Origin of the sequence: Fusobacterium necrogenes (assembly GCF_900450765.1) — a bacterium.
GTDB lineage: Bacteria > Fusobacteriota > Fusobacteriia > Fusobacteriales > Fusobacteriaceae > Fusobacterium_A > Fusobacterium_A necrogenes.
This window is the reverse complement of sequence record NZ_UGGU01000003.1, coordinates 346030-461372: the sequence shown is the minus strand read 5'-3', so window position 1 is coordinate 461372 and position 115343 is coordinate 346030. Positions and strand designations below refer to the sequence as shown.

At 28.5% G+C, this 115343-nt stretch carries 105 protein-coding genes, 7 tRNA genes and 1 riboswitch (2 of these 113 only partly in view); of the genes, 31 read left to right on the top strand and 81 right to left on the bottom strand.

Translation table 11 applies throughout. From position 1 onward, the window contains the following. The 3 genes from DYA59_RS02565 to DYA59_RS02555 all read right to left on the bottom strand — a co-directional run. On the bottom strand, window positions 1-1224 hold the beginning of the coding sequence (locus tag DYA59_RS02565; protein WP_115269066.1) for an autotransporter outer membrane beta-barrel domain-containing protein. It extends 6126 nt beyond the left edge of the window; 1224 of the gene's 7350 nt are visible here — the first part of the coding sequence; it begins with the start codon at window positions 1222-1224; the stop codon falls past the left edge of the window. 342 nt (window positions 1225-1566) lie between these two features. Continuing rightward, entirely contained in the window at window positions 1567-5646 is a 4080-nt protein-coding gene (locus tag DYA59_RS02560) for an autotransporter domain-containing protein (RefSeq protein WP_115269064.1), read from the bottom strand. Between the two features lie 50 nt (window positions 5647-5696). Beyond that, window positions 5697-7046, bottom strand: coding sequence for a hypothetical protein (locus DYA59_RS02555; RefSeq protein ID WP_172606933.1), 1350 nt, complete (start codon window positions 7044-7046; stop codon window positions 5697-5699). A gap of 271 nt (window positions 7047-7317) precedes the next feature. On the opposite strand from DYA59_RS02555, the gene DYA59_RS02550 reads away from it, so the two are divergent. Further along, window positions 7318-8298, top strand: coding sequence for a P1 family peptidase (locus tag DYA59_RS02550; protein WP_115269060.1), 981 nt, complete (start codon window positions 7318-7320; stop codon window positions 8296-8298). Between the two features lie 150 nt (window positions 8299-8448). On the opposite strand, the gene DYA59_RS02545 is transcribed toward DYA59_RS02550, so the two are convergent. After that, on the bottom strand, window positions 8449-9450 hold the full coding sequence (locus tag DYA59_RS02545; RefSeq protein ID WP_115269058.1) for a YhdH/YhfP family quinone oxidoreductase: 1002 nt from the start codon (window positions 9448-9450) through the stop codon (window positions 8449-8451). A 123-nt stretch (window positions 9451-9573) separates the two neighbouring features. On the opposite strand from DYA59_RS02545, the gene DYA59_RS02540 reads away from it, so the two are divergent. From DYA59_RS02540 to DYA59_RS02505, 8 genes are all read left to right on the top strand, one after another. Next, window positions 9574-9993 carry a MarR family winged helix-turn-helix transcriptional regulator gene (locus DYA59_RS02540; protein WP_115269056.1) on the top strand — a complete coding sequence of 140 codons (420 nt, stop codon included), beginning with the start codon at window positions 9574-9576 and terminating at the stop codon, window positions 9991-9993. Window positions 9994-10014: 21 nt separating this feature from the next. Continuing rightward, on the top strand, window positions 10015-10338 hold the full coding sequence (locus DYA59_RS02535; protein ID WP_115269054.1) for a hypothetical protein: 324 nt from the start codon (window positions 10015-10017) through the stop codon (window positions 10336-10338). A 31-nt stretch (window positions 10339-10369) separates the two neighbouring features. Next, window positions 10370-13888 (top strand): chromosome segregation protein SMC, encoded by a 3519-nt coding sequence (gene smc, locus DYA59_RS02530; protein WP_115269052.1) that lies wholly within the window; start codon window positions 10370-10372, stop codon window positions 13886-13888. Window positions 13889-14039: 151 nt separating this feature from the next. Further along, window positions 14040-15062, top strand: coding sequence for a tetraacyldisaccharide 4'-kinase (lpxK, locus tag DYA59_RS02525; protein WP_115269050.1), 1023 nt, complete (start codon window positions 14040-14042; stop codon window positions 15060-15062). Beyond that, the gene (locus DYA59_RS02520) at window positions 15052-15846 is read left to right on the top strand and encodes a hypothetical protein (RefSeq protein WP_147280954.1); all 795 of its coding nucleotides are present in this window, start codon (window positions 15052-15054) and stop codon (window positions 15844-15846) included. Before lpxK ends, DYA59_RS02520 begins: the two co-directional genes overlap by 11 nt. A 9-nt stretch (window positions 15847-15855) precedes the next feature. Then, entirely contained in the window at window positions 15856-16305 is a 450-nt protein-coding gene (locus DYA59_RS02515) for a PTS sugar transporter subunit IIA (protein WP_115269046.1), read from the top strand. After that, a complete protein-coding gene (gene nadD / locus DYA59_RS02510) occupies window positions 16302-16868 on the top strand; it encodes a nicotinate (nicotinamide) nucleotide adenylyltransferase (protein ID WP_115269044.1) in 567 nt (188 codons plus the stop codon). Before DYA59_RS02515 ends, nadD begins: the two co-directional genes overlap by 4 nt. A gap of 312 nt (window positions 16869-17180) precedes the next feature. Further along, a complete protein-coding gene (locus DYA59_RS02505; RefSeq protein WP_115269042.1) occupies window positions 17181-18812 on the top strand; it encodes a DEAD/DEAH box helicase in 1632 nt (543 codons plus the stop codon). Between the two features lie 49 nt (window positions 18813-18861). Here the strand turns inward: DYA59_RS02505 and DYA59_RS02500 are convergent, their stop codons facing one another. Next, entirely contained in the window at window positions 18862-19305 is a 444-nt protein-coding gene (locus tag DYA59_RS02500; RefSeq protein ID WP_115269040.1) for a globin domain-containing protein, read from the bottom strand. Window positions 19306-19440: 135 nt separating this feature from the next. Between DYA59_RS02500 and DYA59_RS02495 the strand changes: the two genes are divergently transcribed. Then, window positions 19441-21633, top strand: a complete 2193-nt coding sequence (locus DYA59_RS02495; RefSeq protein ID WP_115269038.1) for a TonB-dependent receptor — start codon at window positions 19441-19443, stop codon at window positions 21631-21633. Between the two features lie 185 nt (window positions 21634-21818). Here the strand turns inward: DYA59_RS02495 and DYA59_RS02490 are convergent, their stop codons facing one another. From DYA59_RS02490 to modA, 10 genes are all read right to left on the bottom strand, one after another. Continuing rightward, window positions 21819-23282: a uridine kinase family protein gene (locus DYA59_RS02490; protein ID WP_115269036.1), complete on the bottom strand. Its 1464-nt coding sequence runs from the start codon at window positions 23280-23282 to the stop codon at window positions 21819-21821. A 120-nt stretch (window positions 23283-23402) separates the two neighbouring features. Next, window positions 23403-24377: an ABC transporter ATP-binding protein gene (locus DYA59_RS02485; RefSeq protein WP_115269034.1), complete on the bottom strand. Its 975-nt coding sequence runs from the start codon at window positions 24375-24377 to the stop codon at window positions 23403-23405. A 2-nt stretch (window positions 24378-24379) separates the two neighbouring features. Beyond that, complete coding sequence (locus DYA59_RS02480) at window positions 24380-25375, bottom strand: ABC transporter ATP-binding protein (RefSeq protein WP_115269032.1); 996 nt, start codon at window positions 25373-25375, stop codon at window positions 24380-24382. Window positions 25376-25390: 15 nt separating this feature from the next. Next, window positions 25391-26266, bottom strand: coding sequence for a nickel transporter permease (gene nikC / locus DYA59_RS02475; RefSeq protein ID WP_115269030.1), 876 nt, complete (start codon window positions 26264-26266; stop codon window positions 25391-25393). 15 nt (window positions 26267-26281) lie between these two features. Further along, window positions 26282-27208, bottom strand: coding sequence for a nickel ABC transporter permease (gene nikB / locus DYA59_RS02470; protein ID WP_115271446.1), 927 nt, complete (start codon window positions 27206-27208; stop codon window positions 26282-26284). Between the two features lie 105 nt (window positions 27209-27313). Then, window positions 27314-28846, bottom strand: a complete 1533-nt coding sequence (locus DYA59_RS02465) for a glutathione ABC transporter substrate-binding protein (RefSeq protein WP_115269028.1) — start codon at window positions 28844-28846, stop codon at window positions 27314-27316. 240 nt (window positions 28847-29086) lie between these two features. Then, a complete protein-coding gene (gene moaC / locus DYA59_RS02460; RefSeq protein WP_115269026.1) occupies window positions 29087-29554 on the bottom strand; it encodes a cyclic pyranopterin monophosphate synthase MoaC in 468 nt (155 codons plus the stop codon). A gap of 2 nt (window positions 29555-29556) precedes the next feature. After that, window positions 29557-30579 carry a molybdopterin-binding protein gene (locus DYA59_RS02455; RefSeq protein WP_115269024.1) on the bottom strand — a complete coding sequence of 341 codons (1023 nt, stop codon included), beginning with the start codon at window positions 30577-30579 and terminating at the stop codon, window positions 29557-29559. Further along, window positions 30576-31250: a molybdate ABC transporter permease subunit gene (modB, locus tag DYA59_RS02450; RefSeq protein WP_172606932.1), complete on the bottom strand. Its 675-nt coding sequence runs from the start codon at window positions 31248-31250 to the stop codon at window positions 30576-30578. The genes DYA59_RS02455 and modB overlap by 4 nt, the downstream gene beginning before the upstream one ends. A gap of 2 nt (window positions 31251-31252) precedes the next feature. Then, window positions 31253-31996 (bottom strand): molybdate ABC transporter substrate-binding protein, encoded by a 744-nt coding sequence (gene modA / locus DYA59_RS02445; protein ID WP_115269022.1) that lies wholly within the window; start codon window positions 31994-31996, stop codon window positions 31253-31255. Between the two features lie 123 nt (window positions 31997-32119). Here modA and DYA59_RS02440 point away from each other — a divergent pair, with 123 nt between their 5' ends. Further along, the gene (locus tag DYA59_RS02440; protein ID WP_115269020.1) at window positions 32120-32611 is read left to right on the top strand and encodes a MogA/MoaB family molybdenum cofactor biosynthesis protein; all 492 of its coding nucleotides are present in this window, start codon (window positions 32120-32122) and stop codon (window positions 32609-32611) included. A 102-nt stretch (window positions 32612-32713) separates the two neighbouring features. Here the strand turns inward: DYA59_RS02440 and dnaN are convergent, their stop codons facing one another. The 3 genes from dnaN to DYA59_RS02425 form a co-directional block, all read right to left on the bottom strand. After that, complete coding sequence (dnaN, locus tag DYA59_RS02435; RefSeq protein WP_115269018.1) at window positions 32714-33805, bottom strand: DNA polymerase III subunit beta; 1092 nt, start codon at window positions 33803-33805, stop codon at window positions 32714-32716. A 13-nt stretch (window positions 33806-33818) separates the two neighbouring features. Further along, on the bottom strand, window positions 33819-34847 hold the full coding sequence (locus tag DYA59_RS02430) for an extracellular solute-binding protein (RefSeq protein ID WP_115269016.1): 1029 nt from the start codon (window positions 34845-34847) through the stop codon (window positions 33819-33821). Window positions 34848-34911: 64 nt separating this feature from the next. Next, complete coding sequence (locus tag DYA59_RS02425; protein WP_115269014.1) at window positions 34912-36120, bottom strand: AarF/UbiB family protein; 1209 nt, start codon at window positions 36118-36120, stop codon at window positions 34912-34914. Between the two features lie 117 nt (window positions 36121-36237). Here DYA59_RS02425 and DYA59_RS02420 point away from each other — a divergent pair, with 117 nt between their 5' ends. The 4 genes from DYA59_RS02420 to hydE are packed head-to-tail and all read left to right on the top strand — an operon-like array spanning window position 36238 to window position 39128. Continuing rightward, window positions 36238-37029 carry a TrmH family RNA methyltransferase gene (locus DYA59_RS02420; protein WP_115269012.1) on the top strand — a complete coding sequence of 264 codons (792 nt, stop codon included), beginning with the start codon at window positions 36238-36240 and terminating at the stop codon, window positions 37027-37029. Then, window positions 37016-37543 (top strand): NUDIX hydrolase, encoded by a 528-nt coding sequence (locus tag DYA59_RS02415; protein WP_115269010.1) that lies wholly within the window; start codon window positions 37016-37018, stop codon window positions 37541-37543. The genes DYA59_RS02420 and DYA59_RS02415 overlap by 14 nt, the downstream gene beginning before the upstream one ends. Further along, on the top strand, window positions 37540-38031 hold the full coding sequence (locus tag DYA59_RS02410) for a D-Ala-D-Ala carboxypeptidase family metallohydrolase (RefSeq protein WP_115269008.1): 492 nt from the start codon (window positions 37540-37542) through the stop codon (window positions 38029-38031). Before DYA59_RS02415 ends, DYA59_RS02410 begins: the two co-directional genes overlap by 4 nt. A gap of 8 nt (window positions 38032-38039) precedes the next feature. After that, on the top strand, window positions 38040-39128 hold the full coding sequence (gene hydE, locus DYA59_RS02405) for a [FeFe] hydrogenase H-cluster radical SAM maturase HydE (protein ID WP_115269006.1): 1089 nt from the start codon (window positions 38040-38042) through the stop codon (window positions 39126-39128). Window positions 39129-39315: 187 nt separating this feature from the next. On the opposite strand, the gene DYA59_RS02400 is transcribed toward hydE, so the two are convergent. The 7 genes from DYA59_RS02400 to DYA59_RS02370 all read right to left on the bottom strand — a co-directional run bounded on the left by DYA59_RS02400 (window position 39316) and on the right by DYA59_RS02370 (window position 45975). Next, entirely contained in the window at window positions 39316-40443 is a 1128-nt protein-coding gene (locus DYA59_RS02400; RefSeq protein ID WP_115269004.1) for a pyridoxal phosphate-dependent aminotransferase, read from the bottom strand. A gap of 14 nt (window positions 40444-40457) precedes the next feature. Then, window positions 40458-41162 (bottom strand): 2,3,4,5-tetrahydropyridine-2,6-dicarboxylate N-acetyltransferase, encoded by a 705-nt coding sequence (gene dapD, locus DYA59_RS02395; RefSeq protein ID WP_115269002.1) that lies wholly within the window; start codon window positions 41160-41162, stop codon window positions 40458-40460. A 10-nt stretch (window positions 41163-41172) separates the two neighbouring features. Then, the gene (gene dapB / locus DYA59_RS02390; RefSeq protein ID WP_115269000.1) at window positions 41173-41871 is read right to left on the bottom strand and encodes a 4-hydroxy-tetrahydrodipicolinate reductase; all 699 of its coding nucleotides are present in this window, start codon (window positions 41869-41871) and stop codon (window positions 41173-41175) included. Further along, entirely contained in the window at window positions 41862-42749 is an 888-nt protein-coding gene (gene dapA, locus DYA59_RS02385; RefSeq protein ID WP_115268998.1) for a 4-hydroxy-tetrahydrodipicolinate synthase, read from the bottom strand. The genes dapB and dapA overlap by 10 nt, the downstream gene beginning before the upstream one ends. 12 nt (window positions 42750-42761) lie before the next feature. Beyond that, window positions 42762-43748: an aspartate-semialdehyde dehydrogenase gene (locus DYA59_RS02380; protein ID WP_115268996.1), complete on the bottom strand. Its 987-nt coding sequence runs from the start codon at window positions 43746-43748 to the stop codon at window positions 42762-42764. 9 nt (window positions 43749-43757) lie between these two features. Beyond that, window positions 43758-44960: an aspartate kinase gene (locus DYA59_RS02375; RefSeq protein ID WP_115268994.1), complete on the bottom strand. Its 1203-nt coding sequence runs from the start codon at window positions 44958-44960 to the stop codon at window positions 43758-43760. Window positions 44961-45069: 109 nt separating this feature from the next. Then, a riboswitch (Lysine riboswitch) is annotated at window positions 45070-45244 on the bottom strand. 116 nt (window positions 45245-45360) lie between these two features. Then, complete coding sequence (locus tag DYA59_RS02370; protein ID WP_115268992.1) at window positions 45361-45975, bottom strand: MarC family protein; 615 nt, start codon at window positions 45973-45975, stop codon at window positions 45361-45363. A 263-nt stretch (window positions 45976-46238) separates the two neighbouring features. Here DYA59_RS02370 and uvrA point away from each other — a divergent pair, with 263 nt between their 5' ends. The 3 genes from uvrA (at window position 46239) to DYA59_RS02355 (ending at window position 50495) form a co-directional block, all read left to right on the top strand. Then, window positions 46239-49163 carry an excinuclease ABC subunit UvrA gene (gene uvrA, locus DYA59_RS02365; protein WP_115268990.1) on the top strand — a complete coding sequence of 975 codons (2925 nt, stop codon included), beginning with the start codon at window positions 46239-46241 and terminating at the stop codon, window positions 49161-49163. Window positions 49164-49386: 223 nt separating this feature from the next. Then, window positions 49387-49977, top strand: a complete 591-nt coding sequence (gene ruvA / locus DYA59_RS02360) for a Holliday junction branch migration protein RuvA (protein WP_115268988.1) — start codon at window positions 49387-49389, stop codon at window positions 49975-49977. A 26-nt stretch (window positions 49978-50003) separates the two neighbouring features. Next, window positions 50004-50495, top strand: coding sequence for a thioredoxin family protein (locus DYA59_RS02355; protein WP_115268986.1), 492 nt, complete (start codon window positions 50004-50006; stop codon window positions 50493-50495). Window positions 50496-50681: 186 nt separating this feature from the next. On the opposite strand, the gene DYA59_RS02350 is transcribed toward DYA59_RS02355, so the two are convergent. Continuing rightward, window positions 50682-52043 (bottom strand): sensor histidine kinase, encoded by a 1362-nt coding sequence (locus DYA59_RS02350; protein ID WP_115268984.1) that lies wholly within the window; start codon window positions 52041-52043, stop codon window positions 50682-50684. Further along, window positions 52027-52725 (bottom strand): response regulator transcription factor, encoded by a 699-nt coding sequence (locus tag DYA59_RS02345; protein WP_115268982.1) that lies wholly within the window; start codon window positions 52723-52725, stop codon window positions 52027-52029. Before DYA59_RS02345 ends, DYA59_RS02350 begins: the two co-directional genes overlap by 17 nt. Window positions 52726-53066: 341 nt before the next feature. Between DYA59_RS02345 and DYA59_RS02340 the strand changes: the two genes are divergently transcribed. Then, window positions 53067-54002, top strand: a complete 936-nt coding sequence (locus DYA59_RS02340; protein WP_115268980.1) for a hypothetical protein — start codon at window positions 53067-53069, stop codon at window positions 54000-54002. Window positions 54003-54008: 6 nt separating this feature from the next. Next, window positions 54009-54503: a DUF2147 domain-containing protein gene (locus DYA59_RS02335; RefSeq protein WP_115268978.1), complete on the top strand. Its 495-nt coding sequence runs from the start codon at window positions 54009-54011 to the stop codon at window positions 54501-54503. A 68-nt stretch (window positions 54504-54571) separates the two neighbouring features. Here the strand turns inward: DYA59_RS02335 and DYA59_RS02330 are convergent, their stop codons facing one another. Both DYA59_RS02330 and lepA read right to left on the bottom strand, forming a co-directional pair. Continuing rightward, a complete protein-coding gene (locus DYA59_RS02330) occupies window positions 54572-55576 on the bottom strand; it encodes a glycosyltransferase family 9 protein (protein ID WP_115268976.1) in 1005 nt (334 codons plus the stop codon). 18 nt (window positions 55577-55594) lie between these two features. Next, entirely contained in the window at window positions 55595-57397 is a 1803-nt protein-coding gene (gene lepA, locus DYA59_RS02325) for a translation elongation factor 4 (RefSeq protein WP_115268974.1), read from the bottom strand. 171 nt (window positions 57398-57568) lie between these two features. On the opposite strand from lepA, the gene DYA59_RS02320 reads away from it, so the two are divergent. The 3 genes from DYA59_RS02320 to DYA59_RS02310 all read left to right on the top strand — a co-directional run bounded on the left by DYA59_RS02320 (window position 57569) and on the right by DYA59_RS02310 (window position 59575). Continuing rightward, window positions 57569-58195 carry a M48 family metallopeptidase gene (locus DYA59_RS02320; protein WP_245943707.1) on the top strand — a complete coding sequence of 209 codons (627 nt, stop codon included), beginning with the start codon at window positions 57569-57571 and terminating at the stop codon, window positions 58193-58195. A 12-nt stretch (window positions 58196-58207) separates the two neighbouring features. Continuing rightward, a complete protein-coding gene (locus DYA59_RS02315) occupies window positions 58208-59095 on the top strand; it encodes an NAD(P)H-dependent oxidoreductase (protein ID WP_115268970.1) in 888 nt (295 codons plus the stop codon). A 120-nt stretch (window positions 59096-59215) separates the two neighbouring features. Continuing rightward, a complete protein-coding gene (locus DYA59_RS02310; RefSeq protein WP_172606931.1) occupies window positions 59216-59575 on the top strand; it encodes a YbaN family protein in 360 nt (119 codons plus the stop codon). Between the two features lie 337 nt (window positions 59576-59912). Here the strand turns inward: DYA59_RS02310 and DYA59_RS02305 are convergent, their stop codons facing one another. After that, window positions 59913-60419, bottom strand: a complete 507-nt coding sequence (locus tag DYA59_RS02305) for a flavodoxin family protein (protein ID WP_115268967.1) — start codon at window positions 60417-60419, stop codon at window positions 59913-59915. Between the two features lie 196 nt (window positions 60420-60615). Between DYA59_RS02305 and DYA59_RS02300 the strand changes: the two genes are divergently transcribed. The 8 genes from DYA59_RS02300 to DYA59_RS02265 all read left to right on the top strand — a co-directional run bounded on the left by DYA59_RS02300 (window position 60616) and on the right by DYA59_RS02265 (window position 69243). Further along, window positions 60616-61884, top strand: a complete 1269-nt coding sequence (locus tag DYA59_RS02300) for a radical SAM protein (protein ID WP_115268965.1) — start codon at window positions 60616-60618, stop codon at window positions 61882-61884. Window positions 61885-61945: 61 nt separating this feature from the next. Next, window positions 61946-64015, top strand: coding sequence for a TonB-dependent receptor family protein (locus DYA59_RS02295; RefSeq protein ID WP_115268963.1), 2070 nt, complete (start codon window positions 61946-61948; stop codon window positions 64013-64015). Between the two features lie 31 nt (window positions 64016-64046). After that, the gene (locus DYA59_RS02290; protein ID WP_115268961.1) at window positions 64047-65018 is read left to right on the top strand and encodes a FecCD family ABC transporter permease; all 972 of its coding nucleotides are present in this window, start codon (window positions 64047-64049) and stop codon (window positions 65016-65018) included. Then, on the top strand, window positions 65018-65806 hold the full coding sequence (locus DYA59_RS02285) for an ABC transporter ATP-binding protein (protein ID WP_005884069.1): 789 nt from the start codon (window positions 65018-65020) through the stop codon (window positions 65804-65806). The genes DYA59_RS02290 and DYA59_RS02285 overlap by 1 nt, the downstream gene beginning before the upstream one ends. 1 nt (window position 65807) lies before the next feature. Then, entirely contained in the window at window positions 65808-66698 is an 891-nt protein-coding gene (locus tag DYA59_RS02280; RefSeq protein WP_245943705.1) for an ABC transporter substrate-binding protein, read from the top strand. A gap of 82 nt (window positions 66699-66780) precedes the next feature. After that, window positions 66781-67713 carry a metal ABC transporter solute-binding protein, Zn/Mn family gene (locus tag DYA59_RS02275; RefSeq protein WP_115268959.1) on the top strand — a complete coding sequence of 311 codons (933 nt, stop codon included), beginning with the start codon at window positions 66781-66783 and terminating at the stop codon, window positions 67711-67713. An 11-nt stretch (window positions 67714-67724) separates the two neighbouring features. After that, on the top strand, window positions 67725-68417 hold the full coding sequence (locus DYA59_RS02270) for an ATP-binding cassette domain-containing protein (RefSeq protein WP_115268957.1): 693 nt from the start codon (window positions 67725-67727) through the stop codon (window positions 68415-68417). Between the two features lie 4 nt (window positions 68418-68421). After that, entirely contained in the window at window positions 68422-69243 is an 822-nt protein-coding gene (locus DYA59_RS02265; RefSeq protein WP_115268955.1) for a metal ABC transporter permease, read from the top strand. 104 nt (window positions 69244-69347) lie between these two features. On the opposite strand, the gene hutX is transcribed toward DYA59_RS02265, so the two are convergent. The 51 genes from hutX to DYA59_RS02010 form a co-directional block, all read right to left on the bottom strand. Next, on the bottom strand, window positions 69348-69821 hold the full coding sequence (gene hutX, locus DYA59_RS02260; RefSeq protein ID WP_115268953.1) for a heme utilization cystosolic carrier protein HutX: 474 nt from the start codon (window positions 69819-69821) through the stop codon (window positions 69348-69350). A 172-nt stretch (window positions 69822-69993) separates the two neighbouring features. Beyond that, the gene (gene argS, locus DYA59_RS02255) at window positions 69994-71706 is read right to left on the bottom strand and encodes an arginine--tRNA ligase (protein ID WP_115268951.1); all 1713 of its coding nucleotides are present in this window, start codon (window positions 71704-71706) and stop codon (window positions 69994-69996) included. Between the two features lie 333 nt (window positions 71707-72039). Further along, window positions 72040-73836: an aspartate--tRNA ligase gene (aspS, locus tag DYA59_RS02250; protein ID WP_115268949.1), complete on the bottom strand. Its 1797-nt coding sequence runs from the start codon at window positions 73834-73836 to the stop codon at window positions 72040-72042. Window positions 73837-73929: 93 nt separating this feature from the next. Further along, a complete protein-coding gene (hisS, locus tag DYA59_RS02245) occupies window positions 73930-75171 on the bottom strand; it encodes a histidine--tRNA ligase (RefSeq protein ID WP_005886436.1) in 1242 nt (413 codons plus the stop codon). A gap of 13 nt (window positions 75172-75184) precedes the next feature. Then, window positions 75185-76417 (bottom strand): replication-associated recombination protein A, encoded by a 1233-nt coding sequence (locus DYA59_RS02240; protein ID WP_115268947.1) that lies wholly within the window; start codon window positions 76415-76417, stop codon window positions 75185-75187. 51 nt (window positions 76418-76468) lie between these two features. After that, complete coding sequence (gene secG / locus DYA59_RS02235) at window positions 76469-76693, bottom strand: preprotein translocase subunit SecG (protein WP_115268945.1); 225 nt, start codon at window positions 76691-76693, stop codon at window positions 76469-76471. Between the two features lie 110 nt (window positions 76694-76803). Next, the gene (tgt, locus tag DYA59_RS02230; protein WP_115268943.1) at window positions 76804-77970 is read right to left on the bottom strand and encodes a tRNA guanosine(34) transglycosylase Tgt; all 1167 of its coding nucleotides are present in this window, start codon (window positions 77968-77970) and stop codon (window positions 76804-76806) included. Window positions 77971-77982: 12 nt separating this feature from the next. Further along, window positions 77983-80166, bottom strand: a complete 2184-nt coding sequence (locus tag DYA59_RS02225; protein WP_115268941.1) for a RelA/SpoT family protein — start codon at window positions 80164-80166, stop codon at window positions 77983-77985. Between the two features lie 120 nt (window positions 80167-80286). After that, window positions 80287-80799 (bottom strand): adenine phosphoribosyltransferase, encoded by a 513-nt coding sequence (locus DYA59_RS02220; protein ID WP_115268939.1) that lies wholly within the window; start codon window positions 80797-80799, stop codon window positions 80287-80289. A gap of 42 nt (window positions 80800-80841) precedes the next feature. Continuing rightward, complete coding sequence (locus tag DYA59_RS02215; protein WP_115268937.1) at window positions 80842-81609, bottom strand: tetratricopeptide repeat protein; 768 nt, start codon at window positions 81607-81609, stop codon at window positions 80842-80844. Beyond that, window positions 81599-82270 (bottom strand): DUF502 domain-containing protein, encoded by a 672-nt coding sequence (locus tag DYA59_RS02210; protein WP_115268935.1) that lies wholly within the window; start codon window positions 82268-82270, stop codon window positions 81599-81601. The genes DYA59_RS02215 and DYA59_RS02210 overlap by 11 nt, the downstream gene beginning before the upstream one ends. Beyond that, window positions 82254-83546 (bottom strand): hemolysin family protein, encoded by a 1293-nt coding sequence (locus DYA59_RS02205; protein ID WP_115268933.1) that lies wholly within the window; start codon window positions 83544-83546, stop codon window positions 82254-82256. Before DYA59_RS02205 ends, DYA59_RS02210 begins: the two co-directional genes overlap by 17 nt. A gap of 76 nt (window positions 83547-83622) precedes the next feature. Then, entirely contained in the window at window positions 83623-84069 is a 447-nt protein-coding gene (accB, locus tag DYA59_RS02200) for an acetyl-CoA carboxylase biotin carboxyl carrier protein (RefSeq protein WP_115268931.1), read from the bottom strand. Between the two features lie 23 nt (window positions 84070-84092). Further along, the gene (locus tag DYA59_RS02195; RefSeq protein WP_115268929.1) at window positions 84093-84542 is read right to left on the bottom strand and encodes an ACT domain-containing protein; all 450 of its coding nucleotides are present in this window, start codon (window positions 84540-84542) and stop codon (window positions 84093-84095) included. 17 nt (window positions 84543-84559) lie between these two features. Continuing rightward, entirely contained in the window at window positions 84560-85411 is an 852-nt protein-coding gene (gene folD, locus DYA59_RS02190; protein WP_115271440.1) for a bifunctional methylenetetrahydrofolate dehydrogenase/methenyltetrahydrofolate cyclohydrolase FolD, read from the bottom strand. Window positions 85412-85446: 35 nt separating this feature from the next. After that, window positions 85447-86379 carry a methionyl-tRNA formyltransferase gene (gene fmt / locus DYA59_RS02185; protein ID WP_115268927.1) on the bottom strand — a complete coding sequence of 311 codons (933 nt, stop codon included), beginning with the start codon at window positions 86377-86379 and terminating at the stop codon, window positions 85447-85449. Further along, on the bottom strand, window positions 86380-86841 hold the full coding sequence (gene nrdR, locus DYA59_RS02180; protein WP_115268925.1) for a transcriptional regulator NrdR: 462 nt from the start codon (window positions 86839-86841) through the stop codon (window positions 86380-86382). It abuts the gene before it with no gap. A gap of 9 nt (window positions 86842-86850) precedes the next feature. Continuing rightward, window positions 86851-87324 (bottom strand): PTS sugar transporter subunit IIA, encoded by a 474-nt coding sequence (locus DYA59_RS02175; protein ID WP_115268923.1) that lies wholly within the window; start codon window positions 87322-87324, stop codon window positions 86851-86853. Then, the gene (recO, locus tag DYA59_RS02170) at window positions 87317-88033 is read right to left on the bottom strand and encodes a DNA repair protein RecO (RefSeq protein ID WP_172606930.1); all 717 of its coding nucleotides are present in this window, start codon (window positions 88031-88033) and stop codon (window positions 87317-87319) included. The genes DYA59_RS02175 and recO overlap by 8 nt, the downstream gene beginning before the upstream one ends. Then, complete coding sequence (locus DYA59_RS02165; protein ID WP_115268921.1) at window positions 88026-88559, bottom strand: LolA family protein; 534 nt, start codon at window positions 88557-88559, stop codon at window positions 88026-88028. Before DYA59_RS02165 ends, recO begins: the two co-directional genes overlap by 8 nt. Further along, a complete protein-coding gene (gene mreC, locus DYA59_RS02160; RefSeq protein ID WP_115268919.1) occupies window positions 88546-89391 on the bottom strand; it encodes a rod shape-determining protein MreC in 846 nt (281 codons plus the stop codon). The genes DYA59_RS02165 and mreC overlap by 14 nt, the downstream gene beginning before the upstream one ends. A 1-nt stretch (window position 89392) precedes the next feature. After that, entirely contained in the window at window positions 89393-90502 is a 1110-nt protein-coding gene (locus DYA59_RS02155) for a M20/M25/M40 family metallo-hydrolase (protein WP_115268917.1), read from the bottom strand. Window positions 90503-90681: 179 nt separating this feature from the next. After that, window positions 90682-90765: transfer RNA gene (locus DYA59_RS02150), tRNA-Leu, on the bottom strand. A 17-nt stretch (window positions 90766-90782) separates the two neighbouring features. After that, window positions 90783-90858, bottom strand: a tRNA-Thr gene (locus tag DYA59_RS02145). A 9-nt stretch (window positions 90859-90867) separates the two neighbouring features. Further along, a tRNA-Asp gene (locus DYA59_RS02140) sits at window positions 90868-90944 on the bottom strand. Window positions 90945-90951: 7 nt separating this feature from the next. Beyond that, a tRNA-Val gene (locus tag DYA59_RS02135) sits at window positions 90952-91027 on the bottom strand. A 3-nt stretch (window positions 91028-91030) separates the two neighbouring features. Continuing rightward, window positions 91031-91105 (bottom strand) — tRNA-Glu (locus DYA59_RS02130). A gap of 9 nt (window positions 91106-91114) precedes the next feature. After that, window positions 91115-91190, bottom strand: a tRNA-Lys gene (locus DYA59_RS02125). 3 nt (window positions 91191-91193) lie between these two features. Next, window positions 91194-91269: transfer RNA gene (locus tag DYA59_RS02120), tRNA-Gly, on the bottom strand. A gap of 52 nt (window positions 91270-91321) precedes the next feature. Then, window positions 91322-91804, bottom strand: a complete 483-nt coding sequence (locus DYA59_RS02115; protein WP_115268915.1) for a hypothetical protein — start codon at window positions 91802-91804, stop codon at window positions 91322-91324. Between the two features lie 74 nt (window positions 91805-91878). Further along, window positions 91879-92931, bottom strand: coding sequence for a class II fructose-bisphosphatase (gene glpX / locus DYA59_RS02110; RefSeq protein WP_115268913.1), 1053 nt, complete (start codon window positions 92929-92931; stop codon window positions 91879-91881). A gap of 13 nt (window positions 92932-92944) precedes the next feature. Then, a complete protein-coding gene (locus tag DYA59_RS02105) occupies window positions 92945-93226 on the bottom strand; it encodes a septum formation initiator family protein (protein ID WP_115268911.1) in 282 nt (93 codons plus the stop codon). 10 nt (window positions 93227-93236) lie between these two features. Continuing rightward, window positions 93237-93746 carry a peptide deformylase gene (gene def, locus DYA59_RS02100; RefSeq protein ID WP_115268909.1) on the bottom strand — a complete coding sequence of 170 codons (510 nt, stop codon included), beginning with the start codon at window positions 93744-93746 and terminating at the stop codon, window positions 93237-93239. A 26-nt stretch (window positions 93747-93772) separates the two neighbouring features. After that, window positions 93773-96082 carry a replication restart helicase PriA gene (gene priA / locus DYA59_RS02095; protein WP_115268908.1) on the bottom strand — a complete coding sequence of 770 codons (2310 nt, stop codon included), beginning with the start codon at window positions 96080-96082 and terminating at the stop codon, window positions 93773-93775. A gap of 8 nt (window positions 96083-96090) precedes the next feature. After that, entirely contained in the window at window positions 96091-98199 is a 2109-nt protein-coding gene (locus DYA59_RS02090) for a penicillin-binding protein (protein WP_115268906.1), read from the bottom strand. Window positions 98200-98291: 92 nt separating this feature from the next. Continuing rightward, entirely contained in the window at window positions 98292-99521 is a 1230-nt protein-coding gene (locus DYA59_RS02085) for an ABC transporter permease (protein ID WP_115268904.1), read from the bottom strand. After that, window positions 99518-100195, bottom strand: coding sequence for an ABC transporter ATP-binding protein (locus DYA59_RS02080; protein WP_115268902.1), 678 nt, complete (start codon window positions 100193-100195; stop codon window positions 99518-99520). The genes DYA59_RS02085 and DYA59_RS02080 overlap by 4 nt, the downstream gene beginning before the upstream one ends. Then, the gene (locus tag DYA59_RS02075; protein WP_115268900.1) at window positions 100170-101285 is read right to left on the bottom strand and encodes an efflux RND transporter periplasmic adaptor subunit; all 1116 of its coding nucleotides are present in this window, start codon (window positions 101283-101285) and stop codon (window positions 100170-100172) included. Before DYA59_RS02075 ends, DYA59_RS02080 begins: the two co-directional genes overlap by 26 nt. Next, on the bottom strand, window positions 101282-102526 hold the full coding sequence (locus tag DYA59_RS02070) for a TolC family protein (RefSeq protein WP_115268898.1): 1245 nt from the start codon (window positions 102524-102526) through the stop codon (window positions 101282-101284). Before DYA59_RS02070 ends, DYA59_RS02075 begins: the two co-directional genes overlap by 4 nt. Before the next feature lie 148 nt (window positions 102527-102674). Continuing rightward, window positions 102675-102866 (bottom strand): FeoB-associated Cys-rich membrane protein, encoded by a 192-nt coding sequence (locus DYA59_RS02065; protein ID WP_115268896.1) that lies wholly within the window; start codon window positions 102864-102866, stop codon window positions 102675-102677. 38 nt (window positions 102867-102904) lie between these two features. After that, the gene (gene feoB, locus DYA59_RS02060; protein WP_115268894.1) at window positions 102905-105103 is read right to left on the bottom strand and encodes a ferrous iron transport protein B; all 2199 of its coding nucleotides are present in this window, start codon (window positions 105101-105103) and stop codon (window positions 102905-102907) included. A gap of 20 nt (window positions 105104-105123) precedes the next feature. Continuing rightward, window positions 105124-105354 carry a FeoA family protein gene (locus DYA59_RS02055; RefSeq protein ID WP_115268892.1) on the bottom strand — a complete coding sequence of 77 codons (231 nt, stop codon included), beginning with the start codon at window positions 105352-105354 and terminating at the stop codon, window positions 105124-105126. 81 nt (window positions 105355-105435) lie between these two features. Then, the gene (locus tag DYA59_RS02050; RefSeq protein ID WP_115268890.1) at window positions 105436-105663 is read right to left on the bottom strand and encodes a ferrous iron transport protein A; all 228 of its coding nucleotides are present in this window, start codon (window positions 105661-105663) and stop codon (window positions 105436-105438) included. A 260-nt stretch (window positions 105664-105923) separates the two neighbouring features. Then, window positions 105924-106430 carry an anaerobic ribonucleoside-triphosphate reductase activating protein gene (gene nrdG, locus DYA59_RS02045; protein WP_115268888.1) on the bottom strand — a complete coding sequence of 169 codons (507 nt, stop codon included), beginning with the start codon at window positions 106428-106430 and terminating at the stop codon, window positions 105924-105926. 10 nt (window positions 106431-106440) lie between these two features. Continuing rightward, window positions 106441-108630: an anaerobic ribonucleoside-triphosphate reductase gene (gene nrdD, locus DYA59_RS02040; RefSeq protein WP_115268886.1), complete on the bottom strand. Its 2190-nt coding sequence runs from the start codon at window positions 108628-108630 to the stop codon at window positions 106441-106443. Between the two features lie 266 nt (window positions 108631-108896). After that, a complete protein-coding gene (locus DYA59_RS02035; protein WP_005886374.1) occupies window positions 108897-109742 on the bottom strand; it encodes a WYL domain-containing protein in 846 nt (281 codons plus the stop codon). A gap of 180 nt (window positions 109743-109922) precedes the next feature. Then, window positions 109923-110714, bottom strand: coding sequence for an ABC transporter ATP-binding protein (locus DYA59_RS02030; RefSeq protein WP_115268884.1), 792 nt, complete (start codon window positions 110712-110714; stop codon window positions 109923-109925). Next, window positions 110707-111558: an ABC transporter permease gene (locus DYA59_RS02025; protein ID WP_115268882.1), complete on the bottom strand. Its 852-nt coding sequence runs from the start codon at window positions 111556-111558 to the stop codon at window positions 110707-110709. The genes DYA59_RS02030 and DYA59_RS02025 overlap by 8 nt, the downstream gene beginning before the upstream one ends. Before the next feature lie 14 nt (window positions 111559-111572). Continuing rightward, complete coding sequence (locus DYA59_RS02020) at window positions 111573-112496, bottom strand: ABC transporter substrate-binding protein (protein WP_115268880.1); 924 nt, start codon at window positions 112494-112496, stop codon at window positions 111573-111575. 235 nt (window positions 112497-112731) lie between these two features. Next, a complete protein-coding gene (locus tag DYA59_RS02015) occupies window positions 112732-114132 on the bottom strand; it encodes an alanine/glycine:cation symporter family protein (protein ID WP_115268878.1) in 1401 nt (466 codons plus the stop codon). A gap of 328 nt (window positions 114133-114460) precedes the next feature. Then, window positions 114461-115343, bottom strand: partial view of a [FeFe] hydrogenase, group A gene (locus tag DYA59_RS02010; RefSeq protein WP_115268876.1) — the final stretch only. The gene runs 1046 nt beyond the window's last position; the window shows 883 of its 1929 coding nt (coding positions 1047-1929); its start codon lies off the right edge, out of view — the gene reads right to left on this strand; the stop codon is at window positions 114461-114463.

Sequence of the window (115343 nt, the reverse complement as noted above, 5' to 3'; positions counted from 1 at the left end):
TATCTCATTATATATTCCATTTCCACTATAATTTCCTGAACTACTACTTCCTGAATAACTATTTCCTGTTATTGTTCCATTATTTGTTAGACTTCCTATTGTTCCAGATTCATTATATATTCCAATTCCACTTCCAAATTCTGAATTATTACTATTTCCTTTTATTAACCCACTATTTGTTAATGTTATTATTGTTCCAGATTCATTATATATTCCATTGCCATTTCTATTATTAATCCCTAATTTGGTAGTTCCTGTTATTATTCCATTGTTTATTAGAATTTCTATTGTTTCATATCTCTCATTAAATATTCCATTGCCACTAAAATATTCTGAATTATTACTATTTCCTTTTATTAACCCACTATTTGTTAATGTTGTTATTGTTCCAGATTCATTATATATTCCATTGCCACTATTAGCTTCTGAATAACTATTTCCTGAATTACTATTCCCTGATATTATTCCATTGTTTATTAAACTTTCTATTGTTCCTTTCCAATTAAATATTCCATTGCCATTTCCATTATTCATCCCTAATTTAGTAGTTCCTGTTATTATTCCATTGTTTGTTAAACTTTCTATTGTTCCAGATTCATTATATATTCCATTGCCACTTCCAAATCCTGAATTATTACTATTTCCTTTTATTAACCCACTATTTGTTAGAGTTTCTATTGTTCCGTTATTATATATTCCATTTCCAATATTCACTGTCGAATAGTCATTACTCTTCTTCCCTGATATTATTCCATTGTTTGTTAGAGTTTTTATTGTTCCGTTATTATATATTCCATTTCCACTATAATATCCTGAACCACTACTATTCCCTGAGATTACACCACTATTTGTTAGAGTTTCTATTGTTCCGTTATTATATATTCCATTTCCACTATAATCATCTGGACTATTACTCCCTGTGATTACACCATTATTTATTAAACTAAAATTCTGTGTAACACTACTATCTATTCTAACCCCATTTCCCCAAGCTACATCTATCTTACCATTATTAGTCCAAGTATTACCATCTAGTACCCCAGCTCCCTCTGGAGTAACTAAAATAGTTCCATTCTCCGCCTTAATAGTTACTTCTTGATTTATCAAACCATCATTAGAATAAACCACTCCTCCTGTTATCATAAAGGCCACCATCATTCCCAATGTTATTGTAACCTTTCTTTTTAGCCATCTTTTTATTGATTTTTTAATATCCTCTCTCATAGTGAGCACCTCTATTTTAATAAATATTTCCCATTATCTTTCAATAAATTTATCTTTAATACATTATCTTACAAAATATTTTTACTGTCAATAATCAAAAATTACTCTATAATTAAGGTAATTATTAAATCTTTTTTCTTACTAAAATTTTAGTAGAATCAATTTTTATTATTAAAGAAATCATAACTACTTAGATAGTGAAAATAATTTAAAGAAAACTCGAAGAATTGTATAATCTATAAAGAAAAATTAAACTAGTTAGAAAAAGAAAAAGCTACTATAAATTGATAACTAATCCCAACTATAATAGCTTTTTTCTCTCATAACTTTTATCAACTTAAGCTAGAACTTATATCCTATTCCAACTTCAAAATTATAGTTATTATTATCCTCTGTTCTTATATAACTTCCCTTAGCATTGTAGAATACTCCATTTGTTTTTTCATACTCTACTCCTAAGCTAACCTTCCCTCTAAAGTTTTCCTCTTTCTCTGATACTATATCAAAAGTTTTGCTTGAACCATTGACTTTGGCTGTTAGATTTTCTCTCTCATATCCATCTAGCATAATCTCTGCTCCAACTCCAGCTATTAGATTTACCTTTCCATCCTTTACTACTGTAGATTTTACTAAGTCTACTCCTATCTCACTATCTAATGTAGTGAAACCTTTTCCATCTACTGAGATAGATAAATCTCCGTTATCTGCCTCATTTATAGAATGTTGCATAACCTGTGTTAAACTTACTCTTGCATATGGTTCAAACGTTAAACCATCAGTTAAATTATGGATATATTTTACTCCAGAATAAGCTGTTAATGTGTCATCAGTGTATTTTTTCCAAATTGTCATTAATTGATACTTATTTGACACTCTTCTATCTGCTTTATAATAGTTGTGTTGGTAACCTAATCCAGCTATCAATCTAAGGTTTCCTGCGCTGTACTTAGTATAAGCACCTAAGTAATATCCACTTCCTTTTAAGTCGCTCTCTCCTATATCTGTATTGCTATTATTTCCAGCTATTACATATCCAAGAGCTAATTTATCTGTTTTTCCATACTCTCCCATATAGTAAGCTGAATAGATATCTGACTCTATATCTACCTCTGCTACTCCTAAATCAACAGAGTTGTAATATCCTCTACCATAGTAAGAGTTGTCATCATCATACCCCTGTCCAGCTATTGCTCCATAGTGTAGCCAGCTTCCTTCATTTGCTTTAAATCTACTATCCATTATACTATCATTTACCATATTAGCTGTTTCCCTTGAGATATCATTTGAGTAAGCATATGGTGTTGAATTATAGATTTTTCCATAAAATTCCAATTGAGCTTTGATAGCCTCATCTTCTGTTTTATCTATAAGGGTAGAGCTTGGTGACATCAAGCCAATCTTACCAGCATCAACTATACTTTGGTAAATTTTATTTAAGTGAGAGTATTTAACATTTTCATTTTTTCCTAACTCTAAATCTTTTTTAACCTTTACCTCTAATTCATTATTAGTTTTATCATACTCAACACTATGATTAATTGACTCAGACATAACAATATTTTCTCCATTTGTTATAGTAGAAGCTGTATCTCCATTTCCCATTGAAATTACTCTATCTTCATTAGCTGTAGAAGTTCCTACTACAATTTTTCCACTGTTATTATTAACCTCTATTCCATTGTCATATAGAGCGTGTCCAGTTACTTTTCCATCTTCAGTTTTAGTATAATCTACATTTAATCCTAACTCTTTTCCAGCTCCAATAGTTATTTTATTTGCTCCGGTAATCTCTAAATCGCTAGCAAGGTTAATACTCTCATTGATATTTATCTCTTCAAAAGAGTTGATAGTTCCTGTTAAAGTTTTTCCAGCTAATTTTTGATTGATACTATTTTCTAAAGTGAATATATGAGAACCTATGTTGAATATATCATCTCCATCTTTACCATCTACATTTACAAATATTTCATCTTCAAATTTAGAAGTGTCTAAATTGATAATATCAGCTCCACTTCCCATAACAAGATTAGCAATATTGCTACCCAAAATAATATTATTATCTGCTCCATTAAATGTCAAAGTTCCATTATATTCTGTATCAAGTTCTAAACCATTAGCTTGGTTAGTTACTGTGATAGAGTTGTTATCTTTGCTTTCACTTAGTCCAGCATTAGCTCCAGTAAGGACTTTATCAAATCCATCAGAATTTTCTCCAATAGTATCTATTGTAATATCTACCTTACCAGATATTGTTCCAATACTATTTACATTAGATGAGTTATCAATATTTAATTTATTATCTTGACCATTAAATATAATATTTCCAGATGAAAACTTATTATCTATATCAATAGTAGTGCTAGCTGTGGACTTACTACTGTCTATATTACCTACTGTTGTTGTTCCACCAAAAACTAATTTGGTATTCTCTGATGAACTATTGACAATATTACCATCAACTACTGTATCCCCTGTAAAAGTTACTGTTCCATCTCCATTTTGAGTATTATTTTTTATTACAAACCCTTTAGATGACAAATCTTCAATAGAGAAACCTTGTAACTCTCCACCTACACCTGTATCTACAGTTAAAGTTCCACTAGATACTATTCCATTATATTGCTCTTTATTATCTTGGAAAGTATAATCTCCCAATGTAAATCCACCATTTTCTATCCAATTAACAATACTATCTGACTCCCACTTAGTTAAAGCTCCATACACTCCATCTTTATTAAAATCTTTAACTATACTGTTATAGATTATACTGTCAGTGTCAGTTGCATTTATATCCCCTGAAAGCTCTTTCCAATCCTTAACAGTGATAGTATCTCCATCAGTTCTTAAGAAAGCATAGGTTTCAACTGTGGTATCGCCTCCTAACACCCCATTTTTATCTAGTGTTAAAGTAGTTTCTATCCCTTTTGAAAAATCTGTATCTTGACTTAAATTAAGTTTAATAGTATTCCCATATAAAATTACATTACTATCTCCAACCATAAAATCTTTACTAATAGTAACAGTGTTTCCACTTGATATAGAATTAAGAATTGCAATATTGCCATGTAAGTCAACTTTTACATTACCATTAATAAGATTTTCTTGAGTAAAATCAAACTCTATTCCACTACTTCCTCTTCCTAAATTAAGTATATTACTTCCATTTGTACCAAAATTTATCTTACTAAGATGAGTCAATTCATCTAAAAATATCTCGTTATTTATACTATTATCTAGGTTTAATTGTTCTATACTATTGGTATCAAATATAGTGTTTACTTCATCATTACTTAAGTATAGCACTTTATTCATAGTAATAGTGTCAGTACCCTCTCCACCCTTTATTCCAAATAAAATAGTAGAACCTACGTTAGTGAAATTGTCATCTCCACTTCCACCTATGATAGTTGTAAAAGGGGAAACATGAACATCAAGAGTGTTTCCACCATCAGCTAGTTGTAAATTTTCTACATTTTTTACCTTTGAAAAATCAACTTGATTTCCTTCTGTGATATTGTCAGTTAGAGCTAGAGTATCACTACCTTCCCCACCATCTATTGTTTTTCCTACAAATTCAGTAATAGTAGATTTGAAAACATCTACTCCACTTCCACCTGTAATAGAACTTATATTTAAATCTATTAAGGTAATAGTATTTCCACCATCTTTTAATTTTATACTATTAAAATTACTGCTTTGAGTTACTAGAGCTGTCATCTCATCATCAGTTACATTATAATTAACCCCTAAAACTTTCTCTGTAACACTATCAGCAATATTAATCTTATCATTGATAGCTTGATTTTTATCTAACCAAACAGTTGTCTTATTACCATTTAATGTGATATCTCCGTTGATAATTGAACCATCTTTTACATATATCTCCCCATTAGTAAGGCTAATATCTCCATTGATTGTAGTAGTTCCTACATTAAATAATCCGTTATCTGTTCTAGAGATATTTATTTTCCCCCCATTAGCTGTAATATCTCCATTTAAAGTTGTACTAGTTAAATCCATATTACTGTTAGTTAAATTTGAGTTACCATTGATACTTGATGTGTTCATAGTTATAGTATCTCCATCAGCTGTAATATCTCCATTAAGTGTAGAAGATGTTAAACTGATTGTATCAGTCCCATCTCCCATATCAATATTACCATTAATAATTGAATTACCTGTTAAAGTTAGATTATCTGCGTTGGCACTCCCTTTAATAGTAGCGCTTGTTTCATCTATTCCGCCATTGATAATTATACTATCTCCTGTAAAATTTCCACCATCAATATTAATAGCTGTTGTATAACTATTTACAATGGAATTGGAAAGAGTTAAATCTTTTTTAACTTTTAAACCTTTGTTATAGCCACTGATTATTAATTTTTCACTATTGCCAGATAAAGTAATATCACTTTCAATCATTGTAGTTAAATCCTTATATTGCTCATTTGTATTTTCAATAGTATTTTTTACTATATATCCCTTATACTCCCCCCTTCTGTTATCTCTCCACTAGCTCCAGCATTTACTTTTTCATTATCTGTTCCAGCACCATCTATCAATAGTCCATAGTTGTTTCGAGTAGTTATAGTTCCATTATTATTATAAATAGCCTTATTACTTCCTGCTATTATTCCATAGTTTGTTAGAGTACTTATTATTCCTAAATTATATATTCCATTTCCTAAACTATTTCCATTTTTGCCTTTTCCTGTAATCATTCCACTGTTACTTATTACTTCTGTATTTCCACTATTATGAATAAGAATACCTTGTCCAAAAGCTATAGACGCTCCTCCACTAATTCCTAAAATTACTCCTTTATTAAATATTTTTCCTATTTTATTCTCAAAAAGAATTCCAGCTCCAAAATTAGATTCTAAATTTTTAGGAGAAACTATTCCACTGTTAAGTATTTCTTCTATCCCTCTTCCTCTATTAAGTATTCCAGTTCCAAAAGACTCTCCAGAAGAATTACCTGAAATTACTCCATTGTTAAGTATTTTTTGAAGATAACTTTCTTGACCATGGCAATATACTCCTGCTCCTGATTCCCCTGTTGAACTACTTCCTATTATTATTCCTTTATTAAGTATTTCTCCTACTCTACTATTATAAATAAGTATACCACTTCCTGCTCTACCACCTGAACCATTTCCTGAGATTGTTCCACTATTTGTTAATGTTATTATCTCTCCACTATTTTGAATGATTCCATTTCCACTATAATTTCCTGAATTATCTGAAAAGCCAGATATTATTCCTTTATTTATTAATGTATTTATTTCTCTCAAACTATATATTCCATTTCCTAAAACGCTCCCTGTACCAGTAGCATTTCCTGAAATTATTCCTTCATTTATTAATGTGTTTATTTCTCTTAAACTATATATTCCATTTCCTAAAGAATTTATATTTAAACTATCACCATTTCCTGATATTATTCCTTTATTTATTAATATATTCATTGCTTTTTTATTAAATATTCCATTTCCAGAATATTCTCCCCTACCATTACCTATAATTATTCCTTTATTTATTAAATTAAAATCCTCATAATCTCCCTCTATTATAACTCCATTTCCATTAGTTCCCTCTATCTTACCATTATTAATCCAAGTATTTCCTTCTACTATTCCAGCTCCCTCTGGAGTAACTGTAATTATTCCATTCTCTACCTTAATACTTACTTCTTGATTTATCACACCATCATTGGAATAAACCATTCCCCCTGTTATCATAAAGGCTACCATCATTCCCAATGTTATTGTAACCTTTCTTTTTAGGCATCTTTTTATTGATTTTTTAATATCTTCTTTCATAAGTAACTCCCCTATTTTAATAGATACTTTTTCTATATTTTTAAACATATTTTATTCATTATATTATCCTATAAACCGTCTTTAATGTCAACAATTGAAAGTATATTATATAATATATACAATATTGATAAATATTTTTTTAATGAATTATTTATATTTTTAAAAATATTAATTTTACATAAAATTATATAGAAGGTTTATTTTAAAACTGTTTCGTGATAAAATTAATATAAAAAAAGATTTAAGAGAAATCTATGGGGGATAAATAAAAGTGAAGGAAATAAAAATAACAGATATAGAAGGAATAAGAATAGGAAATGCTCAAAATATAGAAGCTGGTACAGGTTGTACAGTCGTTATTTGTGAAAAAGGTGGTTGTGCTGGAGTAGATGTAAGAGGAGGAGGACCTGCTTCTCATGAAACAGAACTTTTAAATCCAATTAATACAGTGGATAGGGTACATGGTATAGTTCTTTCTGGTGGAAGTGCTTTTGGATTAGAAGCTACTAGTGGAGTTATGCAGTATTTAGAAGAGAGAGGGATTGGATTTGATGTAGGAATAGGGGTAGTTCCAATAGTCTGTGGAGCTTCTCTCTTTGATTTAAGAATAGGAGATTCAACAATTAGACCAGACAAAGCTATGGGATATCAAGCTTGTTGTAATTCAGAAAAAAATTGTATTCAAGAAGGAAATTATGGAGTTGGTACAGGGGCTAGTGTAGGAAAATATAGAGGAATGGATAGAGCTATGAAATCTGGACTAGGAATCTATTGTATAGAATTGAAAAATCTAAAAGTGGGAGCAATAGTTGGAGTCAATGCCATAGGAAATGTTATAGATAATGAAACAAATAGATTTTTAGCTGGACTTTTAAATGAAGAAAAAAATAAAATCATAAGTACTAAAGAAGAAATGTGGAAAAACTTAGATATAAATTACAACACATTAAAAAATACTAACACTACAATAGGATGTATAGTGACTAATGCTAAACTTACTAAAGCTCAAGCTACAAAAATTGCTTCTATGGCACACAATGGATATGCTAGAGCTATATCTCCAGTACATACATCATTAGATGGAGATACTATTTTTGCATTAGGAACTGGAAAAATAGAAACAAATACAGATATTCTAGGAACTTTAGCTGCTTATGTTATGGAAAAAGCTATACATAAAGCCGTTACTCAAGCTCAATCTGCTTATGGATTAAAATCTTATCGAGATCTAAATGATACTAAAGTTATTTAACAGAGAAAAAATGAGCTCTCTATAATATAGAAAGCTCATTTTTATTCAACTCCTAAAAGTAAACTCTTTGATATTACAATCATTTTTCAATTATATCTAAACTTCTCACATGATAAACAATAAATTTTAGATTATTTCTCATAAATTAATTTATCCTATTTTTACCACTGTTCTTCCACTATGTTTTCCATCTTGAATAGCCTTAAATACCTCGGCTATATTATCTAACTTTACCTCTTGAAATGGAAGTTCTTTCATTATATTCCATTCATTTATAAATTTTTCCCATATCTCATCTCTTTTTTCTCTTGGAAAATTTACAGAATCAATTCCTAAAATATTTATCCCACGTAATATAAAAGGAAGTACAGTTGTTTCGAACTTTATCCCAGCAGCATTTCCACACATACTCATACTACCACCATAATAAATATTTCCAAGCAATCTAGAAGCTACTAATCCTCCTACTGTATCCAATATATAGTTAAATTTTTGTTTTCCTAATGGTTTTCCTTTCTCTGATTCTGGAGAGATATCTTCTAAATTATATATATTTTTTACTCCTAAAGATTTCAAAAATTCTCCCTCTACATCTTTATCTTTACTTAATACTGAAATATTTTTATATCCACTTTTCAGAAGTAATTGAGTAGCTATGCTCCCAACGCCCCCTGATGCCCCTGTAACTAATATTTCAGGTTGATTTTTTTCACACATACCTCCTTTTTCCAAAGCAATTATAGATAAAGCCGCTGTGAATCCAGCTGTTCCTATTATCATTACTTCTTTTGATGTAAGTCCATTTGGTATCAACACTACCCAATCAGCAGGAATACGGGCATACTCTGAATATCCTCCTGTATGAGTCATTCCAGTTTGAAATCCAGTAACTAGTATGTGATCTCCTATTTTAAATCTCTCATCTTTAGAATTAACAACTTCTCCAGCTAAATCTATTCCAGGAATCATAGGGTAATTTCTAATCACTCCTCCATTTTTCTTCACCGCTAACATATCTTTATAATTTACTGAAGAATACTCTACTCTTATTATAAGTTCACCCTCACTCAACATATTAATATCTACATCCTCTATAGCATAGTTAATCTCTGAATCCATATCCCTTACAACTAGAGCCCTAAATTTTTTCATTATATACCTCCCAAGAATATTACTTTTTAAAAATATTACTTAATAAGAAATATTTTTATACTATGAATAATAACATATCAATGTTATAATGTCAATAGAGATGTAATATTAAGGAGAATATAAATGGAAATTAATGAATGTATAAACTATCTATTAACAATTTCTCAGAATAAGGTTTTTCAATATTTCAGTGATGAACTAAAACAATTTAAACTCACTCCATCACAATACGGAGTTTTAAAATGTATTTGGGAAAATTCACCGCAGACACCAAAACAGATTGGAAAAGTTTTATTTTTAGAGGCTTCTTCAATATCTGGTGTCTTAGATAGGATGCAAAAAAATGGCCTTATTATTCGAGAAATAGATAATAATAATAGAAGAAATATTTTAATCTATCCTACTGAAAAAGCTCTTGAGCTTAGAGAAGAGGTGGAAAAAATTGTAAATAAATTAAATAAACATTTCTTGGATAAACTTTCAGAAGAAGAAAGAAAAAAATTTAGAACTTTTCTATTAAATATTGCTAATCAGGAAAACTAATAAAATTTAAAAGGAGAACTTATGAAATCAAATTTAGATGAAATAGATAAAAAAATCATAAAATTTTTACTAACAGCTGGAGTATATAGCGACTTAGCTATAATAAAAAATCTAGGAATCACTTATGAGAAATTAAAAAAATCCTATTCTAAACTTTTAAAAAGTGGTTATCTCGAGACATATGAAGATTATAAAAAAAGAGAAATAGAAAATTGTTCTTCACACTCTGATTGTAGAAGTTGTACAAAAGTTAATGATTCCTGTGGAAGTTGTTGCTCAAGACATAGTGAACATTCAGATGTCAAAGTAATAACTTGGAAAGCTATTAATGAGTTCCAAGAATAAATAACTCTACAATAATAAGAGGGGGAAATAAATGTTTTTAAAAGCAGTAGAAATTTTTGGTTTTAAATCTTTTGGAGAAAAAGTATATATAGAGTTTAATAGAGGTCTTACATCAATAGTTGGACCAAATGGAAGTGGTAAGTCTAATATATTAGATGCTGTACTTTGGGTATTAGGAGAACAATCTTATAAAAGTATTAGAGCTAAAGAGAGTGGAGATGTCATTTTTTCAGGTGGAAAAAATAAAAAAGCTATGAATTTTGCTGAAGTTTCTCTCTATATTGATAATTCTGATAATTTTTTAGATACAGAAAATACTGAAATAAAAATTACAAGAAAATTATATTTATCTGGAGAAAATGAATACTATATAAATGATTCTAAAGCTAGATTAAAAGATATAGCTAATCTATTTTTAGATACAGGTATCGGAAAAAGTGCTTATTCAGTTATAGGACAAGGAAAAGTAGAACGTATAATAAGTTCTTCTTCCAAAGAAATAAAAAGTATTATAGAAGAAGCTGCTGGTATAAAAAAATTCCAGAACCAAAAAAATGAAGCTATAAAAAATCTAGAAAATGTAGATACAGAGCTTGATAAAATAATAGTTGTTTTAAATGAAGTAGAAGGAAATAGGACAAAAGTTGAAAAGCAAGCTCATATAGCTAAAGAATATTTAGAATTAAAAAACCAAAGAGATGCTTTAGCTAAAGGAATATATGAGTGTGAATTTACAAATAAGAAACAAGAGTTAGAAAAAAGTAATCAAAATAAAGAGATCCTTAATATTGAAAATAATAAGCTTCAGAAAGAATTTGAAACAGTCGATAAAAGGTTAGATATAATAGATCATGAAAAATTTAATTTAAAAAAATATATTGAAGAAAATGCTATTAAAAATGAAGAGCTAAAAAAAGAAATAGAGACTAAGGAAAAAGAAAAAGTGAGAGTAACTGAAAGATACTGCAGTTATAAAAGAGAATTAACAGAAAAAGAAAGTAGAGTAAAACAGAGTGAAAAAAAAATAAGTGAAAAAGAAAATTCATTATCTAAACTAAAAAAAGATATTATTTCAATAGAAGAAAAAGCACAAAGTATATCACAAGAAAATCTAGAGTTTGAAAAACAAATAAAAGAGCTTGAAAAATCTAAAGAAAACTTTGAAACTACTAAAGAAATAAAAAAGAAAAAAATAATGGAATTAGAATTAGAAAGAATGAAACTTATAAATGAAATAGAAAATTCTAATAGAAGAATAAAAGGAAGTACTAATAAAATAAATTCACTCAAAGATGAATTAGAGATAGCTATTAAAAAGAAAAACAATGTAGAAAAAGAATTACTAAATTTCCAAGAGATTAAAAATGAAAAATTTAAAAATCTTGAAGCTACTAAAAAAAGAGGTGAATTTCTAGAGCTCGAAATTAGTAAATATAGTCAAAAAATAAATAAACTATCTGAAATAATACGAATTTCCGAATATGATGAAAAAAGATATTCAGCTAAATTAGAAGCACTTCTCAAAATGGAAGAAAATAATGATGGTTTTTTTAAAGGAGTTAAAGAAATACTAAATAGTAAAATCCCTGGAGTAGAAGGAGTCTTTATATCCTTAGTTAATATTCCTGAAAAATATATGAAAGCTATTGAAGCTGGAGTACCAGGAAATATACAGGATATCATTGTTTCTACTAGTGATGTAGCAAAAAAAGCCATCTCTTTGCTCAAAGAAAAAAAAGCAGGAAGAGCTTCTTTTTTAGCTTTAGATACTATAAAAGTAGTTCCTAAAAAAGAGCCTACTATAAAATTGGATGGAGTAATAGGTTTAGCCTCTAACTTGGTTGAAACTGATATTAAATATAAAATAATAGCTGATTTTATACTAGGAAATTTATTAATTGTAGAAAATATGGATGTAGCTCTTAAAATTATAAAAAATTCCCTTTTTACAGGAAATGTAGTTACACTTGCTGGAGAACTTCTTAGTTCAAGAGGAAGAATTACTGGTGGAGATTTTGGAAACTCTACAGCTAGTCAATTATTTGAAAGAAAAAGAGAAATAAAACAACTTCAAAATCAATGTGAAATTTTAAAAAGAAAGATTACTGAAGGAATATTCGAACAAAATCTTTTAAGCAAAGAATTAGAAAATTTTGAAAACGAATTAGATAAGATAGATACTACAGAAGAAGAGTTAAGAAAACAACTAAGAATGGTTACTGAACAACTTGAAGATTGTAACTCTAAAATAGAAAAAATTAACAAAGAAATAAGAACTATCAAAGTTGAACTTGATGAAGAAATAAAATATAATGAAGAATTTGAGAAAAAAATTACAACTTCTAATAATGAAATGGATAAAATCTTCATTATTATAAACGAATTAAAAAAAGAAGATGAAGAAAATATAAAAAAATCTCAGAAAATAAATGAAGTTATTTCAGAAAAAAGAAATGAATTTTCAGATAAAAAAATAATTTATTTAAATATTCAAAATAAAATGAGTCAGTTAGAAAATGAAAGAGAAAAAGAAAAAAAAGAACATAAACTTCTGTCATTAGAAAAAGAAGAAACCCTTCAAAAAATAACAATTCTTACTAATGAAATAAAAGAATTAGAAAAAATTGAATCAATATTAACTCAAGAAATAAATGAAAAATTAAAAAAATATGAGAATGAAAACAGCGAGATAAGTGAAAAAAAGCAAATAAATGATAAATTAGATACAGAAGAAAGAACACTTATGAAAAAGAGAAAAGAATTAGATAGTTATCTTCTACATAAAAAAGATAGTATTAACAAATTAAATGAATCAATTGAAAAGCTTAAAATTGATTTAGAAAAACTTACTGAAAATCTAGATAATCTTAAAGAAATAGTAGCTAATGAGATCCTATTCACAGCTATAAAAGAAGAAAAAGAAAGATTAAAATCTCTTGATAATAGATTAAAAAATTTCCAAGCAGTTAATCTTTTAGCTATTGAAGAATTTAATGAACTAGATCAAAAATATACTTTTTTAAATACTCAAAGAGAAGATTTAGTAAGAGGAAAAAATATTCTACTTGATTTGATAAAAGAAATAGATGAAATTATCCATAATAGATTTTTTACTGCTTATACAGCTATTGATGAAAATTTTAATAAAATGTGTATAGAAACTATTAATAATGCTGAAGGTAAGCTTATTTTAAGCAATTCAGATAATTTTGATGAATGTGGTGTTGAGATTTTTATAAAGTTTAAAAATAAAAAAAGACAATCTTTATCTCTCCTATCTGGAGGTGAAAAATCTATGGTAGCTATTGCTTTTATCATGGGAATATTCATGTTTAAGCCTAGCCCTTTTACATTCTTAGATGAAATAGAAGCAGCATTAGATGAAAAAAACACCAGAAAACTCATTGGAAAATTAAAAGAATTTACAAATAAATCCCAATTTATCTTGATTACCCATAATAAAGATACTATGAAAGAATCAGAAAGTATTTTCGGTGTTACAATGAATAAAGAGATAGGAATATCAAAAATAGTTCCAGTAAAGTTTTAATACATAAATCTTATTCTCTCTAAATATTTTAAAATTTATAAAAAAGTAAGCTTCCTCTTAAATATAGAATAAGTAATTTTAAAATTCCTTGACTTTTTACTTTTACTAGGAGTAAAATATAGAGTAAAACATTTTTATTTGAGGAGTAATAATGAGGATATTAGCATATATATATTACCTCATCACATCTTTGAGGAATTTTCTCTATGATAAGAGAATGCTTCCTATAAGGAGGGTAGAGGGTGTAGAGATTATCTGTATAGGTAATATTACTGTAGGCGGTACTGGTAAGACTCCTGCTGTACAATATTTTGTAAAAAGATTACAGAAAATGGGGAAAAATGTCGCTGTTGTTTCTAGAGGATATAGAGGTAAAAGAAAAAGAGAGCCTCTTCTGGTAAGTGATGGTTATCAACTTTTTGCTACAGCTAAAGAAAGTGGGGATGAACCTTATATTCATGCACTTAATTTAAAAGCTCCTATTGTTGTCAGCTCTAATAGATACAAAGGTTGTTTATTTGCTAAAAAACATTTTGATGTAGATACAATAGTTTTAGATGATGGATTTCAGCATAGAAAACTTTATAGAGATAGAGATATAGTCTTAATAGATGCTACAAATCCTTTTGGTTGGGGAGAAGTTCTTCCTAAAGGAATGTTACGTGAAGATTTCAAAAAAGGAGCCAAAAGAGCTTCAGAATTTATAATAACAAAAGCAGATTTAGTAAGTGAAAGAGAAGTTGAAAGAATAAAAAAATATCTAAAAAAGAAATTAGGAAAAGAAGTTTCTATTGCAAAACATGGAGTTACTTCTCTATGCGATCTAAAAGGAAATCAAAAACCACTGTTTTGGATAAAAGGTAAAAGAGTTTTACTTTTTTCAGGTCTAGCTAATCCTTTGAACTTTGAAAAAACTGTAATATCTTTAGAACCTTCCTATATTGAAAGAGTTGATTTCATGGATCACCATAATTTTAAAAGAAAAGATATAGAGCTTATTCAAAGACGTGCTAATAGTATGAAAGCTTCATTTATCATAATGACAGAAAAAGATCTAGTTAAATTACCATCTAATATATCTATGGAAAATTTCTTTGTTTTAAAGATAGAATTCACTGTTTTAGAAGATAATTGTTTGAAGAAAATTGGAGGAAATGTTAATAATGCAGTATGATATACTTGATATAATAAAAGAAAAAAAAAGTTCTAAATTTTTAAATTTTTTAAATGAATATGGAAAAATAGAAACTCTAGCTAGATGTGCTCAATTTTTAAATAAAAGAGCCTATGTAACTATCGATAAAAATGGAAATATCAAAAGAAAAAAAGAAAGTATTATACTACCTTTAGTAGCTTTTCTTAATGATACAGATATACTAATAGAAGAATTTTTTCATTCTTGTGATATCAAAGAAAGACAAGTATTAGATAAAATAGAAAGATACTCCAATTTAAATATTGAGAAAATAAAACTTAATTATATCAAAACTCTTTTTAATGGAAATTTAGAATTTTCTAAAAGATATGGTAAAGAACTTTTTTTAAGATCTAAAGATGAATTTTTTAAAATATCCTCTAATTTTGCTCTAATAGGCGACGACAATATAAAACCACTCATGGTTTTAGGATTAAGAAAACTTATGAAAGATTATAATGAAAATATTTTCTATCTTTTCATACAATATATGACAAAATATAGGGATAATACCTCTATCTATGAAAATACTCCTGAATATGAAGGAAATATAGACGAACTAAACCATCTTTTATTTTCTAATAAAAAACTTTTAGACAGCTTTGAGGGATTACAAATACTCTCTTCGCTTAGACTGATAGAAGATGTAGACATAACAAATAGAAAGAAATTTTTAGGAAAGATAAAATATACAATAGAGAATAAGAAAATATATACAAAGCTTAGAAATACTGAGAAAAAGTTACTGGAGATTTTTTTATAGGAGGTAATAATGTTAGAGTATTTTAATAGTAAACTAATTACCTATATAGATGGCAGGCATACAAAAGCTGAAGTTCTAAAAATCTTGGTAGATTTAATTGGAAAAAATTCTGACATCTTAAAGGATGAAAAACATTTCTATGAAAGTATCATGGCAAGAGAGGAATTAGGAAGTACTGGGATAGGACAAGGTATAGCTATTCCTCATACTAGAAGTGAGCAACTAGATAAAATAGTTGTAGCAGTTGGCTTACTCGAAAACAGGATAAACTTTAACGCTCCTGATGGTGAAGATGCCAAACTAATAGTTTTAGTCGGAGCTCCTAAAGGAAAAAATAGAGAATATCTATCTTTAGTATCAGATCTTACTAGAACTTTTAGGGATAAAAAATTTAGAGAATCTATAATTTGTGCTTCTAACTATCAAGAGTTATTAGGATCACTTGCTGAACTAAAATGAAAATAGGAATTTATGGTGGTAGCTTTAATCCTATACATAAAGCTCATGTAGAAATTGTAAATTATATAACAAGAGAATTAAACCTAGATAAAGTAATCATTATTCCTGTTGGAAAACCTTCCCATCGAAATGACAATATGCTTAGTGGAGAACTTAGAAAAAAGATGTGTGAATTGGCTTTTGAAGGAAAAGAAAAAGTAATTGTTTCAGATATTGAAATAAAAAATAAAAAAACCTCTTATACTATTGATACCTTAAAAAAAATAATATCCTTTTATGGTGGACACCATGAATTTTATGAAATAGTTGGAGAAGATTCTGCCTATACTTTTCCTAAGTGGAAAGATTATAAGCAAATATTAACTCTTAGTAAATTAGTGATTTTTCGTAGAAAAGGTTATGAAAGTGAAATAAAAAATAAGAACATAATATATCTCAATACTCCTTACTATGATATATCATCTACTTTAATTAGAAAAAAATTATCCAATAAGGAAAATATTGATGATTTACTCCCCAAAAAGGTAGCAGAATTTATCAAATATAACAATCTATATCAATAAACCAGTTATAATGATGACTGGTTTTTCATTTTAAATTAAACAATCAATAATTTTAAAATATTTTTTAAAATCTTTAAAAGAAAAATAAAAAGGTTTACAATTATCTGGAAAATATGATACAATATATCATACTGTATTAGAAAAGTATAGGCTTATTCTCTGAATTATAAATTATTAAATTTATCAGTCTTTTTATCCGCTAAATGCTTGTATAAAATTTGAATAGAGGATTCCTATAATATAACAGTTGCCTATTTATTATAGGATATCAATGTGGACAATAAAAAAATTTTTATTATAAGGACGTGAATAATGGAAAAATTAGAACAATTTAAAAAATTAGGCCTAAGTGATAAAACGCTAAAAGCTCTAGCTAAAAAAGGTTATGAACAGCCTACACCTATACAAGCTTTAACTATCCCAGCTCTATTAAATGGAAATAAAAATATAATTGGTCAAGCTCAAACTGGAACTGGTAAAACTGCTGCTTTTTCTCTTCCTATCCTTGAAAGTTTTGAAACTACAAAAAATGTTCAAGCTATTGTACTTGCTCCTACAAGAGAACTAGCTTTACAAGTAGCAGAAGAGATGAATAGCTTAGCTCATGGAAAGAAAATAAGAATCACACCAGTATATGGTGGTCAATCCATTGAATTTCAAATTAAACAATTAAAAAAAGGAACTGATATCATAGTTGGAACCCCTGGAAGAGTAATTGATTTAATAGAGAGAAAACTCATTCATTTACAAAATCTAAAATATTTTATTTTAGATGAAGCAGATGAAATGTTAAATATGGGATTTTTAGAAGATATAGAAAAAATTTTAAGCTTTACAAATGAAAATAAAAGAATGCTATTTTTTTCAGCGACTATGCCTAATGAAATTATGAAAATAGCTAAAAAGTATATGAAAGATTATGAAATATTAGCTGTAAAAGCTAGAGAGCTAACTACAGATTTAACTGATCAGATATATTTTGAAGTACATGAAAAAGATAAATTTGAAGCCCTTTGTAGAATTATAGATTTAACAAAAGATTTTTATGGAATAGTTTTTTGTCGTACTAAAAATGATGCTAATGATTTAGTTGGAAAATTAAACGATAGAGGTTACGATGCTGAAGGTTTACATGGAGATATCAGTCAAAATTATAGAGAAATTACTCTTAAGAGATTCAAGAGTAAAAAAATAAATGTGCTTGTTGCTACAGACGTAGCTGCTAGAGGAATAGATGTAAACGATTTATCCCATGTCATTAACTACTCTATTCCTCAAGAAGCTGAAAGTTATGTACATAGAATAGGTAGAACAGGAAGAGCTGGAAAAGAAGGCACCGCAATTACTTTTATTACTCCACAAGAATATAGAAGATTACTTCAAATCCAAAGAATTGTCAAAACTGAAATAAGAAAAGAAAGAGTTCCTGATATTAAAGATGTTATTCAAGCTAAAAAATTTAGACTTATGGAAGAATTAAATAGTATTCTTGTTGATAATAATTATGATAATTTTAAAGAGTTTGCTAAGGAACTCCTAAATGGAGAACAAGCATTAGATCTAGTCGCTGCCCTATTAAAACATGCTTATGATGATATTTTAGATGAAAATAGCTATAATGAGATTAGTGAAGTGAAATTAGAAAAATCAGGAAAAGTAAGGTTATTTATCGCTTTAGGTAGAAAAAATGGTATGACACCTAAAAAGCTTGTAAATTACGTTATAAAAAAATCTAAAATTGATGATAAAAAAATCAAAAATATTGAAGTGTTTGATAGTTTTTCATTTATGTCTGTCCCATTCACTGAAGCTGAAATTATATTAGATACATTTCATAAAGATAAAAATGGTAAAAAACCTCTAGTTGAAAAAGCTAAAGATAAATCTACTGAAGAAAATAAAAGAAAAGAAAAAAATTTCTTGGAAAAAAAGAAAAATAAATAATTATAACTACTAAAAAATCTTTAAGGGCTGCTATAACAGCCCCTTTTAATTAATTATTTGCTCTTTTAGCATACATATCAGCTTCTACTCCTATAAAAATATCAGCTATTACTCCATAGGCTTCTGCCCAAGCATTTATAATATCATCAGTTGCCATATCCCCTAGTACCTCTTTAATTGCCCCTAAAAGATACTTCCCTACTATAGGATAATGTTCTGGTTTAACATTTAAATCAACATGAACTTTTCCAATTTTTTGTACAGCTGGAGCTAGAACAGCTAAATTTTCTATATTTTGAGCTGCTGCTAATACTGTCATAGCCAAAGCTTTTGGCTGAGATCCATCTTTTTGTTTCTCTGGATCAAACATAGCTCTTATATCTGGATTTTCTCCTAACATATTTTTATAAAATACTTTAGTTATATCTTCTCCCCTTTCTTTTAAAACAGGTACTGTTGCCTTTACTATATCTATTGTTTTTTGTGATAACATTTATTTTCCTCCTTAATAAATTTAGATATTTCTAGTATATTATATTTTTTAAAAAAAATCGGTAACATATGTTACTGACTAATTTTATTTTTTTTAGTAGACTTTAGATAAAAATATGAAAGGAGTTCAATTTAAATGAAGAAAATAATTTTTATGATTTTAGCTGTAAATATTGTAGCTTTAGGAAATGAAATTCGATTATCTCCAACAAGTATTACTACAACTTCTGGTTTAAATACACCATTAGTTGAAACTAATAAAAATATTACCTTAATTACAAAAGAAGAAATTTCTAAAAAGCAGTATAATGATGTTGAGAGTATTTTACGAGATATTCCCAATATAGTTATTACAAATTCACAATTTGGTCCAACTATCAACCTTCGTGGAAGCGGAGAACGTTCAATGAGTAGAGTAAAAGTCATGATAGATGGGATTAGTTTAACTCCACTAGAAGAAACAATGGGAAGCTTACCTATAAATTCTATTCCAATTAGCTCTATTGAAAAAATTGAAATAATTCCTGGTGGTGGAGCTACTTTATATGGTAGTGGAACAACTGGAGGAGTAGTTAATATAATCACATTAGCAGATAGTAGAAATAATTTTTTCTCTGCAGACTTCAAGTTTGCTTCATATTATAATAAAGATTTAGATTTTGCAATTGGACAAAATATATCTGAAAAACTCTACTTAAGTCTTGCTTCACAGCATTCTAATAAAAAAGGATATAGAGATGGAGATGATTTTAAAGGAAAAAGTTTTAATGGAACATTAGACTATATAATTAATCCAAAACATAGATTTAAATTCCAGGGACTTTACTTTGAAGATGAAGGGAACACATCTACTGAAATAAAAAAATCTCTAATGGTTTTAAATAGAAAAGCAAAAGGAGAAAATATTGATTTTGATAATAAAAGAAGTTCTTTATCTTTGGATTATGAATATAAGCCTAGTGAATCTTTGACCTTATATGCTAATATTTTCCAAACAGAATATGAAAGAAATTTTTTACAAAATGATACTAGAGATTTTACTATTCCTAGATTCTCACCTAACATGCCCTTTTCACCTGTAATAAAAAATTTAAAATCTACTTTAAATGGAAAATTTATTGAAAAATCGCAAGGAATTAAATTGAAATCAAAATTTGAATATGATAACGGAACTTTAGTAGCTGGATATGATTACATTAATACTAATGTTAAAAGAGATAGTTTAGTCACAACAGATAGATTTAAGTTTTCAAATGCAAGTATTGGGAATTTTCCTATTCCCCCTAATCTCCTTGGTACTCTTGAAGGTGTAGTTACTATAAAAAATAATTTAGATATTGACAAAGAGACCCATGCACTATATCTGCTTAATAATTATAATTTAACTAAAAATCTTGATTTTACTACTGGACTTAGATATGAATACTCAAAATATAGTGGTTACAGAAATTCTTTAGGTAATATAGAGGGCTATAATTTAGAAAATGGTGGAAGCTTAGGTGGATTACTATTTCCAAATAATACCCCAAGTAGAAATCTTATGAATAATCATTCAAATATAAATGAAAACACAGATAATCTTGCTGGTGAGATTGGATTCAATTATAAATTTAGTGATGTTAGAAGCCTCTATACAAGGTATGAAAGAGGATTTATTTCTCCTCTTCCAAGTCAATTAACAAATAAAGAAAATCAAATCTATACAAATAGTAATTTAAAATCTGAAACTATTGATAGTATTGAATTTGGAGCAAAAGATGTTATTGGAGATACACTTATCACAGCTTCATTTTTCTTTTCTCAAACTAATAATGAGATAACAACATTAGATAGAAATGCTAATAATCCAGCATTAAAAGAATGGAGATTTGAAAATATTGAACAAACAAGAAGATATGGAAGTGAAATTTTTGCTCAACATTATTTTAATAAACTTACTTTGACTGAATCTGTATCTTATACAAACGCTAAAATAAATAAAGTTAATAACAATGAATGGTTGAAAAAAGGAGATAAAGTTCCAATGGTTCCTGAATGGAAAATAACCTTAGGTATTGATTATAATCTCACTAATAAATTTTTACTAGGAGCAACTTATATATATAATAGTGGTTATGAAAAAAGAGAATTAGAGTCTTATGTAAAGCATAAAATTTCCGACTTTGGAGTAACCGACATATATGGAAAATATAATATAAAAGACTACTTATCATTGAAAGTTGGAATTAATAACATTTTCAATGAACAATACAACTATTTTGAAACAGAAACAACAGCTATTCCAGCCCCTGAAAGAAACTATTATGTAGGGATATCGCTAAAATTTTAAACTATATAATATATAATAATTTCTATTTTCTTTGATCTTAATATTTAATTATTAGTTAACAAGGATTGATTCCTGTATTTTCCAGGTGTTAATCCTTGTTTTTTATTTTAATTATTTTTTAGATACTAACCTTTATCTAAAGTATATTAAAAAATTCTTTTATAGCAACTGATTAATTATATACTCTAATATTTATAAAAAATACTTCCCCCAATAAATTCTTTTAAAATAGAATCATCTGGGACCAAATCTGGCTTTATATCTACAAAACAATATAAAAATCTCATTATTCTCTTTGCTTCTTCATAATATAAACTATTTGGACTTATTTTTATAAGCTCTCTTAGAGCATAACTTTTTAATACTCCTAACTCATATACAAGATTGCTATTAAATAAGGCATCAGCTTCTTCCTGGTAAGGAAAGATATGCTTTTCTTCACCTCTTCTTACAGATTGCCACATAGCAAGAGTCCCTTCTCCTTTTTCCTCTCTTGAGAGACTATCTCTAACTAATCTTCTTATCTCTCTTACATCACTTGTAGATATTCTATTATGTTTATCTATATTTAATTGAGTTAGACAACTGATATATATTTTAAATTTATTTTCTCTAGGAATTTCAGAAGTAAGTCTTTCATTTAATCCATGTATTCCCTCTATTATGATTATTCCATTTTTCTCAGGAACTTTCATCATATTTCCTATTTCTTCTCTTTCTCCTGTAATAAAATTATATTCAGGTATCTCTACTTCTCTTCCTGCTATTAACTCTTTCAAATTTTGGTTTAAAAGTTTTAAATCAAGAGCTTCTATTGTTTCAAAATCTTTTTGCCCATTTTCATCTAAGGGAACATTAGCTCTTCCAATATAATAGTTATCTAGTGATATTACTATTGGATTTATTCCATTAGCTCTCAAATGGATGTATAATCTTTTACTAAATGTTGTTTTACCAGATGATGATGGTCCTGCTATTGTAACTAATTTTATCTTATCATTTTTTGAGATTTTCTCTGCTATTTTAGCTATTTCTTTATGATGTAAAGCTTCATTTACTCTTATTAATTCTCCTATCTCCTTGTGTAAAACTTTTTCATTTAGACTTCCTAAAGTATCTACTCCTAATATTTGATTCCATCTTCCTGCTTCATCAAATATTTTTGCTATCTTAGGGGTATCTATTCTAGGCGGTAATACTTTTTCCTCTGTAAGGGGATATTTTAAAATAAATCCATCATTATATTTTGTTAATTCAAATAAATCTACATCTCCAGTAAATTTATATGGTCTTTCATAAACATAGTCATGATAGCCATCTATTTCATATTCCATTATACTTGTCCAACCACTATTATCTAAAAGCTTTCTTACATCTTTCCTAGTAATCTCAGAACTTTTAGCTTTTAATTTTTCATTGTTATTACTAATTAACTCTATTGGATAATTTTTTTCTATTATCTCTTTCATTCTATTAGAAATTTTCTTTACATCTTCTTCTGATAAAGAAAATTCTTCTATATAACCATACACACCATTATTTAAGGAGTTATCAATAATTACCTCTTTATTTGGAAAAATATCATTTATAGACTTTAACAATACCAATTTTAAAGTTGTAGAATATTTTTTAGCTTTAAATTTTACCATATATGTTTCACTCCTTCTTATTCTTTTCACTTTTGAATAATTTTTAATATCTAAGTAAATTATAAATCTCATTGAAAAAGGTTATTATAGTTTTCAAATTATAATAATCCCTCATTTAATTTATTTCTCTACAAATCCTAACTCTTTAGCTAGATGACAAGCAAAAAAATGTCCTTCGCCTATCTCTTTTAATACTGGCTCTTGCTGTCTACAAATATCTTTTGCATATACACATCTTTTAGCAAATCTACATCCTTTATCCGGATTAATTGGAGAAGTAATCTCTCCTTGAAGTTTTATTCTTTCCATTTTTTTCTTTACACTTGGTACTGGTATAGCCGATAAAAGTGCTTTTGTATATGGGTGTATTGGGTTTTTGAAAAGCATCTTAGATGGCGCTTTTTCAACTAATTGTCCAAGATACATTACAGCTATATCATCAGAGAAGTGTTTTACAACTGATAAGTCATGGGTTATGAACATATATGTAAGTCCAAACTCTTCTTGTAGATCTTTCATTAGGTTTAGAACTTGAGCTTGAATTGATACGTCAAGAGCTGATACTGGCTCATCACAAACTATAAATTTAGGTTTTAATGCTAATGCTCTAGCTATACCTATTCTTTGTCTTCTTCCTCCATCTAGTTCATGTGGATAAGTATTCATAAGTCTTTCACTAAGTCCAACTGTATCCATAAGCTCTTTTACTCTAGCTTCTAATTCTTCTTTTGATTTACACATTTTATGTATAATTAATGGCTCAGCAATTATCTCACTTACTGTCATTCTTGGATTAAGAGAAGCAAATGGGTCTTGGAAAATAATTTGCATCTTTTTTCTCATCTCTCTCATTTGCTCTTTTGAGTAGTTTCTGATGTTTTCTCCTTCAAATAGTATCTCTCCATCTGTTGCCTCAAGAAGTCTTAAGATAACTCTTCCTGTTGTAGATTTTCCACAACCAGACTCTCCAACTACTCCTAGAGTTTTTCCTTCACAAATAGTAAAGTTGATATCATCTACTGCATGTAAAAGTCCTTTAGGAGTATTAAAATATTTCTTTAGATTTTTTACTTCTAATAATACTTTGTTTTCCATTATTATTTTTCCTCCCCTATCTCTTTTACTTTTCCTTCACAAATAAGGCATCTTACTTTATGTCCTTTCTCTATTTCAGTAACTTTTGGTTGCTCTTTTGAACAAAGTTCTGTAGCATGTGGACATCTAGGGTGGAATTTACATCCTGATGGTAAGTTAGTAGGGTCTGGCATAAGTCCTTGTATTGGTTTTAATCTATCACACTCTTCATCAAGGCTAGGAATAGAACCAAATAATCCAAGAGTATATGGGTGTTTAGGATTTTCAAATACATCTACTAAGCTACCTGCTTCTACAATCTCTCCAGCATACATAATAGCTACCTTATCACATACTTGAGCAACTACTCCAAGGTCATGTGTTATAAGTATCATAGCAGTTTTAAATTTCTCTTTTAAATCATTCATAAGATCTAGTACTTGAGCTTGAATAGTAACATCTAGAGCAGTTGTCGGCTCGTCAGCTATTAAAAGTTTTGGGTTACAAGCCAAGGCAATAGCTATAACAACCCTTTGTTTCATTCCACCAGAAAATTGGTGTGGGAAATCATTAGCTCTTGCACCAGGTATTCCAACTAACTCTAACATCTCTTTTGCTTTTTCAAAAGATTTTTCTTTTCCCAATTGCTCATGTATCTCTATAACCTCAGCAATTTGCTCTCCTACTGTCATAACTGGGTTTAATGATGTCATAGGGTCTTGGAAAATCATAGAGATTTTATTTCCTCTGATTTTTCTCATCTCTTCTTCATGTAATGAAAGTAAATCTTTACCTTCAAAAGTTATTTTTCCACTTAATATTTTTCCAGGTGGGTTAGGAACTAATCCCATTATTCCTAGAGCAGTTGTAGTTTTTCCTGCTCCAGTCTCTCCAACTAGTCCTATTGTTTCTCCTTCTGCTAACTCTATTTCTAATCCATTTACAGCAGATACTACTTCATCTTCAGTAACATACTGTATAGTTAAATCTTTTATCTCTAATAAATTACTCATCGACACTTCCTCCTAAATTAACTACTGTTTCAACCTTGGGTCTAAGGCATCTCTCAATCCATCTCCTAATAGGTTAAGAGAAAGAATTGTTATCATTATAGCTACTCCTGGGAATGTTGTTACCCACCAAGCATATCTTAGGTATTGTCTACCTCCAGATAGCATAGAACCCCACTCAGGTGCTGGTGGTTGAATTCCTAGTCCGATAAAACTTAGTCCCGCTGTTGATAAGATTGCACTTGCTACTCCTAATGTAGCTTGTACAATAACAGGAGCTAAAGAATTAGGAATTATATGTCTAAATATTATTCTTGTATTGCTTGCTCCAATAGCCTTGGCTGCTTCTATAAACTCTTGGTCTCTAATAGAAAGTACAGAAGCTCTAACTATTCTGGCATAACTAGGTACACTTGAAATACTAATAGCTAACATAAGGTTGATAATACTTGGTCCTAATGCTGAAACTATTGCTATTGCAAGTAAGATACTTGGTACTGCTAGGAAAATATCCATAACCCTCATTATAGTATTATCTAATTTTCCACCATAATATCCAGCTACTGCTCCTAAAATTCCTCCAATAACTATTGATATTCCAACAGCTACTATACCTACTTGTAATGATACTCTTGTTCCATGTACAAGTCTTGCAAATATATCTCTACCAAACTCATCTGTTCCAAGCCAGTGTGCTGCACTTGGTCCTTGTAATCTATGAGCTAGATTTTGTTTTATAACTACATTATCATAGTTGGCTATAACATCAGCAAATACAGCAAGTAAGACAAGAATAATTAAAATAATTAGTCCTAAAACAGCCATCTTATTTCTTTTTAGTCTTCTCCATACCTCTACCCACTGACTTCTCTTTTTATTTGAAGTATTTATATTCGACATTATTTTTCCCCCTTATTACTTATATTGAGATTTAATTCTAGGGTCAACATAAGCATATAATATATCTACCAATAAGTTTACAACACTGAATGCTGCAGCTAAGAAAACAACAGCTGCTAATACAGTAGGTGTATCTTTTTGTCTAATTGCATCTACCATCAATCTTCCTACACCTGGCCAAGAGTATACTGACTCAGTAAGTACAGCTCCTCCTAATAGATGTCCAAATTGTAATCCTACAACTGTAATGATAGGAATAAGAGCATTTTTAAGAGCATGTTTATTGATAACAACTTTTTCTGCCACTCCTTTAGCTCTAGCTGTTCTAATATAGTCTTGTCTTATTACCTCTAGCATAGATGAACGAGTCATTCTTGTAATAATAGCTGCTGAACCAACTCCTAGAGTTATAGCTGGTAGAATAATACTCTTCAAACCATCAAATCCTCCAGATGGTAGCCATCCTAATTTTACAGAGAAAGTTAAGATTAACATAAGCCCTAACCAGAATACTGGCATAGAAACTCCTAAAAGAGCTATTACCATACTAAAGCTATCTAAGAAAGAGTATTGTCTAGTAGCTGAAATTATACCTATTGGTATACCAATACATACAGATATTATGATACCAATTACTGCTAATATAAGAGTATTTGGGAATCTAGCAAATATCTCTCCAAATACTTCCCTTCCAGTAGTATATGATCTTCCAAAATCTCCCATAATTGCATTTTTAACAAATCTAAAATACTGTATAAAGAATGGATCATTTAATCCCATCTCTTCTCTTAATTTTAATACAGCTTCTTTTGGTGCATTTTCCCCTAATATTAACTGTGCTGGATCTCCAGGTGTTAATGACATTATAGCGAAAACTAATAATGATACTCCTAATAATACAGGAATAAGTAGTAAAATTCTTTTTAATACATACTTGTGCATATTCATTTTGACACTCTACATCTTAGGTGCCTTCTCCTTTCTCTATTGATTTTATAAAAAGGCTGTGTCAATTAAGACACAGCCTTTTTATTAACACTTCATAACCTAATTTGATTTAAATTTTACTCCATAAAGTCTGTGATGTCCTGCTGGTTTAAGTTTGAAGTTTTCTATATTTTTTTGTAACGCTGCATTCTGTGATTTGTATGCCGTTACATAATATGGAACTTCTTCTTGAGCTATAATTTGAACATCTTTATATAGCTCTTTTCTTTCTTCTTGATTTACAGATACTCTAGCCTTTGATAATAATTCATCAACTGTTGGATTATCATAAAATGCTCTATTTCCAGCTCCCCCAAAACTTGAAGAATGAAGTAATGGAAATAATCCATAATCAGCATCTCCAGTTACAGTTACCCATCCTAACATAAATAATTCATGATCTCCTCTAGCTGTTCCATCTAAATATGCCCCCCATTCAAGAGTCTCAACAGCTAAGTCTATTCCAATCTCCTTTAATTGGGCTTGAAGAATTATAGCTATATCTCTTCTTTCAATATTTTCATTTATCCATATTTTTGCTTTAAATCCATTTGGATATCCTGCTTCAGCTAATAATTGTTTAGCTTTTTCTACATTATACTCCCATGCTTTAGCCTCAGTAGTGTATCCAAATACTTTTGGACCTATTAATGAATTTGCTTTCTCTCCAGAGCCTTTATATACAGCTGTTATAAAATCATCTGCATTAATAGTTGTGGCTATAGCTTGTCGCACTTTTACATTATTAAAAGGAGCTTTTTTCGTATTAAATCCAATATAGTCTATTCCAAAAGATGGTTCCTCTAAGAATACGATTGAATCATCTGTTCTTAATTTTTCTCTATCTAATCCTTCTATATCATAAGCTAAATCTAATTCCCCAGTTTCTATTCCAATAGTTCTATTAGATGCTTCAGTAACTGGTCTGAATACTACATTTTTTATAGGAGTTACTCCTAGAAAGTAATCAGGATTAGCTTCTAGAGTAATTTTATCTCCTGATTGCCAAGACACAAACTTATAAGGTCCAGTTCCTACTGGATTTTGTCCGTAAGAATCTCCTGCTGCTTTTACAGCTTTCTCACTCATTATAGCTGCTGTTGGGTGAGTTAAATGGTTTAATAGAGCTCCAAAAGGCTCACTTGTTATCACTTTTACTGTATAATCATCTACTACTTCTATTTTATCCACAGTTCCTATGATATGAGATACTTGAGGTGATGCCTTCATTCTATCTAAAGAGAATTTTACGTCTGAAGCTTTTAACTCATCTCCATTATGAAATTTAATTCCCTTTTTTAAATGAAATATAGTAGTCATTCCATCTGGCTGCTCCCAAGACTCAGCAAGACTTGGCACTATATTCATATTGTCATCCTGCTCTACAAGTCTATCATAGATTTGTACTGTTACTCTTGAACTTGGTGCGTCATTAGTTGCATGTGGGTCTAATGATTTTGCATCAGCTCCATTTGCTACTACTAATGTGTCTTTTATTCCACCTTTTTTAGCTGTTTCTTTATTTCCATTACAAGAAACAAACATAAACATTGACAATAGAACCGCCAATATTGAGTAAAGCTTTTTTCTCATACCAATTTCCTCCTACTTCTCTAGTACTTTTTATATTTTAGTTTTTAAAAACTTTTTCGAACAAGTATATTTCTAATTAATTTTTGTACATTAATGATACTTTTTTGGTATTTTCTTTACATTTTTACTATTTTTCAAGTTTAATACAAGCTTATTTTAAAATTTACTATAATATTATAATTTTGTCAAATTAACAATATATATTTATATGATATATAAAATAAATTATGTTCTGTTATTTTATTCTAAAACTCTAAAATCAGATTTCCCACCTATTTTCTCTATCACTTCTATATCTCCTATTATCATATTTTTATCTACTGCCTTACACATATCATATATAGTAAGAGCTGATATAGATACAGCTGTTAATGCTTCCATCTCAACTCCTGTCTTTCCTACCGTTTTAACCACTGCTTCTATCAAAATTTTATCATATTCAAACTCAAATGAAATATCTACTCCTGTAAGGAAAATATTATGACACATAGGTATTAAATCCCAAGTTTTCTTAGCTCCACATATTCCTCCTATTTGAGCTACTGAAAGTACATCTCCCTTTTTCATTTTTCTATCAACTATCAACTTTATAGTTTCAGGATTCATTTTAATATATCCTCTTGCTATTGCTCTTCTTTTAGTTTCATTTTTTTCACTTACATCAACCATCTTAGCTCTACCTTTTTCATTAAAATGTGTAAACTTCATATCTATCCCTGCTTCCCAAAAGAACAATTTGGATAATGACATATTTCACAATCTTGACATAAACCACCATTTCCATATAACATAATATCTCTTTTTTTAAGTATTTCTCCAGTCATTACTCTAGAAAGAATTATATCAAATATAGTCCTTTTAGAAAACATTACGCATCCTGGAAGTCCCATCATAGGAATATCTCCTAAATATGACAACAAAAACATTGAACCAGGTAAAACAGGTGCCCCATAAGTTACTAACTCTCCTCCCATCTCTATAATAGAGCTAGGTGTTAAATCATCTGGATCTACTGACATTCCTCCTGTAAATATTAACATATCTGCTCCTTCATTTAATAATTTTTTAGCACTAGACTTTATAATTTCTTTATCATCAGGACACAAACTCTGTCCTATTACTTCACATTTATATTCTGAAAGCTTATTTTTTATTATTTCTCCAAATTTATCCTTTATTCGTCCATAAAAAATCTCATTTCCAGTAGTTATAATACCAACTTTATAACTTCTATAAGGAACTACCTTTAGAATTGGAGTTTTAATTAAAGAACGTGCCATATCCATCTTTTCTTTCGATATAACCAACGGAATTACTCTTGCTCCAGCTATTAATTCTCCTTTTTTTACAGAATAATTATTAGGCAATGTAGCAAAGGAAATTTCACCTAACATATTTAATTCCAATAATTGTTCTGTATTCACTTTTAAAATCCCATCACAATCAGCTCTAAAATTTATCTTTCCTTCTTTTATTTCAACATCTGTAAAAACATTTTTTCCTTTTCCTAATTTTCCAAGTATAAGAGCTGCATCATTTTCATGTACTCCTTTTTCCCCTAATTCAAAAACATATATATGATCTTTTCCTAAGTTCAAAAGTTTCGGAATATCCTCTTCTAGTATTACATGGCCCTTCTTAAAAATTCTTCCTTTAAATTCTCCTGGAAGAATCTGAGTAATATCATGTTGAAGTACATACCCTACAGCCTCTACTGTTTTTATCTTTTTCATATATTCTCCCTTTCTTTTCTAAATAAATAATTATAAACTAACATTACAAAAAAACTTATTCCTAAAATAATTACTAAAAAAAAGTTAGCAGTACCTGTATCTCCACTTTCAGAAGCTGAATATATAACCATAGATATTGTTTGAGTTCTCCCTGGAATATTTCCAGCTAACATAAGTGTTGCACCAAACTCTCCTATAGCTCTTCCAAATGATAATACCATTCCTGCTAAAATGTTTCTTTTTATGAGTGGAAGAGTGATCAATCTCAAAATTTGAACTTCACTAGCTCCTACTTCTTTTCCAGCTTCAAAATACACTGGATTAAGTGAAGCTATTCCTGTCTTTATACTATTATACATAAGTGGCAAAGAAACTATAAAAGCTGTAATTATTCCTGCCCACCAAGAGAATAAAATCGAAATATTAAAATATTCATAAAGATATCTCCCTATTATTCCTCGCCTTCCTAAAATTAAAATAAGTATATATCCTAATACACTTGGTGAAAGAAAAATAGGTAGATTTATAAACATTTCAAGTCCAATTTTCAATTTTAAATTAACTTTATTTAATAAATAAACTAAAATAATAGAACTTATTGATACTAAAATAGTTGAAATTATTGCTATCCTTAAAGTTAAAAATATTATCCCTATATTCAAATTCATCATATTTAATTTACCATTTCAAAACCATATTTTTCATATACTTTTCTAGCTATGCTAGATTTTAAAAATTCATAAAATTTTATTGTATCTTCAGTCTTTTTATCTTTTATAATTCCATAACTATATGTGATAGGAGTATATAAATTTTCAGGAATAACATATACTATCTCACTATTTTTTAAAACTTTAGCATCAGTTTTATATATAACTGCATAATCTACTTCATATAAGTCAACATATTGAGCTGCACTTCTTACATCTTTGGCATATATTAAATTATTTTGAATTTTATCCCAAAGTCCACTATTTGTAAAAGCTTCCTTTGAATATTTACCAGCTGGAACAGTTTCAGGTATTCCTATAGCAACAGTATTATTCAATAATTTTTTCATGGAGTCTATTTCTAGCCTTCCAGCTACTACTAATTTATTTTTCAGAATATCACTTTTGTAATTTTCATCTATAAATCCTCTTTCATCTAAATCTTTTAAATCTTTTTGAGAAGCAAAAAAAACTAAATCTACTGGTGCTCCAGCTAAAATTTGATTTTTCAAAGCACCAGAACCGCCAAAATTTAATTCTATTTTTATATTTTTATTATTACTCTCAAACTTTTCTTTTAATTCTTCCATTACTTCTTTTAAACTCGCAGCTGCACTAATTATTACCTCTTTTTTTTCTACCCTAGCAAATCCCATAGTAGATAAAAAAAACATAAAGATTACTACTAATACCAAACCTTTCTTCATCTAATCACTCCATATTTTAATATTTCTCAATTAATAATAACAAATTTGATAAAAAATATCAAGAATAATTAAAATCTTATGATATAATAAATCTAGAAAAAATAACTTTTATGAGGTGAGAATATGTTTAAAGTTGCAATTGTATGTATGAGTGATAAAGGTGCAGAAGGAAAGAGAGAAGATATTTCTACACAGATTATTGAAAAAATAATGTTAGAAAATAATTATTTGATAGAAAAAAAGATATTAATTCCAGATGACTTTCAAATAATTAAAGATACTTTACTAGAGATATGTGAAAATAATGAAGCAGATTTAATCTTGACTACAGGTGGAACTGGATTTTCAAAAAGAGATATAACACCAGAAGCTACTGAAGAAGTTATAGAAAAAAGGGTTCCAGGTATCCCTGAAGCTATTAGAAGTTATTCTTTAAACATTACAAAAAGAGCTATGCTATCTAGAGCTACAGCTGGAATTAGAAAAAATACTCTCATAATTAATATGCCTGGAAGTCCTAAAGCAGTAGAGGAAGCCTTATCTTATATTATCCCTGAATTAAAACATGGACTTGAAATAATGATTGGTTCTGCTACTGATTGTGCTAGAACATAAAAAATATTAAAAAACTCAAGAATAACAAATTAATGATTAAACTTTGATCTTCATTTTTTAATAAAAGTTATTCTTGAGTTTTTTTAAATTCACTATTCTATTTTAGTCTCTAAGTGCTAACGGCATAAGTATATATATATAATCATCATTTTCAGCTTCTTTTATTTCAAACATAGAAGACGCATTATTTCCGCTGATAATGACATTGCCCGAAATATTATCTATGTATTCAGACAAAAATTTACAATTTAAAGAAGCTTTAAAATCCTCTCCATCTTTTAGCATATTAACCTTTTGATTTATTTTAGCTTTTCCAGAAACAGCATTTATAAGCATCATCTTTCCTGCAAAAGTAAAAATTGCTCCAAATTTAGCATCCAAACTAGTTTTAGCTACTGTAATAACTCTTTTTATAGCACTTCTTAGCTCATCTCTATTAAATTCCATTCTCTTTTCAAAAGCTGAAATTCTAAGAATAGTTTTAAAATCTGGATACTGAAGCCCTATAGTCTTACTTGAAAAATAAGAGTTTTTCCAAGTAATAATTAATTTTTCTCCATTATATCCTATATTAATTTCTTCATAACAATCTTTCAATAGCTTACATAACGTATTTACACTCTCCATAGGAATTGATATCTCTCTACTCTCTTCACATTCGACTCTTTCTTTTAAAAATAGAAGCCTATATGAATCAGTAGAAACAAGATTTAATTCATCTTTTTTAAATACAGCTCTTACACAATTTATCTGTATATTATCCGTACTTTGAGAAGCTGCAAATTTGGCTTTATCTAAAAGTTGCACAAAATGATTCCCTACTATTTTTAAAAGAACATTTGATTTTAATTCCGGAATAGTTGGATAATTTTCTCCTTCCAATATAGAAAATTCAGCTCGATGAACTATAATAAACCCATTTTCACTAGAAAATTCAAGTTTTTCTTCTTCTAATAGTTTAATATACTCAAGAAGTAAGAAAGGTTTTATTACAACTTCCCCCTCCTCTTCAATATCTGCTTTAATTTTTTTTACATGCTCTATTTCTAAATTTGTCCCTATAAAGATTACTTTCTTCCCTTTAGCACAAATTTTTAAGCCAGAAACAATTGGTTTTATAGGATTTTCCTTTAATATATTTATATATTCAGAAAGTACAGAGATAAACTCTTCTCTCATTATAGAAAATTTCATATTCTCCTCCAAATTATTCAGCGATTAATATCTCCTGCCAATACTTATTTTGTAAATCTAAAGTTGTATTTATATCTCTTAATACTTGAATATTTTTCAAATCAGAAATTTCAAATAAAGGTTTTATTTTCATTAATTCTCTTGCTTGAAGATTTACAGATGGAGTTTCTAAAGCATCAGCTATCTTAGCTGCTACTTCTGCTCTTAGAGTATATTCTAAAAATTTATATGCATTCTCTTTATTAGCTGCTGTTTGTAAGAGAACAAATGAATCAACATAAGCTGTTCCACCTTTTTCTGGAATTATCATCTCTACATTTGCTCTATCCTTTTCATCTAGCTCTTTAAAAATATTATCAGGATAACCTTGCACCACCCAAAAATCTCCACTAGCAAAACCTTTTCCAAAAGATTCGGAATCAAATTTTGCAATATTTCTTTTCCAAGTCTTCACCAATTCAGCTGCTTGTGCTATTATCTTTTCATCACTAACTGTCTGTGGATATCCTAACATTCCTAAAGCTGATGTCATTACTTCTCTCATATCATCAAGTAAAGTCATCCTTCCTCTCAAATTATTCATTTCATATATTGAATAATCTTTTGGATACTCGGAAACATATTTTTTATTTACAGCTATAATTGTAGCACCAATTAAATATGGAACTTCATAATCATTTTTAGGATCAAAATGATGTAATTTTTCTAACACCAATGGATCAAGGTTATTATAATTTGGTAACTTAGTCTTATCTAATTTTTCAATCATCCCCTCTTTCATCATTATTTCAACATAATCTGCGGATGGCATAACTATATCATAACCATCTCCTCCAGCCTTTAATTTTGTAAACATTTCTTCATTAGATGAATAAATATCTTCCACCACTTTTATTCCAGTTTCTCTTTCAAAATCATCATATATGGTTTGTGGAATAGTATTAGCCCAACCATATACATATAATATATTTTTATTCTCTTCCTTTCCTCTACAACTTATAACAGCCATAGCTAAAGTAATTGCTACCAATATTTTTTTCATCTACTAACCTCCTAAAAATAATTCCAATATATTATATTTTAATATGAAAAACTCTCTAAGTCAATTAATTACTCTGATTAATTATAACTTCTAACTCTTCTAATATTTGACTTAAGTCATCACTAAATATAGTATTTTTATTCTTTGTTTTTTGAGCTAATTTCTCCAAATATATGAAGGATTTAAAAATTGGATAAATCTCTTCATCAAAGTTCATTCCAATATTTATAGCCTCTTTAAAAGCAAGCATAACTTTTGCTATTACAGGGACTTTTTTTGAAATCTCTGATAACCGTATAAACTCTATATTCTTGACTAATTTTCCTAGTTCTTCCTCTGATAACTTTTGATTTGAAATAGAATTTAAGAAAAATACTGCACTCTTATACTTTTTTTCAACTAAACATCTCAAAATATTATATAAAACACTCCTTAATTCCAGTTTTAAAATTGATATTGTATTACAATCTAAAAAATATATCTTTCCCTCGTCACTTAATATCAAATTTCCAGAATGTAAGTTATTATGAAATATTCCTATTTTAAAGATAAAAAATAATTGTATCTTTATTAAATCTAAAACATCTTTATATAGTAATCTCTTATACTCTAATAGTTCGTAAAAATATGTACCATAAATATACTCTGTAACTATTAAATTATCTGATGATAAGTAGGAATATATTTTGGGAACTCTCATCCTTTTTAAGAATTCTACATCCGTGTAAATATTTAAACTTTCTTGCATTATTTTTGTAAACCTTATCTCATTTCTCAAGCTAAATTTTTCTTGACTATATTCATCTAGTTTATCTAAAATATCATTCACTTTATACTTTTGATTTAACCAAGGCATAAAAATTTTTCTATGTTTTAGTGATGTTTTTAATTTATGCAAATTTTTGAAATAATTATTTTTAGAAGTCGGATTTATACCTTTTATAGATATTTCTACACCAGTTTTCAAACATCCTTTAAATATGCAACTAATATCAGAATATGAATATGGATAGTTATCATAATATTCCATCAAAGAAAAAAGCGGATCTTTAGTCTTTACTAAGTTTAAAAGGTGTTTTTCGGATTTTTCTAATTGTGGAGTTTGAAAATCTGAAAGATATAAGCATTGGTCTATCTCTAACAAATCAATTCTAGTTGAATATTCCTCAGATATACGAACTCCAATTCTTCCTAACTCCAATATAGTAGAAAGCTTTTCATTATTTTCCATTTTTAAAGCTCTCATAAACTTTATAAATTTAGATGATAACATCTCACATCTCCTTACTAAAGTAATTTATCAATTAAAATTATAATACATATTTTTAAATCTGTAAATAATAAGGTTTTTATGTTATAATTGAAAATAGAGGAACTATTGGAGGAAAACGTGGAAATTATAAATAGCTTAGATAACAATACTTTAAAAAAAATTAAAAAACTAAAGCAAAAAAAATATAGAGAAGAAGAAAAGAAATTTTTAGCTGAAGGTAAAAAATTTTTAGATTTTAACTATCCAACTGAATTAATAATACTTAAAGAAGGTTGTGAAAATATAGAAGATATCTCAACTAAACTTATTAATTTTGATTGTAGAAAATTAGTAGTAAATGAGAAACTATTTAAAGAATTAAGCTCTCAAGAAAATTCTCAAGGTGTTATTATTGTATATCCATACTGTAATAGCGACATAACAAATTTACAAAATAATATCATAATATTAGATAGAATACAAGATCCAGGAAATTTGGGAACAATTATACGTGTAGCTGATGCCTCTGGATTTAAAGATATTATTCTTACAAAAGGAAGTGTAGATTGCTACAATGAAAAATGTGTTAGAAGCAGTATGGGATCAATTTTTAATATGAATATTATATATATGGAAGAAGAAACACTCTTAAGGTACTTAAAAGAGAATAACTATAAGTTACATGTTACAGCTTTAGAAAGTAACTCTATTGAATATACTAAAATGAAATTAGATAATAAAAATGCTATAATTTTTGGCAGTGAAGGCAATGGAGTAAGTAAAACTTTTTTAAAGTCTGCTAATGAAATTATAATAATACCAATATATGGCTCTGCCGAATCTCTCAATGTAGCTATTGCTTCTGGTATTATTCTCTATAAAATAAAAGAACTTAGCTTAAATAAGGAGTTGAAGTATGGACAAATATGAGGAGCTAGAAAAAAAAGAGATATTTAAAAATGAACATATTCAAGTATATAGTAAAAAACTAAAACTTCCTAATGAAAAAATTGTAAATTGGACTTTTACTGGTAAAAAAGATGCTGTTGGTATAGTAGCTGTATTTGAAGATAACTCTATACTTTTAGTTAAACAATATAGACCCGCTGTAAAGATGACTACACTTGAAATTCCAGCTGGACTTTTAGAAGAAGGAGAAGCTCCTATTGAAGCTGCACTTAGAGAGCTCGAAGAAGAAACAGGATACAAAGCTCAGAAAATAGAAAAAATTTGTGAATATTATATGAGCCCAGCTATCTCTGAAGGAAAATTTTTTCTATTTTATGCAGAAGAGCTAATTAAAACAGAGCAACATCTTGATGAAGAAGAATTTATAGATATAGTAAAATTAAACTTAGAAGATTTAGATATAAATTCACTTTCAGATGGTAAAAGTATAATTGCTGTAGAATATGCAAAAAAAAAGAGGGAAATCAAACTATGAAAATAAAAAAAAATTTCCTATTTTTTCTTGTTCTTTTTCTAATATCGGCTTGTTCTTCAGTTAATATTAATAGAAATGAAAAAATATCTCGTTATTTTACTATGGGAGAAGCTATCCATAGCAATACAGCCATTAAAAAGAAAATAAAAAATTTTCCTAATTGGGAAGAACGAACAAATATAAGATATACAGCAAAGAGATTAGATGAAGTAAGAAAAATCTTAGGACGTCCTGTTATTGTGAGTAGTTGGTTTAGGAATAAAAAACTTAATAAAGCAGTAGGAGGTTCATCCTCATCTAGCCATAGAAAAGGTATGGCTGTAGATATTATTCTAAAAAAAGGTCAAGCTGGAAAGAGAGAATTTAATAAAATAAAAGCTAATCTTAAAAGTTTTGATCAACTAATTTATTATACAAAACGTGGACATTTGCATATAGGATTTAAGCAATATAAATTATTAGAAAGAAAACAAGTTATGATTAGATAGGAGATAATATGTCGGAAAAAATAAAAAAAATTTTAAATCAAGAAGAATTTTCAAAATCTGATTTGATTGAGCTTATGAAAATTGATAACAAAGAAGACTTAATTTTGTTATTTAAAAAAGCCTATGATGTCAAAAGTAAATATGTTGGAAGAAAAGTATACTACCGTGGACTTATCGAAATTAGTAATCAATGTATAAAAAATTGTAAGTACTGTGGGATTAGAAGAGATAACCATAAAGTTGAAAGATTTGCTATGTCAAAAGATGAAATAATGCAATCCGTGAAGTGGATTTATGATAACAACTATGCCTCTTTAGCTCTACAGGCTGGTGAAAGACAAGATGAAGAATTTATAGCATTTATAGAGGATTTATTAAAAGAAATTAAAATACTTTCTAATGGAAAATTAGGTGTCACTCTATCACTTGGAGAGCAAACAAAAGAAACATATAAAAGATGGTTTGATGCTGGTGCACATAGATATCTGCTTAGAATAGAATCGACAAATTTAAACATTTATAATCATCTACATCCAATGGACAATAAACATACATTTGAAGTAAGGAAAAAGTGTTTAGAATACTTAAGAGAAGTTGGATATCAAGTTGGAACTGGTGTAATGATAGGTCTTCCCAATCAAACAGAAGAAGATTTAGTAAATGATATCTTATTTTATAAACAAATGGATATTGATATGATAGGGATGGGACCATATATTTTACATAAAGATACCCCACTTGGACAAGAATGGGAAAATATTGTAATCAATGAAAAGAAAAGAGTAGAACTAGGATTAAAAATGATAGCTATTACTAGAATTTTCTTAAAAGATGTAAATATAGCTGCTACAACTGCTCTACAAGGATTAGATCCACAAGGTAGAGAAAAAGGTCTTTTAGCTGGAGCTAATATACTTATGCCTACAGCTACTGCATTAGAACATAAAGGAAAATACTTACTTTATGATAACAAGCCTGGAATAAAAGATAGTGTTGAAAAAGCTAAAGAAATCATGGATAATAATGTAAAAGCTATTGGTGATGAAATTGTATATGGAAAATGGGGAGATTCCCTTCACTTTAAAAATAAACACTAATTAATAAATTATTAAATATTTTTTACAAATAATAAGAATTATTTTTTCTTTTGAGAAGTTAATTAACTAAAGCTCCTATCTTTAAAACTTAAACACTCAATTCATAATTTTTAAAAATTCCAAATATTTGATTTTAGCAAGTTATTTTAACTTCTCATCATTTTACCATACAATTCTTACAATCTCTCTATCTATATTTTTCTAATCTTTTCATAGCTTTCTCTAAAGTAGATATATCTACTGTTAAAGCAAATCTTACATACTTTTCAACTCCAAAAGCAGCGCCAGGAACTACTGCTACTTTTGTTTTTTTCAGTACATCTATTGAAAACTCTAATGAATCCAAATCAGACAGTTCGGAATAATCAGCAAATATATAAAAAGCTCCTTTAGGCTTCAACACCCTAAATCCAATTTTTTCAAGTTTCTCTGTCAAATATTCTGCTCTAGCTCTATATTCTGCTACTAATTCATTTCTATCCTCATATTTTATAAGAGCTAATTCAGCTCCTTTTAATGAAAGAGTCATAGATGAACTAACTGTATAAAAACTAGTATTTAAAAAATACTTTCTATATTCTTTAGGACATATAGTATAGCCTATTCTCCATCCTGTCATTGAATGTGATTTAGAAAATCCATTTATAATAATTAGTTTATCTCTTATACTCTCAAACTCAGCAAAAGAATGATATTCATAAAAAGCTAGTGAGCTATATATTTCATCAGAAATCAAAAATATATCCCTTTCACTTACAAATGTAACTATTTCTTGCATTTCTTGATAGCTCATAACATTCCCAGTTGGATTACATGGATTACTTAAAAGTATAGCCTTTGTCTTAGATGTCACATAGTTTTCTAATAATTCTTTAGTTAGTCTAAATTCGCTCTTACTAATATCTACGAATATTGGCTTAGAATAACAAAGTTTTATCATTGCTGGGTATCCTGGATAATAAGGTATCGTCATTAAAACCTCATCATCTGGGTTTAATATCGTCCTCATAGCCGAAGAGAGAGCTTCAGTAGCACCAATATTTGTAATTATATTTTCTTCACTATAAGCTCCACCATAAATCCTATTATAGTAGTCTGCTATTAATTTTCCAATTAAAGTTCCTCCACCAGAAGTAGCATACTTTAATTGATGATTTTTTCCATATTCCATAGCTTCATATACTAATCCTCTTGGTGTAGGAATATCTGGTTCACCTATTGTTAAATCTATAACATCAGAGTACTTACTAGCTTCATTTTTTAAGACTCTAATCAAGGAAAACTGTAAACTCTCTACTTGACTATTCAGTTTCATTTACTTCAACTCCCTTATTTTCTTAAATCATCTACTAATTGAGTTTTACTTAAAGTTTTTTCATCTACATTTTTTATTATTTTAGCTGGATTTCCTGTTACTACTGCTCCAGCTGGTACATCTTCTATTACTACTGCTCCAGCTCCAACTACTGCTCCAGCCCCTATTCTAACTCCTTCAATAATAACAGCATTAGCTCCAATCAAAACCCCATCTTCTACTACAACTGGTTTAGCTGATGGTGGCTCTATTACTCCAGCAAGAACTGCTCCAGCTCCTATATGACAATTTTTTCCAACAGTGGCTCTTCCCCCTAATACAGCCCCCATATCTATCATTGTATTTTCTCCTATAACAGCCCCTATATTAATTACAGCTCCCATCATAATGACAGCATTAAGGCCTATAGTTACTTTATCTCTTATAATTGCCCCTGGCTCTATTCTAGCATTTATATTTCTTAGATCTAAAGTAGGTACACCTGAATTTCTCCTATCATTTTCTAAATAATAATCAATTATATTCTCTTTATACTCCTCTAAAATTCTTTCTATTTCTTGATTATCTCCAATTATTATATATGAATTTTCACCTTTAAAAACTTTTGCTGAAGTTTTTAATCCTAGTAAATTACCATTTATATATGCTTTAACTGGCGTTTTTTTAGTTGAATTTTTTATGTATGTTATTAATTCTTCTGCTGTATTTAATTTATTCATAGTCATCTCCTTATTTATTAAAAATATTTTTCATCGTATACAAATTTGGCTCTTTTCCTAATAAAAATCTAGCTGCTTGTATAGCTCCTTCAGCAAATATCTTTTTAGAGAGCGCTGTATGCTTTATCTCTATTAATTCATCATTTCCGCAAAATAAGATAGAATGTTCTCCTATAATAGTCCCACCTCTTAAAGAGTGAACTCCTATCTCATTTTTCTCTCTTTTCTCCACTCCAACTCTACCATACTTTCTTTTCATATCATTCATCAAAGTTTTTTCGATTGTTTCTAATAATGTTTTTGCTGTTCCACTTGGAGAATCTATTTTTTTATTATGATGTTTTTCTATTAATTCTATATCATAGCTAGCATATAATAAAGGTGTTATTTTCTCTAAAATATCTTGAATTAAGTTTATCCCTAAGGACATATTTGATGATAAAAGTATAGGAATTTTTTTACTTGCCTCTTCTATTTTAACTAAAATTTCTTGTGAATAGCCAGTCGTAGCTAAAACAAGTGGAATATTTTTTGAAATCGCAAATTTTAATAGATTCTCTATTCTCGAGTAATGAGAAAAATCTATTATAATATCTCCAATTTCAACTGATAGCTCATCAGCAAAACCACTGACAGAAATATTTTGTTCTTTACAACACTGAGCTACTATGCTTGCCATTGTTCCTGTTCCATGTATTATTACTTCCATGCTTCCACCCCGTGAAGGTCAATAACTTCATGTAAAATTTTTTTATTTGTCTCATACATTTCACCTAATGGTAGTCTACACTTCCCTACATCATAACCTAAATAATTCATGGCCTCTTTTATAGGCACAGGATTTACCTCTATAAACAATGCATCTACTAAATTATTATATCTAAGTTGTAACTCTCTAGAGATTTCAATTTCTCTATTAAAAAAATTTATGCACATATCATGTACTTTTTTAGGAATTATATTCGCAGACACAGATATTACTCCTACACCACCTAAAGATAATATAGGTACTGTCATATCATCATTTCCAGAGTAAATATCTAATTTAGGAATACTCCTCGCTATCTCTGCTGCATAAGATATATTCCCACTTGCTTCTTTAATAGCCACTATATTCTCTATTTCAGAAAGTCTTTTTAGAAGATTAATAGATAAATTAACTCCTGTTCTAGACGGAACTGTATAGAGTATAATAGGACAAGTTACAGCTTCTGATATTGCTCTATAATGTTCATAAATTCCATTTTCATTTCCTTTATTATAATAAGGAGTTACTATTAGCAAACCATCTACTCCTAATTCACACGCAAGTCTACTCATTTCAACAGCATGTTTCGTATTATTTGAACCTGTTCCAGCTATTACCGGCACCCTTCTATTAACCTTTCTTAATGTATATTCTATTAATTTTTCTTTTTCCTCATCTGTAAGTGTCGCACTCTCTCCTGTTGTTCCATTTATTATTATAGCATCAGTTGAATTTTGAATATGATATTCTAATAATTCTCCTAATTTTTCAAAATTTACTGTATTCTCTTTTGTAAATGGAGTAATAATAGCTACTCCAGAACCTCTAAATATGCTCATTTTATCCCCCCTTTAAAATCTATCTTTGAATAATTCAGCTATCTGTATAGCATTAGTAGCAGCTCCTTTTCTTATATTATCAGCTACAGTCCATAAATTAACTCCATATTTTACGCTTTCATCTCTTCTTATTCTTCCTACAAACACTTCATCTTTTCCTGTTGCATTTACTGGTAATGGGTATACATTTTTTTCAACCTCATCTAAAAGAATTATACCATCAAGTGAAGCCAACTCCTTTTTTAATTCATCTATATCAAAATCTTTTTCAAGTTCTACATTTATTGAAACAGAATGAGAATTTATAACTGGAACTCTTACACAAGTAGCTGTAACTGGAAGTTCAGGAAGATCTAATATCTTTCTTGTTTCATCTATCATTTTTTTCTCTTCTTTTGTATACCCATTATCTAAAAACACATCTATGTGAGGAAGACAATTATTAACTATTTGATGGGGATAAGTTTTTGGTGGATTTCCTTTCAATCCTTCCTCTAAATCTACTATTCCTTTATGTCCTGTTCCAGATACAGCTTGATATGTACTATATACAACTCTTTTTATTCCATATTTATTAGCTAATATCTTAAGAGGTGCCATACATTGAATTGTGGAACAATTTGGATTAGCTATTATTCCCTTATGTTTAAATGCCTCTTGTGGATTAACTTCTGGTACAATTAGGGGAACTTCTTTATTCATCCTCCATGCTGATGAATTATCTATTACCAATATTCCTTCCTGAGCTGCTAATGGAGCATATTTTAAACTTATTTCTCCTCCTGCAGAAAATAATGCTATATCGATATCCCTACCTTTAAAACTATCCTCTCTTAATTCCTCTACTAAACACTCCTTTCCTTTAAAATCAATTTTTTTTCCAGCACTCCTACTACTTGCAAATAAAAATAACTCAGTTATTCCTAAATCTCTCTCATTTAATACTTTTAAAAATGTACTTCCTACTAACCCTGTTGCTCCAACTACTGCTACTCTCATTTTTCCCTCCTACAATGAAAATTCTTGTGCTACTGCCTCTACAGCTTTTTGAATATTTTCTCTATCTATACTACAAGATATACTTATCTCCGATGTTGTTATTTGATAAAAATTAATTCCATTTTTACTCAAAACTGAGAAAAATTTCCCAGCTATGCCAGAGTTATTTATCATTCCAACTCCAACAATAGATAACATTCCTAAATGTTCGCATAAATTGATATCACATTCTGGGAAATCAGCTCTTATTTTATCAATAATTTGGTTTAGAAGATATTTTTCACTTAATTGACTACTAAATGATAATTCTGCTCTCATATATTTATTCAAATTTTGTGTAATCATATTTATATTTAAGCCACATCCATCTATTATCGAAAATATTTTAGCTATATTCTCAGATGAAAATGGTATATTTGAGATAGTTGTAACTACTATCTCCTTTGTTATACTTATTCCTGTTACTAGTTTTTCTTCCAAAGCTACATTTTTTTCCATTATATATGTTCCTCCTATTTCACTCAAACTTCTGCCAACAAAAATTGGTATCCCAAATTTTTTTCCTAGTTCAACTGCTCTTGTCTCCATTACTCCAGCTCCTAGATTAGCCATTTCCATCATCTCTTCATAAGATATTCTATCTAAAAATTTTGCTTTTGGATAAAGTCTTGGATCAACACTATATATTCCATCTACATCTGTATATATTCTACATTCACAATTAAGAGCTGCAGCTAATGCTACTGCACTTGTATCTGAACCTCCTCTTCCTAATGTAGTAATATCTCCATTTTCATTTATTCCCTGAAATCCTGCTACTATAACTACATTTCCATTTTTTAAATATCCTTCAATACTGTCAGATGAAATACTTTCTATTTTATTTTTAGTATGTACACCAGAAGTCCTTATTCCTGCTTGAAAACCTGTAAGAGATATAGCTTTTTGCCCCTTAGAATTAAGTGCTATCGAAAGTAATGCTATACTCTGTTGTTCTCCTGTTGCCATTAAAGAATCTAGTTCTCTTTGACTTGGATTTTCTGTAATCTCTTTAGCTAAACTAATTAATCTATCAGTTGTTTTGCCCATAGCTGAAACAACAACAACAACATCTTCATATTTTTCCTTCAATCCAATAATATACTCAGCTATTTTTTGAATTTTTTCAATTGTAGCCACACTTGAACCACCATATTTGAGAACTACTCTCATTTTTCCCTCCCTTATAATTACTAGAATTTTTTGGTAAAAAAAAACAGCAGAGGTTCTCTGCTGGTACAATTCTAAAATAAATACATCAAAATGTAAAAATTTTTCTTACCTCACAGAAAGCACAACATTGAAAACTCAATGACAGTTATATGGATATTCTCCATATCCCCAGTAAAAATCTCTTTCCAAAAGATTTAAACTTCGGCAATTTTACCTTTCAAATCCATTCATAGCTTGGATAGCTCCTGAATTTTACTCTTATCAATTGCACCTCAATCTGTTTTATTAACTTGAAATTATTCTACTTCAAATTTTAAAAAAAGAAAAATATAAAATTTAAATAATTTTTGCAATAAAAATATATTAATTATCTGAAAGAAAATATAATTCTTTTAGAATTTTATTGTATCTTCTCCAATACATGAGAAAGTCCATCGAAAAATATTCTAAAACCAATGGACATTATAAATATCTGCATTACTTTTGAAAGTATATACAGTACTAATTTTCCAAAGATCCTTTCTAAATAGTTTCCTATCATAAGTACTAAATATATCAAAATAAAAGCTATAAATATAGAAAAACTATTTTTCAACAATCCATGTTCTGAACGTCCTATTAAAGCTGTTGTCAAACTTCCAGGTCCCACCATCATTGGAAAAGCCATTGGAATAACAGCTTGTTTTATTTGCTCTTCTGGTGAAAGCTTATTTTCAGATTTCCTCTTTTTTGAAGAAAAAATTAAGTTTTTTATTGCCATTAATACTAAAATTAAACCACCAGCCATTTTCAATTCATTCATATTTATTTTATAAAAATTTATCATTAGAAATTCACCAAACAAACTAAAAATCCAGGTTATAAAAAAACCCGTAATAGCTATCGTCTTAAAAAGTTTATTTCTTATTTCTTTTTCCATTCCTTCTGTCATTCCAATAAAAAGTGGAACATTTCCAAATGGGTTCAAAACAGCAATCAGTGTTAAAGCATTTATAAATACTGTACTTAAATTCATTTTCTCTCCCCTAATATAAATATTATAATCTTCAAGATACTCTTTTATTATAGTCCTTTTAATTTATCTTGTCAATTTTTCTAAAGATATTTTTGAGCCCAATAATTTTATTTCTATATACTTATTATTTTTCATCGCAATAACCATTTATATTAATTGCTGTTTCCCCTCTAAATAAAGTTTTTACTATTTCATTTTTGATAAAAATGATGTATAATATGAATCGAAAAATGAGTATTTATAAGTTTGAGGTGGAAATATAAGTGTTAGATAAAATAATTATAAAAGGTGCTAGAGAACATAACTTAAAAAATATAGACATAGAGATTTCCAAAAATAAATTTATAGTAATAACTGGAGTAAGTGGAAGTGGAAAATCTTCTCTTGCTTTTGATACAATATATTCAGAGGGACAAAGAAGATATGTAGAAAGTCTATCTGCCTATGCCAGACAATTTATTGGACAAATGACAAAACCAGATGTAGATAGTATAGAGGGATTAGCTCCAGCTATATCTATTGAGCAAAAAACAACTAACAGAAATCCTCGTTCTACTGTTGGAACTATTACAGAGGTATATGACTATATGAGACTTCTGTTTGCTCATATTGGTATTGCTCACTGCCCTATATGTAATAGACCTGTAGAAAAACAGAGTATAGAAGAGATAGTAGAGGGAGCTTTAGAAAGATTTCAAGAGGGAGATAAGATGATAATTCTTTCTCCTGTAGTTAAAGATAAAAAAGGTACTCATAAAAATCTTTTTCTTAATCTTTTAAAAAAAGGTTTTGTAAGAACTAGGGTAAATGGAGAGATTTTATATTTAGAAGATGAAATTATCTTAGATAAAAATAAAAAGCATAATATTGAAGTAGTTATTGATAGATTGATTCTAAAAAAAGAGGATAAAGAGTTTCAAAGTAGACTTACTCAAGGAGTAGAAAGTGCATCAGAGCTATCTAACGGAAAAATAATACTAAATATAAATGGAGAGGATTTTAGCTATAGTGAAAACTACGCTTGTCCTGAGCATGATGAAGTAAGTATTCCAGATTTAAGCCCTAGACTTTTCTCTTTCAACGCTCCATTTGGTGCCTGCCCTGAATGTAAAGGAATAGGAAAAAAACTTGAAGTAGATGAGAATAAACTTATTGAAGATGAGGAACTCTCTATTCTTGATGGTGGTATGTATATTCCAGGAGCTTCTAGCAGAAAAGGATATAGTTGGGAGATTTTTAAATCTATGGCTAAAGCTTTCAACATAGATATATCTAAGCCTATCAAAGAGATGAGTAAAAGAGATTTAGATATAATTTTTCATGGAGCTACTGAAAAATTTAGATTTGATTATGAGGGAGATGACTTCCAATTCCATGGCTATAAAGAGTATGAAGGAGCTGTAAAAAATTTAGAGAGAAGATACTATGAAACTTTCTCTGATGCTATGAAGGAAGAGATAGAAAATAAATATATGATAGAGAGAGTTTGTAAAGTTTGTAATGGTAAAAGATTAAAACCTGAAGTCCTAGCTGTAACAGTTGGCGATAAAAATATTATGGAACTTTGTGATATGAGTATAAAAGATGCTCTAAATTTTTTCAACGGAATAACTTTAACATCTAAACAGGAAAAAATTGCTAAAGAGATATTAAAAGAGATAAAAGAAAGATTATCCTTTATGATAAATGTAGGACTTGATTACTTAAGTCTTGGAAGAGAGACTAAAACTCTTTCTGGAGGAGAATCTCAAAGAATAAGACTAGCTACTCAAATTGGGTCTGGTCTAACTGGAGTACTCTATGTATTAGACGAGCCAAGTATAGGGCTACACCAAAAAGATAATGACAAATTACTTGCTACTCTTGGAAGATTAAAAGATTTAGGAAATACTCTAATTGTTGTAGAGCATGATGAAGACACTATGATTCAAGCTGATGAGATAATAGATATTGGACCTAGAGCTGGAGCTTATGGTGGAGAGATTGTAGCTCATGGAACTCCACAAGAGGTTATAGAAAATCCTAACTCTCTTACTGGAAAATATTTAAAAGGTGAATTAAAAATAGATATCCCTAGTACTAGACGTAGTTGGGATAAATCTCTAAAAATTATTGGAGCAAGGGGAAATAATCTGAAAAACATAGATGTTGAGATTCCTTTAGGAGTGATGACAGTTGTTACTGGTGTAAGTGGAAGTGGGAAATCTACTCTTATCAATCATACTCTTTTCCCAGCACTATTTAATAAATTAAATAAAGGAAAGCTCTATCCTCTTGAATATAAATCTATTGAGGGAACTGAATATTTAGAAAAAGTAATCAATATAGACCAAAGCCCTATTGGTAGAACACCTCGTTCTAACCCTGCTACATATACAAAACTATTTGATGATATTAGAACTCTTTTTGCTGAAACAAAAGATGCAAAAGCACATGGATTTACAAAGGGGAGATTCTCTTTCAATGTGAAAGGAGGAAGATGTGAAGCTTGTCAAGGAGCTGGTATTATCAAAATAGAGATGAACTTTTTACCTGATGTATATGTAGAGTGTGAAGTATGTAAGGGAAAAAGGTACAACAAAGAGACTCTTGATGTATTTTATAAGGGTAAAACTATATCTGATGTTTTAAATATGAGTGTGTCAGAAGCTTATGAGTTTTTCCAAAATATACCTGCTCTTGAAAGAAAGCTAAAAGTATTAATAGATGTAGGACTTGATTATATAAAACTTGGACAACCAGCTACTACCCTATCTGGAGGAGAAGCACAAAGAATAAAACTGGCTACAGAGCTCTCTAAGATGACTAAAGGAAAAACTATATATATTTTAGATGAGCCAACTACTGGACTGCACTTTGAAGATATTAGAAAACTTTTAGAGGTTTTAAATAGACTTGTAGAAAAAGGAAATAGTGTAGTTATTATAGAACATAATCTAGATGTAATAAAAACTGCTGACTATATAATTGATATTGGACCAGATGGTGGAGATAGAGGAGGAACTGTTGTAGCTTGTGGTACTCCTGAGGATATAGCTATGGTAGAGAAAAGTTATACAGGAAAATATATAAAAAGAATGCTAGAGAGTGCAGTAGAAGATAGAAAAATTATCCCTGTACCTAAAAAAAGAGGGAGAAAGAAAAAAGAAATTTTAGAAGTAGCAGAAGATAAACTTACTTTAAAATAAAAGAAAACAAAGAATTACTTCATATTCAAAGAAGTTGATTAACTATAGCTTATTTCATTAAAAACACAAAACTCGCTTTCGCTCAAACAGTTGTGCTTTTCAGCATTCAATTTCGCTGAGTTAATCTAACTTCTCTTCATAACTTCCGTAATTCTTTAAGTTTTCTTAAATAAATTTGAGTATAAGCTACTTTAAAGTAACTTTAAAAAAGGAGAAAGAATAAATGTTCGAATATTTAAAAGGTAAGGTAGAATATAAGAAACCTGATTACTTGGCTCTTGATATAAATGGGGTTGGATATAAGGTAAATATATCCCTTAGAGTTTATGATAAGATTAAAACTGGAGAGAGTGTTAGACTTTATATTTTTAACTATATAAAAGAAGATGCTTTTAAGTTAATTGGATTTTTAGAGGAAAGAGAGAGAAATCTTTTTGAGATGCTTTTAGGAGTGAAAGGAGTAGGTGTATCTCTTGCTCTTTCTATTATGTCTACTTTTGACGTAGAGCAACTTAGAAAAATAGTAGCTGAAAATGATTATGCTACACTTAAGAGAGTTCCAAAACTTGGAGAGAAAAAAGCTCAACAAGTAATTTTAGATTTAAAAGGAAAACTTAAAGCTATTGGGAATCTATTTACTCAAGATGAAAATCTATTTGAAAGTTTTGCTATTGAAGATGAATTATATGAAGCATTAGAAGCTCTAGGGTACAGTCAAAAAGAGATAAATTCTCTTGTATCTAAAGAAGAGATAAGAGGATTTGCTTCTATTGAAGAAGCAATTAAATGTGTATTAAAAAAGGTTAAATATTAAAACTAAAAATATTAGGAGGTATTATAATGGAGTACAAAGAATTATTTGAAACAGGAATGAGTTATGAAACTTTTTTAAGTATTGCAAGTGCTAGTGAAAGAGAAGAAATTGCAGAGATAACTAAGGTTATTTCTATTTGTGAAGAGTATACTAATAAAATAAAGAGCCTTGATAAACCTTATAATTTTTTATTAAGTGCTGAATCTTGGTGTCCATATGTAAGAGCTACTATACCTGTACTTGTTAAAATGACAGAGATTAATCCAAATATAAAACTTGGAATAATCACAGAAGGAAGAGGCTTCAAATTTTTAAGAGAAAAATTAGAAATTCCAGAAGAAAAATATGTAGTTCCTACTCTAGCTATATTAGATGAAAACTTTGACTTTGTCGCAAGATACATTGGAAGACCTAAAAAATATAGAAATATTGGATTTGAAAATGTGAGTAAAGAGTATTTTGCTGGATATCGCTCTGATGATATTATAGAAGAAATACTTGAAAAGATGGGAAAATAACATTCCTTAGAAATATCTTTATAAACAAAACTCTTTATCAAATAATTTTCAAAATAGTAACTATTTGGACCTAAATTAGTTTAAAAAATATATACTCATAATTGAAGTATAAGATAATTTCAATTTTTTAAATACCTAAATAGTTACTACTTAATTCTTTCTTATTAATTAAATAATTTTTATATCTTATAAACTTATACTATTTTTAAAAATAGCCCTTGCAGTCGTTCCTCTTTTTAATTCACTTTCAACTTCTACATAAATATCTAACATATCCGCTATTTTTTTTACAATTGCAAGCCCTAGACCATAACTACCTTCACTTCTACTCCTTGCCTTATCCTCTCTATAAAACTTTTCAAAAATTTTATTTAAATTTTCTTTATTAATTCCCTTTCCTCTGTCAATTATCTCAATTGTGATATTTTTATCTTTTTTTAAAATAATTGTTACTTTTTTCTTATTTCCGTATTTTACAGCATTTTCTATTAAATTTATTAATAGTTGTTTTAGTAAAAAATTATCTGAAATTATAGTGTGCTCTTCAGAAATAATTATTTCTATCTCTTGAAGTGGATACAAAATTTTTAAATCTTTAACTATATTTATTATTAAATCTTTTAAATTAATCTCTTCTTCATTTATATAATTTTCTTCATCTTTAGCTAAAAATAATAATTTATTTACTAAATTAGCCATATTTTTACTTTCTTCTCCTATTGCATCTAAACTTTCCTCTACCAACTCTTTATTTAAATATCCCCATCTTTTTATCAGATCTACATATCCACTTATTACAAAAATTGGAGTTTTTAACTCATGGGAAGCATTATTTACAAAATCTATCTGCTTTTTTGCCTGTTCTTTTAATCTTTTTAACATATTATTATACGAAATAATAACTTGTTGAAATTCATAATATTCATTTTTTTTTAAATTTGTATCTAAACTTTCTAAATTTATCTCATTAGTTAATCTCTGAAGTTCATTCAAAGAGAATGTAAATCTATTATAAAATCTTTTTGAAATAAAATAAGCTAATAAAGTTGTAAAAATTAAAATTAATGTAGATAAACCAATAATATTTAACATCAATCTTTTTTCTGCTTTTAAATTTTTTATAATATATACTTCTAAATTAGGGTATTCCTTTATATTTATTTTTCTTTTTAAATATTGAAGATTATAATATCCACAATCTTTCACAATATCATAATAATCTTCATTCTCTACTTGTTTTAACTCATTTTCCGAATAACTTCTTGATAGTATTTGTCCATTTAATTTAAAAATAATAGAACTTCCTAATATTTTAGGAGCTTCATCTAAAGCAGAATCAATTATATCATTTATTTTTCTACCACTTTCTAACTTTTCCTTAAACTCTTTTGTTTCATACTGTAAAAAACTATCGATAGCATATAAATCATCAGCAGAACTTCTCTTTATATATGCTTCAACAGTTATAAAAATCACTACACTTGAACAAGTAAAAATTAAAATTAAAATCATGTAGCTTTTTAAAAGCATTTTAGATATCTTTTTCATAAGAATCTCCTCTTTTAAGCTTTAACATATACCCAAATCCTCTAATATTTTGTATATATTTTTTCTCCTGAGTTTCTATTTTTTTTCTTAAAAAATTTAAATATACATCTACTATTTTCTCTTCTCCATCAAAATCATAACCCCATATTTCAGTTATAATTCTTTCTCTTGATACAATTAATTCTTTATTTAAAATAAATAATTCTAACAACCTATATTCTGTCTTAGTCAAAGATATTTTTTCCTCATTTATAACCAATTCTTTTCGAGTAATATCTAAAACTAAGTCTTCATACTTTAACTTCCCAATCTCTTGATAATTTTTTTTATTTCTTAAAGCAACCCTCATTCTAGCAAAAAGTTCCTCTATATTAAATGGTTTTGTTATATAATCATCAGCTCCCATATCTAAAAGTTCAACTTTACTTTTAATATCTTCTTTTGCAGTCAGTACTATTATAGGTATATCAGAATTTTTTCTTAATTTTTTACAAACTTCCTCTCCTGAAACTTCAGGTAACATTAAATCTAATAAAATCAGATCATACCTCATTAATTTAAATTTTTCTAAGCCTTCTTTTCCATCTTTAGCTAAATTAACTAAGTATCCTTCATGTTCTAATTCTAGTTGTAAAATTCTTCTTATTCTCAAATCATCTTCTATAATTAAAATTTTTTTCATTTTTCACCTCTTATATATTTTAGCATTTATAAGATAAAAATTTAAATAATTTAAAAGATTTTCGTTAATATAATTTCAAAATAATTTTCTCCTGATTTAATAATATTTAAAAAAATTTCTATTTTTCTTTTATCTAAATAATTATAAAATAACTATCTAAGTTATTTCCTATCAAGTTTATTATTATTCTATCTTCTCTTAAAATAAACTTATATATAAAATCACCTAAATCTTATTTCATCAGCAAATAGTTGAAATTTTGTCAATTTTATTTTTTTATATTAATTTTAACTTTTTAATACTATAATTAATTATATATTAATTATAACTTAGGAGGAAAAATGTCCAGTAAATTATTATTTAAAAAATTTCTTCAAGCTTCTGATATTATGAAAGAGTGCCAAAAAACTGTCATCGAAGATTTCAAAAATTATAGTTTTTATACAGAACTTACCTTGAATTACTACGATACAAATTTTATTAGTTTATTTAAAAAAAATTTTTTTACTATTCTTATGTTATCTCTTATAAATGAAAGTAATATTCCTAAGTCTAGAGTTATTTCTTATGGAAAAATAATTATGTTCTTAAGACAAATAGTAACTTCTATTGATAATATTCTAGATGATGAAAAAAAAGGGAATATTTTTATAAACTCTCTTAATAATCCATTAGTAGAAAATAGTTTTATTTCTCTTATTACACAAGAACTTCTGACTAAAGAAATTTTAAAATTAAATTGTAATAATAAAAAAATTAATACTATTCTTTTAGAAGAGATTTATTCAATTGCGAAAGGAGAAAGTATTAGAAAAAGAGAAATATATAATAAATATCCTTCATCTAATTTTATCCTTGAAAATGTTCATAAACAAATTGGAGGAAAATTACTAGAAATAAGTTTAACTATCCCCAAAATAATAGAAAACAATTTAAAAATATCCGAATTTAGTGATGGACTATTTATTATAGGAATGAGTTTACAAGCACTTGATGATTTTTTTGATATGGAAGAAGATTTCCAAAATAACAATATAAATCTTGCCATTGCCAAGTATTCTGAAATTTTTAAAGTAACTGAATCTCAAATCGATTTTAAAAGCATCGATCCATATTTCACTGCAAACTATCTTACACATACTATAAATACAGCCTATTCTGGTTTTTCTAAACTACAAAATGCAGGATTTCCAATCAATTTAAAAGAAGTTAAATTCATTTTAAAAAAATTATTTATTTTAAGAGGTTTAGAAAATTATATACATTATATTGTGTGATATTCTATGAACAAAATTATAATTTTATTTATCTTAATTACTTTTACTTTATTTAGTAAAGAATTACCTGATCCTTATATAGGATATTGGCTTCTTCCAAATCAAAAAGTTATTGTAGAAATTCAGAAAAAAGAAAATGAATATGTTGGTTATATACGTTGGCTAAAAGATTCTAAGTATCCTATTGGAGATAAAATGGCAGGCAAGGAGCAAATTGATAGAAATAATCCAAGTCCACTTCTTCGAAATAGAAAAGTTCTAAATTTACAAGTTGTTGGTGGATTAGTTAAAAATGAAAAAAATCAGCTAGTCAAAGGTTGGATATACGATTCTTGGAATGGAAAATTCTATTATGGTTCCATAACTACTTTAAATACTAATACCTTAAAACTAAAAGGCAGTATTGATAAATTTGGAATATTATCTCATTCGTTAAAAATAAAAAAAGTTAATTTAGAGAGATATATAGATTACTCTAATAATAAAAATAACAAGGATTGATTCCTGTAAAAAAACAGAAGTCACTCCTTGTAATTACTAAACAATAATCATCATTTCTTTAAATTATATCAAATTTTATCAAAATTATTAAATAATTTTAATTGTTTGTCTATTCTTTTAAGGACATATTCTGGCTTGATATCCTTATAATCACAACCATTTACATCTTTTACAGTAATACATTGATTTTTATCATTCTCATTACTTAACCATTCCTCTTTACAAGTTTGAGGAGCTACTATACATAAATTAGCAAGTCCTACTGCCTCAGCTACATGTCTAGTTCCTCCCTCATTTCCTACAAATAGATCACAATTACTGAATATACAAGCCAACTCTCTTACATTTTTAGTCTTTAGATTGATAAATATATTTTTATTACAATCTAACTTGTTATAAAACTCTTTAGCATAAGTTTCCTCTGATGGAGAGTAGAATAGTATAATTTGAGCATCATATTTATCTATAAGAGTTTTTGTTATTTGTAACATATACTCCTCTGGATATTTTTTATTACTTTGTCTAGCATTTACAGCCATAGGAATGATAAGCTTAGACATATCTATTCCTTGAGCTTCCATTATTTTTTTCCACTCATTCTTCTCCTCATCTTTTAAGCAGATAGCATACCCTGTACTTACCTCTTCTATCCCTAATGGTTTTAGAAGTTGATGATATTTTTTTATCTGGTTCATCTTCTTTGTAAACCCTTTTATAGCATGATGATATAAGAAAAATCTATACTTATGATATTTTCCTATTCTAAGCTTTGCTCCAGAGAAAAAAGAAAGTAAAGCTGTAATAACTATTGTTCTACAGTCAATTATTACATCATACTTATTTTTTCTTATCTCACCCAAAGTTTTAAGCCAACCTTTTAATCCAGCTTTTCTATCCAATGTTAAAACATTATCTATAGCTCTGTGATTGTAGAATATCTCTGTTAAATTTTCATATACCAAATAATCAACTCTAGCATCTGGATATTTTTTCTTTATACTTTCACAAAGAGTAGTTCCTATTATTGTATCCCCTACACTTTTTTTGTATCTAATCACCAATATTTTTTTCATTTTAATTTCTCCCTAAAATTAATCATTTAATTTTAATACTGATACGAAAGCTTCTTGAGGGATCTCAACATTTCCTATACTCTTCATTCTCTTTTTACCCTCTTTTTGTTTTTCAAGAAGTTTTTTCTTTCTTGTGATATCTCCACCATAACATTTAGCTATAACGTTCTTTCTATATGCCTTGATAGTCTCTCTTGCTATAACCTTTGCTCCTAGTGCTGCTTGTATAGGTATTTCAAATTGTTGTCTTGGGATAACCTCTTTTAATTTTTCACAGATAGCTCTTCCTCTACTGTAAGCGCCATCTTTATGAGCTATAAATGAGAAAGCATCCACAGGTTTTCCAGATACAAGTATATCTACCTTAACTAAGTCTGATTCCTTATATCCTACTAATTCATATTCAAATGAAGCATATCCTTTAGTTCTTGATTTTAATTTATCATAGAAATCTATCACTATCTCTGCAAGTGGTAATTCATAGGTAAGCATTGATCTATTTTCATCAATAAAGTCCATACCTATAAATATCCCTCTCTTCTCTTGACAAAGTTCCATCACATTTCCTACATAGTCCTTAGGAACTATTACCTTACCTCTTATAAATGGTTCCTCTACTGATAATCTCCCTCTTCCACCATCTGGGAATTCACAAGGGTTATCTATTACAAGTACCTCGCCCTTATCCATATTTACTCTATACTCAACTGATGGTGTAGTAGAAATCAAGTCTATATTGTACTCTCTTCTAAGTCTTTCAACTATAATCTCCATATGTAGTAATCCTAAGAATCCACATCTAAATCCAAATCCTAGAGCTATTGATGTCTCAGGTACAAATGTTAATGAAGCATCATTTAATTGTAATTTTTCTAATGCCTCTCTTAAATCTTCATAGTCATCTGTAAATAATGGATATACTCCAGCAAATACCATTGACTGAGCTGGTTTAAATCCCTCTAATGGGAATATACAAGGGTTATTTGTATGAGTGATAGTATCTCCTACTCTTGTATCATGTATTGTTTTAACTCCTGTTATTATATATCCAACTGAACCAGAAGAAAGCTCATCTTGAGGTTTCATAGTAGGAGAAAATACTCCAACCTCTAAAACATCAAAATCTTTCTCTGTTGACCAGATTCTAATTTTATCTCCCTTTTTAATACTTCCATCTAAAACTTTTACATATGTGATTACCCCTCTATAATCATCAAATTTAGAGTCGAATATTAAAGCTTTTAAAGGAGCATCCTCTTCATAATTTGGAGCTGGTATTCTCTTTACTATTGCTTCTAATAAATCTTCAATACCTATTCCTGTCTTACCTGAACACATTACAGCATCATCAGCTGGAAGTCCAATAACATCCTCTATCTCAACTTTTACTTTTTCTGGATCAGCTGCTGGTAAATCTATTTTATTGATTACAGGTACTATCTCAAGATTATTCTCTATTGCTAAATATACGTTAGCTAAAGTTTGAGCCTCTACTCCTTGAGCAGCATCTACTACTAGTAAAGCTCCCTCGCAAGCTGATAATGATCTTGATACCTCATAGATAAAGTCTACGTGTCCTGGAGTATCAATTAAGTTTAATTCATACTCTATTCCATCTTTTGCCTTATAATATAAAGTTACAGCTTGAGCTTTTATAGTTATTCCCTTCTCTCTTTCCAAATCCATTGAATCAAGAAGTTGCTCTTTCATCTCTCTTTTAGAAACAGCACCAGTATACTCTAATAATCTATCTGCTATTGTAGATTTTCCATGATCTATATGAGCTATTATAGAGAAGTTCCTTTTATGTTTTTGTAACATTCTTACCTCCTACTAAATCCTATTTATTCACATAGTATTATAAAAGATAATACAAAAAAACTCAATATATTTTTTATATGAAGAACTCTCTTTATTTCTCCAATTTTATAAAAAATAATTTTGAAATATGATATAATAAAAACTATGAAGATAAAAATAACTAGAAAAAAAATGAAAAATATTACAATCAGAATAAATAGTGATGGAGAAGTTCTTGTATCTGCTCCAATAAAAGTTCCAAATTCATATATAGAATCTCTCTTAAAAGAAAAAGAAAAATGGATAAGAGAAAAAATAGCTCTAATAGAAGAGAGGAAAAAGTTAGAAACTAAGTTTGAAGAAGGAGATAAATTCTATTATCTTGGATTTCCATATATTATCAAGATAGAAATATCTCCTCAAGAAAGATGTGAGATTAAAGATAATAACTTTATAATCTCTCTTAAAGAGAATAGCTTTGAAAAGAGAAAAAAATTAATCAATCAATGGATATATGATAACTTTTATCCCTATGTTATCAATAGAACTATGGAGATAGGAAAAAGTATAGGATATTCTCCTAAAGTGATAAAATTTAGAGATATGAAGACTAGATGGGGTTCTTGTAACACTCTCTCTAGAAGTATAACCTTTAATCATCAACTCTATAAAAAGTCAAAGGATATAATTGATTATGTCATTCTTCATGAACTATCTCATATTCCATATCCACATCATCAAAAAGAATTTTGGGATTTTGTAGAAAAATATATGCCAAGTTGGAAAGAAAAAAGAAAGCAATTAAGAAATAATATTTAAGGAAGTGAAAATATGAATAGTCAACTAAAAAGTTTAATTTTAATGGGATTTTTAGGTTTAGGGGTAATTGGACTTTACAACTATATAAATAAAGAAGAGAAAGTAGAAATTAAAATAATTAATTCTAATAATTATAGTTCTACTCTTTCAGAAAAAGAGAGAGAAAAATTAGACGGAATAACATCTGCTTCAGTAGTTCCAGCTTCTTATGTTTCAAAATACATACCTCATGGATTTACAAACTCTAATAAGAAAAAAGCTCTCTTTGTAGTAGGAGATAATAGAGATAACTCTATACTTTTTGATATGGTATATACCTCTATGAAATATTTTGAAGAAAATGGTATAGAGGTAGAGATTAGAGATTTATATAAAATGAATTTTAACCCTATTTTACATCCCGATGAGTTTTATTCTCAAAAAGATGGGGTAGGAGCTACTCCTGAAGATGTAATCATTGAACAAAATTTTATTACAAAAGCCGATTATATAATATTTGCTTACCCTAACTGGCACGATAGTGCTACTTCTATAGTAAAGGGATATCAGGAAAGAATTTTTGGAAAAAAATTTGCATACGACTTTAATTCTGATGGACATATAGGACTACTTAATGGAAAATCTATTTTTACTATAATGAATTGTGGATATTTAGGTGGAGGAAGAGGGTTCATTGGAGATGGAGTAGGAATAGAAGATAAAAAATGGGATAATTATATGAAAGCTTATAAAGTTTTTGATGATGACATGGCAAATTGGTGGGGAATGAAAAATTTAGGTAGATTTGTAAATGATAGATATCCTAAACCTTCAACTCAAGAGTATTTAAAAGAATTAAATTTACTTAGAAATGATTTAAAAAATTATCTTAATCAAAAATTCTTTAATTATGAAATCTAATCTTATAGATATAAATATTTTGTCTTACTAAAATAAAAAAGTCAAAAATCTTTATTTGACTTTTTTACCTTTCTTTAGTATATTTTTAAATAAATATCTAAAAATATAAGGAGAAATATCATGAAGAAAAAAATTTTTTTTGTTGTTGGAATACTCTCTATTATTTTAGGAAGTATAGGTATTTTTCTTCCAATACTTCCCACTACTCCTTTTTTACTTCTAAGTGCATATTGTTTTAATAAATCTTCAGAAAAATTTCATAAAGCTCTCTTAGAAAATAAAATTTTTGGAAAATATATCAAAGATTATCAAGAAAAGAAAGGTGTTAGTAGGAAAAATAAATTTATAGCTATCCTTACTTTAATCATTAGTGTTACTTTTTCTATAACAAAAATATCTAATTTATATCTTAAAATCTTTTTAATAGTAATATTGATAGTAGTTTCTTTTCATATTTTAAAATTAAAAACTTTGAATTAGTTATTATTTTTTAGTTTGATATTAAAAATATTTAAATAAACAAATTTTTTCTTGACTTTTATTTAACATTCATGTATAATTCAATTAATCCTTTCTTTTAAAGTATTTTAATTTACTTAATTAACAACTAATATAAAAGCTGTCAGTGAATTAACGATCTGACAGCTTTTATATTTCTATAATGATAAAATATTTAAGATAACAACTTTTAATTTCTTAGATAATTTTTGCTTTTTAAAATAAATTAGCTAATAACATCTATTAAATTTAAACCACTTCATAAATTTAATTTTGTTTTATTATTATAAAAAAGCTTCTATACCTGAGAAGCTATATATCATAATTTATTTATTAATTCTTTAAAATAATTGTAAGCCATATCTAAATCATTTTCATCTGGATGCTTACTTGCATCTTCCCATCTTTTTATTCTTTCAGGGTTTGGTCCATGAGGATGATCTGGTCCAAATTTTGTTTTCATCATCTCTATAAGTTTTGGATCAATAGCTCCTTGACAGTGATAGTGTCCTACTACTTCATTTTCATTGCCTTCAAATAATTTTTTTATTCTCTTTATACAATCCATAGCGTGTTGTGAGTCTGGATAAGCTCCTAATGTAAATATGAAAGCTGTTTTCTTTTTCTTTATTGTTTCGATAAAATTAAGAGCCTTTGTATCTGCAGTCCCTTTATCTATCCAAGTTCCGACAACTATTAAATCATAATCTAAAGTTGTTACTTCACTTATATCTTTTATTTCTACCTCAGTAAAAGCTTCTGCTGCTGCTTCACAAACTTTTTTAGTGTTCCCTGTTAGTGTTGAATAAGTAACCAATATTTTCATCATATTCCTCCTACTTTTTTTATTAAAACTTATATCATATTTTAATTATAAAGTCAAATTATTAGATTTTATTTATTTTTTATTGACTTTATATAAAAAAAATATTATTATATCTATAATAAAATTATTTTGAATTTCAAAATATAATTGAATGTTAATAATTGGCTAAATATGTATGCTTTAGAGGAGGATTTGGATGATTAACAATTTATTATTATTTAATAAGAGGCATAAATCTCATCATGATAGTACTGGACTTATTAGCAAATATGTTCCTAGTGAAAAAGCTGATAAATCAAGTTTTAAAGCTATGCTTGAGATAAAGCCGGATGATAGAAAAAAAGCTATTTATGTACATACACCATATTGTGATAAAATATGTTCATTTTGTAATTTAAATAGAAAACAACTAGATGGTAGTCTAGATTCCTATGCTGAATATATAGCTAGTGAATTTGATAAATATGGTCAAACAACATATTTTAAAGAGAGTACTTTTGATGTTATTTTCTTTGGTGGAGGAACTCCTACTATTTATAAACCTAAACAACTTGAAATTATACTTCAGAGTATTCAAAGAAATGTAAAACCTGGAGAGAACTATGAGTTTACTTTTGAAACAACTCTTCATAATCTTACTAAAGAAAAATTAGAAGTAATGATGAAATATGGAGTAAATAGACTTAGTGTAGGAATTCAAACTTTCTCAGAAAGAGGAAGAATTTTCTATAATAGAACTTATAGTAAAAATGAAGTTATTGAAAAACTTAAAAAACTAAAAAACTTCTTCAAAGGAGAGGTATGCGTAGACATTATCTATAATTTCCCTGACCAAACTATTGAAGAGGTTGTTGAAGATGCTAGAATTGTGAAAAAATTAGAACTTGGAAGTGCTAGTTTCTATTCCCTTATGGTTCATGAAGGATCTAAGCTTTCTAAAGATATTGAAGCTGAAAAAGTAATAATGGAAGAGGATATGAAAAAAGATTATCTTCTTTACTCTCATTTTGTTGATGAAATGTTAAGAGAGAATAAGTACCACATTTTAGAACTTACTAAGATAGCTAAAAATGGTGGAGATACTTACCAGTACATTCAAGTTAGAAATAGTGGTGGTGATACTTTCCCTATTGGAGTAGGTGCTGGAGGTAGTGTTCAAGGAATTGAAGTATTTAGAATGAATAAAGAGATGAGCTTTTATTCTAAGCAGACTGAATACCATGCCAAATTTGCTAAACTTTCTGGAATAATGCAGTTCCCTATCATCTCTAAGGAGAGTATTAAAGCTATTTTAAACGAGGAAGAGTATACGTACTTCTGTGAAAAAATGAAGAATTATGGGGAAGAAAAACTTGTTATTGAAAAAGAAAATTCCTTTAATTTTACTAAAGATGGGGTTTTCTGGGGAAATAATCTTTCAATAGATATTATTGGATATATTTTAGATAAAGTTTTTAATAAATAAATTTATATAATTTTATTTTATTAATCTAATAATTAATTTAATGTAAAGGAGAGATATACATATGAATAAGAAAAAAGCTACATTGCTTTGGGCTCTACTTGCTGTATGTGCCTATGGAAAAACAAACAGTATTAACTTAGGAAAGAGTCTTATTTACTCTACTACAGGATTTGCTACTGAGATGAGAGAGGTTGCTGCCAACCCTACAATCGTAACATCTGAAAAAATCGAAGAAAAAGATTATAAAAGTGTACTTGAAATTTTAGAAGATATTCCTAGTGTTTCTATTACCAAAGATACTTTTGGTTCAACTGTTGACTTAAGAGGTCAAGGTGGAACTATAGCTAAAAGAAATGTTCAAATTCTTATTGACGGAGTAGCAGTAAACTCTTTAGATACTTCTATGACAAGTACACCTATCAATACAATCCCTGTAAGTTCTATCGAAAGAATTGAGGTTATTCCTGGTGGAGGAAGTGTTCTATATGGAAGTGGAACTGCTGGTGGAGTAATCAATATCATCACTAAGAGAGGAAAAGGGCTTAGAGCTAATGTAGCTTATGATTATTCTAGTTTTGGTGGAAATAAATATGACATTTCTGCAGGGCAAACTTTTGGAAAATTTAATGCTAATGTAATTTATAGTAAAACTGATACTGATGGTTATAGAGATGAATCTCATGATAATACGGAATTTTTCCAAGGGAATTTAAAATATAATATCAGTGATAACCAATCATTAGAATTAAAATATTCTAATTATGAGTCTGGTATTCTATCTCCTGATATGCTAACTAAAAAACAAGTGGAAGAAGATAGAAAACAATCTGGTTCTTCTATTACTAATATCCACACTGAAAAAGAAGACTATGTTTTAACTTATAATACTAAAATAAGTGATAACTTAGATTTTAACTTAGTTGCTTTCCAACAAGAAACAAATATGAATATAGCTAATAAAGGTAAAAAGCCATATGGATTCTTTGATGATAAAAAAGTTGGAGTAAAACCTAAATTAAAATATTTTTATGGAAAAACTGGAAGCTCGATAGTATTTGGATTAGATTATATTGATAATGAAGCTAAAAGATATGCAAATATGGACCAAATGGGAATAAGTGTTACTCAGAATAAATTTAATAAAGAAACCTTTGGAACTTTTATTATGAATAACTACAAAACTGGTAGCTTTGAATTTAACCAAGGAATCAGATATGAAAAATCTAATTATGATATTTGGAGAAAATCAACAACTACTCCTCCAGGGATGCCTTTTCCTATTATAAAAAATTTAGATAAAAATAAAGACATAGATAATTTTGCAATAGAATTATCTGGAAATTATTTATACTCTGATACAGGGAAAATTTATACTAGATTAGAACAAGGATTTACTTCACCACCACCAGCACTTTTAACTGATACAGTGCCATATATAAAGCAGACTCCTATGGGAGAAATGAAAGGAACAAATTATGAATTAAATAACTTAGAGTCAGAAACATATAGAAGTGTAGAATTTGGAACGAGTGACTATATTGGTAATACAGCTATTAATACCTCTATTTTCTATACTCAAACTGATAATGAAATTTATACTAATATGATAGGAATGGGAACACAAACTTTAAATTACAATATAGATGAAACAGAAAGATATGGAGCTGAAATCTCTCTAGAACATTACTTTGGAAAATTAACTCTTTCTGAATCTTATCAATATATGCATGCTGAAATAAAAAAAGGTATTGAAAAACAGTATACTGATAGTGGTGATAGAATTGATGGAGCTAATTTAGCTGGTAGAAAAATTGAAGGGGTTCCTACTCATAAGTTTACTTTAGGAGCTAGATATGATTTTACTTCTAGATTCAATATCAATGGTGAGATGGTATATACTGGAAGTTCATACATTGAAAATAGTAATGAATCTGGTAAAAAAGGTAGTTATACAGTTACAAATATTAGAGCAGGATATACTTTTAATAATGGTTTAACTCTTTACGCTGGGATTAATAACCTGTTTGATAAAGAATATTATAGCTCTATTAAATATAGTCAATCAGAAGGTTACACTTATGACCCAGCAGCTGAAAGAAACTACTATGTAGGATTTAGATATAGTTTATAAGATAAAAAGAGATTAAAATGTGAGGAATTATATGAAGAAAATTTTACCTATCGTGCTTACAATAGGAATTATCATAACAGGGATACTTGCTATACCTATGGGGAGTGTCCCTATTCCTCTGGAGTATATATTTTCTCCAGGAAAAGCACCTGATTATATAAAAACAATAATTTTTAACCTAAGATTACCTAGAATAATTATGTCTCTATTAATTGGAATGATGTTAGCATCTAGTGGAGTAGTGGTACAAACAGTATTTCAAAATCCTCTTGCCGATCCTTATATTATTGGAATTGCAGCAAGTGCTACTTTTGGAGCTGTAATTGCCTTTGTGCTAAATCTTCCAGATTTTATGTATGGTGTCTTAGCTTTTATAACTTGTTTAGCTAGTACTCTTCTTATTTTTAAAATGGCTAAAAAGGGAAACAAAGTAAATGTTGCCACTCTGTTAATAGTTGGAATTGCCGTTTCATCTTTCTTAGGAGCATTTACATCTTTTACTATGTATCTAATTGGAGAAGATTCCTTTAAAATAACAATGTGGATGATGGGGTATCTTGGAAATGCTACTTGGAAAAGAGTTATCTTTATCTTAATTCCACTTATCTTATCACTGGTATATTTCTATTCTAAAAGACATGAATTAGATGCTCTATTATCTGGTGATGAAGAAGCCCACTCATTAGGAGTTGATGTAAATAGATTGAAAGTGAGAACACTTACTGTGTCTGCTCTTATTGTAGCTTTTTCAGTGGCTTTTTCTGGAATGATTGGCTTTGTAGGGCTCATTGTACCACATACTATTAGAATGATTGTAGGTCCATCTAATACTAAGGTGCTACCTAGCACAATTTTAGCTGGTGGATTTTTTCTACTCATATGTGATACCTTTGGAAGAATAGTTCTTGCTCCAGTAGAGATTCCTATTGGTGTAATTACTGCATTTTTTGGAGCTCCATTCTTCCTATACTTAGCATTAAAAAATAAAAGGAGAGATTTCTAATGGAAGCTATAAAAATTGAAAACTTAAATTTCTCCTACGGGAACAGAAAAATACTTCAAGGTATTAATTTAGAATTAAAAAGAAATAAATTAACAGGAATTTTAGGTCCAAATGGTTGTGGAAAATCAACTCTTTTAAAAAATATTTTAGGATATTTAAAAAGTGAAAGTGGGAATATTTATATAGATAAGATTCTAAGTAAAAATATATCTCAAAAAGAGAAAGCTAAACTTCTTTCTCTGGTTCCCCAAAAATCTCAACTTGTATCTGCTATGGATGTAGAAGAGTTTGTACTTATGGGAAGACTTCCCCATTTAAAAAATAGTTGGGATGGGTATTCAAAGAAAGATGTTGAAATTGCTCAACATCATATTAAAGAGCTAGACTTAGAAAAATTTTTACATAGAAAAGCTGTTAGTCTTTCTGGTGGAGAGTTTCAAAGAGTTCTTTTAGCAAGAGCTCTCACTCAAGAAACAAAAATTATTTTATTAGATGAGCCTACATCTGCTTTAGACTTAAACCATGCTTTGGATTTAATGAAAAAAGTAAAGGATAGTATCATTGATAAAGAGCTTACTGCAGTAGCGGTACTCCACGATCTGAATCTTGCTGCCATGTTTTGTGATGAAATTGTCATGTTAAAAGATGGAAAGGTATTTTGCCAAGGAACTCCTAAGGAAACTTTAACTAAAGAAAATTTAAAAGCTGTCTACGATTTAGAATCTCAAGTTTGTTATACAGAAGAGGGAATTCCTTATATCATTCCTAAATTAAAAGGAGGAAAATAAATTGAAAAAAATAATTTTTTCTTTTATGTTTATACTATACTCTCTATCTTTTTCTGCTCTAAAAGTAGAAAATAATCAAGTTATAGATAGTTATAATAATAAGATTGAACTTAAAGAGTATAAAAAAATAGTTGTTTTAGATCCTGCAGTAATAGAAACTCTATATTTAATTGGGGCTGAAAACCATATTGCTGCTATTGGAACTATAGCAAGAAGCAAAATTTATCCTGAAGAAAAGGTAAAATTACTACCAAATGTAGGACATATTAATAATAGTAGTGTTGAAAAAATACTTTCTTTCTCTCCTGACTTAGTTTTAATAAATGCTATGTCTCCAAAACTAGGTGATACATTAAAACCTTTCAACATTCCCTATATAGTTGTTGAGGCTAATAGTTTTAATGATATTTTAAATAATATAAAACTTTATGGTAAGCTTACTGGAAATGAAGAAAATGCTGATTTGCTTTACGATAAATCTATTGAAAAATTAAATAATATAAAATCTAAAATTACTGCTCAGCCACTTAATATGAAAGGAACAGTACTATATTCAACTTCTCCTATGATGGCTTTTAACTCTAAATCTCTTCCTGGACAGATATTATCTCTTCTAGGAATTGAAAATCTAGCAGATAATTTAGTTGGGGACAAACCTATTATATCTCCTGAGTTTTTATTACAACAAAACCCAGACTTTTTAGCTGGAGCAATGAGTATTTCTAAACCTGAAGATATTTTAAATAGTAATATAATAGTTAAGGAAACAACTGCTGGAAAAAACAATAATCTTTTTATTGTAGATTCTACAAAAATTCTTAGAGGTTCTCCAAGAATTTTTGAAGCAGTTGAAGAATTATATAAAGAGTTAGAAAATTTAAAAAATAATTAAAGAGATGGAACTTTACAGTTCCTATTTCTTTATATAATTATTTCGAAATTCAAAATTTTAGTTTTCGGAAAGGAATGATACTATGAAAAAAATTACAATTTTACTTTTTACTATACTTTCTTTTTTCTCTTTTGCTGAAGAAAAAATAAAAATTGGAGTTACTCTACAACCTTACTATAGTTTTGTAGCTAATATTGTTAAAGACAGAGCAGAGATTATCACGCCTGTTAGATTAGATATTTATAATTCACATAACTATAGTCCTACAGTTGAAGATATGAAAAAAATATCTTCCCTTGATACTATAGTTATAAATGGACTGGGTCATGATAGTTTTATCTATAAGCTGCTTAAAATGAGTGGAAAAAATATCCCAATTATTGAAGCTAACAAAAATATAAAATTAATGCATACAGAAGGAATATGTACCCACGAACATAATCATGATGTGCATGAAGAAGAACATCATCTTGAACATTCACATAATGAGGAAGTAAATTCCCATACCTATATCTCTATAACTGAGTCTATTGAGCAAATAGAGTATATTGCAGATCAATTAGGAAAATTAGATCCTAAAAACAGAGAATTCTACTTAAAGAATGCAAAGGAATATACTGATCGTTTAGCTAAACTAAAAAAAGATGCTCTTAATGAAATCAAAGATATAGATATCTCTAACTTTAAAGTTGTTACTTTTTATGCAGGTTATGACTATCTTTTTAAAGAATTTGGAAAAAAAGTCGATATAGTTATTGAGCCAGCACATGGAGTAGAGCCTAGCATAGTACATTTACAACATATTATAAAAAAATTAAAAGCTGAAAATATTAAAGTTATTTTTGGTGAAAAACAATTAAAAAATAAATATATGGAAATTTTAAAAAGAGAAACTAGAGCAGACATCAAAGAACTTTATCATATGACTGGTGGTTCCTATTCTGCTGAAAGTTTTGAAGAGATGATTTCTCAAGACTTGAATGAAATTGTCTCTGCTCTAAAAAAAGAAAAATAAAAGGATAAAAAATGGAAAAATATGAACTAGAAATTAAAAATTTAAACCTTTCTATTGATAATAATTCTATCTTAGAAAATATTAATCTCAAGATTAAGAAAGGGGAAATTCATTGCTTAATTGGACCTAATGGTGGAGGTAAAAGTTCTCTTATAAAATGTATTTTAAAAGAACTTAACTTTCAAGGGGATATTACCTTCCAAAATAATCATAAAAATATCATTGGATATCTCCCTCAACATATCAATCTTAATAATTCTATCCCCTTGACTGTTAATGAATTTATATCTATTAATTCTCAAACGTCCCCCTGCTTTTTAGGTTTTGATTTTAAAAAGCAAAGGCAGGTTGATAATCTTTTAAAAAAATTTAAACTATATGATAAAAGAAATTCAATTTTTACAACTTTATCTGGTGGAGAAAGGCAAAGAGTATTATTATTACAATCTCTTCTCCCTACACCAAATTTTTTAATTTTAGATGAACCTTTAACTGGTATGGATAAGCATGGAGAAGATTTCTTCATTTCGCTTATAAAAGAACTTAAAGAACAAGGAATTACAATACTATGGATAGAACATAATTTATATAAAGTAAAAAAATTTGCTGACACTGTTACTTGTATAAATAAAACAAATATAGCTTGTAATCTTTTAGATAGTAATTTTTTTGAAAAAGAAATCTCAAATATTTTTTGTAGGTGATTTTATGTTGGAAATACTTAATTATTCTTTTATCACAAATGCTCTTATTTCAGCTTTTTTTATAGGACCACTGTTAGGAATTATTGGAACACTTGTTGTAAGCAAAAAAATGGCTTTCTATTCTGAAGCCATAGGGCACGCTGCAATGACAGGAATAGCTATAGGAATAATATTAGGAGAAAATTATTTGACTCCTTACCTCTCCACCTTTGGTTATTCTATCTTATTTGGAATTTTGATTATATATACAAAAACTAAAACTGATATAGCCTCAGATACTCTAATTGGAATTTTTTTAGCAGTCTCTATTTCCATTGGAGCTTCTCTTTTAACTTATACAGCTGGAACAATTAATCCACATATAATTGAAAATATTCTTTTTGGTTCAATACTAACTATTGAGAAAATAGATATATATATTCTAATAACTATAACTGTTTTAGTTTTTATTATTTTATACCCTTGTTACAATAAATTTTTATTAATCAGTATAAACCCTAGTATTGCCTTAGCTAGAAAAATAAATATAAAATTTTATGAGTATCTTTTTATTATTCTGCTAAGTATCACTACAATAGGAGCAATAAAAATAGTTGGTTCTATTTTAGTTGAAGCATTACTTTTAATCCCAACTGCTTCAGCTAAAAATATCTCTAATTCAATGAGAGGCTTTATAGGATACAGTATTTTATTTTCAACTCTCAGCTGCATATTGGGAATAACTCTTCCTGTTTATCTTACTCTTTCTATTCCTTCTGGTGCTGCTGTAATTTTTTCTTCAACAATTATTTTTATAATAAGTATAATTATTAAAAAATTTAATTAATACTCTAAAAATATATAACTTTTTAAATATTAAAAAAAGCTGTTATCACTAAAAAATTTTACAATTCTAGTTTTTAACAGCTTTTTCTCTTTTTATTAGCACTTTTATATCAAAGAGTAAAAACAATCTAAATACTCTTTAATTAATTCTTTCTTATCATCTCTTGGGACATATATAGCAAATATTTCCTTCTCATCTTCCCCATAGAATCTTATTGAACAACTTTTTCTTCCAAACATATTATCCTCTACTAAGAAAATCTCTTTTATTTTATCAACACTTAAATGTCCTCCTATTGAAGATTCTGGATCATGGAAATTTAAATACCCATGGGCATAAAATCCCTTTGGAAACTTATCTTTTATTTCCAAAACAAAGTTAGGAGTTACTACTAATAGAAAAACTTTTTCCCATCCTCTTAATATTTCAAAAAGTTCTTCTCTTTTCTCAAGAGGATATTTTCTTGCTGTTGGAGCTTCTCTTAATACCTCTATTAGAGATATTCCTAACTCTTTAGCTATTTTTTCTAAAGATATTTTTTCATTTTCAGCTATTAATTTTTCAATTTCTTTTCTCATTTTTCTACTCCTTAAAATTTATTTTAATAATTATCTATATTCTTCATTCTTATTACCAACTAACTGAAAAACTTCTCCATAATTTTATATTCTCTAATATTACCAATAAAAAAATACACCTAAATCTTAAATAATAAGATTTTAGGTGTCCCTTCCTGTTATAAAATATAAATTACATTCTTTCTAATGTTCTAATTCCAAGTAAATCCAATCCATCTTTTATAGTATCTCCAGCTACTTTAGCAAGTAATCCTCTTGAGAATAAAATCTCATCTTCCTGATTAAGTATTGGACAACTATTGTAGAAGCTATTAAACTTCTTAGCTAATTCAAATAGGTAATCAGCTATCACATTTGGCTTAAATGTTTCAGAAGCTTTTATTACTGCCATAGGGAAAGCAGCTATATGATTAGCTAAAGCTCTCTCTTGAGGAGTTTTTATTAATATAGTTTTAGTAAAATCTATTCCTTTACCTTCTGATTCTGCCTTTCTTAAAATAGATTGAATTCTAGCATAAGAGTATTGAAGATATGGAGCAGTATTTCCTTCAAAACTTAAAATTTTATCCCATTCAAATATTATTGGACTTTGTCTATTTTGAGATAGATCAGCATATTTTATAGCTCCTACTCCAACTATTTCAGCTATATTATCTTTTTCTTCAAATGATAAATCTGGGTTTTTCTCATTTACTATATCATAAGCTCTCTTTTTACCCTCATCCATTAGTTGCTCAAGTCTAATTACATTTCCTTTTCTTGTAGAGAATACTCCATCAGCAAATCTCATTATTCCAAACCAGATATGATGTTTAGGAACATTCCATCCTAACATATCTGTTATTTTAAAGAATTGTTTAAAGTGGTCTTGTTGTCTCTCATCTGTTAAATATATTATTTTATTAATATTATAGTTATCTTTTCTAAATTTTACAGTAGCTATATCAGATGTAGAATATAGAAAAGCACCATCTTTCTTTTGTACTATACATGGGAATAGGTTATCTTCCTCTGGGAAGAATACTACTTTAGCTCCATCATCTTCTACTGCTATTTTCTTTTCTACTAATTCTTCAACTACACCTTGCATCATATCATGATAGAATGACTCTCCATAATAAGTATCAAAATGTACATCTAATCTTCCATAAAGCTTTGCATACTCATCTAATGATACTTTTATAAACTCTTTCCAAAGAGCAAAATTTTCTTTATCTCCATCTTGTAACTTTTTAAGCTCAACTCTAGCTTCTTCTTCAAGTTCTGGATGCTCTTCAGATTGCTTTGTAAACTCCACATATACTCTTTCAAGTTCCTCTATAGCATTGACTTTATAAGCTTCTCTATCTAACCATCTTCTATATCCTATAATAAGCTTTCCAAATTGAGTTCCCCAGTCCCCTATATGATTATCTGCTACAACATGATAACCTAAATATCTATAAATTCTTGCTATAGAATCTCCTATTATTGTTGAACGTAGATGACCTATATGCATTCTTTTAGCTATATTTGGAGAAGAAAAATCTATAACTACATCTCCTTTTCTATTTAAAAATGAAAAATCATATTTTTCCTTTCTTGATTTTTTTAATAGCTCTCCTAAATATTCACTCTTTAAAAATATATTAATAAATCCTGGCCCAGCTATCTCAAGTTTCTCTATAACATTATTTTTTACTAAGTTATCCATTATCTTTTGAGCTATCATTCTTGGATTATTCCCTATTATTTTAGAATTCATCATAGCAAAATTGGTTTGAAAATCTCCAAATTTTTCATTTGTAGCTACCGATATTTCTATCTTTTTTAACTCCTTATCATTGTATAATTTAATAACCGTCTCCTCAAAAATTCTAGCTATCTCTCTATCCACAATATGCATCTCTTCACCTTCTTCTCAACACATTTCATAATATTTTCAAATAAAAAAAAGGGACAAAGTCCCATAAGAAAAGCTCCAACCTACCGTCTTCAATACGGTTTTAGTCGCCAAAACCATAAGTGGTAGTCAGTTACTAACAGCATACAGAGTCCGTAATCAACTTAAGCTCTAAGTCATTCGTGACTTTGCTGAGCTACTGAGAGCAGCGCCAACCCCATGACGACATTAGGCCCAAAACCTCAAGAAATAACGTGTAGGTCAGAAATCTATTCTCGTTAAGGAAATTATATCACTTATTTATGAATTTTTCAAGTACTAATATTTTATTTTCTATTACTTTTCTATTTTTTCTTCTTCTTTATAAGTTACAGCAATATTTAGCTCATCTAATTGCTCTTTGTCAACAAAATTTGGTGCTTCTGACATTAAACATTGCCCTTTATTTGTTTTAGGAAAAGGAATAACCTCTCTTATAGAAACCTCTTTTAACATTACCATTAGCCATCTGTCTATTCCAAAAGCAAGTCCTCCATGAGGTGGTGCTCCATATTTGAAAGCATCTACGAAGAATCCAAACTTCTCTCTAGCTTCTTCATAAGATAATCCTAATCTTTCAAACACTTTGTTTTGGATTTCAGGATTAAATATTCTTATAGAACCTCCTCCTATTTCAAATCCATTTAATACCATATCATAAGTGTTAGTTCTAATACTTTCAGTTTGTCCACCTAAGAAAGCTTCCATATCTTCTCCTTTGATAGAAGTGAATGGATGGTGCTCAGCTTTGTATCTTCCCTCTTCTTCATCATAAGTAAACATTGGGAAATCTACTACCCATAGGAATTTAAACTCATCATTATTAATTAAATCTAACTCTTTTCCTATTCTAAGTCTCATAGCTCCTAAAGCTCCATATACTACTTTTGCTTTATCAGCTATTATTAAAATTACATCTCCTGGATTTGCTTCAGCCTTAGCTATGATAGCTTTCATTTCCTCTTCTGAGAAAAATTTAGCTATTGGAGAAGTTATAGCTCCATCTTCAGCTATTTTTATGTATGCCATTCCCTTTGCACCAAAATATCTCTTAGCATACTCTTCATACTCTCCAAGAACTTTTCTTGAGAATTTTTCAAAAGCTTTTGGAGCTGTTATACATTTTACAATTCCACCATTGTCAGCTACATCTTTAAATGCTTTAAATCCGCAATTTTTAACTATCTCTGTTAAATCTTTTAGCTCCACTCCAAATCTTACATCTGGTTTGTCAGAACCAAATCTTGCCATAGCTTCAGCATAAGGCATTCTTGGGAATTTATAATCAGCTACTTCTCCTGTTATTGCTGTAAATACATTCTTAGCTAATCCCTCTATTGTATTCATTACATCATCCATCTCAACAAATGACATCTCTACGTCTAATTGAGTGAATTCAAATTGTCTATCTGCTCTTAAATCCTCATCTCTAAAACATTTAGCTATTTGGAAATATCTCTCTACTCCAGCTATCATTAAAAGTTGTTTAAATAATTGTGGAGATTGAGGTAATGCATAAAAAGTTCCTGGATTGATTCTACAAGGTACTAAAAAGTCTCTTGCTCCTTCTGGAGTAGATTTATTTAATAATGGAGTATCCACATCGATAAATCCCTCTTTATCCATATAATTTCTAATAGCCATTATCATCTTATGTCTCATTCTAAGATTATTTAACATCTTAGGTCTTCTGATATCTAAATATCTATATTTTAATCTGATATTTTCGTTTAAATTATCCTCTGTTCCAGTTATTTGGAATGGTAATACATCACAGTTATTTAAGATAGTTAGTTCAGTAGCAAATACTTCTATCTCTCCAGTTGGGATATTCATATTTTTGCTATGTCTTTCTCTTACAGTTCCTACTACTCTTATAACTGCTTCATTTCTTAATTTTTGAGCTTGTTCTACAACATCCTTTGGAGCTACATCTATATCAAAAACTACTTGAGTTTTTCCCTCTCTATCTCTTAAGTCGACGAAAGTTAATCCTCCTAAGTCTCTAGTTGTATCTACCCAACCAGATAGTGTAACTGTCTGTCCGATATTCTCTTTTCTTAATTCACCAAGATTATGAGTCCTGTAAATCATTCTTACCCTCTCCTTAATATACTTGAAAACTAAAAATTATTCTATATTACATAACTCTTAAGTTTCCATAGCTAATTACAATATAATTATTATTTACTTTTTAATTATCTCAATAGCTTTTTCTAAGCTCATCTCTTCTTGAGTTCTAGCACTAAAATCTTTTAGCACCACAACATCTTTATTCATCTCATCTTCTCCAACAATTATACAGTATTTTACTGCTAATTTGTCAGCTTTTTTCATATGAGATTTCATTCCTTTAGAATTAAAATCAACAAAAGTTTTTATTCCATTATCTCTTAAAATTTTAGCTATTTTTAATCCAAACTCTTGAGTATTTTCTCCTAACCAAGCTACATATACATCTGGATTATTTTTAGGATAATCTTCAAGAAGCATCATCATTCTCTCTACTCCAGCAGCAAATCCTACAGCTGGTATATCCTTATCTCCTAACTGCTTTAATAGATTATCATATCTTCCACCACCTAATACAGTTCCTTGAGCTCCTAATTTATTAGTTACTATCTCATAAACAGTACTTGAATAGTAGTCAAGTCCTCTTACAAGTCTTGAATCTTCTACATATTTCACTCCAAAAATATCTAAGTATTTTTTTACAGTTTCATAATGAGCTCTTTCCTCTTCATTTAATGAATCTATTATACTAGGAGCATCTTTAGTAAGCTCTTTACACTTGTCAACTTTACAATCTAGAACTCTTAAAGGATTTTTCTCCATTCTCATTCTACAATCTTCACAAAGTTCTTCTTTCATTGGCTCTAAGAAGTTTAATAGCATCTCTCTATACTTAGTACGAGAAGCATTAGTTCCTACAGAGTTAATGTGTACCTCTAAATCTGTAATTCCTAATTTTTCTAATAGAGAGTAACTCATAGCAATAACTTCAGCATCTAATATAGGTGAGCTTTCTCCTAAAACCTCTACTCCTATTTGGTTAAACTCTCTTTGTCTTCCTGCTTGAGGTCTCTCATATCTAAACATTGAACCATTATAGTAATATTTAGTAACATCTTCTTTTCCATAGATAGCATTCTCTAGATACGATCTTACAACAGAAGCTGTATTTTCAGGTCTTAAAGTTAAGCTTCTATCTCCTCTATCTTTAAAAGTATACATCTCTTTCTCTACTACATCTGTTCCCTCTCCAATTCCTCTTTTGAATAAATCAGTCTCTTCAAATATTGGAGTTTTTATAAATGTATATCCATAACTTTCAAATATTTCTTGAGCTGTCTTAGATATATATGTATATTTTACTGCATCTTCTCCAAAAATATCCTTTGTTCCTCTAGCAGCTTTTATAAGTTTCATTACTTCACCTCTTCTATTTTCCCCATAATTTTTCTAACTTTTCTTTTATGAGTTTTTCATTTTTATTATCTCCAGGAATATAATATTTCCTTTTTTTATTACTATATTTTTGTTTTACAAAATTTCCTTGATAATCATGTGGATATAAATATCCTTTTGGATTATGACAAATATTTTGTGGAACAGCTTCCATATCTCCATTTTCAATATCCTCTAAAGCTTTAGCTATTCCCATATAACAAGAATTACTCTTAGTAGAAATAGCTATATAGATTACAGCTTGAGCTAAAATTATTCTAATTTCTGGCATACCTATTCTTTCACTTGCCATCATAGCACTATTTGCTACAAGCATAGCTTCTGGATTAGCCATTCCTATATCTTCGCTAGCATGTACCACAAGACGTCTAGCTATATATCTTGGGTCCTCTCCACCAGCAAGTAATCTCCCTAGCCAATAAAGAGCTGAGTCTGGGTCACTTCCCCTCATACTTTTTATCATAGCTGAAATTAAATTGTATTTATCTTCAGCTTTATGATATGAAACTTGTCTTGTTCTAAAAATTTCTAATACCTCTTCTAGTTTCAAATTTGTACAACTATTTTTATAGAGCTCAAGATAATTTAAAGCTATTCTACTATCACCTTGAGATATATCTAAAATACACTCTATTATTTCATCTGATACATCTTTTAACTCTAATTTTTCTATTCCTCTTCTAACTATTTTCTCAATATCCTTTCTCTCTAAAGCTTTAAATTCAAAAATCATAACTCTTGAAAGTAAGGCATTATTAAGAGAATAATAAGGGTTTTCAGTAGTAGCTCCTATAAGAGTAATAGTTCCGTTTTCACAATAAGAAAGAAGGGCATCTTGTTGCATCTTATTAAACCTATGTATCTCATCTAAAAAAAGTATTGTCTTCTTACCATAAAACTCTATACTCTTTTTAGCCCTCTCTACTACTTCTCTCAAATCATTTAAAGAAGCTGTAGTGGCATTTAAAGTTTCAAAATTACTATTGATACTTTTAGAAATTATCTCTCCTAGAGAACTTTTCCCACAACCAGGTGGTCCATAAAAAATTGAATTAGAGATATTTTGTCTTTCTATAAGTTTTCTAAGTATTCCTCCCTTCCCTAAAAGTTTTTCCTGTCCTATAAAATCATCTAAATTTTGTGGACGCAACTTCATAGCTAGAGGCTTTACCACTTCATAATTATTTCCAAATATATTATTTGTCATTCTATCATCTACCTATAAAAAAGACGTATTGGACCCAATACGTCTCTTACTTTATTTTACTAAGTATAATAAAAGTGCACTAATAATAAATAATGTCGCTACAATCTCTGTTGCTCTAGCTAAAGGACCACCATCTTTTGATATTCCAAATACTGTATTTGATGCTCCTAAACCCATACTTGCAGATGTTCCGTGACTTCTATCTGGTTGTATCAACACTAATATTATTAATGAAATAGCAAAAATGAATAATAAAACTGTAAACAAAGTTTCCATTCCATGCCTCCTAGAATTTTCTATAAATATCCACTAAATTATAGCATAATTTCTTAAGTTCGGTCAATAATAATTTCCCTGTAATATTAAAGGATAATTGTAATTATATTTTACCCTACTATTTTTTTAGGTTTTATCCAATCAAATTCTTTCCCCATATTATAATTTCTTATAAACTCTTCTTTAAACTCTGTAAATCTATCTTCTAAAATAGCTTCTCTAGCATTTTTCATAAGTTTAATTAAGAAATATAAGTTATGATATGTAGCAAGTCTTTGTCCTAGTATCTCTTCTGCCTTAAATAGATGTCTGATATATCCTCTTTTAAAATTTCTACAAACATAGCAATCACAATCTTCATCAAGAGGTCTATCATCTTCTGAATACATAGCATTTTTTATTACTAATCTACCATACTTTGTAAATACTGTTCCATGTCTTCCTATTCTTGTTGGTTGTACACAATCCATCATATCTATTCCAGACTCTACTGCTTCTAACATATCTAGTGGCTCTCCTACTCCCATTAGATATCTTGGCTTATTCTCTGGACATTTTTCTACTATGTAATCTAAAATTCTATACATATCTTCTCTTGGCTCTCCTACAGCAAGTCCCCCTATTGCATAACCAGAGAAATGTTCGTCCATTTCACTTAATTCTCTCAAGCTTTTATCTCTTAAATCTTCATATATTCCACCTTGAACAATGGCAAATAATCCTTGTTCATCTGGTCTTTTATGAGCCTCAATACATCTTTTTGCCCATCTTGTAGTTCTTTCTATTGATGGTATCATATACTCTCTACTTGATAATCCTGGCGGGCACTCATCAAATAACATAACAATATCTGAACCTAAATTATTTTGAATATTGATAGATTTTTCTGGAGTTAAGAAATGTTTTGAACCATCTAAATGAGAACTAAATCTTACTCCCTCCTCTGTTATCTTTCTTAGAGCACCTAAACTGAATACTTGGAATCCTCCACTATCTGTAAGTATAGGTTTTTTCCAATTCATAAACTTATGAAGTCCACCAAATTTTGCCACTAATTCATCACTTGGTCTTAAATACAAATGATAAGTATTTCCTAAAATTATTTGTGAACCAATAGCTTCTAGCTCCTCTGGTGTCATTGCTTTTACTGTAGCTTGTGTTCCCACTGGCATAAATACTGGTGTTTCTATCTCGCCATGAGGAGTAGTTATTTTTCCTGCTCTAGCTTTACCAGACTTCTTTTGTAACTCGTAAGTTACAGGTAATTTTTTTGTCATTTTCTCTCCTATCTAAGTCCTATCTACTGATATTATCTCTTTCATTTTTAGCATATTATTCAATAGATATTTATATTCATTTTTATTTGAAATCTCTATTGTAATTTGGAAATTCATATATCTTTCACCATTTCTATTTACCTCATTACTATTTATTGTAATTAAATGGATTTTATGATTTGCTATCAAATTTATGATATTCATAAGTATATTTGGTTTATCATACACAAGTACATTAAATGTAAATTTATATTTATTTTCCTTTTGTTCCACTACTTTGCTATCCCATTGTACATCTATCTCTCTAGTAGGATCTTGAGCTACCATACTTTGAAAATTTTTACAATCTCTTCTATGGACAGTTATTCCTGTAAGTTTAGTTACATATCCTCCAATTTCATCTCCTGGTAAAGGTGTACAACATCTAGCAAATCTAATTAAGGTGTTATTTATTCCATCAATTATTATTCCATAGTCATTTTTACTTGAAGAATTTTTCTCTTTCTCTTTTTTCTTCTCCATTAACTCTTCAATATTTATATTTTCAATTTTTCTTTCCTTTTCTATTTTTTTTCTAAGTTTATCAATTATTATATCTATCTTACTTCGTCTTTCACCAACATGATAATAAAATTCATCTAAAGATGTAATATTATTCTTTTCCATATGCTTTTTAATAATTGGGTCATCTTCCATTTCTTTTAAAGTTATTCCAAGTTTTCCCAACTCTCTTTCAAGATTTTCTCTACCATTTTTTATAGTTTGGTCTCTTACTAAATCTTTTAAAACTTTCTTAATTTTACTTTTTGCACCATGAGTAACAACAATGTCTAACCAATCTTTATTTGGTCCCTTAGAATTTTTAGAAGTTATAATTTCTACTCTATCTCCATTTTGTAACTTATAATCAAGTGTCACTATTTTTCCATTAACCTTAGCACCTACACACTTACATCCTATTTGAGTATGTATTGAGAAAGCAAAATCAAGAGGTGTAGCTCCTTGAGGTAACTCTGTAATATCCCCTTTAGGTGAAAATACAAACACTGTTTCATTTATTATATCTTTTGTTACACTATCGATAAACTCTTGAGCTGTTTCTGTTTCTTTTTGTAGTTCCAAAATATTTCTAAGCCATCCATACACCTGATCACTCTTCGTCACTTTACTGTGCTCTTTATAACTCCAGTGTGCAGCAATCCCTTCTTCAGCTACCTTATCCATCTCTTCTGTTCTTATCTGTATCTCTATAAATTTCCCTTGTGGGCCTACTATAGTAGTATGAATAGATTGATAGTTATTAGATTTTGGTACAGCAATATAATCTTTAAATCTTCCAGGTACAGGTCTAAAATGACTATGAATTACTCCTAATGTATTATAACATTCTCCCTCTGTATCAACTATTATTCTTACACCCATTAAGTCATAAATATCATCAAATTCTTTATTTTTTTCATACATCTTTTTATAAATACTGTAAAAATGCTTAAATCTTCCTTTTACACTTCCTTTTATGCCAGTTTCATGTAATAAATTTACTATCTTTTCAATAAACTCTTGAATATACTCTTCTCTTTCTTTCTTTTTAGAATCAATCAAAGATTTTATATTTATATATTCTTTTGGTTTTAAGTAACGTAAAGCTAAATCTTCTAATTCCCACTTAATCTTAGCTATTCCTAATCTATGAGCAAGAGGTGCATAAATATCTAAAGTTTCTTGGGAGATGGATATTTGCTTTTCTGGTTTCATATACTTCATAGTTCTCATATTATGAAGTCTATCTGCAAGTTTTATAATTATTACTCTTAAATTTTGAGCCATAGCTAAAATCATTTTTCTTATATTTTCATCTTGCTTTTTAGTACCATTAGGAAGAGTTTTTAACTTAGTTACCCCGTCAACTAATGTTGCTACTGCTTCTCCAAAATTATATTTTATATCAGCTAAAGTAATTAAAGTATCTTCTACTATATCATGAAGTATTCCAGCGACTATAGTATCTGTATCCATTTTCATATCTATTAAGATCTTTGTAACCTCTACTGGATGCATAATATAATCTTCCCCAGATTTTCTATATTGTCCTTCATGGCACTCTTCAGCAAAGAAAAAAGCTAATTTTATTTTTTCAATATCAACTTTTAGATTATTTTCCTCTATTTCTTTTAGTATCTCTTCCCAATAATTCATAATCTCCTCTTTTCTATCTACAATTAAAAAAGTAATAAATAAAAAATCTAAAACAACCTCATATTTTAAATTTAAATTTCATAAGAAGTTGCTTTAGACTATATTACTTACTTTTTTACTCTAATATTTCATCAATGTTAAAACTGGATAATCTTTTAATTTCTCTCTTCCATTTAACTCTTCTAACTCAATTAAGAAAGCCAATCCTACTACAACTCCACCTAATTCTTCTACTAACTTTACAGCAGCTTCCATAGTCCCTCCAGTGGCTAAAAGATCATCTACTATAAGTACTCTTTGACCAGGTTTTATAGCATCTCTATGCATACATAAGGTATTTGAACCATATTCTAAATCATAAGAAAATTCAACTACCTCTCTAGGTAATTTTTTAGGCTTTCTAACTGGAACAAATCCTATCCCCATAGCATATGATACTGGACATCCAAATATAAATCCCCTTGCCTCTGGGCCAACTATTAATTCTGCAGCTTTTTCTTTAGCAAATTTTACTATCTCATCAGTAGCCATTCTAAAAGCCTCTCCATTATTCATTAAAGGAGTTATATCTCTAAATAATATTCCCTTTTTTGGAAAATCTTTTACATTTGCCACATATTTTTTTAAATCCATTCTCTTCACTCCGTTACTCTTTATATTTTTATCTAAAACGCTTCAATAAGATATTAACTCTAAAATATCCTCTGATTTCTTTTTATCACCATTTTTTAAATATAGATTACTTAATTTCAAAATTATACTTTCATCTTTTCCCTTTTCAGCAAGATATCTCAATAATATTTCCTCTGTTTCTCTATTCAATAAATAAACCTCTGATAAATTCTCAGCATAATTTAAAATATAATCTCTATCCTCTTTAAAAAAAGAATAACCATTTTTCATAAAATAGTATAGTTCATTTTTCTTAGATAAAAACTTTAAAATTTCCATATATTTTATTGAGCTATATACATCAAAATCCTCTATATTCATTTTTTTAAAAATATTATAAGCTTCAACTTTATCTGTTTCAGCTACAATTAAAGCCTTTAATTTTAAATAATAACCATCGTTTATATTATAGGCTTCCTCCATAACTTTTAAACTTTTATCAAATTTTCTTTGCTCATAGTAAAGAGTAGCTAAATTTTTAATAATATTCTCATCTTTTTTAGATAATTTTAAGCCTTCTAGCCAAAATTTTTCAGCTTTTTCAAAATCACCAAATTGATAATAACAATACCCTAACTCTTTTAATAAAACAAGATTATTTGGATCTATTGCATAAGATTTTTCATATTCAAACATCGCTTTAGAATATTCTTTCTGTTGTGAAAAATTTACCCCCCTTATCAAAGCATACTCGGCTTCTTTAGATATTTTCCTATTACTACATCCTATCATAAAAATTAATATCCCTAGAAAAATCAGTTTACTCTTCAATTTTTTCTATCTCCTTTTTCTCTGGAGTAATTACACCTCCTGAGATAATTAATTTTACAGCATCATCTATCTTCATATCAAGTATTGTAATATCTTTTTCTGGAACCACTACAAATACTCCAGAAGTCGGATTTGGAGAAGTTGGAATAAAAACATTACACACTTTCTCTTTGGATGAAATTACTTCACTTACAATCTGATTTTCTGGAGAGGTTAAAAAACCTATAGCATATATTCCTCTTCTCGGATATTCTAACATTACCACTTTTTCATAAGCTTTTTCCCTATCAGTCATAGTTACATCAACAATTTGAGAAATAGTTGTATAGACTTGCTTTATCAAAGGTATTTTTACAAATAATTTCTTAGCCTTCCTTATCATCTTGGCAAAAAAAACTATTCTTAAAATCAATCCTACTAAACAAGTTCCTAATATCATAGTAATCAAGGATATAAAATAAACTAACATTTGAACATAATAATCCATATTCCCTTCTTCTACAAATATAAGAAGAAGCTTTTTTATTATTATCGTTATAAATGAATTTCCTAAAATTCCCATCACAATTCCAACTATCCAATTAAATATATAGACAGTTAAAACAATTGGTAAAAGAGCTATTAATCCTGTATAAAAATAAGCTTTAAACTTTTTGATCATCTGGATTTTCTCCTATATTTAATTCAATTAAAACTTTTGATACTCTCATTTTATCAACTTCTAAAACTTCTAATCGTACGTCTTCTATATTTACTATATCACCAATTATAGCTACTCTTCCTAATTCTGTTACAATAAGCCCACCTAAACTCTCATAATCTTCAGACTCTGGCAATTTTATAGATAACTCTTTATCTAAAGTCTCTATATCTATCATTCCATCTACTTCATAAGTATTATCATTTATTTTATGTATAAGCTCTTCTTCTTCTGTATCAAATTCATCACGAATTTCCCCAGTAATTTCTTCTATTAAGTCTTCTATTGTAACAAGACCTACTATTCCTCCATATTCGTCTAATACCATAGCTATATGGACTTTCATACTTCTGAACTCTTGTAATATTTCTATTATAGATTTAGTCTCAGGTACAAAGTAACCTAATCTTACAAAATTTTTAATCGGAGTATCCGTTTTCCCATCCTTTATTATGCTTAATACATCTTTTACATACAAAACTCCTATTATATTATCTATTGTATCTTTATATACAGGAATTCTTGAAAAACCATTTTCTATTATTTCATCCCACACATCATCTAATGTTTTTTCTCCTTCTAAAGCGAACATGGAAGTTCTTGGAGTCATTACCTCTTTAGCTGTTGTTTCACCAAATCCAACTATTGAATGTATCATTTCCTTTTCTTCTTCTTCAATTATCCCCTCAGCTTCTCCCACATTTACAAATGAAATAATATCTTCTTCAGTAATCATGAAGCCTTCATTTTTAATCTCAATACCTAACATTCTTCCAATAAATTTAGATATCATCATCAATATTTTTATTATAGGTTTTAAGATCCAAGTAAAATAATAAATAATATTTATAACTATCCCTGCTATTTTTACAGCTTGATTTTTAGCTATGATCTTAGGTGTAATTTCTCCAAAAATCAAAATAATTATAGTCATACCAATTGTAGCTACAGCCACTGATGAACTCGATGCTTCTCCTATTACATTTATTGTTACAACAGTTGCTATCGATGAAGCTAATATATTTACAATATTATTTCCTACTAATAATCCTGTTAACATTTCATTAGGATTTTTTAACCAATTTTTTAAAAGTTCTATCTTCTTAATATTTTTATCATTTTCAAACTTCTCTAAATGTATACTTCTAAAAGATGTAAGTGCCGTCTCTGAAGCTGAAAAAAAACCTGATAACATTATTAATATGACTAACAACAAAATATTTTTGTACGTGTCCAATTTTATTTTACACTCTCCTTCTCAAGTTTCCATATACTATTATTATTTTACCACATAATATATAAAAATACAAATTTTACTCTATTTCAAATAATTTATCTCCTTTTTTCACTACTTGTCCATCCTCTACTAAAATTTTTACAATTTTACAATTTTTTGTAGCTTTTACTTCATTCATAAGCTTCATTGCCTCAATTATACATAAAGTATCTCCTATGGATACATTCATTCCAGAATCTACAAAAGCTGGATTACCTGGAGCTGATGATTTATAAAAAGTTCCTACCATAGGAGCTATTATATACTCTCTTTCTCTATTTTCTTCTGAAATTTTTTCAGGTTCATTAGTTGGCATACATTGTTGAACTAATTGCTGTTGAACTTGTACAGGCTCTACTTTTGTAACAAAAGTTTCCTTCTTTAACATTAACTTTATTCCTTCACTCTCTAAAGTTACTTCATTCAAATTATACTTTTCAATATTTTCTGCTAACTCTCTTATTGTTTTTACATCTATTTTCATTTTTCCTCCACAATATTTTAAATTTAGTTGCTTCCTATTATTCTCAAATCTTTTACCCCGTCTACTTCAGAAATTTTTTCTAGCATTCCTTCTATTTTTCTAAGCATATTCTCAGTCGTCTGTATAGAAATAGTAGATTTTGCTATTCCATCTACAGCTATATTCTGGACTATTGTAAGCACATTCATATCCTCTCCAGCTATTATATTTAATATACTTGCTAAAATTCCAGGTTTGTCTACTAAAGACATGTGGATGCTAAATACCTTATCTTTTCCACTTTCAAAAAAAGGCTTTATATAATCCTTATATTTATAATATGTACTCCTACTTATTCCAACTTTCTTTATAGCTTCATATTTCGAGATTTTAGTATGTTGTACTAAATCATTTACTTTTATTACACTTTGTATAGAGTTTGGAAGTATTCTTTTATCTACTATATAATACTCTCTTTTCTCGTTTTTTTTCATAGTTTCTCCCTTTATTTTTATTTTATATAATTTACATTTTTAAAAGCTTTTAAAGTATTTACAAACAACATAGCAACAGTCATAGGTCCTACTCCTCCTGGTACAGGAGTTATATAAGAAGCTTTCTTACTTATATTTTCATAATCTACATCTCCAACTAAACCTTCATGAGTTCTGTTTATACCAACATCTATCACTATTGCTCCTTCTTTTACCATATCTTCAGTTAAAAATTTAGGCTGTCCTATTGCCATTACTATTATATCTGCTTCAACAGTCTTTTTCTTTAAATTTTTAGTCTTACTATTACATACAGTAACTGTTGCCCCTTTATTTATCATGATATTTGCCATAGGTTTTCCTACTATATTACTTCTCCCTACAACAACTACATCTTTTCCAACTAAATCTATTGAATAAGTTTTCAATAACTCTATTATTCCAGCTGGAGTACAAGGACTCATAGCTTCATCATTTCCTAGCATTAAAAGGCCTAAATTTTCCGGTTTAAATCCATCCACATCTTTATTTAAAGATATTCTATCTATAATTTTTTTTTCATCTATATGCTTTGGTAGAGGAAGCTGCACTAATATTCCATCTACTCTTTCATCTTTATTAAGCTCATCTATCAATTCTAAAAGTTTTGCTTCACTTGTATCTTCAGATAAAAAATATCCAAAACTTTTAAAACCTAATTCATTACACCCCTTAATCTTAGAGTTCACATAAATTTTTGAAGCTGGATTATCTCCTAATAAAATTATAGCTAGTCCAGGAACTCTTCCCACTTCATTTTTTAACCTATTTACTTCTTCTTTTAAATTTAATTTTAATTTTACAGCTAAATCTTTTCCATCTAATTTTATCATATCCTTCATATACTACCTTTCTAATTTTATTTTTATTCTAAAATATCACCAATTTTTAATATTCCACCATTAATTATATCTACTCCACTTAAAATTTTTTTATTTTCTGGCTTCACTTGAGTCAATATAACACTTCCATTTTGAGTTTTTACAACTATTCCTTCACCTTTTTTTATCTCTACTATCTCGCCACAAACTCCAATTTTATATATCTTAAAATTTTCTTTTACTCCATAAACCTTAAAAATTTTCTCTTTACAAATTGTAAAAGCACCTGGAAAAGGATTCATTCCTCTTACAAAATTAAAAATCTCTCTTTCAGTTCTATTCCATTTAATTTTACAATCCTCTTTAGAAAATGGTTTAACAAATGTAGCTTCTAAATGATTTTGTGGTATCCTTGGTGCTATACCTCTCTCTATAAGATTCACAGCTTCTATAAGTCCATCTGCTCCTAATTTTTTTAATCTATCATGTAAAGTAAGGAAAGTATCTTCATCTGTTATCTTTGTCTTTACATTAAGTATCACATCTCCTGCATCTAACTCCTCAACTATATACATTATACTTACTCCGCTTTCCTTCTCACCTTGAATAAGAGCTGCATTTATAGGAGCTGCTCCTCTATACTTTGGAAGCAAAGATGAGTGTACATTAATCACTCCATACTTTGGTATATCAATTATCTCCTTAGGCAATATTTTCCCATAAGCTACCACTACTATTAAATCTGGATTCAATTCTTTTATTAAATTTTTAGTCTCTTCAGTTTTTAGACTATTTGGCTGATATATAGGTATATTATACTCTAAAGCATACTCTTTTACTGGTGTAAATTTTATCTTTTTCCCTCTCATATTAGGTTTATCAGTTTTTGTAAAGACCCCTATTATTTCATGTTTAGAATTTAATACATCTAAAGATGGAATCGCAAACTCTGGAGTCCCCATAAATAATATTCTCATCTATTCACCTTTCCTACTACTAATTTTTTCAACCAATTCTATAAAAGACTTTATATCATCAAACTCCTTATACACGGAAACGAATCTAACATAAGCTACTTCATCTACTTCTAATAATTTTTCCATTACTAATTCTCCTAACTCTCTACTACTAATTTCATTTTTTAAAGAGTTTTGTATACATTTTTCTATCTCAAGTACAAAAGTATCTAAATCTTCTCTACTTATACTTCTTTTAATTGTAGCTCTAATAAGTCCATTTAAAAGTTTATTTCTATCAAATTTTTCTCTTCTGTTATCTTTTTTCACAATATATAGGGGAGTTTCTTCTACCTTTTCATAAGTTGTAAATCTTTTTTCACATTTAATACATTCACGACGTCTTTTAATAGAAAAACCTTCCATAAAAGAACGACTATCAACTACCTTAGTATCCTCTGAATTACAAAATGGACATCTCATAGCACTCACCTACACAGTTTCTTTTTTATTTATATACTCTATTACCTCATTAGGAGTTTTACATCCTAACAACCCTTGTCTGAAACTTTCTTCTCTAATTAATCTTGATATTCTAGCCAATACCTTTAAATAAATCTGACTATCTTTAATAGGGGAAGCAAACACAAAAAATATATTTACTCCTTCATTATCCATAGACTTAAAATCTATTCTCTCTTTACTTACTCCAAAAGCTATTGTCAAACTTTTAGCAGACTCTGTTTTTGCATGTGGAATAGCTACTCCCTTTCCTATTCCTGTGCTTCCTAACTTTTCCCTTTCTACAAGAGATTTATATACATTATTCCCTACAATTGAAATATTAGGAGAAGTTTCCATAAGTTTTGATAACTCTAATAATACTTCATCTTTTGTTCTTGCTTTTAAATTCAGAGAAATTAATTCTTCTGACATATAGTCAGTTATTTTTATGATATTAATCATTTTCCACCCCCATTACATAATCTTTCAATTTAAGATATATTCCCAAATGATAATTCATATATTTTTCAAATAAATTTATCACATTTTTTATATCTTCAAATAAATATTTACCATCTACAATATTTCTAACTTTTCCAGTAATAAATAGTTGAACTATATCCTTTTCATTTTTCGATAATTTACAAGTATAAGATTCAGGTATTTCAAGAAATCTAGATTTCTCATAAGAAAAATTATATCCTTCTCCCATGTTTATTTCAAGTCCTTCGTTTTTTATTAAATAATGTAAATAATAGCCAAGTAAAATGTAATTTTTTCTTTTATCTCCGCTATCTTTTAAATAATTAAGTGTTTTTATCGTAATATTATACAAAGATTTTTTTCTATTATGCTCCATCAAAACTAAGTTTAAAACTCCTAAAATATAAAGAGTAATCCCTAAATTTTCCAAATTTGATTTTATTTCTAAATAAGGATCCAATTCTAGAAAATTAGAAATAAAAAAATTTTCTCCTTTTCTATAAAAAGTAAATTTAGAGAGTGTCAAAGTATCAACTGAACTCAATTCTCTTTTTTTACTTTTTCTAATTCCTTTCAAAAGAAAGATTATTTTTCCAAAGTTTTCTGTAAATACAGTTATATACCTATCTGCCTCTCCAAAATCTCTTTTATTTATAACTATTCCATTATCATTTATAAACTTAATCATGAAACAATAACTCCTCTTTTTTTAAATTAGAGTTAATTTTATAATCTTTTATTTCAAGTTTTGCAACCTCTATATCTTTATCATATATTACGATTTCTTTTGGTAAAAAATAATCAGAAATTTTTTCTATTTGTTTTAATTCTAAAATTACTCCATTATTAAGTTGTACTTTTCCTTGTTTTAGCTCTCGTTTTTTCAAAATATAATCAATACTTTCTAAAATATCCCTTTCTTTACTCTCTAAATTTTCATATGTCATTTGTTCAAAAAGTGGAAGATAAACAGTTTTTTTATTACCATCATATATATATATCTCCCCTTTATTTAATTCTGGTTCTAAGACATCTTTTCTAATAAAATTAGGTTTGATATATCTTAATATATATTCACTTTTCTTTTTTTTAGCATTTGTTGTAAGATTTTCTGTTACTAAAAAAGTAATATCTTGAATATCTTTTATATTATTATTAGCAAAACATAAGATAGATATTATTAAAAATAGGAATAATATTCTAGTTCTTTTCATTTTTCTCCCTTTGTTCCTCATCTTGCATCAAAATTAAAACTTCATTCATATTAAGTACATCAATATCATTTTTCACTTTTATACTCCTAAATAATTCACTATCATCTTCATCTACCTCTGAAACTCTACCTATATATAATCCCTTTGGATAAATTTCACTAATTCCAGAAGTGTATACTTTTTCTCCTACTATAATATTATTTTGAAAAGTATTAGCTTCAAAATAAAGTGTTCCATCTTCCTCATTACTACCTTTTATTAAACCTAACATTTGACTTTCTGTTATAGAGCTAACATTTATATTTTCCGAAGTTATCATATCAACTATAGAATAATTTTCATATACTCTCCCAACTTTTCCTATAAGTGTTTCCTCAGATAAGACAATCATATTTCTCTTGATTCCATCTTTCTTGCCCAAATCAATATAAAATCTTACATATAAATTATTATGGTTTCTAAATATTACTTTAGCAACCCTTACTTTTAACTTTTTTTCTTCTTTTATTTCTAAAATTTTTCTTAAACGAGTATTTTCTTCAGAGATTCTTTGATTATAATATACTAACATATCATATTTTATCTGCTCATTTTTTAAATCTCTATTCTCTTGTAGAATTTTTCTGTACTTTATTACCGCCTCTTTTGTTTCTTTTATATAGTTTCCGATTTTATAAATTTTTCTTTGTACTGGAAAAACTATATAGCTTAATAATTCCACTCCACTATTTACAGTACTTCTAAATACAACTAAAAAAAACACTACAAATACAAATATTATATATCTCTTTCTCTTCTTTATATTTTTAGAGCTTTTTTTCTTTCTAAACATCTTATCTTATCCCTTTTAGTAATTCTACAACTAATTTTGATGTATCAATCATATCTTCTATTTCAATATATTCTTCTTTTGTATGAACTTTTGTCATTCCTATTGCTATTGTGAGAGATTTATATCCCTTTTCATTATAAATATTAGCATCACTTCCTCCACCAGTCGATTTAGTAATATATTCAACATCTATATTTTTACAAGCTTTTTCAAAGCACTTTAAAATCTCTTCATTTTTTTCCAAATAATATCCTGAATAACCTTTCTCAACAGTACTTTCAAACTTAGCTCCAAACTCCTCAGCTGTTTTTAAAAATATATTATAAGTCTCATCTAATAAAATATCTAGTTTTTCTCCTGAAAAACTTCTAGCTTCATATTGAAGAATAACTTCTGGCATAACTATGTTTACAGCTTCTCCTCCTCTTACTATTCCAATATTAGATGTTGTCTCATCATCTATTCTTCCTAATTTCAATTTAGTAATAGCATGAGCTGCTACTGTAAGAGCATTTATTCCATTTTCTGGAGCTATTCCTGCATGCGCTGGCCTTCCTACTATTTTTATCTGACCCTTTGCTGAAAAAGGAGTTTGAACTATTGCTATCCCAGGTTTACCACTTGAATCTAATATAAATGAAAAGTTTGGAGAATATTTCTCTATCTCAAAATTTTTAGCACCTAACAATCCTATCTCTTCAGCTATTGAGCATACTATTATTATATTGGGATGTTCAAAGTTATTTTCTTTTATAACTTTAATTGCCTCTATTATAGCTGCTATCCCAGCTTTATCATCTCCGCCTAATATAGTCTTCCCATCACTCTTAATTATTCCGTTGTCTATAATAGGATTTACTTTATCACATGGTAAAACTGTATCCATGTGAGCACTTAATAAAACTTTTTTTTCTCCACTCCCCTTCATTATTCCTATTATATTTCCAGAATTTCCTCCTATTTTTATCCCAGCATTATCTTCTACTACATCTAGCCCAAGAGATTCTAATTCTTTTTTTATATAATCAGCCATTTCTCTTTCTTTTAATGATGGAGAAGATATTTTAGCCATATTTATAAAACTCTCCACCAGTCTATCTCTGTTTATCATTATAATTTCCTCCGGCTTTGATTTATTTCTTTTTATTAATTATAATATATTTATAGCAGTTTTGTAAAGTACTACTAGTACAAAAAAATAGACAATTTTCCATTTTTTCTCTATAAATTTTGACATTATTCCTTCTTTAAATATAAAAAACTCCACTAATGTGGAGTTATCTTCTAGTATGGTGCGAAGAGAGAGACTTGAACTCTCACGTCTGGGACACTAGATCCTAAGTCTAGCGCGTCTGCCAATTCCGCCATCCTCGCATATCACTTATAAAAAATGGTGCCGCTTATCGGAGTCGAACCAATCACCTACTGATTACAAGTCAGTTGCTCTACCAGATGAGCTAAAGCGGCACTTCTATATGGCGGGAGTGACGAGGGTCGAACTCGCGACCTCATGCGTGACAGGCATGCGCTCTAACCAACTGAGCTACACCCCCAAATAAATGGTGGTCTCAACAGGACTTGAACCTGTGACCCCCTGCTTGTAAGGCAGGTGCTCTCCCAACTGAGCTATGAGACCTAATGGTACCCCGTAGGGGAATCGAACCCCTGTTTCCAGAGTGAAAATCTGATGTCCTTACCACTGAACGAACGGGGCATCTCAATATGGTGCGTCATACAGGACTTGAACCTGTGACCCCCTGATTAAGAGTCAGATGCTCTACCAACTGAGCTAATGGCGCATCTGGAGCGGGAAACGAGGGTCGAACTCGCGACATTCAGCTTGGAAGGCTGACGCTCTACCAACTGAGCTATTCCCGCAGACAAGAACTATGATACCATATTCTTTTTTTTTTGTCAAATATTTTTTATTTTATTTTTTTATTTTAAACGCATCTACTAATACTGTTTTAATTAGCCATACAAATCTTACTTTTTTATTCATATATAGTGGAATGATATATTGCTGCTTATCAAATGTGATAATATCAAGAACTACTTCTAATTTTTTTCCAACTTTTTCTTCTTTTAATGTACAACTCTCTATTTTCATCAAATCTATATTCACATTCATAAATTTTATTTTCTTATTTTTTGTATCTATTTGAATTTTATAAGAAAAAGTTGTTCTTAATTGTTTTACTCCTATAAATATAAATATTAAAGCAAAAGCAATCCTTACAACATTTCCATCTATCTTAGCCATATATAATTGAGCTATAGCAATTATAATAAGAGGCAGTGAAACTCCTAAGCCAACAATTATTTTTTTTATCTCTGGAGAAAATTTTTCTATTTCATTTACTTGAAATTTTTCCTCATTTAATTTCTTTAAAAACTCATCATAAAATAACATCAGTTTATCTCCTTTTCTGAAAAAGAGTTATTACAATTATTTTTTATTCTCTGTAATAACCCCTTCTTTTATCACTATTTTACTAAATGACTTATTTTTTCATCTTTATAATCTAAATTATGAACTGAATTAATATATCTTATTGTTTTACTTTTTCCTCTTACTACTAAAGTTTGTGTTCTAGCAATATTTCCTTTTCTTTTTATCCCCTCTAGTAAATCCCCACTAGTAATACCAGTAGCTGAAAAAATTACCTCATCATCTTTTACTAAATCATCCATTTTTAAAACATCTCCAACTCTTAGTCCCATTTCTTCGCATCTATGCTTTTCAAAATTAGAAATTTTATCATTTTCTAAAGTTACACCTTTAACTTCACTTCTTAGTTTTAATCTAGCTTGCATATCTCCACCTAAAGCTCTAATTACAGCAGCAGAGATAACTCCTTCTGGAGCCCCACCTATACCATATAATATATCTGCATCTGAATCTACTATACAAGTAAGGATAGAACCAGCCACATCTCCATCTGGTAAAGCATATACTTTTATTCCTAATTTTTGTAAATCTTTTATGATTTGTGTATGTCTTGGCTTATCTAATACAACTACCATCATATCCTTTAAATCTTTATTTAATGCTTTAGCAACATTATGAATATTTTCTATAAGAGGTTTATTTAAATCAATTACCCCTTTTGCTTCTGGACCTACTATTAATTTTTCCATATACATATCTGGAGCTTTTAAGAAACTTCCCTTATTTCCAACAGCTAGAACTGTAATAGCATTTGCTTGTCCTTGAGCAGTCATTCTAGTTCCTTCTACTGGATCTACAGCTATATCTACTAAAGAACATCCATCTAATGTTTCTCCTTCTTCTAATTCATTATCTGGATTATTAGCTCTTCCAACTTTCTCTCCAATATATAGCATAGGTGCCTCATCTATTTCTCCTTCCCCTATAACTATTTCTCCATCAATTGAAATCCTATTTAGCATAGTTCTCATAGCATCTACTGCTGCTTGGTCAGCAGCTTCTTTATCTCCTCTTCCTACCCATTTATGAGCTGCTAATGCAGCAGCTTCTGTAACTCTAGCAAACTCTAATGCTAATTCTCTTTTCATTTTCTCCTCCTAATTACTTATCTATAAATCTATATATTTCTTCATTTTCTTTTACCATTTGAAGTCTATCCCTTGCAATTTTTTCTCTTTGGAAATCATCTCCTAATTTTTCTATTCTTATATTATAATCTTCTATTTTCTTTTTTACTATTTTTATTTTTTCTTTTATCTCAAGCTGTTCTCTTTTTAATTTTTCTATCTTTATATAACTTCTATACATATATGGTACAAAAAAATAAAGATTTAAGAGAATTATAATATATGATAAGATTTTCCCAACTTTATTTTCCTGCATATTTTACACCTTACTTTTTCTCCTTTAAAGTTTCTTTTTTCAACATCTGTAATTTTTTATTTATCATCCTTTTAGCAATCGGAGAAACTTTATCTACAAACAAAATAGCTTCTAAATGATCAAATTCATGCTGCATAATTACCGCTAAAAAGCCTTCTACTTCCTCTATAATTTTTTCTGACTTTTCGTTTAAATACTCTATTTTTATTCTCTGAGGCCTTTGAACTTTTTTATAAATCCCAGGAACACTCAAACATCCTTCTTCAAAATCTATTACTTCTTCTGTAATAGGAGTAATTATAGGATTAATTATCTTTCTTATAACTCCATCACCCTGATCACAAACAAACATTCTTTTGCTAATTCCCACTTGTGGAGCGGCAAGTCCAACACCTTTTGATGCATACATCGTTTCTACCATATTATCTAATATTTCTAATATCTCATCATCAACTTTTTCTATTTCTTTTGCCACTTCTCTAAGAACAGAATCACCATATTTCCTTATTTCATAAATCATTTTTCACCTCTATAGAAATTTTTATTTTAAATCAAATTAACAGGATCTACATCAATCACTATTCTAATTTTATCATTTTTTTCATAATTTGTAATCTTTAATTTTAATTTCTTTTTAAAATTAATTATCTCTTTTATACTTCCTTTTATAAAAATATTATACCTATACCTATCTTTTACCTTATACACCATACTTCTCATAGGTCCATAGAGCTCTACTCCATCATATTTTATATCTCTATAAAAATCTTGTACAAAATTTTCTAAGTATTTTTCATATTTAGAAGATATTCCTATATTAATAGTCTTTGAAAATGGGGGATATTCCAATAGCTCTCTATTTCCTATCTCCTCATTATAAAATCCTTCATAGTCACTCTCTTTTACTCTTTTAAAAACTGGATGTTCACTTTGATATGTTTGAACTATAACTCTTCCTTTTTTATCTCCTCTCCCAGCTCTTCCAGCTACCTGTGTAACTAATTGAAATGTTTTCTCTCCAGCCCTAAAATCTGGAAAATTTAGTATTGTATCAGCATTAACAACTCCTACTAGAGTTACATCTGGAAAATGTAATCCCTTTGATATAAGTTGTGTCCCTACCATTATATCATATTTTTTTTCTAAAAAATCAAAATACATCTTTTCAAAAAACTCTCTATCCTTGGACATCTCAGAATCAACTCTAATGACTCTTACATCAAAATATTTTTTTATCTCCTCTTCTACCCTCTCTACTCCCTTTCCACTATGTATAAGGTTAGAACTTCCACATTTACTACAATGACCTGTATATTTTTTTACTCTTCCACAATAATTACACTTAAGTACCCCTTGACTTGCATAGTAACTATATTTTATAGAACAGTGAGAACACTCCTCTACATATCCACAATCTTTACATTGAATATATGTAGAATAGCCTTTTCTATTTAACAGTAAAAGAACTTGCTCCCCCTTTAATAGAGTTTTTTTTATTTCTTCTAGAAGTCTCTTACTAAAATATATACTCTCTTCTCCTTTCATATCTACTATCTCTATCTCTGGAAGAAGTGCATTATTATATCTATTTTTTAATTCAACCAGTTTGAAAAGATTTTTTTGTGAAAAATAATAAGTTTCAATAGATGGGGTAGCTGAACCAAGAATGAGCTTTGCTTCTTCTAATTCTGCTCTTTTTATAGCTACTTGCTTAGCATTATATCTAGGGTTATTATCCTGCTTATAAGTGGTTTCGTGCTCCTCATCTAAAAATATATATCCTAAATTCTCAACAGGAGCAAATATAGCTGAACGAACTCCCAATACAATCTTTTTCTTTCCTATGTAAATATTATACCACTCTTTTGCTCTTTCACTTGCTGTAAGCTTACTATGAAGTATAGCAATATTTTCTTTAAACTCCCCTTTAAATCTATTTATCATCTGTGGAGTAAGAGAGATTTCTGGAACTAAAAATATACTTCCCTTTCCCTCATTAAAAGCTGACTTTATAATGCTAATATATACCTCTGTTTTTCCTGAACCTGTAATACCTTTTAAAAGATAGTTTTTTTCTACACCAGAGATTATTATTTCCCTTGCTTTTTTTTGTTCCTCATTTAGCTCCCTATCTCTACTTTCAATCTCTACCTCATCTATCTCTTCTACTTTTTCCTCTTCAGCTTTTATAAATTTTTCTAATCTTAAATCTCCGGCTTTTAAAAGTTTTTCTAATTCTTTTTTAGGAAATATTTTTTCAAGAATTTCCTCTTTAACTCTCTCTCTTCTTTTAAAATATTCATAGATATTTTTTTCAACTAATTCTAAATCTAAAACTTTTGAATAATTTATTACTATATTTATCTTACCATCTTTCACGAGAAATCCAGTTTTTAAAAGAAAATTTATTTTATCTAGACCAAAATTTTTAGCTAGAGTTCCCTTAGTTATACTTACTCTTTTTTTAAAATATTCTCTTATCTTATCATTTATCAATTCATTATTTAAAAAATTTAAAATCTCTTTAGGAAAATAAAACTTTTCATATTTTGTTTTTAAAGAATTTGGAATAGCTGAAGTTATAACTTGTTCATAACTAGTCATATAATAATTTTTTACCCAAACTAAAAGTTTTATATAATTTTCAGATAACTTTATAGAATTTTCTAATCTTTCTTCTATAGGTAAAACTCTATAATTTTTCTCTCTATCACTATCAAGAGCTATTATAAGTCCCGTTCGCCTTTTTCCTCTAAAAGATACAATCACTCTTTCCCCTATTTCAAATTCATTTTCTCTATCTTCATAGGTATATAGCTCCTTTGTACCATCTACATAAATCTTATAATATCTCATATTATCTCCTACTTTAAGATTACTTTTATACTTTTTATATCTTGTAATGAAGTTCCAACTTTAGGATATTGTTCCTTTACCAAACCTGTTCCAACTATTTTCACTTCTATTTCACTATTTCTAAAAATATGTATTACATCTTTAGGGTTTAAATCTTTTAAATCTGGCATCAATATATCCTTTAACTCCTCTTTATACCCATTTTCAAAGTTTTTTACTTGAGAAAGGCTGGATATATTTTCTGATAGTATATTTTTTGTTTTTGTTATTCTTTTTACAATCTCACCAAAAACTGGAGCTGCTGTTGCTCCTCCAAATTTTTCAAACACAGTTTCCCCTTTAGGTTTTAAAAACATTACTAAAACAACATACTTAGGTCTCTCCACTGGAAAAAAACCGATAAATGAAGAAAGATAGTTCTCTTTTAAGTATCCTCCCTTTGTACTTAACTGAGCTGTTCCTGTTTTTCCTCCTACCTTATATCCTGGAACCTCTCCTCTTTTAGCTGTTCCATCACTAACTACTTTTTCTAACATATCTCTCATCTCGTTAGAAAGCTTCTCTGAAATAACTCTTCTCACTTGAGTAGCAGGATTTCTTCTCACTACTATTCCATTTTCATCTGTTATTTTTTCTACAAGACGTGGTTCATATAAAATTCCCCCATTTATAAGAGAGGAAAAAGCTGTAATCATCTGAATCGGTGTAACAGCTATCCCCTGTCCAAAGGACATAGTACTCTTTTTTAATCCATCCCATCTTTTATAAGGTGTGGTGTATGGTTTTATCTCTCCAGGAAAATCTATTCCTGTCTTATCATAGAAGCCAAATTTTTTAAGATACTCTTCAAATTCTTGATTAGTAAATTTGTCCCCTATCATAACCATACCAACGTTACTAGATTTTTTCAGTACCTCTTCTGTTGTTAAAACTCCTTTAGTATTTCTACTAGCTTCTTTTATAGTATGTCTATACTTTGTTATTTTTCCATCTCCTATATCAAACTTAGTATATTTACTTACAAGTCCAGCATCAAGAGCTGAAGCTACAATTATGGGCTTAAAAATAGAACCTGGTTCAAATTGATTCTGAAATATAGGATTTCTAAGTGCTCTATTTTTAAAAATAGTATAGTATGAAGTAGCTAGTACTTTTCCATTATTTGGATCCATTATTATTCCATAGGCTTCTTCTGAACCAGAAGAGATAAATTTTTTTCTAACCTCATCATTTAAAATAAATTGTATATCACTATCTATTGTAGTATAAAGATTTTTACCATTTAAACTTACTTTTATATTTTCTTTTGAAAATGGCAATTTCATAGCTCTATTTTTAGTGTAAATATTCTGTCTTTCAATTACTTTTTCTTTTAAATATTTTTCATACCATCTTTCTAGGCCAAATACTCCAACTTTATGAGCATTTGAACTATCAGTATATCCTATAAATCCTATCAAATTTTTATAAAGATCTGGCTTATAATAAGTTCTTTCTATACTTCTATCGAATTGTATCAAATTTTGAGTAATTTTATATTCTTTTACAATTTCTTCTATTCTCTCTTTTTGTCTTTCACTTAAGTTCTTAGCTACTACCTTATATTTTCTATTCTTCTTATAAGCCTCTTTTATTTCAAGCAAAAGATTTTGTTTATTCTTTCTAATATATGTTTCATCTAGTATCTTCTCTATTCCTTTTAAATTTTGCTCTTCATCATATATAGCACTAGGATTTACACCTAATATGTATATATTTTTATTAAAAGCTAAACTTTTTCCATTACTGTCAAAAATACTTCCTCTATTTCCATAACTTTTATCATTTTTTCTAATCTGTTCAATAGCTTTTTTTTCATATTCTGGGGCTTCAAAAAGTTGTATCTGTACTAACCTTATTACTATAACCAAAATTACTAGTAAAACTATATTAGAAGAAAGTATTACCCTTTTATTAAAATTTCCAGACTTTTGATACTCATTTTTCTTCAAAAAAATATGAAAAAAATAAAAAAGCAACAAAATTAAAAAAACTGTCAATAGATATAATTTATAATAGGCAGCTACTACTATTCCTACAAAAATAGATAGAAGAGTTAATATCTTTAAATACTTCACTATTGTCCTCCATTAGTTTCCTTACTCTTTTAAATTATATCAAATTTTTTAATTTCTTGTTACTTTATTTTTTATATTATAATTATTTTTTATTATTCTGCTCTTAAAGCATCCACTGGATTTAATCTAGCTGCTTTTCTGGCTGGTGTTACACCAAAAATTATCCCTATCCCCATAGAAACAAGTAATGATATTAATATTGTTAATATTGAAAATATTGGTTTTATCTCTATAAAATACCCTACCACTATAGACAATAAAATTCCAAGTCCAATTCCTAATATACCTCCTATTCCTGTCAAAATAATTGATTCCATTAAAAATTGTGAAAGTATATCAAAATCTGTAGCTCCTATAGCCTTTCTAATTCCTATTTCTTTCGTTCTCTCCACTACACTCACTAGCATTATATTCATTACTCCTATTCCACCTACAAACAATGATATACCAGCTACGAAAGTAACAAACATATTTAAAGTTGTAAGTATATTATCAAAAGAGGCAGCTCCATTATTTTCTACGTTTATATCGTACAGTTCAGCTTCATTTGTGATATTTTCCAAAAACTCTCTAGCTTGTGTCATACTAAAGGCCATATTTTCTGGTGTTTTAGTTTCTAATATTATACTTGTAAATCCAGTATTTGAACTATCATAAATTTTTTCATAAGTTGATAAAGGAATTCTTCCAAATCTCTGAACTCTTTTCCCTCCCATTACTTTCATCATTTGCTCCACTGGATTTTGATATACTCCTACTATTTTGTAATTTTGTGGATTTCCAAATCTTCCCTTATATATTTCTATACTCTTACCTAGTGCTGCTCTTGCATTTCCAAATAAATTTTTAGCTGTTACATTATCTATTGTAACTACTCTTTCTGCATTTTCATATTCAAAAGGAAGAATATTTCTTCCATATATTATTTTTACCCTATCTATCATTTCATAATCTGGAGTTGTAGCATTAAAAACTACCATCTGTCTTCTATTATTTTCACCTATTTTAATTCCAAAATTACTACTTATTTTTGGACTAACTGCTTTAAATAAATTACTCTCTTGTAATTTTTTTACAATTTCCTCATTTAAAAGATATTTCCATCTAAAATTTTCATCTGTCTTATCTATACTAATATTAAATTTTCCATATCCTCCCTCTTTTAAATCACCAGTTATATTTTCTTGTCCTCCTTTACCAATAGATGACATAGTTATCACTGAAGATATTCCTATTATTATTCCCAACATTGTTAAAAACGATCTAATTTTATTACCTTTTATACTTTGAACAGCACTTTTCAAACTTTCTACAAAATTCATCTACTATCACCATCTTTTATTATCTCTCCATCTTTAAAAAAGAGTATCCTTTTTACATATTGAGCTATTTCTGGTTCGTGACTAACTATTATTATAGTTTTTCCTTGTGAGTTCAATTCAGTAAATAACTCCATTATCTCTTTTTCAGAAACACTATCTAAATTTCCAGTTGGTTCATCCGCTAAGATTATAGCTGGATCATTTACTAAAGCCCTAGCTATAGCTACTCTTTGTTTTTGACCTCCAGATAACTCACTTGGTTTATGATATAATCTTTCTCCCAATCCAACTTTTTCTAACATCTCTTTAGCTCTTTTCTCTCTTTCATTTTTATGTATTCCAGCATATACAAGAGGTAACTCTACATTTTGTAATGCCGTTAACTTAGGTAAAAGATTAAATGCTTGGAAAACAAAACCTATCTTCAAATTTCTTATTTTTGAAATATCTTTTTCTTCTATCTTAGATATTTCAATCTCATCTAGAATATATTCTCCTTCAAATTCTCTATCTAAACATCCTAATATATTCATCATAGTCGATTTCCCACTTCCACTACTTCCCATTATAGCTACATACTCTCCTCTTTTTATTTTAAAATCTATATTCTTTAAAGCATGTAAGCTCATTTCCCCATTTATATAATATTTATTTAATTCCTTCACTTCTAGCATTTTTGTTACCTCTACCTTTCATCTGTATTATAACTTTCTCTCCATCCTTTATTTTTTCATCCGGAGTTATAAGTATCATTTCATTTCCCGATAGACCTTTTTTTATAATAAGATTATCTCCTTCTAAATTTGTTATTTCTACTTCTTCCTTTTTTACTATACCTTCAGTATCAACAATTACTACAAAATATTTACCATCACTTTCTAATATAGCAGTTTTAGGAACCGTTATCTGTTCATTTTGTTCATCTAAATATATAGTAGCTGTTACTTTAAATCCTGGAACTATATATGGAATAATTTCATCTGGCTTTACTTCTGTTTCTAATATATTTTCTGAAGTTGTCTCAGATATTTCTGAAATTTTAGATATTTTTGTCACCTTTCCTGGATAACTTTTTTTCTTTTCAAAAGCTTCTGGCTTTAAAAGTATCTTTTGACCTACATATACATTCTTCACATCATACTCTGGCACTTCCAAAACTATTTTTATATCTGATAAATCTGCTATTTCCATGAGTGGTGAATCTGTATCTACTAGGTAATTTTCCTGAGCTGTTAAAGATGTTATTGTTCCGCTCACAGGACTCAATATTTTTTCAGCTGTTTTTTCCAAATCTTCTTCATATTCTTCTATGTTTATCTCTACTCTTCTTATTTCTTCTTCCAACTCCTTTACACTGTTAGCTGAACTTCCTCCTATTTTATAAAGCTCTTTTTCTACTATATAATCTCTTTTTAACTTAGATAAAGATAACTTTTCCCTTTCTAAATTTCTCATTATATTATTTCTCTCTGTTTCATCAAAAGTCATCAAAATTTGACCTTTTTCTATAAAATCACCTTCTTGAACAAAAACCTCATCCACTTTTAATTTTTTATCTACGAATACTTTTTTAGTGTCATTTACTTCTACTTTACCATTCACTTCTATATATCCTTTTGCATCTACATTTCCTACCTTCATAGTTGTATACGTAGTCAAATTTTCTATCACTTTTTTACTGTTGTTGTATCTCAATATTTCCAAACCTAGCAAAATTAAAACTATTAAAATAACACCCACTATTTTTAAATTTACTCTTCTCATTTTTCTCCCCTTATCATTATTTCATAGATATATCCATTTAAATTATTTTTCGCTTTTTCTTTAGCCACTTCATAATTAATATATGAATTAAAATACTCCATTACTTCTACATAGTTAGCTTTGCCTAATGAGTACTCTAATTTCTTTATATTATATTTTGAAAGTTCCAATTCAGAGTTATTCTTATTAATCTCATAATCTTTTAAATAATTTTCATAATTGTTTAAGATTCCTAGTTTCTCTCCTTCAATTTCACTAATTTTTTGTTTTAAATTCAATTCTTGTTGTAATAAATCACTCTTTTCATTCTCTAAATCTATATTTAGATCGAAAATACTTTTAGAAAATTTTAAAGCCACTCTACTTTCATTATATTTTCCACTGTACTCTACACCAACAGTTATCTCTGGTACTCTATTATCATAACTCAAATAATTTATATTTTCCTCCGTTCTACTTTTTTGAAGTTTTAATAACTCTATATCTTTTTCTCCATATTTATCTACATATATACTAAAACTTTCATTTGGAGGAAGTATCTCTTTCAAACTACTTTCCTCTATCTCTACTCCAAAATCATACCTGAATCTTTTTTTTAATTTTAATAAATTTTTTTTCAATACTTCTATTTCTAATTGCATATTTTTTATACTATATTGTATACTATCTAATTCTATTTTTGCAACAGCTCCCAATTCATAAGATTTTTTTATTTTTTTTTCCTCTATAGTCAATTTTTCTATTCCATTTTTTTTTATCTCCATTTCCAGTTCATTATTTTTATATTCTTTATATAAATTAAGTAAACTTATCTTTTGTGTTTCCAAATTTTTTTTATAATCTATTCTATCTATCTCCTTTGTATATTGTAATTGTCTTAATTGATTTTTACTATCTGAATAGATTAAATCTTTTAAATTTTTCTCTATCCCGTAAATAATTTCGTTCTCTGAATTATAATTTTTTACTCCTTCAATATACATTGGTCCATATTGTATTCTTCCAGTAGTTTCAAAAGAATCTTCTTTCCTACTATAATCGGAAGTAACACTTGTTTCAACTCCATTAAAATCATCTAATTTATAATATCTTTCCTTATCACTATTTATTTTATTTTGTATTTCATATATTCTTCTATTATATGATTTTTCTTCTAATTCTTTTAATAAAATATCCAAGTTTACCTCTTTTCCATAAGCCATTATTCCTAAAAGAAAAAATAAAAAAAATTTCTTTTTCATACTATTTCCCTTCCTATAAAATTATTTTAGTTTATTATGTAACACTTTTGTGTCCTAATTATGTCACAAAAAATAAAAAATAGCTTCACCTAAACAAATTAGTATTGTCTTAGTATCAGCTATTTTTCATTTATTTCATTATCTTTTACTAATCATTATGATGCCCACAATTACAGCTATGTTCTTTCTTATTTGAGCGTTGCTCTCCACAAGAACAACCTCCAGAACTACATTTTCCATCTCCACAACCGCATCCTTCGCCTTTAAAAGCCCTTACAACACTTCTTATGGAAAAAAAAGCTATTATAGCTATAATTATTATTAAAATTATAGTTTTCATATTCTCTCCTTTCATTAGAGATAATTTTTTACAAAATATTAGAAGAAAAATCTTCCTATTTGGAATACTAGTGTAGATACTATATAAGGTACTACCAACATTATTCCTACAACTTTTCCTAAATATCCCCAACCAAACTCATGTTTGATAGCTCCTAATGTAGCTACACATGGAACAACTAGAAGAATAAATGTCATGAAAGAGTAAGCTCTAAGAGGTGCTAATTCATCATTAGGCCATAGATTAGCTGTTGCTTGAACTACTCCTCTTCCCTCTTCCTCTATCTCATCTGCTTCTGGAGTTGTAAATAGTCCTGATACATTTAGACTTAACATTCCTGTTACAGAATCTTTTATAGCCACTCCAAGTCCTTTTACTTGTTCAGCTAAATCTTGTCCAAAAGTTGTTTCTTCTGCAACTTCTTCAGCTGCTTCTTCATCTCCATTTTCTAATGGTAATGCTTGTGCTAAGAATCCTACTACTACCTCTTTGGCTGCTATACTAGGTGGGATAGCTGCAACTGTCTCCCATCTATCTCCAAAACCAGTAGGCTTCATAATAGGTGCAAAAGTATGTCCAAATTTAGCTATATATGAAGAGTTTGAATCTCCATGATTTGGGAAATATGTAAGAGCCCATAATATCATCATAATCCCTAATATTACTGTTCCTGCTCTTTTAATGTAATCAAATACTCTTAACCAAGTAGAGCTTAAAATAACTTTTAAGCTTGGTATTCTATAAGGAGGCAACTCTATAAGTAAAGCTCTATTTTCTGGTTTAAATCCTTTTATATTCTTTAATACAAGTCCTACTAAGATTGCTATTACTATTCCTAGTAAATAGATAGATACAACTACAAGTCCACCTTTAGCTCCAAAGAAAGCCGCTGTAAATAATCCATATACTGGTAATCTAGCACCACAAGACATAAATGGTGTCATTGCTGCTGTCATCTTTCTAGAACTTTCATCTTCCATAGTTCTAGTAGCATATATAGCTGGTACTGTACATCCAAATCCAACTACCATAGGTACAAATGATTTTCCATTTAATCCTAGCTTTCTCATAATCTTATCCATTAAGAAAGCTACTCTTGACATATATCCACTCTCTTCTAAAATTGCTAAGAAGAAGTATAGGAATACCATAACAGGAACAAATGTAAGAACTCCTCCTACTCCACCTACTATTCCATCTACAACTAAAGAGCTTAACCAATCTGGAGTTCCCTCTACTAACATACCTACATATTTTCCTACAAAGTCTGCAAAGAATCCATCTACCCAATCAATAAATGGAGCACTTCCATTGAAAACAAGTGCCATAACTCCAGCCATAATTACAAAAAACAACGGTAATCCTAAAACTCTATTTAAAAATATTTTATCTACCTTATCAGTAAAATCTAATCTTGATTTCATAGACGTTGTAAATGTTTTAGCTAAAACTCCATTCACACTTCCATATCTTTGCTCTGCCAAAATAGTTTCACTATCATTATCATACTTATCTTCAAGTTTTATAATTTTATCTTCAAACTCTTTATCTAGCTCTATATTAAATCTAGTTTTTAATTTTTCTATAATATGTATGTCTCTTTCTATTAACTTTATAGCTAAAAATTCTGCAGAATAAAATTTTAAAGCTTCAGTACAACTTTTATTACTTTTAATACTTTTTTCTATCTCTCTTATTAAAGTTGTAGTTGCTTCATCAAAAGGAAGAGAAAATTTCTTTTTTTCCTTTTTTGATACTAACTCTAGAGCTTTATCCATAAGTTCTTCTATCCCTATCCCCTTTAAAGCCGATACTGGAATAGCTTCCATTTCTATAAAATTTTGAAACTCTTCAATATTTAACTTATATTTTAGTTTATCAAACTCATCATATAAATTCAAAGCGATAAGTGTAGGTTTTCCTAACTCTTTTATAAGATAAGTTAGATATAAGTTTCTCTCTAAATTTGTAGAATCTACTACATTAATTACTACATCTGGTCTTTCTTCAAGTATAAAATCTCTTGTAATTTTTTCCTCTAAAGAATAAGGACTTAAACTATACACACCAGGTAAGTCTACTAATTGAATTTCCTGTCCTTTATAGACAAAGAAAGCTTCTTTCTTCTCTACTGTTACACCAGGCCAGTTTCCTACCTTCAACTTTGATCCAGCTATAGCATTAATCAAAGCTGATTTCCCAACATTTGGATTTCCTGCAAATGCTAATCTTATCATATTTTTTCTCCCTTTAAAAATTATTCGTTTATTTTTTCAACTTCTATATTTTTAGCATCTTCTTTTCTTATAGCTATCCCAGTTCCTTTTACTATATATTCTTGTGGATCTCCCAATGGAGCATTTCTTTCTAATTTAATAATCTCTCCAGCTGTAACCCCCATATCTATCAGTCTCTTTTTTAGTTCACCTAATCTACCTATTTTTACTATTTTAGCTCTTTCTCCATTTTTTAACTCACATAGCTTCATTACTTTTCCTCCATATTTATTTTAAAAAATTTTGTATTTCAAAGTTTATATTTAAATAATAACAGCCTATTAAGGCTGTTGTTATAATATTTCTTGTAATATTATTTTATTTGCTATTTTGAAGTTAAGAGCATATTTTACCTTATCATTAACTTTCACTATAAAACAGTCTTTTGTCCCAGTCATTATACGAACTTTATTTCCAACACAGAGTCCTTTATCCAATATACAGCACTTTGATCCTTTTTTTCCTTTTATTTCTTTAATCAAAAAATCTTTGTTTAACTGAGCAAAACACAAAGGTATCATATTAATCCTCTCCTTAAGAAATAATCACTATTCATATACGTAACAATTATAATTTATAAATAAAAATTTGTCAATAGAAAACCTTTGAATATAAAAATATTATTTAAGTTTCATTTGAAAATTTATTCTTCATATTTAAAATCATATATTTATATTTTACTAGTAAAGTTTTCATAAAATTTAAAAATATAATAAAGAGGGAATTTCAATATTCTCTCAAATTCTATGAGATATTCATATTAAAACTTCCCTCTTCTAAATTATTTATATTCTATTACTTCTTTTGAAAAAATGCTTTTTTGTACATCTATTACTCTTTGATTTGAGCTTCCTTTCCATTTTAAATTTAAATTTTTCTTATCTAATTCAAATCTTCCATCTATAAGAACATCGCAAAGGGAAACTAACTCAAATCTTTTTTTATCCTTTTCTAATTGCTCCCAAGTAAATCCAGACCACATCCATATATCTTTATCTGGAAATCTACTTTTAAATTTTCTTAAAAAGACTATAAGTGATTCTACATTTTTATAATATGTTGGATCTCCACCCAATAGTGATAGTCCTCTTGCTGCTTTCCCATACTTTTCGAAATACAAAAATATTTCTTCTTCTTCTTTTTTAGTAAAAAGTTTTCCATAATCAGCATTCCAAGTATTTCGATTAAAACATCCTTTACATCTATGAGAACACCCACTTACAAATAAACTAACTCTTATTCCTTTACCATTTATCATATCGGAATATTTAATCCCAGAATAATTCATCTTATATCTCCTAATTATGTTTTACCCTACTCATTATCTCTTTTTGTTTTCCTTTATTAAACGGTCTTGCATTTGGCTGGCTTAGGTAACCACATACTCTTCTTATTACGCTCATTTTAGTGTTATCACGATTTCCACATTGAGGACACTCAAAACCTTTTTCTGTAGCTAAAAATTCTCCTTTAAATCCACATACATGACACTTATCAACTGGTTGATTAATTCCCATATAATGAATTCCTATCTCTTTTGCATATTTTAATATTTCAGATATAGCTTCTAAATTATTTTTTAAAGAGTCTGTTTCTATATAACTGATATGTCCACCCTTTGAATATTGATGTCCTAGAGCTTCTAATCTTAACTTTTCAAATGGATTTATATTTATATGAGAAGATACATGAAAAGAATTATCATAATAACCCTTATCTGTAATTCCCTCTATATCTCCAAACTCTTCTCTATCAATTCTAGCAAATCTATCACAAAGTGATTCAGATGGAGTTCCATATAAGGCAAACCCTAGATTTGTTTCAGCCTTAAATTGAGCCACTTTTTCTGAAATATACCTTAGAATATTAAATGTTTTTTCATGAATTTCTTCATTATATGCAAAATCTTCACCATAAAGTAATTGTGATACTTCACTAAGTCCTATATATCCTATTGAAACAGTAGCATATCCTCCCCAAATTAAATCTTCTATTGTTTCTTTAGGTTGCTTTTCTGCTAATGCTCCAGACTGCCATAAAATTGGTGCCATTTCAGCTTGAGTTTTCTCTAAGTAATGGGCTCTAAGTAGAGAATTTTCCTTGCATAATTCCATCACTCTATCTAACTCTTTATAAAATCCTGCCTCATTTCCTTTATTTTTTATAGCTATTCTAGGTAAATTAATACTTGTAGCACCTATATTAAATCTTCCAGAATAAATTTCTTCTCCTTTTTCATTAAACCAAGGAGATAAAAAGGCTCTACACCCCATCGGATAAACAACTGTTCCTTTTTCAAGTTGTTCTTTAGTTATAAATAAAATATCTGGATAAATAGATTTTGTCATACATTCAAAGCCAAGTTGTGCTATATCCCAGTTAGGGTCTTCTTCATTCATATTTAGCCCTTCACACATAGCATATACTATCTTAGGAAATATTGCAGTCTCTTTTTTAGCTCCAAAGCCATCCATTCTAGTTTTAAATACAAATTCCTGTACAAGTCTTCCTTCCCAAGAAGTTTCTGTTCCTATACCTATTGTTGTAAAAGGTGTTTGTCCATTTACAGTTGAAAGAGAGTTTATCTCATATTCTAATCCTTGCATAGCTTGTTTTACAGACTCTCTTGTTAAATCACAACTATACTCATATGCCAATGGATATTTTCCCTTTAACTCCATATTAGAGTACTCTATATTTCCTCTATCTATTATCTCTTTTGTAGTAGCTTCATCTACTCTTTCTACATATTTTAAACCTTTAGTAAAATGCTTTTTAAAACTTTTTTTAATATATGGAACTAAAGCTCTATCTAAATATGGAATAGAACATCCTCCATATGTATTAGATGAAACAGAAGCTATAATTTGTACTATATGTCCTACTGCTACATCTACAGAATTTGGTTCTAACATCTTTGCATTTCCTATATTACAACCACCTTTTAACATTCTCTCTATATGTACTAATTCACAGTTAGTCTCTTTAAATAGAAGATAATCCAAATCGTGAATATGAATCTCTCCTGTTTCATGAGCTTTCTTTAAGTGTTTAGGTAAAATTTTATTTAAGTAGTAATCCTTTGAAGATATTCCTGCTAATAAATCTCTTTGTACTGATATTGTTTTAGCATCTTTATTTGCATTTTCATTCATCATATCTTCATTTGATGCATCTACTAATTCAGCTATATTTTTATATATCCCCTTTTCTTTATTTCTTATTTCTGTTTTTATTGTTCTATAACTTTGATAAGCTATAGCAATATTTTTTTCACTAGATGCCATAAGTTTTTTTACGACAATATCTTGTATCTCTTCTACATGCATTCTTTTATTGTCTATATTTTCTATTTGTGTTGCTATCTTTTCAATAAGTTCATTATTTATAGTTCCAGAATTTTGTTTGAAGGCCATTGTAATAGCTTTTATTATCCTATCTTTATCAAACTCTACAATAGTTCCGTTTCTTTTTATAACTTCTTTCATCTATATCAACCTCACTCATCTTTGTGTCTAAATTATTATACATCCTTTTTAAAAAAAATAAAAATATATACAATATATAGTGGTAAATAAAAAAACTTAACATTATATAGTGTTAAGTTTTTTATTTACTCTTATTTTTAATCTGAGAAAGTCTTAATATCTTTTTATTTTTTGTCAAATATAATTTATATATATTAAAAAATTTTTTTCATAATTTTTTATAAAATTTCAAATTTTTATAAGTTTATCCTCATAATTTTAAAACTTTAATCTTTATATAATTCAAGTATCTCTAAATACTCTTTTCTTATCTCCTCACGTAACTGCTTTGGTTCTAAAATCTCTGCCTCTTTAGAAAACTGTCTAAAATAAAGTTTAGCATTTTCATTAGCTACCTCAAAATAACAGATATGTCCCTCTTTTTTTACAAGTTTTGGACGATAGTTAGTCAAACTTTTTAAAAGGCTTTCTCCCTCTTCTGTAAGTCTTACTTTAACAATATTTCCATTTCCTAAGAAAGGGTCAAAGTTTTTTCTCATATTCTCTATATATTTTTTATCCTTACCTTTTATCTTTTCTTCTAAAATAGAAACTATTTCCAACTCTTTTAATTTAAAGTTAGCATACTCTTTTTTTTCCTCATCATAACAGAAGAGAAAGTTTTCATCTCCTCTTTCCTCTCTTTTAATAAAGTATGGCTCTACACTAAAAACTCTCTTTAAATATTTTATCTTTATTTTCTTTTTTTCTTTAATCGCTTCTAAGATAGCTTTTACTCTGTCTTCAAATATAAAAAGCTCCCTTTGATATTTAAATTTTGAAGTATATAATTCAAATAGCTCTCTAAAATATTCAGCCTCTATATCTACTTCATTAGCTTTTAAAACATCATAGTATATCTCCCTATTTGAAACATTTAAATCAAATTGTATAATCTTTTTCAGAGGACGCCCTTGAGTTTCAAGAAGTTTCTCTACTTCCATTTTCTTATTATATTTAAATCTCTCTAGAATATAATTACATAGTTTATTATTATTGATACCAAATTCCTCTGTATCATTTTTCATAAGACGCCATATATCCTCTGGAACAGTTACCCTTATCTTCTTCATAGTTTTTCCCCCATTCCAATACTATTTTTCTATTATATCATAATTTTCACAAATAAAAAAGATTGAATTAACAGAAATCTAGTTTCTAATTTTAATTCAATCTTCCTTTGTAATATTTTCTTATTTTCCCCTTAAACTTTAATAAGTCAATATTACATCTATTAAATATGTTTTATATAGCTATGCTGAGAAAAGTTCACTATCTTTTAGATAAGCTTCTCTATTATTAAAGATTTTTAAAAGTTTCTCTGGAGTAAGCTTTTTCTTCTCCTCTCCTTTGATATCAATGATTATCTCTCCATTATGTAACATTATAAGTCTATTTCCATAGTTTATAGCGTCTTGTAAATTATGAGTTATCATAAGTGTAGAGATTTGATTTTTTTCTACTATCTCTTTTGTCTTATCCATTATAATTTTAGAAGTCTTAGGGTCAAGAGCTGCTGTATGCTCATCTAATAGTAGTATCTCTGGTTTATTAAGAGTAGCCATTATAAGAGCAAGGCATTGTCTTTGTCCACCAGATAGAGAACCTACCTCTGTATCCATTTGATTTTCTATTCCTAAATCAAGCTCTTTTAAAAGCTCTCTATAATACTCTTTTCTCTTTTTATTAAGTCCCATAGTAAATCCAAATCTTTTTCCTTTGTTATCTGCCATAGAAAGATTTTCGAATACTGTCATTGATGGAGCTGTTCCCATAGATGGATTTTGATAAACTTTAGAGATGAAACTTCCTCTTTTATATTTAGGTAGTTTTGTAATATCTCTACCATCTATATCAATACTTCCACTATCTACTACTACATTTCCAGTTATTGTATCTAGAAGAGTTGATTTTCCTGCTCCATTACTTCCTATTATAGAGATAAAATCTCCTTTCTCCACTTGAAGATTTAAACCTCTAAATACTTTTTTCACTGTCCCTAATTCAGTAACAAAGCTTTTTTCAATAGAATTTATATTAAGCATTTACAACTCCTCCTTTTTTCAATGATTCTTTTTTTAGTTTTAAATATATAATAATTACTACTAATATAGATGTTATAAGTTTTAAATCACTAGCAGTCATTCCCAATTTTAATGATAGAGCTATTATTGCTCTATATATTACAGTTCCTATAATTACCATTGTAGTAGCTTTTATAATTTTTTTCTTTCCTATTACTGCCTCTCCTATTATTATAGAAGCAAGACCTGTAATAATAGTTCCTGTTCCCATTCCCACATCAGCAAACCCTTGATATTGAGCAAGTATTCCACCAGAAAGAGCTACTAAACTATTAGCTATCATAAGTCCATAAAGTTTTAATTTGTTTCCATCAAGTCCTAGAGCTATTACTAAGCTCTCATTATCTCCTAAAGCTTTTAATACAAATCCAAATTTTGTTTTAAGTAAAAAATCTATTGCTAATTTTACTATTAGTAGAAAAATAACTACAACTACTATTGCTGATACAGTTCCATTGAATAGATGTTTTGACATAAATAGTGGTATATTTGATTTTCCCATTATTCTTAAATTTACACTGTATAATCCTGTCATTACTATAATTCCAGCAAGTAAATTAGTCACTTTTAATTTTACATGAATCATACCTGTTATAAGTCCAGCTACTGCTCCAGCTAACATAGCTACAACTAAAGCTATTAGTGGATTTACTCCTTTTACTATAAGTGCAGCACTTACAGCTGCCCCTAATGGAAAACTTCCATCTACTGTCATATCTGGGAAATCCAATATCTTATATGATATATAAACTCCTAATACCATTATTGCAAATATAAAACTCTGTTCAATAGTTCCTAATAACATCTCTCTTACCTCTCTTAATATAACTTAGCTCCCTCTAAAGCTCCTAAGTCTATTCCATATTTCTCTGCTGCTTTTTTATTTACTATAAGTTGAGTATTTTTTAAAGTTTCAACTGGCATATTTTTAGGTTCTTCTCCTTTTAAAACTCTTATTGCCATCTCTCCAGTTTGATATCCTAATTTTTTATAATCAATAGTATCAGTTATTAAAGCCCCTTGTGCCACTTGGTCTTCAATACAACCAACTACTGGTACATTTTTTCTATTAGCTTTATTTAATACAAGTGGTGTAGCTGAAACTACTAAGTTATCTGTTGGTGTATATAGCACATCTACCTTATCAAGTAATGAGTCAAGCCCCATAGCCATATCATTTACATTTGTTACTCCTGTTTCTATTATTTCTAATCCAAGCTTTTTACTTTCCTCTTTAGCACTTGCTACTTGTACTTGAGAGTTTTGTTCACTTGTGTTATAGATTATTCCAATTTTTTTAGCATTTGGTAATATCTTAGTGATAGTTTCTAGTTGTTTATATATTGATGTTGCATCACTTGTTCCTGTAATATTATCTCCTACAAGTCCAGCTGCCTTTACATCTGTTACTGCTGTAATAAGTATTGGTATCTCTTTAGTTACATTATAAGCTGCTTGAGCACTTGGTGTAGATATAGCATATATTAGATCCTTTTTACCTTGTGCAAATGAATTAGCTATCATCTGTGCTGTTCCAAAATCTCCTTGAGCATTTTGATAATCTATTTTTACATCTCCATATCCATTATCCTTTAGAGCTTTTTCAAAACCTACTCTTGCAGAATCTAAAGCTGGATGCTCCATTATCTGCGTAACTCCTATTTCTATATTTTTAGGTTCTTTTATCTCTTTTCCCATAACCACTGTTGAAAGTAATAATAATATCATTGCTAATTTTTTCATTTTGATTCCCCCCTAATATTTATTTATAAATTTATAATACTACTAAAAATCTATTTTGTGTAGATAACAATTATTTTTATTATTTGTTCATTATTAATTGACTCTCTTCTCATTTTTTAAGATCTTACAATAATTTAGTTAAAAAAATTTGTTCGTATACTACTGTTTAATATACTCTAAATTATTGTAAAAAAATTCAAGAGTGACTCTATCACTCTTGAATTAAATTTTTTATTTAATCATCCCAAGCATCAATATTTTTAAGACCAGGTATAGATGATTTTTTAAATTGTGGATCTAAACCTTTTTTCTTTTGCTCTTGATAATCTTTCAAAGCATCCATAGCTATTTTTCCTAAAAGCCCTATAGCAATTAAGTTAATGATAGCCATAACCCCCATAAATAGATCTGCCATATCCCATACAATTTGAATTTTAGCTAAACTCCCAAACATTACCATTCCTACAACACATATTCTATATATATTTAATATAAATTTATTTCCATTTAAAAATTCTATATTAGCTTCACCATAATAATAATTCCCAATTACAGATGAGAAAGCAAATAAGAAAATACATATTGCTATAAATACACTCCCCCAACTTCCTATTTGTGATACAAGTGCATCTTGTGTAAGTTGTATTCCATCTGAAGTTCCTTTCAAATTTTCACCAGGAATAAGTATAATGAAAGCAGTAGCAGAGCAAATTAATAATGTATCTGTAAATACTCCTAATGTTTGAATAAGTCCTTGTTTTACTGGATGTGATACATTAGCTGTAGCTGCAGCGTTTGGAGCACTTCCCATTCCAGCTTCATTTGAAAAAAGTCCTCTTTTTACCCCTTGCATAACTACTGCACCTATTCCTCCACCAATAGCTTGGTTAAATCCAAAAGCGCCACTTATTATTTGACCCAAAACATGTGGTATAAGCGTAATATTTTTTATAATTACAAATAAAGCTATTAAGACATAAGCAACTGCCATTATCGGAACAATATACTCAACAAACTTAGCTATTCTTTTAACTCCACCAAAAATAATAACAGCCGTTAAAATTGATAAAATTATCCCCAATATAAATCTATCTGTTGAAAAAGCCTTTTCAAAAGCTAAAGTTATTGTATTAGCTTGAACCGAATTAAAAATAAGTCCAAATACTATTGAAATAATTATTGAAAATAATATTCCCATCCATCTCTTTCCAAGAGCCTTTTCCATATAATAAGCTGGCCCTCCTCTAAAATGGTCTCCTTCTTTCTCTTTATAAATTTGTGCAAGTGTACTCTCTACAAAACTTGAACTTGCTCCAACAATTGCCATTGCCCACATCCAAAATACAGCACCCGGCCCTCCTATAGATATTGCAATAGCAACTCCTGCTAGATTTCCTGTTCCCACTCTAGAAGCAGTTGAAATACAAAAAGCTTGGAAAGATGAAATCCCACTATGTCCATCTTTTCCTTTTACAGCACCTTCCCCTAATAATAAAAACATATCCTTTAACATTCTAAATTGAACAAAATTTGTCCTTACAGTAAAGTATATTCCCAACCCTACTAACATAATGATTAAAACATAGGACCACAAAAAATTACTCAAACTATAAAATAAATTCAATACTAAATCCACAGACCTTCCTCCTAATAATTTAATTTTTTTCAAATTTCATTTTTTTGAAAATATTTTACTATGTTAATATAATATACTATTTAATTAGATATGTCAATCATTTTTATCAATGTTTTCTTAAAAATTAATATATATATTTTATATATTTTCTATTTTTTAAACTTTCCATTTTAGTAAAAATTTAAAGTCAAAGCTCATAAAGTTATAAAAACTTGCCTTATTCCAAGTTATCATCAAAAATTCTAGATTATTAAAAAAATCAAATTATAATTTCTTTAAATGTAAAAAGAGAGATAAATTTTAAAATTCATCTCTCTTATATATTTAATTATTTTATTTTCGGAAAATATTTAGTATGTAGCAATTCATGTGCTTTATGACTCAATGGATAATCTAAATATTTTTCGTACATAGTTTTTACATATGGATTTTCATGAGATCTTCTTATTTCTAATTGCTTATCTATATTATTTAATCCCTCTGCTCTTTTCTCTAAAGTAATCTGTTTTTTTACTGCTTTCGGTTGTCCTCCTCCACCGATACATCCTCCTTTACATGCCATGATCTCGATAGCATGGAAAAACTCCTCTCCAGCTCTTATCTTATCTAGCATCTTTGCAGCTTCTTCTAATCCATGAGCAACTCCAATTCTAAGCTCAATATGACCTATTGTCAATTCAGCAACTCTGAATCCTTCCCATCCTCTTAATTCAGTAAAATCTATATTGTCTAGGTGAGTCCCTGTTATCATTTCAACAGTTGTTCTTGTAGCCGCCTCAATAACTCCTCCAGTCCTTCCAAAAATTATTCCAGCTCCTGAATATTGTCCTAATGGATTATCAAATTCCATCTCTTCAATATCATTAAGATCTATTCCAGACTCTTTAAATATTTTAATTAATTCTCTTGTAGAGATTACATAGTCTGTATCGTAGTTATCTCCTCTTGAAAATTCAGGTCTAGCTGCTTCATATTTTTTTGCAAGACAAGGCATAATAGCAACAGAAGCTATTTCTTCTCTCCTAAATCCCTGCTCTTTTGCCCAGATATCTTTTGCAATTGTAGAGAATATTTCCATAGGTGATTTAGCAGTAGACGGAACATCCATCATATCAGGATAATTTTGTTCAATAAATTTTACCCAAGCTGGGCAACAAGAAGTTAGTATTGGAAGTTTTACTGTATCATCACCTTTATAATATCTTTCTAAT

Coding starts and splice junctions, on each gene's coding strand:
- DYA59_RS02560 (WP_115269064.1), bottom strand. CDS start 5,646: ATGATTGAAAGTGATATTACTTTATCTGGCAATAGTGAAAAATTAATA.
- DYA59_RS02555 (WP_172606933.1), bottom strand. CDS start 7,046: ATGAAAGAAGATATTAAAAAATCAATAAAAAGATGCCTAAAAAGAAAG.
- DYA59_RS02545 (WP_115269058.1), bottom strand. CDS start 9,450: ATGAAAAAATTTAGGGCTCTAGTTGTAAGGGATATGGATTCAGAGATT.
- DYA59_RS02540 (WP_115269056.1), top strand. CDS start 9,574: ATGGAAATTAATGAATGTATAAACTATCTATTAACAATTTCTCAGAAT.
- DYA59_RS02535 (WP_115269054.1), top strand. CDS start 10,015: ATGAAATCAAATTTAGATGAAATAGATAAAAAAATCATAAAATTTTTA.
- smc (WP_115269052.1), top strand. CDS start 10,370: ATGTTTTTAAAAGCAGTAGAAATTTTTGGTTTTAAATCTTTTGGAGAA.
- lpxK (WP_115269050.1), top strand. CDS start 14,040: ATGAGGATATTAGCATATATATATTACCTCATCACATCTTTGAGGAAT.
- DYA59_RS02520 (WP_147280954.1), top strand. CDS start 15,052: ATGCAGTATGATATACTTGATATAATAAAAGAAAAAAAAAGTTCTAAA.
- DYA59_RS02515 (WP_115269046.1), top strand. CDS start 15,856: ATGTTAGAGTATTTTAATAGTAAACTAATTACCTATATAGATGGCAGG.
- nadD (WP_115269044.1), top strand. CDS start 16,302: ATGAAAATAGGAATTTATGGTGGTAGCTTTAATCCTATACATAAAGCT.
- DYA59_RS02505 (WP_115269042.1), top strand. CDS start 17,181: ATGGAAAAATTAGAACAATTTAAAAAATTAGGCCTAAGTGATAAAACG.
- DYA59_RS02500 (WP_115269040.1), bottom strand. CDS start 19,305: ATGTTATCACAAAAAACAATAGATATAGTAAAGGCAACAGTACCTGTT.
- DYA59_RS02495 (WP_115269038.1), top strand. CDS start 19,441: ATGAAGAAAATAATTTTTATGATTTTAGCTGTAAATATTGTAGCTTTA.
- DYA59_RS02490 (WP_115269036.1), bottom strand. CDS start 23,282: ATGGTAAAATTTAAAGCTAAAAAATATTCTACAACTTTAAAATTGGTA.
- DYA59_RS02485 (WP_115269034.1), bottom strand. CDS start 24,377: ATGGAAAACAAAGTATTATTAGAAGTAAAAAATCTAAAGAAATATTTT.
- nikC (WP_115269030.1), bottom strand. CDS start 26,266: ATGTCGAATATAAATACTTCAAATAAAAAGAGAAGTCAGTGGGTAGAG.
- nikB (WP_115271446.1), bottom strand. CDS start 27,208: ATGCACAAGTATGTATTAAAAAGAATTTTACTACTTATTCCTGTATTA.
- DYA59_RS02465 (WP_115269028.1), bottom strand. CDS start 28,846: ATGAGAAAAAAGCTTTACTCAATATTGGCGGTTCTATTGTCAATGTTT.
- moaC (WP_115269026.1), bottom strand. CDS start 29,554: ATGAAGTTTACACATTTTAATGAAAAAGGTAGAGCTAAGATGGTTGAT.
- DYA59_RS02455 (WP_115269024.1), bottom strand. CDS start 30,579: ATGAAAAAGATAAAAACAGTAGAGGCTGTAGGGTATGTACTTCAACAT.
- modB (WP_172606932.1), bottom strand. CDS start 31,250: ATGATGAATTTGAATATAGGGATAATATTTTTAACTTTAAGGATAGCA.
- modA (WP_115269022.1), bottom strand. CDS start 31,996: ATGAAGAAAGGTTTGGTATTAGTAGTAATCTTTATGTTTTTTTTATCT.
- DYA59_RS02440 (WP_115269020.1), top strand. CDS start 32,120: ATGTTTAAAGTTGCAATTGTATGTATGAGTGATAAAGGTGCAGAAGGA.
- dnaN (WP_115269018.1), bottom strand. CDS start 33,805: ATGAAATTTTCTATAATGAGAGAAGAGTTTATCTCTGTACTTTCTGAA.
- DYA59_RS02430 (WP_115269016.1), bottom strand. CDS start 34,847: ATGAAAAAAATATTGGTAGCAATTACTTTAGCTATGGCTGTTATAAGT.
- DYA59_RS02425 (WP_115269014.1), bottom strand. CDS start 36,120: ATGTTATCATCTAAATTTATAAAGTTTATGAGAGCTTTAAAAATGGAA.
- DYA59_RS02415 (WP_115269010.1), top strand. CDS start 37,016: ATGGACAAATATGAGGAGCTAGAAAAAAAAGAGATATTTAAAAATGAA.
- DYA59_RS02410 (WP_115269008.1), top strand. CDS start 37,540: ATGAAAATAAAAAAAAATTTCCTATTTTTTCTTGTTCTTTTTCTAATA.
- hydE (WP_115269006.1), top strand. CDS start 38,040: ATGTCGGAAAAAATAAAAAAAATTTTAAATCAAGAAGAATTTTCAAAA.
- DYA59_RS02400 (WP_115269004.1), bottom strand. CDS start 40,443: ATGAAACTGAATAGTCAAGTAGAGAGTTTACAGTTTTCCTTGATTAGA.
- dapD (WP_115269002.1), bottom strand. CDS start 41,162: ATGAATAAATTAAATACAGCAGAAGAATTAATAACATACATAAAAAAT.
- dapB (WP_115269000.1), bottom strand. CDS start 41,871: ATGGAAGTAATAATACATGGAACAGGAACAATGGCAAGCATAGTAGCT.
- dapA (WP_115268998.1), bottom strand. CDS start 42,749: ATGAGCATATTTAGAGGTTCTGGAGTAGCTATTATTACTCCATTTACA.
- DYA59_RS02380 (WP_115268996.1), bottom strand. CDS start 43,748: ATGAGAGTAGCAGTAGTTGGAGCAACAGGGTTAGTAGGAAGTACATTT.
- DYA59_RS02375 (WP_115268994.1), bottom strand. CDS start 44,960: ATGAGAGTAGTTCTCAAATATGGTGGTTCAAGTGTGGCTACAATTGAA.
- DYA59_RS02370 (WP_115268992.1), bottom strand. CDS start 45,975: ATGAATTTAAGTACAGTATTTATAAATGCTTTAACACTGATTGCTGTT.
- ruvA (WP_115268988.1), top strand. CDS start 49,387: ATGTTCGAATATTTAAAAGGTAAGGTAGAATATAAGAAACCTGATTAC.
- DYA59_RS02355 (WP_115268986.1), top strand. CDS start 50,004: ATGGAGTACAAAGAATTATTTGAAACAGGAATGAGTTATGAAACTTTT.
- DYA59_RS02350 (WP_115268984.1), bottom strand. CDS start 52,043: ATGAAAAAGATATCTAAAATGCTTTTAAAAAGCTACATGATTTTAATT.
- DYA59_RS02345 (WP_115268982.1), bottom strand. CDS start 52,725: ATGAAAAAAATTTTAATTATAGAAGATGATTTGAGAATAAGAAGAATT.
- DYA59_RS02340 (WP_115268980.1), top strand. CDS start 53,067: ATGTCCAGTAAATTATTATTTAAAAAATTTCTTCAAGCTTCTGATATT.
- DYA59_RS02335 (WP_115268978.1), top strand. CDS start 54,009: ATGAACAAAATTATAATTTTATTTATCTTAATTACTTTTACTTTATTT.
- DYA59_RS02330 (WP_115268976.1), bottom strand. CDS start 55,576: ATGAAAAAAATATTGGTGATTAGATACAAAAAAAGTGTAGGGGATACA.
- lepA (WP_115268974.1), bottom strand. CDS start 57,397: ATGTTACAAAAACATAAAAGGAACTTCTCTATAATAGCTCATATAGAT.
- DYA59_RS02320 (WP_245943707.1), top strand. CDS start 57,569: ATGAAAAATATTACAATCAGAATAAATAGTGATGGAGAAGTTCTTGTA.
- DYA59_RS02315 (WP_115268970.1), top strand. CDS start 58,208: ATGAATAGTCAACTAAAAAGTTTAATTTTAATGGGATTTTTAGGTTTA.
- DYA59_RS02310 (WP_172606931.1), top strand. CDS start 59,216: ATGAAGAAAAAAATTTTTTTTGTTGTTGGAATACTCTCTATTATTTTA.
- DYA59_RS02305 (WP_115268967.1), bottom strand. CDS start 60,419: ATGAAAATATTGGTTACTTATTCAACACTAACAGGGAACACTAAAAAA.
- DYA59_RS02300 (WP_115268965.1), top strand. CDS start 60,616: ATGATTAACAATTTATTATTATTTAATAAGAGGCATAAATCTCATCAT.
- DYA59_RS02295 (WP_115268963.1), top strand. CDS start 61,946: ATGAATAAGAAAAAAGCTACATTGCTTTGGGCTCTACTTGCTGTATGT.
- DYA59_RS02290 (WP_115268961.1), top strand. CDS start 64,047: ATGAAGAAAATTTTACCTATCGTGCTTACAATAGGAATTATCATAACA.
- DYA59_RS02285 (WP_005884069.1), top strand. CDS start 65,018: ATGGAAGCTATAAAAATTGAAAACTTAAATTTCTCCTACGGGAACAGA.
- DYA59_RS02275 (WP_115268959.1), top strand. CDS start 66,781: ATGAAAAAAATTACAATTTTACTTTTTACTATACTTTCTTTTTTCTCT.
- DYA59_RS02270 (WP_115268957.1), top strand. CDS start 67,725: ATGGAAAAATATGAACTAGAAATTAAAAATTTAAACCTTTCTATTGAT.
- DYA59_RS02265 (WP_115268955.1), top strand. CDS start 68,422: ATGTTGGAAATACTTAATTATTCTTTTATCACAAATGCTCTTATTTCA.
- hutX (WP_115268953.1), bottom strand. CDS start 69,821: ATGAGAAAAGAAATTGAAAAATTAATAGCTGAAAATGAAAAAATATCT.
- argS (WP_115268951.1), bottom strand. CDS start 71,706: ATGCATATTGTGGATAGAGAGATAGCTAGAATTTTTGAGGAGACGGTT.
- aspS (WP_115268949.1), bottom strand. CDS start 73,836: ATGATTTACAGGACTCATAATCTTGGTGAATTAAGAAAAGAGAATATC.
- hisS (WP_005886436.1), bottom strand. CDS start 75,171: ATGAAACTTATAAAAGCTGCTAGAGGAACAAAGGATATTTTTGGAGAA.
- DYA59_RS02240 (WP_115268947.1), bottom strand. CDS start 76,417: ATGACAAATAATATATTTGGAAATAATTATGAAGTGGTAAAGCCTCTA.
- secG (WP_115268945.1), bottom strand. CDS start 76,693: ATGGAAACTTTGTTTACAGTTTTATTATTCATTTTTGCTATTTCATTA.
- tgt (WP_115268943.1), bottom strand. CDS start 77,970: ATGACAAAAAAATTACCTGTAACTTACGAGTTACAAAAGAAGTCTGGT.
- DYA59_RS02225 (WP_115268941.1), bottom strand. CDS start 80,166: ATGAATTATTGGGAAGAGATACTAAAAGAAATAGAGGAAAATAATCTA.
- DYA59_RS02220 (WP_115268939.1), bottom strand. CDS start 80,799: ATGGATTTAAAAAAATATGTGGCAAATGTAAAAGATTTTCCAAAAAAG.
- DYA59_RS02210 (WP_115268935.1), bottom strand. CDS start 82,270: ATGATCAAAAAGTTTAAAGCTTATTTTTATACAGGATTAATAGCTCTT.
- accB (WP_115268931.1), bottom strand. CDS start 84,069: ATGAAAATAGATGTAAAAACAATAAGAGAGTTAGCAGAAAATATTGAA.
- DYA59_RS02195 (WP_115268929.1), bottom strand. CDS start 84,542: ATGAAAAAAAACGAGAAAAGAGAGTATTATATAGTAGATAAAAGAATA.
- fmt (WP_115268927.1), bottom strand. CDS start 86,379: ATGAGAATATTATTTATGGGGACTCCAGAGTTTGCGATTCCATCTTTA.
- nrdR (WP_115268925.1), bottom strand. CDS start 86,841: ATGAGATGTCCATTTTGTAATTCAGAGGATACTAAGGTAGTTGATAGT.
- DYA59_RS02175 (WP_115268923.1), bottom strand. CDS start 87,324: ATGATTAATATCATAAAAATAACTGACTATATGTCAGAAGAATTAATT.
- recO (WP_172606930.1), bottom strand. CDS start 88,033: ATGATTAAGTTTATAAATGATAATGGAATAGTTATAAATAAAAGAGAT.
- DYA59_RS02165 (WP_115268921.1), bottom strand. CDS start 88,559: ATGAAAAGAACTAGAATATTATTCCTATTTTTAATAATATCTATCTTA.
- mreC (WP_115268919.1), bottom strand. CDS start 89,391: ATGTTTAGAAAGAAAAAAAGCTCTAAAAATATAAAGAAGAGAAAGAGA.
- DYA59_RS02155 (WP_115268917.1), bottom strand. CDS start 90,502: ATGATAAACAGAGATAGACTGGTGGAGAGTTTTATAAATATGGCTAAA.
- DYA59_RS02115 (WP_115268915.1), bottom strand. CDS start 91,804: ATGTTATTTTATGATGAGTTTTTAAAGAAATTAAATGAGGAAAAATTT.
- glpX (WP_115268913.1), bottom strand. CDS start 92,931: ATGAAAAGAGAATTAGCATTAGAGTTTGCTAGAGTTACAGAAGCTGCT.
- DYA59_RS02105 (WP_115268911.1), bottom strand. CDS start 93,226: ATGCAGGAAAATAAAGTTGGGAAAATCTTATCATATATTATAATTCTC.
- def (WP_115268909.1), bottom strand. CDS start 93,746: ATGATTTATGAAATAAGGAAATATGGTGATTCTGTTCTTAGAGAAGTG.
- priA (WP_115268908.1), bottom strand. CDS start 96,082: ATGAGATATTATAAGATTTATGTAGATGGTACAAAGGAGCTATATACC.
- DYA59_RS02085 (WP_115268904.1), bottom strand. CDS start 99,521: ATGAATTTTGTAGAAAGTTTGAAAAGTGCTGTTCAAAGTATAAAAGGT.
- DYA59_RS02080 (WP_115268902.1), bottom strand. CDS start 100,195: ATGCTAGAAGTGAAGGAATTAAATAAATATTATATAAATGGGGAAATG.
- DYA59_RS02075 (WP_115268900.1), bottom strand. CDS start 101,285: ATGAGAAGAGTAAATTTAAAAATAGTGGGTGTTATTTTAATAGTTTTA.
- DYA59_RS02070 (WP_115268898.1), bottom strand. CDS start 102,526: ATGAAAAAGAAATTTTTTTTATTTTTTCTTTTAGGAATAATGGCTTAT.
- DYA59_RS02065 (WP_115268896.1), bottom strand. CDS start 102,866: ATGAAAACTATAATTTTAATAATAATTATAGCTATAATAGCTTTTTTT.
- feoB (WP_115268894.1), bottom strand. CDS start 105,103: ATGATAAGATTAGCATTTGCAGGAAATCCAAATGTTGGGAAATCAGCT.
- DYA59_RS02055 (WP_115268892.1), bottom strand. CDS start 105,354: ATGAAGCTATGTGAGTTAAAAAATGGAGAAAGAGCTAAAATAGTAAAA.
- DYA59_RS02050 (WP_115268890.1), bottom strand. CDS start 105,663: ATGATACCTTTGTGTTTTGCTCAGTTAAACAAAGATTTTTTGATTAAA.
- nrdG (WP_115268888.1), bottom strand. CDS start 106,430: ATGAATTATTCTGGGATTAAATATTCCGATATGATAAATGGTAAAGGA.
- nrdD (WP_115268886.1), bottom strand. CDS start 108,630: ATGAAAGAAGTTATAAAAAGAAACGGAACTATTGTAGAGTTTGATAAA.
- DYA59_RS02035 (WP_005886374.1), bottom strand. CDS start 109,742: ATGAAGAAGATAAGGGTAACTGTTCCAGAGGATATATGGCGTCTTATG.
- DYA59_RS02030 (WP_115268884.1), bottom strand. CDS start 110,714: ATGCTTAATATAAATTCTATTGAAAAAAGCTTTGTTACTGAATTAGGG.
- DYA59_RS02025 (WP_115268882.1), bottom strand. CDS start 111,558: ATGTTATTAGGAACTATTGAACAGAGTTTTATATTTGCAATAATGGTA.
- DYA59_RS02020 (WP_115268880.1), bottom strand. CDS start 112,496: ATGAAAAAATTAGCAATGATATTATTATTACTTTCAACAGTGGTTATG.